Below are 115,343 nucleotides of genomic sequence, written 5' to 3'. Positions count from 1 at the left end.
CAGCTTGAACAGCTGTCGGCGCAGGAAAGAGTGAGCTGGGCGCTGGAGAATCTGCCGGGCGACTATGTTTTGTCGTCCAGCTTCGGCATTCAGGCGGCGGTATCGCTGCATCTGGTGACGCAACAGCGGCCGGATATTCCGGTTATCCTCACGGATACGGGCTATCTGTTTCCTGAAACCTATCAGTTTATTGATGCGCTGACAGAGCAGTTAACGCTGAATCTGCAAGTGTATCGCGCAACGGAGTCTCCGGCCTGGCAAGAGGCGCGCTACGGTAAGCTGTGGGAGCAGGGCGTGGAAGGCATCGAACGCTACAACCTGCTGAATAAAGTCGAGCCGATGAACCGTGCGCTGAGCGAGTTAAAGGCGAAAACCTGGTTTGCTGGTCTGCGCCGCGAGCAGTCTGGCAGCCGGGGTGAATTGCCCGTGCTGGCGATTCAGCGCGGCGTCTTCAAATTCCTGCCGATTATCGATTGGGATAACCGAACGGTGTATCAATACCTGAAAGAAAATGGCCTGAGTTACCATCCACTGTGGGAGCAAGGCTATCTGTCCGTTGGTGATACGCACACCACCCGCAAATGGGAACCGGGTATGGCCGAAGAAGAAACGCGTTTCTTCGGCCTGAAACGCGAATGCGGACTGCACGAAGGGTAAAAACAAAAACCGGGCATTGCCAGCTTCAGACTACTGGCAAACCTATTTGCAGAACGCAAACGGGAGTGACGGAATAGAAGAGTAAAGCGTTTGCGCCAGAGATGGCGCAAGCCGAGCTTATATGGACGTACTTGCAGCGTCTTTACGATCTATCCGTTACTCCCGCTCTATGGACTTTGTCAGCAACTTCAACCGGGCACTGCCCGGTTTTTTATCGCCTGAATAACACTTGTGAACAGGGTGTTATTCCATTACGGAACTTGTCATTCCAATTCGGCATTTCATAAGTGTTCTGTCCGCACCGTATAGTCGCATTATCTATTTTTTTGCTTAGTTAAGGCGACTGTGAACTATCTCCCTATATTTGCCGATCTTCGTCAGCGTCCGGTACTGGTTGTTGGCGGCGGTGAGGTTGCTACGCGCAAAATCGATCTGCTGCAACGCGCGGGTGCGGAGATAAAAATTGTTGCGCAGGCGCTGGCGGAACCGTTGGCGGCGCAGCATCAGGCCGGGCAGGTTGAATGGCTGGCGCATACTTTTACGCCAGAGCTACTATCCGGCGTGTTTCTGGTGATTGCCGCTACGGATGACGCCGAGCTGAATGCGGCAGTGTTTGAGGCGGCGAACCAACGTCATTTGCTGGTAAACGTGGTGGACGATCAGCCAAAGTGCTCGTTTATTTTCCCCTCGATTGTTGATCGCTCTCCGCTGGTGGTGGCGATTTCCTCGGGTGGGCAAGCACCGGTGCTGGCGCGTCTACTGCGTGAAAAGCTGGAATCATTACTGCCTGCCAGTTTGGGCACGATGGCGGACATCGCCGGAAGCTGGCGCGACAGAATTAAAACCCGACTGCATTCGATGCCAGCACGCCGTCGCTTTTGGGAGCGGCTGTTTGTCGGACGCTTTGCGTCGCTGGTGTCTGCTGGTCAACTGGCGCAGGCTGAAGACGAACTGCAACAACAACTGGTGCATCAGCAAGAGGAACAGCAGCAGCCAGCGGCGGCACGTGGTGAAGTCGCACTGGTTGGTGCTGGCCCCGGCGATGCCGGACTGCTGACACTGCGTGGATTACAGGTGATGCAGCAGGCGGATGTGGTGCTGTATGACCATCTGGTCAGCGCTGACGTGCTGGATCTGGTGCGCCGCGACGCAGAACGCATCTGCGTTGGAAAACGCGCCAGCGCGCATTCGTTGCCGCAGGATGAGATTAATCAGTTACTGGTGAAGCTGGCGCAGGAAGGGAAGCGGGTAGTACGCCTGAAAGGCGGCGATCCCTTCATTTTCGGCCGCGGCGGCGAAGAGTTACAAGCGGTCGCACAGGCGGGCATCACATTTCAGGTCGTGCCCGGCGTGACGGCGGCGGCGGGCGTCACGGCGTATGCGGGGATCCCGTTAACGCACCGTGACTACGCGCAGAGCGTGCTTTTTATTACCGGACACTGTCGCCCGGATGGCGACGAGTTGGACTGGTCAACGCTGGCGCGTGGCCGCCAGACGCTGGCGATTTATATGGGAACGATGAAGGCTGCCGAGATTTCGCAGCAGCTGATCGCGCATGGCCGCTCATCGCAGACGCCCGTTGCCGTGATCAGTCGCGGCACCCGACACGATCAGCAGGTACAAATCGGTACGCTGCAAGAATTAGAACATTTGGCACGGCAAGCGCCGACACCGGCGCTGCTGGTGATTGGCGAGGTGGTGGATCTACATCATCAGATTGCCTGGTTTGGTCAGACAACGCCGACGGTGCCGCAAGACAGCCGCCCAGCGGTAGTAAACTTGGCTTAAGGAAAGGGTATGGACGAGAAACGACTCACGCATTTACGGCAGCTTGAAGCCGAAAGCATTCACATCATCCGCGAAGTGGCGGCCGAGTTCAGTAATCCGGTGATGATGTACTCCATCGGCAAAGACTCTTCGGTGATGCTGCATCTGGCGCGCAAGGCGTTCTATCCGGGATCGCTGCCTTTCCCGCTGCTGCACGTTGATACCGGCTGGAAATTTCGTGAAATGTACGAATTCCGCGACCGTACGGCAAAGGCCTACGGCTGTGAACTGCTGGTGCACCGCAACCCGCAGGGTGAAGCGCTGGGGATTAACCCCTTTGTACACGGCAGCGCCAAACACACCGACATCATGAAAACCGAAGGGCTGAAGCAGGCGCTGGATAAATACGGTTTTGATGCCGCGTTTGGCGGGGCGCGCCGCGATGAAGAAAAATCGCGTGCCAAAGAGCGTATTTATTCCTTCCGCGACCGCTTCCACCGCTGGGATCCGAAGAACCAGCGCCCGGAGCTGTGGCATAACTACAACGGCCAGATTAACAAAGGCGAGAGCATCCGCGTTTTCCCGCTTTCCAACTGGACCGAGCTGGATATCTGGCAATACATCTATCTGGAAAACATCGATATTGTTCCGCTGTATCTGGCTGCGCCGCGTCCGGTGGTGGAACGCGATGGCATGCTGCTGATGGTGGATGACGATCGCATCGATCTGCAACCGGGCGAAGTGATCGAACAACGCATGGTGCGATTCCGCACGCTGGGCTGCTGGCCGCTGACAGGGGCGGTAGCATCGGAGGCGCAGACGCTGCCGGAAATCATCGAAGAGATGCTGGTTTCCACGACCAGTGAGCGTCAGGGAAGGGTAATTGACCGCGATCAGGCCGGTTCAATGGAGCTGAAAAAGCGTCAAGGGTATTTCTGAGGAATCGTCGAATGAGCCAAATTTCGTTAAAAGACACAGCGGCAGAAAATGCGGCTGAGAAAGATGCAGTCGTCATCAACAATGCGATTGCACAGCAGATCGCCGAGCAGGGCGGTGTGGAAGCTTATTTACACGCGCAGCAGGATAAAACGCTGCTGCGTTTCCTGACCTGCGGTAGCGTCGACGACGGAAAAAGTACGCTGATTGGCCGGTTGCTGCACGATACGCGCCAAATTTATGAAGATCAGCTCAGTACGCTGCACAATGACAGCAAGCGTATTGGAACGCAGGGCGAAAAGCTGGATCTGGCACTGTTGGTCGATGGGCTTCAGGCCGAGCGTGAGCAGGGCATCACGATTGACGTGGCCTACCGCTATTTTTCTACGGAAAAGCGCAAATTCATCATCGCCGATACGCCGGGACACGAGCAGTACACCCGCAACATGGCGACCGGTGCATCAACCTGCGAGCTGGCGATTCTGCTGATTGACGCTCGCAAAGGCGTATTGGATCAAACTCGTCGTCACAGCTTTATTGCGACCCTGCTGGGGATTCGCGATCTGGTGGTGGCGGTGAACAAAATGGACTTAGTGGATTATCAGCAAACGGTGTTTGAGCAGTTTAAGCAGGATTATCTGGATTTTGCTCAGCAACTGCCTGCCGACCTGAATATCACCTTTGTGCCGATTTCCGCGCTGGATGGCGACAATGTCGCGACGCCGAGTACGACGATGGGCTGGTATACCGGGCCGACGCTGCTGGACGTGCTGGAAACGGTCAATGTGGCACAGCGCACGCTGGAACAGCCGATGCGCTTCCCGGTGCAATATGTGAACCGTCCGAATCTGGATTTCCGTGGCTACGCAGGAACGCTGGCATCCGGCATCATCCGCGTTGGGCAACGGGTTAAAGTGCTGCCGTCCGGCGTAGAATCCACCGTCAGCCGTATTGTGACCTTTGACGGTGATTTACCGCAGGCGCAGGCGGGTGAAGCGATTACGCTGGTGCTGGCGGATGAGGTGGATATCAGCCGCGGTGACCTGCTAGTCGACAGCGGCGAATCGCTGAAAGCGGTGCAGCATGCGCTGGTGGATGTTGTCTGGATGGCGGAGCAGCCGCTGGTGCCGGGACAAAGCTACGACATCAAGATTGGTGGTAAGAAAACGCGCGCTCGGGTCGAAAATATTCAGTATCAGGTTGAGATCAATACGCTGACGCAGCGCGTAGCGGAGAACCTGCCGCTGAATGGTATCGGTTCGGTTGAGCTGATTTTTGATGAGCCGCTGGTGTTGGACAACTATCAGCACAACGCGGTGACGGGCGGGATGATCTTCATCGATCGTCTGAGCAACGTCACTGTGGGCGCGGGTCTGGTGCGGGAACCTATCGAGCAGGTGTATCAGGAGCCGGGCGCGTACAGCGCGTTTGAGCTGGAACTGAATGCGCTGGTACGTCGCCACTTCCCACATTGGGGTGCGCGCGATCTGCTGGGAGGCAAATAACGTGTCTTTACGCGATGAACCGACTGACGATAACGTCGTCTGGCATGCGCACGATGTCACCCGAGAGTCGCGCGAAACGCTGCATGGTCATCAGGGCGTCGTTATCTGGTTTACCGGGTTGTCTGGATCCGGTAAATCCACGCTGGCGGGGGCGCTGGAACAGGCGCTACATCAGCGTGGCGTCAGCACCTACCTGCTGGATGGCGATAACGTGCGCCACGGTTTGTGCCGCGATTTAGGCTTCACCGATGACGATCGGCGCGAAAATATTCGCCGCGTGGGTGAAGTCGCCAAGCTGATGGTGGATGCGGGTCTGGTGGTCCTGACCGCATTTATCTCGCCGCACCGCGCCGAGCGTAAAATGGTGCAGGATTTACTGGGCGAAGGGCAGTTCATCGAGGTCTTCGTGGATACGCCGTTAGCGACCTGTGAAGCGCGTGATCCCAAGGGATTGTATAAAAAAGCACGTGCGGGAGAGCTGCGTAATTTCACCGGGATCGACTCGGCATATGAAGCACCGGAAGCGCCGGATAGTCATCTGGATGGTGAACAATTAGTAACAAATTTGACAGACCAATTGTTAGATCTGCTTGGCAAGCGAGCTATTATCAAGCTCTGATGTCCCCGCTTTTTTCACCGCGCCGTTGGGTGATGCAGGGAGGAATGGGAAAGATTATGCAAAATGCCACGCAGTTAACGATTAGCAAGACTCGGCCAGCGCAACAAGAAGAGGATGACGGCGTTTCTTACCTGTTTATGGGGGCGGTCACGGGGTTCTCTTTTTATTGGTTGGCCTTTACTATCCCTTTTCTGGTATACGGCTCCAATACCACGTTTTTTTTCATGCTCTACACCTGGCCGTTTTTTCTGGCGCTGATGCCGTTTTCAGTGCTGGTTGGCGTCGGGTTTAGCTTTCTGCTGAGAGGCTATCTTTTTTATACGCTTTTTGCGACAGGACTGACGGTGGTCTGCCTGTTCTGGCTGGTATTTTCTTTTCTGACGGGGTGGTAAAAGAAAAAGGCTGCCAGCGCGGAAGACGCTGACAGCCTGCGGTTTACCGTTTTACCGTATTTACAGTATTTTGCTCAGGAAAGCCTGCGTGCGCGGGTTACTCGGATGCGTAAAGATCGCCTCTGGCGTTCCCTCTTCCTGAATAATTCCCTGATCGATAAAGATCACTCTATCGGCGACTTCTCTCGCAAATGCCATTTCATGGGTCACGATGACCATCGTCATGCCTTCGTTAGCCAGCGTTTTCATGACTGCTAACACTTCACCAACCAGTTCCGGATCCAGCGCGGATGTCGGTTCATCAAACAGCATGATCGCCGGTTCCATCGCTAACGCGCGGGCAATTGCGACACGCTGCTGTTGTCCACCGGACAGGCTGTTCGGCCAGGCATCGATTTTATCCAGCAGGCCGACCTTGCTGAGTAACGCTTTAGCCCGCTCAACGGCCTGCGCGCGGGATAATTTTTTCACATCCATCGGCGCCATAATCACGTTTTCCAACACCGTCATGTGCGGAAATAGATTAAAGCGCTGGAAGACCATCCCCACGCTTTCACGCACGCGATTGATATTGGTTTTCTGATCGTGAATGGCAAAACCGTTGACCGTAATCTCGCCTGCTGACAGTGTCTCCAGTGCGTTGATGCAGCGCAGAAAGGTACTTTTTCCTGAACCGGATGGGCCAATCAGACAGAGCACTTCCTGAGGTGCGATGTCACAGGAAATACCACGCAGGACATGCGTATCGCCAAACTGTTTTTGCAGGTTTTTAACGTGAATCACTTTTGCCAAACCTCATTTCCATGTGCCGCACCAGCAGCGAGAGCAGGAAAGTAATAACCCAGTAGACGATAGAGATCGCCAGGTAGGGTTCCCAGTACGTGGCGTAAGCCCCTGATACCGTACGAGCGGCATAGGCAAGATCCGCCAACCCGATTGCTGAAGCCAGCGATGAATCCTTCACAATCGCGATGGCGTTGTTACCCAACGGCGGCAGCATGCGGCGAAAAGCCTGCGGCAGAATGACTTTCCGCATGGTGCGCCCATAGCTCATTCCGAGAGAGCGTGACGCTTCCATCTGGCCGCGATCGATCGACTGAATGCCAGCGCGGAATATCTCGGAGACATAGGCACCTGCATTCAGCGTAATCGCCACGACGCAAGAGAGGAACGCACCGTAATCTGATCGCAGCGTACGAGCAAAATCGACCGACATAATATTGCTGGTCACCAGCAATCCATCACGCGGATTGATAAACAGCGGCACTAGCGCGAAGTGTACCACCATGATTTGTACAAACAGCGGCGTGCCCCGGAAGGCGCTGATGTAGATGCGTACTGGCCATTGAACGCCGTAGTGCAGAATATATTTCCACGGCCCGTGCGGCGCTTGCGCTAAGCGACCTAATCCGAGCGTTAATCCCCAGCAGGTGCCAAGAATGACACAGATAATGGTGCATTTGATGGTCATCCAGGTGCCTTCCATAAATAGCGGGGCATATTCCTGAATGATCTCCCAACGAAATCCCGTCAAGATCGTTTCCTTTTTTGAATAGGCTAACGTAATGATTATTCTAAATTAAACCGGACAGGCTGGCTGTCCGGTTGATGCGACGTCTCATATGAGGCGATGGAGACCTGGAGAGACGCGCAGTGTTTTGCAGGCGTTATTCTGCGGGTAAGGTCGGAACGTTATTATCAAACCAGGTTTGATAGATCTTGGCGTAGGTGCCATCAGCAACGATTTTTTTCAGCCCTGAGTTAATCTTCGCACGCAGTTGATCGTTGCCTTTCGCGACGGCGATCCCGAAATACTGGCGTTCGAATTTGGCGTCGGAAACCAGATTGAACTGTTTTTCAGGGTGAGTCTTAATGTAAAACTTCACCACGCCCACGTCGCCAACCGCTGCGCCCACACCGTCTTCATACAGCTCTTGTAACATTAACGGAGTGTTATCAAAGCGCTTAATCGATGTACTGTTTTTGCCTAATACGTCGGACACCACGATATCGGCGGTGCTGGAGTTCACGACACCGACTTTGTGATCTTTCAGCGCAGCAATCGAGTCGATCGTCGAGCCTTTAGGCACCACAATGGACTGCTCCGCAGGGAAATAAGGTGTGGAGAAATCGACCATTTGCTTACGTTTGTCGGTAATCGTGATACCGGAAATGATAATGTCGCGGTCGCCGGAGTTAAGGGTCGCGAAGATCCCTTCCCACGGCGTATTGATCAGTTTGATATTAAAATTCTCCGCCTTGGCGATCGCTTTAATAATATCAATATCAAAGCCTTCCAGCTCTTTCTGCGCGTTTTCAAACTCAAAGGGACGATAGGTTCCGCCAGAGCCGACAACGTAAGTGGGTTCAGCGGCGAAGGTGCTAGTAGAGAGTGCGGTTGCGAAGAGCGCACTAACGAATAACAGTTTTTTGAACATGGTTTTCTCCTGGTTTAAATGTAACATTTTCTTTTTTTATGCACTTTGTATGCATAAAAATACACAGATAGCATTAATGGTTCAACTGACGTTTTTCCTATGAGCGGTTTTATTCACATGGCACCTGCGCACTTGCGTCTTCTAATGAATAGAAAGTACGAGAGGCTGAGTGGATGAAATGAGTGTGACGTGGGCGTGCGTTTGGTGTGCTCTTTTACCCGAAATATCCCCATTTGGGCATGTGGCAGGGTGAATATTGCCTCCTACAGCTGGACACAGTGGAGTCGAAACAAAAGTTGTGGGATGATTAGGCGGTTTTTCAGGGGGCGGGATGGGAAAGCTTACGCTGTTATTATTGATATTGCTTGGCTGGCTTCAGTACTCACTGTGGCTGGGCAAGAATGGCATTCATGATTATGTTCGGGTGAAGGATGATGTTGTTGTCCAGCAGGGGAACAATGCCAAATTAAAAGACCGTAACGAACAGCTGTTTGCTGAAATTGATGACCTCAATGGCGGACAGGAAGCGATTGAAGAGCGTGCACGCAATGAACTGGGTATGATCAAACCCGGTGAAAACTTCTATCGTCTGGTGCCAGAATCGAGCCACCGTAACGCGAATACGACGTCATCTAATAACGCTTCATCCAACAACACACAACGTTGACGCATGCAGACACCACGCCTTTCCCCGCCTGACATTGTTGCTGTTTTGCCCGCTGCGGGTAACGGCAGCCGAATGCAAAACGATCGTCCTAAGCAGTATCTGACGATTGGCAATGATGTGACCGGCTATAAAACCATTCTCGAACATACCATCGACGCGCTTTTACGCCATTCACGCGTGCAGCGTGTCGTCGTCGTTATCAGTCCAGATGACGCATTCTTTCATACTCTGGCGATTGCCAACGATACTCGTATTTGTGCCGTGACGGGCGGGCTGCAGCGTGCGGATTCTGTACTGGCTGGGCTGGCCGCCGTTGACGATAGCGCGTGGGCGTTGGTGCATGACGCGGCGCGTCCGTGTCTGCATCAGGACGATCTGACGCGCCTGCTGGCGATTGTTGAGCAGAGTGACGTTGGTGGAATTCTGGCCGCGCCGGTTCGTGATACCATGAAGCGCAGCACGGATGGGTTTATCGATCGCACGGTAGAACGTAACGATTTGTGGCATGCGCTGACGCCGCAGCTTTTTCCTGCTGCATTGCTGAAACAGTGTCTGCAACGGGCGCTTCAGGATGGCGTTGCCGTCACAGATGAAGCCTCCGCGCTAGAATATTGTGGCTATCGCCCGCAAATTATCAGCGGACGTTCGGATAATATCAAAGTCACGCGTCCAGAGGATTTGGCATTAGCCGAATTCTATTTAACCAGTTTGCAGTAACCTCATTTTATTCGTTAAATTTATTTGTTAAATACATATAAGGAGAACGCGCGATGCGTATCGGTCACGGTTTTGATGTCCATAAGTTCGGTGGAGAAGGTCCGCTGGTGATCGGTGGCGTGCGAATTCCTTATACTCAAGGCCTGCTGGCGCATTCCGATGGGGATGTGGTGCTGCATGCCGTGACCGATGCCCTGTTGGGTGCTGCTGCGCTGGGCGATATTGGCAAGCTGTTTCCTGATACCGATCCAGCCTTTAAAGGGGCGGACAGCCGTGGCCTGCTGCGTGAAGCCTGGCGTCGTATCAACGATAAAGGTTATCAGTTGGGAAACTTGGACGTCACGATTATTGCGCAGGCGCCAAAAATGGCACCGCACATCCCGCAAATGCGTGTGAATCTGGCGGAAGATTTGCAGTGTCACATGGACGACGTCAATGTGAAAGCGACCACGACAGAACAGCTGGGCTTTACTGGTCGCGGCGAAGGTATTGCCTGCGAAGCCGTTGCCCTGCTGGTGAAAAAAGAAACGGGCGAAATTGTCGCGTGGTAAGCCGTTGGTTTATCGACAATACTTTATTAAGAATAGAAAGTTAACAGTATAAAAAACACTGTCATGATCGTGCTTCGCCCGATTATGCACTTTGTAGGATAACGATGGAAAATAGCGAACAACTCGTCTGGCTGCACGGTGAACCACTGGCTACTGGCTCATTGAAATCCACTGCGGAAGATTTTCTGGTGGTGGAAGATCTGGGGTTTCAGCCGGATGGTGACGGTGAACAGGTATTGGTGCGTGTACGCAAGCGCGGCTGCAATACGCAATTTGTGGCCGAGATGCTGGCGAAATTTGTTCGTCTACCGCTGCGTGCCGTCAGCTATGCGGGCTTGAAAGATCGTCATGCTGTCACCGAACAGTGGTTTTGCCTGCATATGCCGGGAAAAGAGACGCCTGATTTCTCCTCGCTGGAACTGGAAGGCTGTGATGTGCTTGAGGTGATTCGCCATCGTCGCAAGCTGCGGATCGGTACGCTACGGGGTAACCATTTTACGCTGGTGCTGCGTCAGGTCAGTGACCGAAACGAAGTTGATGCTCGTTTGGCGCTGATTGCCGCGAAAGGCGCGCCTAATTATTTCGGCAGCCAGCGTTTCGGGCGCAACGGAAATAATCTTGAGCAGGCTCGTCTTTGGGCAAATAACGAGATTCGGGTAAAAGAACGCAGTAAGCGGAGCTTTTATCTTTCTGCCAGCCGCAGTGCGATGTTTAATCAGGTTGCCAGCGCGCGGCTCGCGGGGCAGCAGGCGAAAACCGTCTTGTGCGGTGATGCATTGCAGCTAACAGGGCGCGGCAGTTGGTTTGTTGCTAAGTCTGACGAATTGGATGCTTTACAGACGCGCCTTGATGCGGGTGAACTCCAGATTACCGCACCGCTGCCCGGAGATGGCGAACTGGGCACGCAGGATGACGCGCAGCTATTTGAAAAGCAGGTTTTGGTCGGACAAGATGCGCTGTGGTCTTTGGTCAAGCGTGAGCGGATTGAACCAGCCCGGCGTGCGGTACTGCTGTATCCGCAGCAGATGCACTGGGAATGGCAGGATGACGCAACTGTGAAAGTGACATTCTGGCTACCTGCGGGCAGTTTTGCGACCAGCGTGGTGCGTGAATTGCTGCATTCACAGCAGGATACCGATCTCGGTGCCTGATGTGCTGCGATACGTTTTTGCAGAACATAGTTGAAAAGAATAATGCTGGTAACCGTACGATAGCGGCGGCTGGCTTACCCCTGTGCGGGAAAATTGCTGTATTGGTGACGAGGTTAACCGGAGCTGAGGTCGGCGGGGAATGGTAAACAAGCGTATAGAAACGTTGTTGGCGCAACTGCGCCAACAGGGCATTCAGGACGAGCGTCTGCTGAAGGCGATAGAAGCCGTACCCAGAGAACGTTTTGTTGATGAGGCTTTCGAGCATAAAGCGTATGAAAATACCGCTCTGCCTATTGGTTCCGGCCAGACGATTTCGCAGCCCTATATCGTTGCGAAGATGACGGAACTGCTCAGCCTGACGCCCGTATCCCGCGTGCTGGAAATCGGCACTGGGTCGGGTTATCAAACGGCAATTTTAGCGCATTTGGTTCGGCACGTTTGGTCGGTTGAGCGTATCAAAGGGCTGCAATGGCAGGCTAAACGTCGCTTAAAGCAGCTTGATTTGCATAATGTTTCTACCCGTCATGGCGATGGGTGGCAGGGATGGGCGTCGCGCGGGCCGTTTGATGCCATCATCGTGACTGCTGCACCGCCGGAAATTCCCCGAGCGCTGATGGAGCAGCTTGATGAAGGCGGTGTGATGGTATTGCCCGTCGGTGAACAGTCACAATACTTACAAGTTGTGCAACGCCATGCTGGCGAATTTATTATTCAAACGGTTGAAGCTGTTCGGTTTGTTCCGCTGGTCAAAGGGGAATTAGCCTGATACCGTGGCGTTGGTATGCATTTATTGTTAAGTTTTTAAAATTTCAACATAACTGTTTTATAGTGCGAACTTGTTGATATTGTTAGCATCTAATCATCGCGGTGCCTTTCCCGTTTTGCTTATGCGCCAGCGATGGTGAAGTAGCGATCTTTCTCGTTCCAACTAACGAATAAATCACCGGATACCGGTTATGCTACAATCACTTACGCGATAGGCAGTTGAGCTACAGCCAGTTAAGCGAGAGCAGATGCGAGGCAGGCATGTCCGAATTGAGTTCTGGATACTACTGTTTTTTGAACGTTATATAGCCTAAATAGTTCGAGTTGCAGGCAAGCGGCAAGCGCACGACAAATTGGTTCTGACCGATTTGAACAGCGCTAGCGCTTGCCCGAAGGGGGGGGCTTCATGTATGAGGCTCATTAATCCCCAGGAGCTTACATCAGTAAGTGACTGGGTGAGTAAGAGAAGCCAACGTACATGCAACTTGAAATATGACGGATATAGTTACTTTTTTGAACGCTATAGTTATAGGGGAGTAAGGCGCATGGGAAGCCGAATGATGAATTTGCGTCACATTGCTGCTTGTACGGTGATTGTCTTAGGATTGGCGGGATGTACCAACAATAATTCCAAATCCGCACCGATCAGCAGCGTTGACGGAAATACGGGCAGCCGAGGGGGGATGTCATCTGCGCCACCATCACGCATTTCAACAGCGGGTGAAAGCGTGGCAACAACGTCTGACGGACGAATTGTGTACAACCGCAGCTACGGCAATATTCCGAAAGGCAGCTACAGCGGCGGCAGTTCTTACACGGTTAAACGGGGTGATACCCTGTTTTATATCGCGTGGATTACCGGTAATGACTACCGGGATCTGGCGCAGCGCAACAATATTCCTGAGCCGTACAGCCTGAATGTGGGGCAATCACTGAGCTTAGGGAGCGGTTCCGGTAACAACGGATCGGGCGGCGGCCTGACGAGCGGTGGTGGAATGCTCGCAACAACCGATGCCACACGAGGTGGTGTACCAACGCCGCCATCAAGTGCGCAAATACAAACTACATCGGTTGATTCTCAGTCAACTAATGCGTATTCTGGTAATCAGGGTAAACAGAATGTAGGTAAGATGTTACCTACGACAGGGGCACCAACAACCGCTCCTGTTTCCGCACCAGCGGCTGTTGCCAGCAGCAATACCGCTGCTGTCGGCAGTTGGCGTTGGCCTACCGATGGGAAAGTCATAGATAGTTTCTCCGAGTCCGAAGGGGGAAATAAAGGGATTGATATCGCCGGCTCACGTGGGCAACCGATCACCGCAACCGCCAGTGGGCGCGTGGTGTATGCGGGTAATGCGCTACGTGGTTACGGAAATCTGATAATCATCAAACATAATGATGACTACCTCAGTGCCTATGCCCATAACGATACGATGCTAGTCCGTGAGCAACAAGATGTCACGGCAGGACAAAAAATCGCTACGATGGGCAGTACGGGCACCAGCTCAGTTCGCTTGCACTTTGAAATTCGTTACAAGGGGAAATCCGTAAACCCGCTGCGTTTTCTGCCGCAGCGATAAATCGGGCAGAGTATTTCGGTATTCTGCCAAGGGATCACGGGTAGGAGCCACTTATGAGCCAAAGTACGCTGAAAGTTAACGAGTTACATGAAGATACCGATTTCGAAGAAAATGGACTTGACGTTTTTGACGATAAGGCGCTGGCAGAGGAAGATACCAATGATAATGACTCGGCGGAAGACGAGCTGTTATCGCAAGGGGTCCCACAGCGTGTCCTTGACGCAACACAGCTCTATTTAGGAGAGATCGGCTATTCGCCGCTTTTAACCGCAGAAGAAGAAGTTTATTTTGCCCGACGCGCGTTGCGTGGTGATGTCCCATCGCGCCGCCGGATGATCGAGAGTAACCTGCGGCTGGTGGTGAAAATTGCCCGCCGTTACAACAATCGAGGTCTGGCGCTGCTGGATCTGATTGAAGAGGGGAACCTCGGCCTGATCCGTGCGGTTGAAAAATTCGATCCAGAAAGAGGATTCCGTTTTTCAACCTACGCAACCTGGTGGATTCGACAAACGATAGAACGGGCGATTATGAATCAAACCCGTACCATCCGTTTGCCGATTCACATTGTCAAAGAACTCAACGTTTATCTGCGCACCGCGCGCGAACTGTCTCACAAACTGGATCACGAGCCGAGTGCGGAAGAAATCGCCGAACAGCTTGATAAGCCCGTTGATGACGTCAACCGCATGCTGCGCCTGAATGAGCGTATTACTTCCGTCGATACCCCGCTGGGTGGTGATTCGGAAAAAGCACTGCTGGATATTCTGGCAGATGAAAAAGATAACGGGCCTGAAGACACCACCCAGGATAACGATATGAAGCAGAATATCGTTAAATGGTTGTTTGAGCTTAATGCCAAACAGCGTGAGGTGTTGGCGCGTCGTTTCGGCCTGCTAGGGTACGAAGCGGCTACGCTGGAAGATGTGGGTCGTGAAATTGGTTTAACGCGTGAACGTGTTCGCCAGATTCAGGTTGAAGGCTTACGCCGCCTGCGTGAAATTTTGCAGGTTCAGGGGTTGAGCATTGAAGAACTGTTTCGTGAATAATTCGTGACGAGTTACTGATGTTTTGAAATAAACGTCTTGAAATAAAAAATGGTGGGTTTCTCCACCATTTTTTTATGCCTGTATTCGCCCTTTCACACGAAAGGGCGGTCCGAAGGCGATTAGCGGATGATATTCGCCAGCAGGAAATCGACGATTTCGCTAGTTTTAATCATTTGCTTTTCACCGACCCGACGGTTCTTATATTCAATCTCTTCGCTATCCAGATTGCGATCGCCAATCACGATGGTATGCGGTACGCCAATCAACTCCATATCGGCGAACATCACGCCCGGACGTTCTTTACGGTCATCAAGCAGAACTTCAATGCCTTTAGCGCGCAGTTGCTGGTAGATATCTTCAGCCACTTCCTTCACGCGGAAAGACTTGTGCATGTTCATTGGCAGAATAGCAACGTGGAAAGGTGCAATCGCGTCTGGCCAGATGATGCCGCGTTCGTCATGATTTTGCTCAATTGCCGCTGCGACAACGCGCGTCACACCAATACCGTAGCAACCCATCGTCAGCGTCTGGTTACGGCCGTCTTCACCTTGAACTGTGGCTTTCAGCGCTTCAGAATACTTACTGCCCAGTTGGAAGATGTGGCCTACTTCGATACCGCGTTTAATTTGCAGTGTGCCTTTACCGTCTGGGCTGATATCGCCTTCAACCACATTACGGATATCTGCAACCTGCGGTAGCGTAACGTCACGTTCCCAGTTGATGCCAAAATAGTGTTTGCCATCGATGTTCGCGCCAGCGCTGAAGTCGCTCATGGCCGCTACGGTACGATCGACAACGACAGAAATTGACAACTTGATCGGACCCAGAGAGCCTGGGCCTGCGCCGATAGTTGCACGAATCTCTTCTTCCGTTGCGAACGTCAGCGGGCTGGCTACCTGAGCAATTTTCTCAGCCTTGATTTCGTTCAATTCGTGATCGCCGCGAACCAGTAATGCAACCAGTTTATGGCCGCTTTCTTCTGTTGCCTTAACCAGCAGCGTCTTCACGGTTTTTTCTACTGGCAGTGTAAACTGCTCAACCAGCTCGGCGATGGTCTTGGCGTTTGGCGTATCAACCAGACGCAGCTCTTCCGTCGCTTCGGCGCGGCCTAACTTCGGCGCAACCGCTTCTGCCAGCTCAATGTTTGCTGCGTAGTCGGATTCCGTTGAGAAAACGATATCGTCTTCACCGTTGGTCGCCAGTACCTGAAACTCATGGGACGCGTTACCCCCGATAGAACCGGTGTCTGCCTGAACAGCTCTGAAATCCAGATCCATACGGCTGAAAATCTTGCTGTAAGCGGCGTACATCGCGTCGTAAGTGACCTGCAACGATTCCTGTGAAGTGTGGAAAGAGTAGGCGTCTTTCATCAGGAATTCACGCGAGCGCATTACGCCGAAACGCGGGCGCACTTCATCGCGGAATTTGGTTTGAATCTGGAAGAAATTCAGCGGCAGCTGCTTGTAAGAGCTGATTTCATTGCGAATCAGGTCAGTAATGACTTCTTCGTGTGTTGGGCCGAGCACAAATGGGCGTTCGCCACGATCGACAAAACGCAGTAGTTCCGGGCCATAGTCCACCCAACGGCCACTTTCCACCCATAAATCTCCAGGCTGAACAACGGGCATGGAAACTTCAATCGCGCCAGCGTTGTTCATCTCTTCGCGCACGATATTTTCAACTTTTCTCAAAACACGTAAACCGGTCGGCAACCAGGTGTAAAGGCCGGAGGCCAGTTTACGAATCATTCCTGCCCGGAGCATCAACTGATGGCTGATGACTTCTGCATCGGCTGGCGTCTCCTTGAGTGTGGAGAGCATGTATTGGCTAGTACGCATGGGGTTTTAGTTCCGTTAGAACGACAAGTAGCATAGGGCTGCCGTGCAGCCGAAGGCACATAAAAAGTGTCTTAGTTTACCAGCGTGGGCGGCGTGTCAAAAGAGAGCAGGGACAATTTTAGAATATATTGCTGCGGTTCGTGTATTAACACGTGTGTGACGGGTCGAGACTCAGCACTTCGGTTTGTTCTTCGCAGACGTGCCAGCGCACATTGAATTCCAATAGCAAAACGGCGTATTCCCGCGTGGTACTTTCCCCTTTACGGTAGGCGGGGCGCGGATCCTGTGCCAATACCTGCGAGATAAAGCGTTTCAAATGGGGATATTTCTTGTGGTGTTCTGCGATCTGGCTTTCCGCGAGGGCGGAAAAAACTACCGGCATCGCGGCATCGGGTGCCTTTTGGGCAAAACCTGCTCGCGCCTGAGGATGGCTTTCTGCAAAGGGTAGGTAAGGTTTGATATCAACGACCGGTGTGCCATCGACCAGATCAAGACTGCCTAGTTCGAGCGTAATGGCATCGCCTTTTGCACGGATCCCTTTTAGCTCAACCAGCGACATACCAACAGGGTTGGGGCGGAAGGTAGAACGCGTAGCGAAAACGCCTGTACGGGTGTTTCCTCCCAGACGCGGTGGTCGAACCGTCGGACGCCAGCCGCCGTCCATCGTTTGATGAAAGATGAACAGGATCCAAATATGACTGAAATCTTCCAGCCCCCGCACACATTCTGCCTGATTGTACGGTGGTAATAGCTGAAGCTCTCCGTCTCCGTCTTCAATCAGACCCGGCTGCCGAGGAATGGCAAACTTTTCTTTATACGGTGAGCGGATAATCCCGATCTGATTGAAAACAAATTGACTCATTGTGCAGAGACTTTCAGTGCGGTGCCTTGGCAAACGACCTGGCTATAGCAACCCGCTACGCCGCTGACGGTTTGGCATTCATGCAGTAAAACCGCATTGGCTTTCATTGCGGTTGCACGGTTTTGCATTCTTTTACGCGCATTTGCCGCGTTAGGGGGAGAATCCTGAGCGCTGACCTGACATGAGGAGCCTGAAACTTCGCCCATATCACGGAAAGGTTTACCGACTAATTCTTCTGCACTTTTATATAACACCGCTGGCGTCGGGCGAGCTGATGGCTTCGGTTTAGGCGCAGGTTCTACAGTCTTGGTTTCAATAACGGGTTGAGGTGCCGGTGCCGGTGGCTTCTGAAATAAAGAACAGCCTGTCAGCGACATGGCCAACAATATAAAGGGAACAGCACGCATTAAGGATTCCTCTGCTTTTTCTCAAAGAGCGGGTATTGAAGCAAGCAATTGCACAAATAACAAGACGGGCCGTAGCCCGTCTTGCAGATATCTTTTAATTAAACGCGTATACTCGTCATACTTCAAGTTGCATGTGTGTTGGCTACGCTACTCGGCCAACGTGCGTGGGCCTCGCCCCGTTGGGGCCGCTGCAAGCAGCGTTCAAATCTACCTTTGGCAGATTTGTCAGTCACCCGAATCACTTACTTGAGTAAGCTCATCGGGATTCCTTCTCTTGCCGCGTTATTCGGCCTTATGGCCTCCCCCTTCGGGGTCAGCGCAAGCGCTGTTCAAAAACGCCTTGCCGTTTTTGTCCTGAAACTTGAATTATTTAGCGTATGATTGCTGGATTACCAGCCTTGCACTGCGCCGCCATTAAAGGTTTTGTTTGCTGCGTCATTTACTTCGTCAGACTGATAAGCCTGAACGAATTTCTTCACGTTTTCAGCGTCTTTGTTGTCTTCGCGTGAAACCAGCAGGTTTACATACGGAGAGTCTTTCTCTTCAACAAACAGGCCATCTTTGGTTGGCGTCAGGTTAATCTGGCTTGCGTACGTAGTGTTGATTACCGCCAGCGCGATTTGTGCGTCATCTAAAGAACGTGGCAGCTGTGGCGCTTCCAGCTCAACCAGTTTAATGTTTTTCGGGTTTTCGGTCACATCCAGTACGGTTGGCAGCAAGCCGACGTTGTCTTTCAGTTTAATCAAACCGACTTTCTGCAGCAGCAGCAGGGAACGGCCCAGGTTGGTTGGGTCATTTGGAATAGCGATTTGAGCACCATCTTGAAGTTCATTCAGTGATTTGATTTTTTTGGAGTAACCAGCAATTGGGTAAACAAAGCTGTTGCCGACAGAAACCAGTTTATAGCCACGATCTTTGATCTGTTGATCCAGATAAGGTTTGTGCTGGAAGGCATTCAGATCGATGTCACCTTTGCTCAAGGCTTCGTTTGGCAAAACGTAATCGTTAAATGTGACTAACTCAACGTCCAGACCGTATTTGTCTTTTGCCACTTTCTGTGCAACTTCTGCAACCTGTTGCTCTGCGCCAACGATAACGCCAACTTTAATATGATTAGGATTCTTTTCTTCCTGACCACATCCTGCGAGTGCCAGAGCACCAATGAGTGTGCCAATGGTCGCAATAGATTTCAGTTTAATCGCCATATCCTTACCCCTAATTAACTATTTTCTTGGCAGATGCCATCAGGCAAATGCGTATTGTGGTGAGATTACTTGTGTGTGACAGCTTTTACTGCCCTGTCGCCGCAGAATTGAATCAGGTAAACCAAAACAACCAGTAATATTAATACCGTATTCATGACCGTCGCGTTATAACCAATATAACCATACTGATAACCAATTTGACCTAAGCCGCCTGCGCCCACGGCTCCACCCATAGCAGAATAGCCTACGAGAGTAATTAGCGTGATGGTTGCGGCATTAATTAGCCCCGGTAATGCTTCCGGCAGCAATATCTTTCTGATGATCTGCATCGGCGTCGCACCCATCGCACGGGCGGCTTCGATCAGGCCAGTAGGAATTTCAAGCAGCGCATTTTCCACCATGCGGGCAATAAACGGTGCTGCACCTACGGTAAGAGGAACGATCGCCGCTTGCAGGCCAATAGAGGTTCCGACAATGATGCGGGTAAAAGGAATCATCCATACCAGCAAAATAATGAACGGAATCGAACGGAAAATGTTTACCAGTGCAGAAACGGTCCGATAGATCTTGGGATTGGCGATGATTTGCCCCGGACGCGTGGTATACAACAAAACACCCACAGGTAAGCCAAGCACAAAGCCAAAGAAACCAGAAACGAACGTCATCGCGACGGTTTCCCATACTCCCTTAGCCATTAACCACATCATTGCTTCAGACATAACCCAGAACCTCAATTGTAACGTGACTTTCCTGCAGGAATTGGATTGCGGCTTTGATATCCGCATCGTTGCCGTGCATTTCTGCCAGCATGATGCCGAACTTGACGCCACCGGCGTAATCCATCTGGGCACTGATAATGTTGTTGTTGATGTTAAAGCGTCGGGCAACCTCGGACAGCAGCGGAGCATCCACCGACTTACCCGTAAATTCCATCCGTAATAATGGTGTGGTATCCGGGCGATAGTCAGGGGACAGACGGGCAAGGTAATCGTCTGGGATGTCCAGGTGTAACGTTGACTGAATGAATTTCTGCGCCAGCGGTGTTTTTGGATGTGAAAAGACTTCGCTTACGGTGTCCTGCTCGATGAGTCGCCCATCGCTGATCACCGCAACCTGATCGCAAATGCGTTTCACCACGTCCATTTCATGTGTAATAAGAAGAATGGTTAGGCCGAGACGGCGATTGATGTCTTTCAGTAATTCAAGAATCGAGCGCGTCGTTGCAGGATCTAAGGCACTGGTTGCTTCGTCACACAGCAGAACTTTAGGATTGCTCGCCAGTGCTCGGGCTATAGCGACGCGCTGTTTTTGCCCGCCGGACAAATTGGCTGGATAGACATCGCGCTTATCTGTCAGGCCAACCAGCTCCAACAACTCGTTGACTCGTTTGGTGATGTCGGCTTTCGGCGTATTATCCAATTCCAGCGGTAGCGAAATGTTGCCAAAAACGGTGCGTGAAGCGAGCAGGTTGAAATGTTGGAAAATCATGCCGATTTGACGGCGTGCGCGCGTCAATTGACTATCTGACAGTTGAGTCAATTCTTGCCCATCTACCAGAACTTTCCCTTCTGTCGGTCGCTCCAATAAATTGACGCAGCGGATCAATGTACTTTTACCTGCGCCCGATGCGCCGATAACGCCATAAATTTGCCCAGTGGGAACATGAAGGCTGACATCAGCAAGCGCGGTAATTGTCCGCCCGTTCTGCTGGAAAACTTTAGTAATATTAGAAAGTTCAATCATATGTTTTTATCGTGACTGCCTATGGCTGGATAAATCAGTTTCTGAATTAACAGAATACGAAATGGATGTTAGGGCGTCTAGACGTCTAAGTCAATCGGGATTGTCATGGCTCTGCATTCTCCCTATCGGCGAAAACATGCGATACTACCGCGTAATTTAGGCATTCAGGAGCAAAGTCAGTGGCACAAAGCGTTCCAGCAGTTTTTCTTGATCGTGACGGCACGATCAATGTCGATCACGGTTATGTTCATGACATTGACCATTTTCAATTTATTGACGGTGTCATTGATGCCATGCGTGAGTTGAAAAGCATGGGGTTCGCGCTGGTTGTGGTGACGAATCAGTCCGGCATCGCCCGCGGTAAGTTTACAGAAGATCAGTTTATGCAACTGACGGAGTGGATGGACTGGTCGCTGGCCGATCGTGGTGTTGATCTGGATGGCATCTATTTTTGTCCGCATCACCCTGAAGCTGGGGAAGGTGAGTATCGCCAGAGTTGTGATTGTCGTAAGCCTGAGCCGGGCATGCTGCTTTCTGCACAGCGTGAGCTGAACATTGATATGGCGGCGTCTTATATGGTGGGAGACAAATTAGAGGATATTCAGGCTGCAATGGGTGCTGATATAGGAAAAAAACTGCTGGTTCGTACTGGTAAACCTGTTACTGAGCAAGGCGAATCACTGGCTGATGGCGTGCTGGAAAGCCTCGCAGACCTGCCAAAATGGATAAAAACGCGTAGTTAACAAGCGGAACGAATGAAAGATGCGCAAACAGAAAAAAGTTTACGAGATTTGCTTGCGCTTCTGAATCTGCTCCCTATAATGCGCCTCCATCGACACGGCGCTGTGAACACACAACCGGGTCGATAAAGAAAGAAAAAACGCTTTAAAATAAGCGTTGACTCTGAAGGTGAAAAGCGTAATATACGCCACCTCGCGAAGTGGTTAAGACCACAACGCACTGCTCTTTAACAATTTAATCAGACAATCTGTGTGGGCACTCACAAGACCGTATCTTAACGATATAAAAAGTCTTGAAGAGTGAACAACAGTAAATTCATTACGAATAAACAGTTACTAATTCTTTGAGCATCGCTGACGAGTTCAGCAAATCAAACAAATCTTAAATTGAAGAGTTTGATCATGGCTCAGATTGAACGCTGGCGGCAGGCCTAACACATGCAAGTCGAGCGGTAGCACAGGAGAGCTTGCTCTCTAGGTGACGAGCGGCGGACGGGTGAGTAATGTCTGGGAAACTGCCTGATGGAGGGGGATAACTACTGGAAACGGTAGCTAATACCGCATAACCTCGCAAGAGCAAAGAGGGGGACCTTAGGGCCTCTCGCCATCAGATGTGCCCAGATGGGATTAGCTAGTAGGTGAGGTAATGGCTCACCTAGGCGACGATCCCTAGCTGGTCTGAGAGGATGACCAGCCACACTGGAACTGAGACACGGTCCAGACTCCTACGGGAGGCAGCAGTGGGGAATATTGCACAATGGGCGCAAGCCTGATGCAGCCATGCCGCGTGTGTGAAGAAGGCCTTCGGGTTGTAAAGCACTTTCAGCGAGGAGGAAGGCAGTCGTGTTAATAGCACGGCTGATTGACGTTACTCGCAGAAGAAGCACCGGCTAACTCCGTGCCAGCAGCCGCGGTAATACGGAGGGTGCAAGCGTTAATCGGAATGACTGGGCGTAAAGCGCACGCAGGCGGTCTGTTAAGTTGGATGTGAAATCCCCGGGCTTAACCTGGGAACTGCATTCAAAACTGACAGGCTAGAGTCTTGTAGAGGGGGGTAGAATTCCAGGTGTAGCGGTGAAATGCGTAGAGATCTGGAGGAATACCGGTGGCGAAGGCGGCCCCCTGGACAAAGACTGACGCTCAGGTGCGAAAGCGTGGGGAGCAAACAGGATTAGATACCCTGGTAGTCCACGCTGTAAACGATGTCGATTTGGAGGTTGTGCCCTTGAGGCGTGGCTTCCGGAGCTAACGCGTTAAATCGACCGCCTGGGGAGTACGGCCGCAAGGTTAAAACTCAAATGAATTGACGGGGGCCCGCACAAGCGGTGGAGCATGTGGTTTAATTCGATGCAACGCGAAGAACCTTACCTACTCTTGACATCCAGAGAATTAGCTAGAGATAGCTGAGTGCCTTCGGGAACTCTGAGACAGGTGCTGCATGGCTGTCGTCAGCTCGTGTTGTGAAATGTTGGGTTAAGTCCCGCAACGAGCGCAACCCTTATCCTTTGTTGCCAGCGATTCGGTCGGGAACTCAAAGGAGACTGCCGGTGATAAACCGGAGGAAGGTGGGGATGACGTCAAGTCATCATGGCCCTTACGAGTAGGGCTACACACGTGCTACAATGGCGTATACAAAGAGAAGCGACCTCGCGAGAGCAAGCGGACCTCATAAAGTACGTCGTAGTCCGGATTGGAGTCTGCAACTCGACTCCATGAAGTCGGAATCGCTAGTAATCGTAGATCAGAATGCTACGGTGAATACGTTCCCGGGCCTTGTACACACCGCCCGTCACACCATGGGAGTGGGTTGCAAAAGAAGTAGGTAGCTTAACCTTCGGGAGGGCGCTTACCACTTTGTGATTCATGACTGGGGTGAAGTCGTAACAAGGTAACCGTAGGGGAACCTGCGGTTGGATCACCTCCTTACCAAGAAGATGTGCGTTAAGTGAAGTGCTCACACAGATTGTCTGATGAAAATACTGAGCAAGCGCACCTGTTGATGCGATGAGTGTAAACTCATGCTGACGCGATAGTGCCGGGTTTATGATCCGGTACGGATTTTTCGTGTCCCCATCGTCTAGAGGCCTAGGACACTGCCCTTTCACGGCTGTAACAGGGGTTCGAATCCCCTTGGGGACGCCAATCCGATAATGAGTGAAAGACATTATCATGAATATCTTAAAGATGATTCTTCGGAGTCATGTTTACGATATTGCTCTTTAACAATCTGGAACAAGCTGAAAATTGAAACATGACAGCTGAACATACTGATATGACATTTATGTCATGTGAGTGATGCGTCAGTCTGTCAATGAGTCTCTCAAATAATCGCAGCACGACAGTGACTTTGATTAATCAAAGACACCTTCGGGTTGTGAGGTTAAGCGACTAAACGTACACGGTGGATGCCTAGGCAGTCAGAGGCGATGAAGGGCGTGCTAATCTGCGATAAGCGTCGGTAAGCTGATATGAAGCGTTATACCCGACGATACCCGAATGGGGAAACCCAGTGTGTTTCGACACACTATCATGACATGAATACATAGTGTCATGAGGCGAACCGGGGGAACTGAAACATCTCAGTACCCCGAGGAAAAGAAATCAACCGAGATTCCCCCAGTAGCGGCGAGCGAACGGGGAGGAGCCCAGAACCTGAATCAGTTTATGTGTTAGTGGAAGCGTCTGGAAAGTCGCACAGTAAAGGGTGATAGTCCCGTACACAAAAATGCACAAGCTGTGAGTTCGATGAGTAGGGCGGGACACGTGACATCCTGTCTGAATATGGGGGGACCATCCTCCAAGGCTAAATACTCCTGACTGACCGATAGTGAACCAGTACCGTGAGGGAAAGGCGAAAAGAACCCCGGCGAGGGGAGTGAAATAGAACCTGAAACCGTGTACGTACAAGCAGTGGGAGCCTACTTGTTAGGTGACTGCGTACCTTTTGTATAATGGGTCAGCGACTTATATTCTGTAGCAAGGTTAACCGTATAGGGGAGCCGCAGGGAAACCGAGTCTTAACTGGGCGTTAAGTTGCAGGGTATAGACCCGAAACCCGGTGATCTAGCCATGGGCAGGTTGAAGGTTGGGTAACACTAACTGGAGGACCGAACCGACTAATGTTGAAAAATTAGCGGATGACTTGTGGCTGGGGGTGAAAGGCCAATCAAACCGGGAGATAGCTGGTTCTCCCCGAAAGCTATTTAGGTAGCGCCTCGTGAATTCATCTTCGGGGGTAGAGCACTGTTTCGGCTAGGGGGTCATCCCGACTTACCAACCCGATGCAAACTACGAATACCGAAGAATGTTATCACGGGAGACACACGGCGGGTGCTAACGTTCGTCGTGAAGAGGGAAACAACCCAGACCGCCAGCTAAGGTCCCAAAGTCATGGTTAAGTGGGAAACGATGTGGGAAGGCACAGACAGCCAGGATGTTGGCTTAGAAGCAGCCATCATTTAAAGAAAGCGTAATAGCTCACTGGTCGAGTCGGCCTGCGCGGAAGATGTAACGGGGCTAAACCATGCACCGAAGCTGCGGCAGCGACACTTAGGTGTTGTTGGGTAGGGGAGCGTTCTGTAAGCCGTCGAAGGTGGCCTGTGAGGGCTGCTGGAGGTATCAGAAGTGCGAATGCTGACATAAGTAACGATAATGCGGGTGAAAAACCCGCACGCCGGAAGACCAAGGGTTCCTGTCCAACGTTAATCGGGGCAGGGTGAGTCGACCCCTAAGGCGAGGCTGAAAAGCGTAGTCGATGGGAAACAGGTTAATATTCCTGTACTCGGTGTTACTGCGAAGGGGGGACGGAGAAAGCTAGGTTATCCGGGCGACGGTTGTCCCGGTTTAAGCGTGAAGGTGGATGACTTTGGTAAATCCGGGTCATTGTTAACACTGAGGCGTGATGACGAGTCACTACGGTGATGAAGTAACCGATGCTACGCTTCCAGGAAAAGCCTCTAAGCTCCAGGTAACATCAAATCGTACCCCAAACCGACACAGGTGGTCAGGTAGAGAATACTCAGGCGCTTGAGAGAACTCGGGTGAAGGAACTAGGCAAAATGGTGCCGTAACTTCGGGAGAAGGCACGCTGATGGTAGGTGAAGTGACTTGCTCATGGAGCTGAAATCAGTCGAAGATACCAGCTGGCTGCAACTGTTTAATAAAAACACAGCACTGTGCAAACACGAAAGTGGACGTATACGGTGTGACGCCTGCCCGGTGCCGGAAGGTTAATTGATGGGGTCAGCCGCAAGGCGAAGCTCTTGATCGAAGCCCCGGTAAACGGCGGCCGTAACTATAACGGTCCTAAGGTAGCGAAATTCCTTGTCGGGTAAGTTCCGACCTGCACGAATGGCGTAATGATGGCCAGGCTGTCTCCACCCGAGACTCAGTGAAATTGAACTCGCTGTGAAGATGCAGTGTACCCGCGGCAAGACGGAAAGACCCCGTGAACCTTTACTATAGCTTGACACTGAACCTTGAGCCTTGATGTGTAGGATAGGTGGGAGGCTTTGAAGCGTGGACGCCAGTCTGCGTGGAGCCAACCTTGAAATACCACCCTTTAATGTTTGATGTTCTAACGTAGACCCGTAATCCGGGTTGCGGACAGTGTCTGGTGGGTAGTTTGACTGGGGCGGTCTCCTCCCAAAGCGTAACGGAGGAGCACGAAGGTTAGCTAATCCTGGTCGGACATCAGGAGGTTAGTGCAAAGGCATAAGCTAGCTTGACTGCGAGAGTGACAGCTCGAGCAGGTGCGAAAGCAGGTCTTAGTGATCCGGTGGTTCTGAATGGAAGGGCCATCGCTCAACGGATAAAAGGTACTCCGGGGATAACAGGCTGATACCGCCCAAGAGTTCATATCGACGGCGGTGTTTGGCACCTCGATGTCGGCTCATCACATCCTGGGGCTGAAGTAGGTCCCAAGGGTATGGCTGTTCGCCATTTAAAGTGGTACGCGAGCTGGGTTTAGAACGTCGTGAGACAGTTCGGTCCCTATCTGCCGTGGGCGTTGGAAGATTGAGAGGGGTTGCTCCTAGTACGAGAGGACCGGAGTGAACGCACCACTGGTGTACGGGTTGTGATGCCAATTGCATTGCCCGGTAGCTAAGTGCGGAAGAGATAACCGCTGAAAGCATCTAAGCGGGAAACTTGCCTCGAGATGAGTCTTCCCTGGGCACTAGATGCCCCTGAAGGGCCGTTGAAGACGACGACGTAGATAGGCTGGGTGTGTAAGCGTAGCGATACGTTGAGCTAACCAGTACTAATGACCCGAGAGGCTTAACCTTACAACACCGAAGGTGTTTTGAGATGACTCAAAGACAATACTCAGCTTGTTCAAAGATTGGTTCTGATGGTTGTACAGATAAGAAGCGAAAGCAACTTAAGTGCAACGGTTGGAATGAAACAGAATTTGCCTGGCGGCGATAGCGCGGTGGTCCCACCTGACCCCATGCCGAACTCAGAAGTGAAACGCCGTAGCGCCGATGGTAGTGTGGGGCTTCCCCATGTGAGAGTAGGGAACTGCCAGGCATCAAATTATACAGGTGCGCTGATATGGCTCAGTTGGTAGAGCGCACCCTTGGTAAGGGTGAGGTCCCCAGTTCGACTCTGGGTATCAGCACCAGTTATTTGGGTTAATGTTCGGCTTAAAAAAGAATTTACCTGGCGGCGATAGCGCGGTGGTCCCACCTGACCCCATGCCGAACTCAGAAGTGAAACGCCGTAGCGCCGATGGTAGTGTGGGGCTTCCCATGTGAGAGTAGGGAACTGCCAGGTTTCAATTAAGATAAAAGGCCATCCTGTTAAGGATGGCCTTTTGTTTATTTGTATTTCAGGATAGTAAATTCTTCCTTTTACCGGAATAGACTCTGCTTATCTTCTTATTACCCCACCTCATAATAACGTCCTGTTTGTTGTCGCTTTATTTATCCGTTTTTCAGTTAAGGATAATTAAAGGCACTGTTTGCGTTGTTACATTAATAAATTATTACAATCAGGAACTTTTTGCCTCAGGGTTTAACTGCTGCTTTACTATAGCGGGCATCGTTTTATGCTCGGAAAAACAGGAGAATAAAATAGGATGACTGATCTAACGGACAATGCGAAAGATACGCGTCAGCGTATCCGAGCTATAGTTGGCGCTTCATCGGGTAATTTGGTTGAGTGGTTTGATTTTTATGTTTATTCCTTTTGCTCAATCTATTTTGCCCATATCTTTTTCCCTTCGGGAAATACCACCACTCAATTACTACAAACCGCAGGGGTTTTTGCAGCAGGCTTTTTAATGAGACCGATAGGCGGTTGGCTTTTCGGTTACATTGCAGACAAGCATGGTCGTAAAAATTCAATGCTAATTTCGGTCTGCATGATGTGTTTTGGATCTCTGGTTATTGCATGCTTACCGGGATATGAAACCATTGGCACCTGGGCTCCTTTTTTACTCTTATTAGCCCGTTTATTTCAGGGGCTTTCTGTCGGTGGAGAATACGGCACTAGCGCGACGTATATGAGTGAAGTTGCCGTTGAGGGAAGAAAGGGATTCTATGCTTCTTTCCAATATGTCACGCTGATCGGCGGTCAGCTACTGGCGTTGTTAGTCGTTGTGATATTACAACAGGTTTCTGAGTAATGAGGATTTGCGTGCGTGGGGATGGCGTATTCCTTTTGCTCTCGGCGCTGTTTTGGCGATTGTTGCACTTTATTTACGCCGTTCTCTGAATGAAACGTCTGATAAAACAACTCGCGGACACAAAGATGCTGGCTCGCTTGCGGGGTTGTGGAAACATCGTCGCGCCTTTATTACCGTACTGGGTTTTACAGCCGGTGGTTCTTTAGCTTTTTATACGTTTACCACTTACATGCAAAAGTATCTGGTGAATACGGCAGGAATGGATGCGAAAACGGCTAGCGGGTTAATGACCCTCGCACTGTTTATTTTTATGCTGCTACAGCCGTTCTTTGGTGCGATGTCAGATAGGATTGGCCGTCGTAGCTCAATGCTCTGTTTCGGCGGATTTGCAGCGTTGCTGACAGTTCCCATTCTGACGGTACTGCAGAGTGTGACGAGCCCTGTCATTGCCTTCTCATTGGTGATGCTTTCACTGATTATTGTCAGTTTCTACACGTCCATCAGCGGCATTTTAAAAGCAGAAATGTTCCCGCCTGAAGTCCGAGCGTTGGGCGTAGGCTTATCTTATGCCGTTGCTAATGCGCTGTTTGGTGGTTCGGCTGAGTATGTTGCACTTTCGCTGAAATCGTTTGGTATGGAAACGGCTTTTTTCTGGTACGTATCAGTGATGGGGGCGATTGCGTTTATTGTGTCATTGACGCTGCATCGCAGAGGCAAGGGAATGAAGCTTTAGTTTTCAGATCGCTGCCATAACGCCTGGTCGGTAGTTGCACTGGCCAGATTCCCAAATGACAATAAAAAAACCTCGGCTTCCGAGGTTTTTTTAAAGCAGAGCACAGGTCTTAGAGAATACGACTGATGAGCCGGTCGATACGGATACGGCGCAGACGTCGTATCAGCTTGCGGACTTTCACTGGATATTGCGCAATGCTCTCCAGTTCCGTATAGCTTTGTACGACGTGAGTATGCGTCCTGATCGTGTCCAGTTCGTCCAGACGCTGCTGTAATAGAACCTTCTGAGGATCGTGAATCAGGATGGCATTTTCCAGATCCAGACGCCATGCGCGCGGGTTAAGGTTATTCCCCGTCAACAGTTGCCACTTGTCATCTACCCACATGCCTTTCAGGTGGAAGCTGTTATCACCGTCTTTCCATAGCCGCACAACAAGCTGCTGATTCTCAATATAGCGCTCCAGACGACTCAGAAAACGGCGAAGGTTGATCTCATAGAGATACGGTAACGCACCGATGATTTTGAAAGGCTGGTCTTCTGGAATATAGAAGTCGTTAGCGGTTTTATCTCCGATAATAATTTCTACTTTTTTACCGTCTCTCAATAGCCGGATGATATTTCTCACCAGCAGCGCTGGCAGGTTGAAATAGGGGGTACAGATAACCACATGCTCGTCAGCGCAATACATCAGGTGATGTATGGTTTTATTCAGCGGGCTTTGTTTCCCTAGCCCGACCAGTGGCGTGACGGTTAATTCGTTTGCGTCCGCGCTGTTTTCCGGGGCTTGATAATTGGCAGTACGCAACGTTTGGCGGAACTGCTTAATATCATTTTTGATTTCCAGACTCTTGGGGCGATCGGTATGATCCAACCGCTGTACTGCCGGAGCCGATAGCATGGTCTGGATATATTGCACCATCGTATCGGCCAATGCCGGATTATGAATCAGCTGATAGCGGTCATAACGGTATTTCTGATGTTGGTGCAGATAAACATCATTCAGGCTGGCCCCGCTGTAGATGACGGTGTCATCGACAATGAACCCTTTCAGGTGCAGCACGCCCAACGCTTCGCGTGTGTTGACAGGAATGCCATAGATAGGGAAATGCGTGTCTGGATGTTTTTTCGCCATATCGCAATACCAATCGGCATTGGTATTTTCTGCCGCTGCGCCGATCCTGCCACGCTGAGCACGATGCCAGTCTACCAGAACGCGGACATCCAGCTCTGGGCACTGCCGTTTGGCTTCATAAATTGCGGATAGAATCCCCATGCCGCCATCATCGCGCTCAAGATATAACGCCACGATATAGATGCGCTTTTTAGCACTCAGAATGGCGTTAATTAGCGTCGTGCGGAAAAGCTCAGGCGAATGCAACGTCTGAACATCATCTGCGTTCTGAGGAATTCTGGGCAGTTGTGCAAGGTGCTGTTGGTATTTATTGCGTTTAAAATTTGACAGCATCACAGTGCGATTCTTCTCTCATTAGTTTATACCCACCATACTTCGAGCTGTACTAGGGTATATGACCTTCTGGTCATTATCAAAAGTTAAGGAGTAGCCGAATGGGCGATAATACCATTACTTTCCGGCTGTTGTGAGTCTGTTTTGCCATTGAATGGGTATCACAATTCTCGTTGCACGAGCCATGTCACGTCGTGCTATCCATTCTTCAGCGGCAATTCCAGTGTCACAATTCCCTCTTCTAATTGTACGTCGATGTGAAAACCGAGCTTTTTGGACAGCTGTATCATGCCTTGATTATGCGGCATGGTGATGCCGGTCAAGCGGGAGAGACCATGCGCTTTGGCGTAATCGATCAGCTTTTCCAACAGGCGTCTGCCAAGGCCCAGCCCTTTTAGATCGGATCGCACCAGCACGGCAAATTCCGCATCCGTATTATCCGGATCGGAAATCGCACGCGTCACGCCAATAATCTCCGTCTCCTCACCGCGCTGGCGCACGGCAACGAATGCCATCTCACGATCGTAGTCAATTTGTGTCATATTGGCTAAGTCTTCGTGAGTAAATTCATTAATTTCGCTGAAATAACGGTAATACAGGTCTTCCTTCGTCACTCTTGCAATGAACGAACTGAGCAGCGGTTCATCTTCTGGCAAAATTGGTCGGAACAGACAACTATCACCATTTTTGAGGGTGATCGTTTCTTCCAACTCGTGTGGATAGGGGCGAATTGCCAGCCTTGATTGCGGGTCGCCACTGAACGGCGTCAGATGCAGCGTGACATCCAGCAGCGTAAACGTATCCCCGGATGCCAGCAGAGGATGAATATCTAGCCGAGAAATTTCAGGGCAGTCGAGAATCAGGTTGGAAACCTGAACCAGCAAGCGGCTGAGCGCGGGAATGTCCAGCGGACGCAGCGCGCTGTATTCCCGAATTTTTCCGCCTTTTACCGCTTGCAGCACCAAATAGCGGGCTAACGTCATATTCAGCGGAGGCAGGGCGACGGCAGCCTGTTTTTCTCGCCACTCAACGCCGCCTTCTCCTAGCATAATCAGCGGGCCGAAAACGGGGTCTGGCTCGACGGCAATCCTGAGCTCCTGCGCACCGGCGCGATTTGCCATACTCTGCACCAGCAGACCGTAGATGCGCGCCTGTGGATAAGTGCGTTTCACCCGGTCAAGAATAGCATCTGCCGCCTGTTGGACTTCTCTGGCGGTTCGCAGGTATAGCATGACGCCCTGAACTTCCGATTTATGCGGGATATCTGGTGACCTCAGCTTAATTGCGACCGGGTAGCCAATTTGCTCGGCGATATGGACGGCTTCTGCGCTGTCGCCAGCAATCCAGGTCGGTAACGTGTCCAAACCGTAGGCTTGCAGGATCGGCTGAACTTCATGCGTGTCGAGCTGTGTTACGCCATCTGACAGTGCCTGATGAATCAGCGCATGTGCCTGACTGGCGTTAATGCCTAAATTCAGCGGCAGCGCTGGGGTTTCCTTTAGCTGTTTCTGATTACGTCGATATTCGACGATATGCATAAATGCTGTAACCGCGCCTTCCGGTGTGCGATAGGTCGGAATGCCTGCGTCGTTAAACAAACGTCGTGCTTCCTGCGAGGAGAATTCGCCGCACCAGTTGGTCAGCAGCGTAATTCTTTTCCCACGCGGATGCTGTTGGAAGAGCGTGATCAACTGAGATGCACTATCGGTGCCGGGAGCCGCGGCGCTGGGCGCGTGAATGATTAAGAGTGCATCGACTTCATCGCTGTCCAGTAATACTGAAACCGCTGCCAGATAGCGAGCCGCGGTCGCATCATCACGCAGATCGAGCGGATTGCCGATCGTGACGGTTGGCGGTAGCGCTTCCTGTAGCGCTTGTCGGGTCGCCTCGCTGAGCTGTGCTAGCTTGCCTTGTCGGCTGAGGAGCTGATCCAGCGCCTGTGCAGCGGGCGATGCGCCATTGCTTACTAGCATCAGGCGTTCACCGCGCAGCGGCCGCAGGTGGCTTAAGGTTTCCACCGCGGAAAAAAGCTCATGCGTATCCCGTACCCGCAGTAAGCCTGCGCGTTGAATTGCTGCGTCATAGGCGGCATCCAGACCGTGGCGCTGGTCATTCAGCAACTGCTGTGCCTGCTGGCTACGCCCGCTTTTGATCACCAGTATCGGTTTATTCCGGGATGCGCTACGAGAAGCGGAAAGGAAACGGCGCGCATCGCTGATGTGTTCCAGATGCAGCAGAATCGCACTGGTTTTGCCATCGCGTGCCAGAAAATCTAACAGGTCGTCGACATCGATATCCAGACTGTCGCCCAGAGCGATAAAATAGGAAAAGCCAATACCGCGCTGCTGCGCCCAGTCCAGTATCGTGTTGGACACGGCGGCCGACTGCGAAATGAATGCCAGCTTGCCTTTCATAATCGGCACAGGGGAGAAACTGGCATTCAGGCCTTGCCAGGGCGCGAGTAGCCCGAGGCTATTAGGGCCAAGCAGACGCATGTGGTAGCGTACAGCGCAGGCCTTTAATTCGCTGAACTGGGTCGGTGGTGCGGAGAGGATGATGACCGTTTTGCAGCCTTTCTGTCCCAGATCGTCTAACAGCGTGAGATTACGGCTGGCGTTGGTGCAAATCACGGCAAGGTCGGGCGTCATGGGCAGGCTGGCAACAGTCGGATAGGCCAGCACGCCGCAGACGGCACGATATTTCGGTGTAACAGGCAGCACGGGGCCGCTGAAATGGCCGTCCAACAAATTTTTCATCATCAGAAAACCGGCTCTTCCCGGTTTTTCGGACGCGCCGAGAACGGCGATAGACTTAGGGCGTAACAGTGCTTCCAATCCGCGCTGGCTCATGCGTCACTCCTTCACATCAATCCCCTTTGATACTAAACGCTTTCTGCCGGTTGTGCTGTGACGGTGGGTAAACTTTCTCGCAAGCTGTGGTGTGATTTCCCCGCCAGATAGTGTTGCCGGAAACGATCAAAATGCTGGGATAGCGCGTCGGCCGCGACGATATCCCCCGCCTGTGCGAGCAGGGCGATGGCAATTTCGGCGGTGCAGTGTTGCCCTGCGCTGCTGGCTTCACGCAGTTGATAGCGGGACAGTGCCTCTACATTCAGCGACAGGATCGGCAGGTTGTCCAGATAAGGGCTTTTGCGGAACATTTTACGTGCTTCTGGCCAGGTTCCATCGAGTAAGACAAATAGCGCGGGCTTTTCCGTTACGGGAAGTTGGTGAAACACCTGACGTCCTTCTTCCGCTGCATCGGCAAGGAAGACCAGATAGGGCTGAACGTCTGGGTTTTGCAGCGTAGCCAGCAATTCGGGGTCTGGCTCGGTGCGTGACCAGCGAAACGCCTGCGTCTCGGGAAGAATATCGGCGATAAGACGTCCGGTATTGCTCGGCTTTAACGGTTCGGTATCAAACATGATCAGACAGACGCGGCTGCGGGACTCCTGCGCCTGAATGGTGTGACACAGGCAGTTGGTTGCGGGTAATAAACACTGCTGGCAGCGTATTACGCGACAGCCACGGGCGCGAAACGGTTTGGTTGACTGTTCAAGACGTTGCTGGCGCAGACGGAGTACAGCATTGTCTGTGAGGGGACGGTTAACCATTAAAGGATGGTTGATCATGAAATAGATGACGCCATGAGATTCTGCAACGAACCTGCTTCTTTCTCATCATTGAGAAGCCGATTCAGAAAGGCGACATTCTAATCGACAGGCGAGTTGACCAAAAGGGTAGGAGGCAATAATACCTGCGTTCCTACCCTAATTAATTCTCTACAGTGATTCGTCCAGCCAGCTCTCAAACTGTGCTTTTGGCAATGCGCCGTTGAGGATGTCGACCATCTGGCCCTGTTTAAAGATCATGAGGGTTGGAATACTGCGGATACGGAAACGTGCGCTGAGTGCCGGTTCGGCTTCGGTATTGACCTTAATAAAGCGGATTTTCCCGCTACGCTCCTGCGCGACGTTTTCAAACACCGGGGCGAAGTTGATGCAGGGGCCGCACCAGGGTGCCCAGAAATCGATCACAACGGGAAGATCGTCCTGTAACAGCTTATCGAGCGTCGCTTCTGTGGCATTGGTAACGTCACCGCTGAATAAGGTTTCTCCGCAACGACCACACTTTGCATGGTCATCAACACGCTCTTCTGGCAGGCGATTGGTTGTTTGGCAAGATCCACATACCGTATTCATAACAGGGCCTCAGATAAAAGGGCTAAAATAAAGATGTCGCTGATAAAATGCGCGCAATACGGCATTGGAAAGTCAGCGGTATGTTGCTTAAGCGTGAATAAATTATGGTGGGGAGACATTATGGCAACAACGTGGTTTGCCCAATAGCTACAATAGCTTCTGACTGTTAGCGCTCTTTTACCACAAGCGTGTGGCTAAGCGGGTGTACATAAGGTAATCTTCGCGCCCAGCGCGTAGGTGGAGAGAACAATGAGCGATTCATTCAATAGTAAAAGCGGCAAAGTCCGTGTGATGTACGTCCGCAGTGATGATGAGGGCGAGAAAGAGAATAAAAACAAGCGCCCTGCTGAAAGAGATCGCCGTGGCGATCGGCGTGATGGCGGCGGCTCACGGGATCAGCGTGAAAAGCCGAAGCATCCACGTGATGTTAACCCGCGCTATGCCCGGGAAAATCCGTCCCGTGACGGCGATAGCAATGCTAAGTCGCCGTGGGGCAATAAAGATCGTAATGAACGCAGCGGTGATAAGCCTCGCCGGCCGCGCGGTGACGATACCGGTGGCTATGAATCACCGTGGAAAACCGTGTCTCGTGCGCCAAGCGATAGCGAAACGCCGGACCATGGCGGTATCACAGGCAAGAGCCATATCGATCCTGAGCAACTGCGTCGCCAGCGTCAGGAAGAAACACGTGTCTACGGCGAAAATGCCTGTCAGGCGCTGTTTAAAAACCGTTCTGAAGTGATCGTTCGTGCCTGGTTCCTGCAAGAAGTGACACCGCGTTTCCGCGATGCACTGCGCTGGATGGCGGCAAACCGCAAGGCTTACCACGTTGTGGAAGAGGACGAGCTGATTAAGGCTTCCGGCACCGAGCACCACGGCGGCGTGTGTTTCCTGATTAAAAAGCGTCAGGGAATGGATGTGCGTGAGTACCTGAAAACGGCTGGTGAGCAAGACTGTGTACTGGCGCTGGAAGATGTGGGTAACCCGCACAACCTCGGCGGCATTATGCGCAGCTGCGCGCATTTCGGCGTGAAAGGTGTGCTGGTGCAGGATGCGGCGCTGCTGGAATCTGGCGCTGCCGTGCGCACGGCAGAAGGTGGTGCAGAACACGTTAAAGCGATTAACGCTGACGATTTCCTGTCCGTGCTGACGGAATTCCGTAACGCAGGCTACACCATCGTGACCACCTCCAGCCATAAAGGTACGGCATTGTCGCAAGCGACGCTTCCGGCGAAAACCGTGATCGTGCTGGGCCAGGAAGGTGATGGTCTGTCGGATAGCGCTTGGCAGCAGGGGGACGTGAAAGTCTCTATCGGCGGTACCGGTAAGGTTGAAAGTCTGAATATTTCAGTCGCTACGGGTATTTTGCTGTCCGAGTGGTGGCGACAGAATCAGGCCTGATATCGCGCGTCGACGCTCAGGGAGCATGGGCTCCCTGAGTAGGTGTAACCACGGATGAGAGAACGAGTGATGAAGCAGAAAATTATCGCGGTATCGTTACTGTTGGGTACATTGCTGGTAAGCGGTTGCCACTCGCTGCCGCGCTCGTCTGTTGCTGCTGCGCCAGCCGCTGAGGCGTGTCAGGTTGGCGATAAACAGGTGCAGACCACACTTTATTTTGGTTTGAATCGTCCCGCTGGCCCGGCGATTTCAGATGCCGAGTGGAAAGCGTTTCTGGATGGTGACGTTACGCCACGCTTTAAAGAAGGGCTGACGGTGTTTGATGCCAAGGGACAATGGCTAGGGAACGATGGCGTGGTTGCTCGGGAAAACAGCAAGGCGCTGATGTTGATTCACGGCCCCGATCGGGAGCGTGATATTGAAGCGCTGCGCACTACCTACAAATCACGTTTCGCGCAGGAATCCGTCATGCGGATTGATGCTCCCGTCTGCGTTGCGTTCTGATTTTTTCATCAGCCCCGTTTCAGGGGCTGATGATTTTCAATATAGGTGATTTTCAGTATATCAGTATTACAGCACCAGTCCCGCCACTGCCGCAGACAGTAAACTCACCAGCGTAGAACCATAAACCAGCTTCAGGCCGAAGCGCGATACCACGTTGCCCTGTGCTTCATTCAGCCCTTTGATTGCGCCTGCGATGATGCCGATTGACGCGAAGTTAGCGAAGGAAATCAGGAACACGGACAAAATGCCCAGTCCGCGTGGCGACATCTCTGCTGCGATCTTCTTCAATTCGATCATAGCAACAAATTCATTCGCCACCAGCTTGGTCGCCATGATGCTCCCTGCGTTCAGAATATCGGAAGACGGGATGCCGATAAGCCACGCCAGCGGTGAAAAGACATAGCCCATAATCGCCTGGAAGCTAATGCCGAAGACGGTGCTGAACAGTGCATTCACGGCAGCAATTAACGCCACGAAGCCGATCAGCATCGCCATGATAATCATCGCCACTTTAAAACCGGCAAGAATGTATTCCCCCAGCATTTCAAAGAAGCTTTGGTCTTCATGCAGCTTTTCCAGTTTCAGTTCTGGTTCGTCGTCAGGCTGATAAGGGTTGATAATCGACAGAATGATAAAGGTGCTGAACATATTCAGAATCAGCGCCGCAACGACGTATTTAGCGTCCAACATGGTCATGTAGGCGCTGATAATCGACATGGACACGGTCGACATTGCTGTTGCCGCCATCGTGTACATCCGACGTGGCGACATGTCGGCGAGGATGCCCTTATAGACGATAAAATTCTCTGACTGCCCGAGCATTAGCGTACTCACGGCGTTAAACGACTCCAGTTTCCCCATCCCGTTTACTTTGGACAGCAGCGTGCCGATGCCTTTGATAATCAGCGGTAAAATGCGCCAGTGCTGCAAAATGCCGATCAGCGCAGAAATAAAGACGATAGGGCAGAGCACATTGAGGAAGATAAAGGAAAGCCCTTGTGCGTTCATCCCGCCGAACACAAAATCGGTGCCTTGATTAGCAAAAGATAATAGCTTTTCAAACAAACCGGCAAAGGCGCTAATCGCATTAAGCCCGATGCTGGAATGTAGAAGGAAATAGGCCAGCAAAATTTCAATCACCAGCAGTTGCACAATAAAGCGCAGTCGGATGCGTTTTCTGTCATGACTGACGAGCAGTGCCAGCAAAAAAATGGCTGCTGTTGCCAAAATGAAATGTAAAACCTGTGACATAGAAAAACCACTTAATCCCCGAATAAAAGAGGCGCATTGTAATCGGAATGTGAAAATATGTTTATCCCGAATCTGTAAATCCTTATTCGCTACAGCGCTATAAGAAGGGGGGATGTATTCGAGTCATCAGGGGACGGTGGGAAGGGTAAAAGAGCATTCCCCTTTGGCCAGTTGCTGGCAGAAGGGGAAAGAAAGTTTACGGCGAGTTAGTGCGCGCCACCACCTCCACCACCAGTGGTAAAGGGCGGTTTAGCGAACCAGACCAGCACCAGAAGAACCAGAAATACGGCCGCTGCGGCCCAGAAGATTTCGTTGGCGGAAATAATCAGCCCCTGTGCGGTAATCTGCTCTGCGATGTAGGCTGAAGCCTGCGTTTGGCTCATTCCCATCGCTTGAAGCTGCTGGTACGTTTCCTGCGCGATCGGATTATACGGCGTGATAGATTCCGTCAGGTGCGCATGGTGTAGCGATTCGCGCTGTGTCCAGAGCGTGGTGGTCAGCGACGTCCCGATCGATCCCGCCAGCGTTCGGGTAAAGTTCGACAGACTTGATGCTGCCGCCAAACGTTCCGGTGGAAGTCCCGACAGCGTGATGGTGGTCAGCGGCATGAAGAAGCAGGCGACGGCAAACCCCTGAACGAACTGTGGCCAGGCCGATGCGCCGAAATCCATGCCAGGCTCGAAGGTGTACGCACGCCAGTAAAAACAGACGGCATACATGATAAAACTGAACGTCACCAGTTTGCGCATATCCAGACGCGGCGCGAATCGACCGATAATCGGCGACAGTAACACTGGCATCAGCCCAACCGGTGCTGACGCCAGCCCGGCCCAGGTGGCGGTATAGCCATACACCTCCTGCAACAGCTGCGGCAAGAGCACGATCGCCCCGAAGTAAAACATGTAGGCGAGGCTGATACACAGACAGCCAATGGTGAAGTTGCGCGATTTAAACAGGGATAAATCCACCACCGGGTGGTCGTCCGTCAGTTCCCAGACAATCAGGAAGGCGATTGCAATCACCGCCACCACGGTCAGGGTGATGATTTCTGTCGAGTTAAACCAGTCCAGCTCTTTGCCCCGGTCGAGCATCATCTGAAGGCTACCGATACCGACAACCAACAACGCCAGCCCGATGGTATCGATAGGCCTGATCTCGGTTTTGGTTTCCCGTCCGCGCAGCGTTTGCATGGCAATAAACACCACGGCGATGCCCAACGGAACGTTGATGAAGAATATCCAGCCCCAGTGATAGTTGTCGCTAATCCAGCCGCCCAGAATCGGGCCACAGATCGGCGCGACGACCACGGTCATCGACCACAGCGCCAGGGCGATGCTGCGTTTGGCGGGGGGATAATTGCTTAGCAACAGACTCTGTGACAGCGGGATCAGCGGCCCGGCGACAATCCCCTGCAAGACGCGGGAGAAAATCAGCATTTCCAGGCTGGTGGACATTCCGCACAGCCAGGACGTCAGGGCGAAGAGTGCCGTTGACCATAAAAACAGGCGGACTTCCCCAAACCGTTTGGCCAGCCAGCCAGTAATAGGGATAGAGATGGCGTTGGCGACCCCGAACGAGGTGATGACCCACGTTCCCTGTGAGTTGGACGCACCCAGATTACCGGCGATAGTCGGAATAGCGACGTTGGCGATGGTGGAGTCCAGCACCTGCATAAACGTTGCCAGCGACAGAGCAACGGTCATCCAGGCCAGACTGGCACCTTTAAGCGGTTCTCTCTGCACGTTTCTCTCCTGCCCGATTAACCGGCGTTCGCCTGAATAATGGCGCTGATTTCCTGATTAACAGGCGTGAGATCCAACGTCAGAGCATCACTTTGGTAGGCTGGCGTGGTGCGTGAGGTTTCTGCTAACGCGCTGCCTTCCGTATTGGCAGTATCAACATTAACCAGCGCGGACAGACCGATACGCAGCGGATGGTCGGCGACCTGCTTCGGATCGATCTCAATACGCACGGGCAAGCGCTGAACGACTTTGATCCAGTTGCCAGTCGCGTTCTGGGCGGGCAGCAGAGAGAACGCGCTACCTGTACCCATATCAAGGCCGACTACTTTTCCTTGGTACACGACATCGTCACCGTAGATATCCGCGATCACGGTAGCCGGTTGGCCAATGCGCATATTGGCTAACTGCGTCTCTTTGAAGTTCGCGTCGACCCACAGGTGATTGGCAGGAACCACGGCCATCAGTGCTGAAGTCGAAGAGATACGCGCGCCAATTTGCACGCTACGGCGTGAGACATAGCCGTCGATCGGGCTGACGATTTTGGTGCGCTGTAGTGCCAGCCAGGCATCGCGCATTTCTACGGAGGCTTGCTGTATGGCGGGTTGCTTCTCAAGCGGCGTATCCAGAATCATTGCCTGATTCGCCTGATATTGCTGCCTGGCGACTTCCAGCGCGGCTTTGGCGGTCGCGACGGCATCGCGAGCATGCTGCACTTCTTCGCGCCCGATAGCATTGGCACTGCCCAGCGCTTCCCGGCGGCTCAAGTCACTTTGTGCCTTGTTCAGTTCGGTCTGGCGCAGTTCAATATTGGCCTGATACTGCTTACTGTTGATGATCAACTGGTGCGTTTGGCGGACGCTGTTGGCCAGCCCGGTTTTCGCACGCTCAAACGTCTGCTGGGCATCGGTCGGATCTAACTCCACCAGCACCTGTCCCTGCTTAACAAAATCGGTATTGTCGACGTTAACATGGGTGACGCTGCCGCTGACCTGCGCCATGATCTGAATCTGATTGCCTGCGACGTAGGCGTCGTCGGTGCTTTGGTGGTGTCTGAGCACCAGGAACCAGTAAACCAGCCAGGCACAGCCCAGCACGACGAAAATAAACGTCAGCAGTGATAACACGCGTTTGCGCTGCTGTTTTTTGTTTTTCTGTGGCGTCTGCGGCACCTGATTTTCCACACTTTCACTCATGCTGTTCTCTCTCTTTTTATTTTCTTTGTATCGGCTATTGCACCAGACAGAGCAGTCTGGCGATAGTCGCAATGAATTCATTTTGCTGTACGGCCCGGGAGGGCTTAAAGTCGCCCGCCCGGCGCGTGAGATTGCCGTTTTGCTAAGCCGCATACCGCGGTTGCGGAGAGGTCATGCCTATTTTTTGCAGCAAAACGCCTCTGCCCGATACATAAGCATCGGGTCATTCCGGGTGGAAAGGTGCTGACTAGTATTTTTTGTTGTTGTTTTTTCTGTTATTGGTTGACTGACTCGTCCATCTCATCCAGCCGGACCAGCAGCTTTCTCATCAGGCTTTCGAGCTGCTTTTGCTCACCAGATTCAAGCACGGAGCAAAGCACATGGAGGCTATGGTGCTGCGGTGGAATCAGTTGACCAAGAAATGCTTTACCTTCTTCTGTCAGATGCAAATGCAGGCAGCGTCTGTCGCTGCTGCTCTCGCGTCGTTCAATCCAGCCTCTCTTCTCCAGATCGTCGGCAATGCGCGTCGCATTGGTGCGTGACGATCCCAATGCGGCACTGAGTTCAGAGGGCTGAATGCTATAAGACTCTTGAGATTCCAGCGTCAGCAATGCCATGAAGAGGGTTTCATTGATGCCCTGTTCTTTCAGAATTCGGTTTCTGTGTTCCAGGATTTTGCCCTGTACGTGCATGAATAAACGCAGCAATAGCACTTCCTGACGTGGGAAGTCGGGCTTACGCAAAGCACGCAGATCGAGCATTTGTTCTATAGGAGTGAATGAACTGTCCATTTTTTATATAAACCTCATTAATCACAGAGTGCATAGTAACTAATGTTACTAACTGGGTAAACGGCATTAAGGTGGGGAATTGTGCTTATTTCTGTGACAGAAAGTAAGCGGGGAATCGCTTAAAATGAAAACTATTCGCCGCTTACTTTATTTAAATCAAAATGTTAGTTGATAATTCTCACTGCGGATTCAAAGCAGTTTAAAGGCTACTCCGTAGCAGAGCGCGCCCAGTAACGTTGATAAGACAATACTGCGGGTTTTGTAAAAACAGGCGGTCAGCGTAATAAAGCCTACCAGCGTTGGCAGCAGCTTTTCGTGATGCGCGAGGATATCCGGCACGCTGGAAACAATCAGCAGCGCACAGATAGAAGCAATGCCGATGCTATCAAGCAATAGCGCTTTTTTACCGCGTTGCAGCGAACCGGAAGCGCGTGAGGCGCTCAGTCGCAGGGGAAGGTAGCGGAAGAGGTAGTTCACCAGCCCGACAATCAGCCCGATAAGAATGACTTCTGTACTCATGCGTTCACCTGTGGCGTGGCAGGATTAACCAGCGAAGCCAGGCAGCCGCTGAGAATGCCGAACAGTATTGCGGCCGGGATGGAGGAAAGTAGCAGACCAAGCAGCGCGCCACCGAGTGCGCAGGCGACGACCAGACTCTGTTTCCGCCTGAAGGACGCGAGTAAAAAACTCAGGAACAGTGCAGGCAGCATGAAAGACAGTGCCGCTTCAACGGCTGGGTAATCATTCAGCGGGCCGTTACCGAACACGGCTCCGATCACCGTGCCGAGCACCCATGAAAGCCACGCTAGTAGCGACACCCCCATCATCCACTCTTCTGACCAGCGTCGGTTATCTTTCGCCAGTCGGGTGGCTGCGGCGGCAAAGACTTCATCCGTCAGGCCGAATGCCCACAGCGCGGTTTTTCGCGTCGGCAACCGTTGTGCAATGCGATGCCGTAACGCAGGTCCATACAGCACATGACGGACATCCATCGCCATGACGGTCAACGCCGCCACCCAGATGGACATGCCCGCGCTGAGCAGGGCGGTGATAACGAACTGGCTGGCTCCGGCGTAAATGATGCAGGAAAGGAAAATGCCTTCCAGCGGGGTAAACCCTAGTTTGACGGCGTTCATGCCAAACGCGAATGCCACGGGCATGTAGCCGATAACAATCGGCAGACTGTCAAATACGCCTTCGCTAAAAGACGCAGATTTTGTCGGTACAGATGATGCGGGTGTAGTTGGTGTCTTCACTGGCTTGATGTTTTTTTGTACTTAAAGGGAATTAACCGGTAACACTAGCAAAGCGTTACCGGAATTTCACGTTATTACGGAACGAGCGTGATAGTCTCTGGCGGAATCTTCTCATGAGAAACTGTCTCACATGAGAGGGTCTCAACCGTGATAATTAAAAGTGCGATAGTTGCAATGCGAAGGTCTACAGCGCCGCCATCGCTTCCTGCGTTTCGTGATGATGGCTTCGCCACCACACCAGCAGGTTCAACAGACTGATAATGCCGCCAGCGGCACAGACGCCCAGCCAGCCCCACTGCTGGTAAGCCGAGGCTGAAAGGAGCGAGCCCAGTGCGCCACCGATAAAATAGCTGGTCATATAGCCTGCTGTCAGGCGATTACGTGCTTCGGGCATCATACGGTAGATCACGCTCTGGTTGGTCACGTGTACGCCCTGAACCGCCAGATCCAGCACGATAATACCAATGAGCAGCGCCGCCACGGAATGAATACCGAGCGCGATAAAGCCCCATGACAGCAAAAGCAGGATAATCCCCACGCTGGTGGTCGGCTTGGCCTTGCCCTGATCGACTAAACGCCCGGCGCGTGATGCCGCTAAGGCTCCGGCGGCACCGACCAGTCCAAACAGGCCGATAACGCCTTCGGAATAGCCGTAGGGCGGAGAGGCCAGCAGGAAGGCCATTGACGTCCATAGCATGCTGAAATTGGCAAAGGACAGACAGCCCAGGATGGCACGCGTGCGCAGCAGCGGGGTGGCAGAGAACAGGCGGAAAATTGAGACGAGCAACTGCGGATAGTTCAGCGTGTTTTGCTGAGGAATGCGCGGCAATGCCCGCCACAGAACTAGCGCCATGATGACCATCAGCGTGCTGGCAACCCAGTACACGGTGCGCCAGTCGCCGAGTGAAGCCAGCGCACCCGCGACGGTACGCGCCAGCAGAATCCCCAGCAGCAGGCCACTCATGATCGTGCCAACGACTTTACCGCGCGTTTCTGGCGTCGCCAGCGTCGCGGCAAGAGGCACCAAGAGCTGTGCGACAACGGAGAACAGCCCGGTTAATGCTGTACCGGCAATCATGATCCAGAGCGTGGGGGCAGAGGCGGTGATCAGCATCCCACCCGCGGCGAGTAACGTCATGCCGACAATCAGCGTTCGGCGTTCAAACATATCCCCCAGCGGCACCAAAAATAGCAGACCGACGGCATAACCCAGCTGTGCGGCGGTGACAATGAACCCAGCCTGATTGACGGAAAGCGCAAAGACTCTGGCAATGGTCTCCAGCAGCGGTTGGGCATAATAGTTACTGGCGACGGCAAGGCCGGTCGCGACAGACATAATCAGGGTCAAAGACAGGCTAAGCCCCGGTTGCGGCTGGGGTGATACAGATTGTTGCTGAAGAGACATAGTGTGAACGTTAATATGATGTTAAAAGCAGAAGGTATAGTATCCGGCAGAGCCTAATGAGATACCAGAATATCTTTACGCTTCTTAAGTTTGTTTTGTTTTTCCTGAGATTGATTTAGCTTATTGCCAAAGTCATAACATTATCGACAGGGGACATTATGTTTAAGCATTATCAGATGGTTAAGAAAAAAAGCGTTGCAGTGTTAATAGGATGTGCATTTCTTCCCGCGGCGCTGTGGTCGATGGGCGCGCAGGCGGTCACGGCCGTCTACGTCTCTGCTGCCACTGACGGCGCAATCGATGCCTACACACTCAACACGCAAAGCGGCGAATTAACCGCTATTGGGAAAGCAGCCGCTGGCGCGAAAGTGATGCCGATGGCTATTAGCCCCGATAAATCCTTCCTCTATGCCGCCACACGCGGTATTCCTTACTCGGCGGTTAGCTATAAAATCGATCCTAAAAGCGGGGCGCTGAGCCCGTTAGGCAAAGCTGAATTGCCGGACAGCATGGCTTACATCTCGACGGACCGAACTGGAAAGTGGCTGTTCAGCGCCTCGTACGGCGGTAATAAAGTCGCCGTTAATGGCATTGATAACGACGGCAAAGTGAACGCGAGTGTCGTCACCGTGGTACCGACAGGTGAGAAGGCACACAGTATTATTGCCGATCGCAAAAATAAGTTCGTTTTTGCCAGCAACCTGGGCAGCGACCAAATTGTACAGTTCCGGTTTGATGCAAAAACGGGCACGCTGACGCCGAATGAACCAGCAGAAATTACGCTGCCTAAAGGAAACGGGCCGCGCCATCTGGTGTTATCACCAGATAATAAAACGCTCTACGTGAGCAATGAACTGTCCGGCAAAGTCGCGCGTCTGTCGCTGAATGAAAAGACGGGGCAGCTTACGCTACTGGATTATACGGACACCGTGCCAGCCGATGCAGGAATGCGAGCGGGAACGATTACGCCGGAGAAAAATAGCACCGACAGCCGTCCACAGATATGGAGCGCTGATTTACGTCTGACGCCAAATGGACAATTCCTGTACGTCTCGGAACGTACTAAAAGCACGATTACGCTGCTGCGGGTAGAACCGAAAACCGGACAGTTGCAATACATCACGCGCTACCCGACGGAAACGCAGCCGCGCGGCATTCAGATCGATCCAAGCGGGAAATTCCTGATCGCCAGCGGTGAAAAATCGACGTCGCTGTCGGTGTATCGCATCAATCAGGATAACGGGGATTTAGTGCGAGTAGGGCAATACCCGACTGGAAAAGGCGCAAACTGGGTCGAAATCGTTAACCTGCCGTAATTATCTCCCATCAATGAAAAACGCCCCTTTCCTGTGAAAGGGGCGTTCGTCTACCGATGATTATTTCGCGGCATCGGCAGCGGTTTTCACCCAGCCGTCAAACAGCTGCTGGTGGGCTTTAATCCAGCCATCAACATGACGTTCGATATCCTTCTGTGAACCTTGGCCTTCATGCATACGCAGGTTCTGCGCATTCACATCCGCAATCGGCAGCTTCATGATAGCGAACAGCTTCGCCGCTGCCGGGTTTTTCTCGGCCCAGGCTTTATTCGCGGCAATCTTCATCGTGTTGACAGGGAAGCCATAGTCAGCCCCGTTTGGCAGCTTGGTGCTGACGTCTTTCATTTCCCCCGGTTGAGAAGAGAAAGGTACCTGCAACCAGACCACATCACGTCCCGGAACCAGCACATCACTCACCCAGTACGGCGTCCACGTGTAGTACAGAATTGGCTTGCCTTCTTTGTAGCGGGTGATGGTATCGGCGATCATCGCCGCATAGTTCCCCTGATTATGTTCTACCGTGTTGGTTAAGCCATAGGCAGGAAGGTGGTGGTTGATGGCGGCTTCACATCCCCAGCCCGGCGTACAGCCCGTCAGATCGGCTTTGCCATCGCCATTGGTATCAAACAGCTTGGCGATTTTCGGATCTTTTAGCTGCGCAATATTGGTGATTTTGTATTTATCAGCCGTTTTCTTATCGATCAGGTAACCCTGTGCTGCACCGGAGACATATTCACCCTGACGGTAGAATTTCGCATCCCCGCCAGCGGCTTTGTACTGATCGGCGTGCAGCGGGTCCCAGTTAACCGCGATAAACGTTGCATCGCCGGAGGCAATCGAGGTGTAGGCCACGTTGTAGTCCACTTCACGGGGGGATTGCACGTCATAGCCTAGCTTTTCCAACGCGCGGCTGACCAGCAGCGTCTGGAACGTTTCCTCGGAGATGGTGCTTTGCACCGGAATAACGGAAATACCTTTACCAGGTTGCGCAGTGTCTGCGGCGTAAACCTGCGTACTCAACAGGACGGTAGTCAGGGCGGTGGCCCAAAGTGTGGTGTTACGCATCATGATTCCCTCTGTTTTTATCGTGCGTTGAGATCGTAAATATTGCTGATAAAACGAATAGTGAATGCCGCCGCTTGTCTGACGTGTGCCAGACAAGCGGGACGAGCGTTATTGCTTGATGAAAGGACGGGTCAGCAGGCCAATCGGGCCGCTGGCGTACCAGCTTTTGTTGCCTTTGCTACGACGATCGCGCCCCAGAGATTGGGTAAGACGGTCAAGAATAATGGCCAGAATGACGATCCCGACACCACCGACGGCAGCCAGACCCATATCCAGACGGCCAATGCCGCGCAGTACCATCTGACCCAGACCGCCTACGGCGATCATCGAGGCGATAACGACCATCGACAGCGCAAGCATCAGCGTCTGGTTAACGCCTGCCATGATGGTTGGCATGGCCAGCGGGAGCTGAACCTTAAACAACATCTGGCGCGGGCTAGCACCGAATGACTCGGCGGCTTCAATCAGATCGGCTGGCACCTGACGAATACCCAGAATCGTTAAGCGAATAATCGGCGGCAGGGCAAAGATAATGGTCACCACCACGCCTGGCACATTACCGATACCGAACAGCATGACGATAGGCACCAAATAAACGAACGCGGGCGTCGTCTGCATGGCATCCAACAGCGGCCGGATGAACTTTGCGGCTCGTTCGCTACGTGCCAGCCAGATCCCAACGGGGAGCCCGATGAGCACGCAGAAGAACAGCGCAGTCAGTACCAGCGCTAACGTGATCATAGCCTGCGACCAGGCACCAATCGCACCAATCGCGATGAGAGACAACAGGGTAGCCACGCCCATACCGAGGCTGGACATCTGCCAGGCAATCAGCGAAAACACCAGAATGGCGATCGGCGCTGGCATACCCAGCAGGAATTGTTGAAAGCCGCCCAGAATAAAGTCAACTGGGACGCGAACGCCCTGGAAGATCGGTCTGAAGTGCAGTACAACCCAGTCGATGCCGTGGGTGACCCAGCTGTCCAGTGGGATCAACGTGTCTTTAAACGGATCGAGCAGATTGAAATGCTCGGGCGTCGCTGGGGCAGCGCTGTTTAACCAGTCACTGCCGGATTGCGTAGCCTGATGCGCGGCGTCGACAGAACCATCGGGTGCCGGAGCACTGCTCCACGCATCGCCGCCGTTAGCCGGTGCATCCTGAGCGGGCGCGCCAGTGGACCAAGGGTCGCTCTGTGCTGCACTGTCAGGTGCAGCACCATCATTCGCTGGTGCAGAATCGGCTTGAGCGTTTTGCGAGCTGGCCGCCCACGGATCGTTTTGCTGTGCGCCATTAGCCTGCTCAGGGGTTGTACCTTGATCGGCCGACTGGTTTTGTGCCGTGGTCGCATCCCACGGATTCGATGTTGATTTACTCATTGGTCACTCCTTCCTTATCCAGTGCCTGTAGCAGCATTCCTTTGGAAATGATGCCTATGTACTCATTGTTCTCGCCGACGACAGGGACGGCACAGGGGGCCTGTGCGACCTGAGAAATCAGCTCGTTGAGTGACATATCTGCGGGCACGGGAACAGGTTCGGGCAGTAACGCCTGTTCCAGCGGCTGCTGTTCTTTCAGCGCCTGCTTCAGTGAATCAATAGATACGATGCCAATGAAACGTTTCCCACCTTCCAGCACGTAGCCGTAATCACGGTCTTCATCCTGAAGGATTTTCAGCGCGGAACGCGGGCCCACGCCGGGGGTTTTACGAATCAAGGTGACCGGGCGACGACGGGCGATATCTTTGGCGCTAAACACATGGCTGATATCGACACCGCGGAAAAAGGTGCGTACATAGTCATTGGCGGGGTTATTCAGGATTTCATCGGGTGTGCCGACCTGAATCACTTCACCGCCGTGCATGATGGCAATCCGGTCACCGATGCGCATCGCTTCATCCAGATCGTGCGAGATAAAGATGATAGTGCGTTGATGACGAGACTGGAGTTTGATCAACTCATCCTGCATTTCAGTACGGATCAGCGGATCGAGCGCGGAGAACGCTTCATCCATCAGCAGGATATCGGGGTCGTTTGCTAACGCACGGGCCAGACCGACACGCTGTCGCATCCCGCCGGAGAGCTCATCTGGGTAAGACGCCGCGTAGGCTTCAAGTCCTACCTGCTGCAACGCATCCAGTGCTTTTTGCTCACGTTCCGCTTTCGGTACACCAGCCAGTTCCATACCAAACGCGGTATTGTTGAGGATGTTCAGATGCGGCATGAGCGCAAAGGATTGGAACACCATACTGATCTTCTTGCGGCGCACGTCGCGCAGCGCGGTATCGGATATCCTAGAGATATCCTCGCCATCGATCAGTACCTGACCCCGAGTGGGTTCTATCAGACGATTGAGAAGGCGTACCATGGTTGATTTGCCGGAACCGGATAATCCCATGATGACAAATATCTCGCCTTCTTCAATGGCCAGACTGGCATCTTTTACCCCGACAGTAAGCCCTGTTTTTTCAAATACCTGATCTTTGCTCAGGCCTTTATCAATCAGTTTAAATGCTCTGTCTGGGTGCTCACCAAATATCTTATAAAGATTCTTTACTTCAAGTTTAATTGCCATGAAATTATTGTTTTCCTGTGTCGTTTATAATTCTATAACGTAACCCTGATAATGATTAAACATAATCTACCCTACCATACTCAGATTCTGAGACAACCCTTGATTGCCACAATCACATTTCCCTGGAAGCTAATATTCGCGATAACAGCAATGCTATTATTACTGCCTTATCTTCATGATTTATGTGATCTTTATGATTTTTGGTTGGGGTGGTAATTCTTTTTATAACAGTATGTTACCTATTGATTTCTACGTGTTGGATTCGCAGAGGATATAACCTTTTCTGATGGTGGATAGACCGCGATTTATAGTGAATTTCACTAATCGGATAATATGATAAATAAATCACATTTTTCGGGCTATAGACACCCAAATAGGCCGACGTAAGTACATTTTTTACTTATGCTATCTGTCGGTATTTTATACAGTATAGCAAAGATATAGTGGGTTAAATGATTGCATTAATTCCCACCAATAAATGAGAGTGTTCCGAATAATATATCTGTCATATTTAGAGGATAACGCCATCGGCAAGTGGGGATTTTTGAGTGTTTTTAAAAATTGCGAAGCAAAACCAGAAAGAGAAATAAGGACATTGTCACAAGAAAGGTATTTTGGTTATCTGCTCATCTGATTTCTGCTAAGGAAAAGCTAAAAGTGGTCACTTGGGAATACCATGATTTCGAAGACTATACAGGGAATGGTGAGTTGCTTATGCGTCAGTTTATCGTTGGTGGCATGGTATATGCCATTGGTTTCCAAAAACTCCAGTCAGCGGAGGAATTGCTTAATAAAGGGATTGATGAGAAACATAACATACCTGGTTTTCAAATGCCCCAGTCGGGTCTTTGGACGGTTGCTTTTGATAAAGTTGAGAATCAAGAGCGTTTGGAAGCTTATCGGCATGTTGAGCTCAATTCTGGGCAAATTCTAAAGGTGATTACGTCGGTTGCTAGAGCGATTTTTGACCACTACAATGTTTCCCGATCAGGGGCTTACTATTGGTGCGCAGCCCCCGACCTTTCAGGGAAAAGGAAAATCGATCTCGCGGATTTATATGATGGTTTACTGGGGTTAGCAGGGAAAAGCAGATTTAACATTCGTATCCCAGGTATGCAGTCATTTAATCGACTTGGTTCAGATAGGAGAAGCTATGTCATCCTCACACGATATTACGACGTTAAGTCTTCAGGAACAGGCATTTTTCGCCTTGGGGAAAAAGCTGCAAATGGCGGCGCGTGATGTGATAAAGCGTAAGCTGGCTTCTGGTGAATATGTGCTTATTGATGGCAAATATTATCTAGCCTCAGATGCGCCTAATTTGGCGGATAAGTAGATTAGTGGGAACTGAAACAAGCGCATAGTGATGGCGCTTGTTTCCTCCATTGTTACTCACTCATCAGGCTGACGTGGGCGGCGACAATGCGCCAACCTTCTGGCATTCTTACCCAGGTTTGCATTTGGCGGCCGATCTTCGCGCTGCCTGTGCGGGTAAATTCCGTGCTGGCGACGGCCATATCATGACCATAAGCGGTGATGACCGTATTACGCAGCGTTCTGTCCAGACCGGCAGAAGGGCGAGCGAGGCGAAAGGCTCGGATTTCCTCGATTCCGTACAGATTTTCTCCTGCACCGTAGCGTACCGTTTTTTCATTGTGCCAGAACAGTTCATCCAGCACCGCAATGTCATTACCCGTTAAGGCTTTCTCATAGCGATAGAACGCGTCAGTCACGTCGGCCAGCACATCCGGCTGATTGATATCGTCAGGCAACATATTTTCTTTCCTCTACGGTATAAGTTAGTCCTTGCTGCTCCAGCGCCCACGCCGTCCGCAGGCAAAGATCCTCACGCCACGGTGCGGCAATAATCTGCACGCCTATTGGCAGGCCGCTCGCGGTCGCCATCGGTACCGTCACGACGGGTAGCCCGACAAAAGAGATCGGCTGCGTCAGCATGCCCATACTGGCGCGGACGGGCAGGTCGGTATCATTAATGCGCATAGTTTCCTGCCCGATAAGCGTGGCGGAGCAGGGCGTTGCTGGGGCGATCAGCAGGTCGGTGTGCTCAAACAGCGCCAGTGTCTGTTGACGGAAATAATTACGGAAACGCTGAGCCTGCACATACCAAGCGGCGGGGATCATGGCGCCAGCCAGCAGGCGCTCGCGTGACAGGGGCTCGAAGCGCTCAGGCTGCGAACGTAAGGCTGGCAAATACTGGTTGCCCCCTTCGCTGGCCGACAGAATAAAGGCGGCGCTACGTGCCAGTGCGGCATCGGTTAGCGTAAGGCTGTCCTGCGCGCCCAGCGCCTGTGCGACTTGGCGGACGGCGGTGTTGGCTTCCTCGCTGGCCCAGGAGGAGAAATAGCCATCGAGCACCGCGTAGCGTAATCCGTCACTGCCCGTTTCCAACTGTGCAGCGGTATGCTGCGTTTCCCGCTTGGCCTGAAAACGATCGTGTTCATCGCGACCTTGTAAGGCGTCAAACACCAAGGCCAGATCGTCTGCACTACGCGCCAGCGGACCGATATGGTCGAGGCTGGCGACAAACGGGTGGCTGCCGTGGCGTGATAAACGGCCAAACGTCGGCTTTAGCCCGAAAATGCCGCATAGCGACGATGGCACGCGGATCGAGCCATTGGTGTCGCTGCCCAGTGTGAAGTTAACCAAGCCTGCTGCGACGGCGGCGGCCGATCCGCCAGACGATCCACCCGCGATGCGCTGTGTATCGAGCGGGTTGCGCGTGGGGCCGTAATGGCTGTTTTCGGTGGTAAAGCCGTAGGCATAGGCATCCATATTCAACATGCCGGACAGCAGTGCGCCCTGACTGGCAAGCTGACGGATGGCAAAGGCGTCCTGTGCCGCGGGTGGTCGCTGGCTGAAAAGCTCGGCACCTGCCAACGTGGTTGCTCCGCTGACGTCAAACAGGTTCTTGACGGCGTAAGGCACGCCGGCTAGTGCGGGCAAGGCTTCCCCGCGTTGACGGCTTGAGTCGATGCGCTCAGCCTCTGCCAACATGCGTGTACCGGTAACGTGGGTATAGGCGTTAATCGTGGGGTTGACCTGCTCAATGGCGCCCAATGCCTGCTGTGCAAGCTCCTTGGCGGAGAACGTGCCAGCCTGCAAACCTTGCTGAATCTGCCGGATAGATAACGCTGAAGGTCTATTCATAGCGTATAAACCCCGGCAATTTCCTGATGTTCATCAAGAGGGAATTCCATTAACGGCTGCGCCATGGCGTGAATGCGGCTAAACTGAACTAACAGCTCCTGACGCCGCTCCTGACTCAGTTGCAGCGCTAGCAGCGTTTCCATGTGTTGAAGATAAGCGGCCAACGTGTCGCTATCGATTGAGTGGGTCGTCATACATATTCTCCCGGTTGATTCATGATTAGAAGCCAGCCGCGCTGCCGTTGCTGCGCGGATCGAAGGCACCTTCCAGCATGCCGTTGGTGTGGCGTACGATGGCACCGGCGTGGCCGACCGTTTCGCTAAAGCTGCTCAACAGCTCGACGTCGTGACCGAGCTGACGTAGGGCATCCACGGTCGCAGGTTTAAAGCGATCTTCGATTTTCAGCGTATCGGAAGCTTGTCCCCAGGTACGGCCCAGCAGCCAGCGCGGGGCGGTAATCGCCTGTTGTAGCGGCAGCCCTTGCTGGACGTGACGGATAAAGATGGCCGCCTGCGTCTGCGGCTGTCCGTCGCCGCCCATCGAGCCGTAGACTAGGGTTCGACCGTCGGATAAACGTGCGGCGGCAGGGTTCAAGGTATGAAACGGCTGTTTACCGGGCTCTAACGCCAGTAAGTGTGCCGGATCGAGGCTGAACGAGGCGCCACGGTTCTGCCAAAGCACGCCCGTTCCCGGCAACACCACGCCGCTGCCAAACTCGTGGTAAATGCTTTGAATGAAAGATACACACAGGCCACTGCTGTCGCAGACGCCCATCCAGACGGTGTCGCCGGGGCCTTTGCCTTCTCCCCACGACGCGGCTTTGCGGGTATCGACCTGACGAGCCAGCACGCCGAGCGCATCGTTTTCCAGCAACGCCTGAACGTCCTGCGTCATTTGCTTAGGATCGGTAATGAAGCGGTCACGCAGGCCAAACGCCAGTTTGGTCGATTCGACAATGCGGTGGATCGTCTGGCTATCGTTCAGATCTTCCATGTCTAAATGATCGGTCAGGCCGAGAATCGCGAGCGACACCAGACCTTGCGTCGGCGGCGCGAGGTTATAGATATCGCCTTTACTGTGCTTCAGCACCAGCGGCGTGGTTCGTTTGGCGCGGTAATTTGCCAGATCGTCCGCCGTCAGCGGCATACCAAGCTGAGCCATCTGTGCCGACAGCCGGGCGGCGACGGAGCCGCGATAAAAACTGTCCAGCCCTTCAAGGCTCAGCATTGTCAGGGTATCGGCTAAATCCGGCTGCGTGAAACGGCTGCCCGCGCGCGGGATATTCCCCTGCGGCATAAACAGCTGGCTAAAGGCCGGAAAATCGCTCAGTTCGTGGTAGCGCTGTGTGAGCGCATCCTCCTGAGATTGTGTGACGGGAATGCCGTCAGCCGCATAGCGAATCGCGTCAGATAACAGGCGGGCCAGCGGCATCGGTGTGCCGTCTATTTCTTGTGAATAGGCCAGTTCTTGCGAATAGTTCAGCGCTTCCTGCCAGCCGCCGACGGTGCCCGCGACCGTCAGCGCCGCTTTGGGCCCCCGGTGTGGAATGCGACTTTCACCTTGATACCACTCACGGCAGGCCAGTGACCCCGCAGCCCCGCTGGCATCAATAGCAACGGGTTCACCGTGTGGGGGCACAATCAGCCAGAAACCGTCGCCGCCGATCCCGTTCATATGTGGGTACACCACGGCAATCGTTGCCGCCGCTGCGACCATAGCTTCAATGGCGTTCCCGCCTTCGCGCAGAACGGCCAATGCGCTGGCACTGGCTAAATGATGAGGTGCTACCGCCATACCCAGCGGGGCGGTGTTGCTTTGCATCATTTCAGGATTCCTTTTTTAAATATTATGTAGGGTAAGAGTTATTAACCTTAGCGATAAGCAAACGGCGTTCCAGTTTTTAAGCAAACGGCGTTCCAGTTTTTTAGTGCAGCAGAAAGTCCGCATGCGGTGCCGGAAGGGGTACCTATATCATCCTGACAATCCTGTGCTATGTTCTGCGACATGAAACAAACGTTACAGCAAGCGCAACGGGTGAGAGACGATGATGCAAATAGATGAACGATTACGGGATCGCTATGGCGAGCTTTCACCGCAGGAACAGCGCGTCGCGGATTTCATCTTCGATCACTTTGACGATTTAATTAGCTACAACAGCGCCGAGCTGGCGCGGCTCAGCGGCGTTTCCAAAGCGACTGTTAGTCGGTTGTTCAAACGGCTGGGTTACCCCAGCTACCGCGATATGCGCGATGAGCTCAGAACGCTGCGCCAGAGCGGGATGCCGCTGGCGGATAACCGGGATGCCGTGCAGGGGAATACGCTGCTGGCGCGGCATTACAAGCAGGAAATGGCGAACTTGACGCAGTGGATAAACCAGATTGACCCTGTGCAGTTTGGCGCAGTGATTCAGGCGCTGATGCAGGCGCAGCGCCTGTGTTTGATTGGGCTGCGCAATAGCTATCCGGTGGCGCTGCACCTGCGCCAACAGCTGCTCCAGATTCGCCAACAGGTCACGCTGCTGACACAGCCGGGGCAGACGTTATCCGAAGAGCTGGTGGATCTCACCGCGCAGGATGTCGTGATTGTGGTGGCGTTTCGCCGCCGCCCGCGCCTGATCCAGCCACTGTTGGCACAGTTGCAAAAGCGCGGCGTGCCCGTGCTGCTGCTGTGCGAACCACAGGCAAGTACGCTAATGTCGCTGGCAACCTGGTCGCTGTGCGTCCCGCTGGACAGCGTCTCGGCGTTTGACAGCTATTCCTCCGCGATGAGTTTGGTGAACGTGATCAGTAACGCGCTATTACATGAAATGCTGCGTGACGGACGCCAGCGCATCCACCAGATCGCGGATCTTTATGGTGAATTGGATGAGCTTGAGCAACGCTGATGGTGCGTTGGGATGGTGCTATTGCACTAATGTAGTGCGAATTAATTGGTTGCTATATAGTCATGTGGATCGTTTCGGGCGTGATAGCACCGGATTATTTTTGTGACGCAGCGCTGTGGATTGTTTCTCGTTGTTATCTGTTCATAGGCGTAAAAAATTATGATGAGAAATGTGGATCATCTCGAATGAGCAGCATGGACGCTGCGAAAGCCTGTGCCGCGTCGGGAGCGCGTCGCAGGCGGTTCGACAGGATGACACACGTTTCGAATGTACCGCGTAGCGGCATAATTCACGCCGAAAGCCAGGGTTCGTAGGGCTGCGGCGACTGAGCAGCCCTACGTCGGGCGTGGTGCATGAGTTGCATAAATTATCTTTCTGCAATCACGCACGAAATTTTTCACAAATATTTCATATCCATAGCTATGCCTTGTTTTAGCAAAATCATTTGACCTTCTACGCTGTTCCCCATCGCCAAGAGTACCCATGCGATCTGGCATGCTCCTTGCTTAATTCCTGCAACGATGGTTTCAATTTTTGTTTTTAAAGAATCTTTCGTTTCAATTACACTAACCGGGGGCAGAGACGATGTTGATCAATAAACTGGGCATCAAAAAAGGGTTACTGGCAGTGATGGGCGCGGCAATGTTACTGGTTCAGGCCGGTAGCGCGATGGCCGATCAGTTGCAGGATATCGAGAAGCGCGGTGTGCTGCGTGTCGCTGTCCCGCAGGATTTCCCGCCGTTTGGATCGGTGGGGACGGATCTGCAACCGCAGGGGTATGACATCGATATCGCCCACTATCTGGCGAAAGAGATGAAACTAAAGTTGCAGTTGGTTCCGGTAACCAGTGCTAACCGCGTACCGTATCTGCAAACCAACAAAGTTGACCTGGTGATCTCCAGTCTGGGCAAAAACGCCGAGCGTGAAAAAGTGATCGATTTCAGCCGCGCCTATGCACCATTTTTCCTCGGCGTATTTGGGCCGAAAGACAGCATGCTGACATCGTCAGACGCGCTGGAAGGCAAGAGCATCGGTGTTACGCGCGGTGCAGTAGAAGACATGGTGCTGACGGATATCGCGCCGAAGGCCGCACAGATTAAGCGCTACGAAGATAACAACACCACGCTGTCGGCGTACCTATCTGGGCAGGTGGAATATGTTGCAACGGGTAACCTGGTTGTCGCCGCTATCGCCGAGCAGAATCCGACGAAAGCACCGGTAGCGAAGTTTATGCTGAAAGATTCGCCGTGCTACATCGGGCTGAAGAAGGATGAACCCGCGCTGAAAGCGAAAGTTGATGCGTTGATTGAGCAAGCACTGAAAGACAACACGCTCAATAGCCTGTCGGAAAAATGGCTGAAAGCGCCGCTGCCGGCCAGCATCAAGGCTTAACGGGAGCACGCCATGACCTATCAGCTTAATTTTTCCGCGCTGTTTCCGTTCTGGCCTGAGCTGCTGGAGGGGTTGTGGGTCACCATTGAGCTGACGGTCATGGCAACCCTCGGCGGCATTGCCATCGGCATCTTCGGTGCGGCTTTGCGCAGCGGCAAGCCCACCCTGCTGAGTCGGCTATGGGGTGTCTACGTCGAGTTGATCCGCAATACGCCGTTTGTGGTTCAGCTGTTCTTCATCGTTTTCGGCTTGCCGAGTCTGGGCTTGAAGCTCACCGCCGGACAGGCCGCGCTGTTGGCGATGCTGATTAATCTGGGGGCGTACAGCACCGAGATTATCCGCGCGGGGATTCAGGTAACGCCGAAAGGCCAATGGGAAGCCGCCCGTGTGCTGGGGCTGACGCGGATGCAGACCTTCCTGCGTGTGATTCTGCCGCCTGCGCTCCAGCGGATTTATCCGGCGCTGGTCAGCCAGTGCATCATCGTCATGCTGGGATCGTCAGTGGTGTCGCAGGTGTCTTACGAAGAACTGACTTTTGCTGCCAACCTGATTCAGTCCCGTACGTTTTTGAGCTTTGAAGTGTATCTGGCAACCACGCTGTGTTACCTGATGCTGTCTGTTCTGATGCGACAACTCTTACTGCTGGCAGGTCGGCGCTTTCTGGGGAATCAGTCATGATGACATTTACCGACTGGGATATTGTGCGCAACCTGCTGCTGGCAGCACGTTGGACGCTACTGCTGTCGCTGACGGCTTTCATTGGCGGCGCGATAGTGACCTTTCCGCTGATGCTGCTGCGGTTGACTAAACGCAAATGGCCGACGCGCCTTGTCCATTTGTATTCCGAGCTGTTTCAGGGGACGCCGCTGCTGATGCAGCTATTTCTCGCTTTTTTCGGGTTGGCGCTGTTCGGCATTGATGTGAGCCCGTGGACGGCGGCAGCCCTAGCGCTGACGCTCTTTACCAGCGCCTTTCTGGTGGATATCTGGTGTGGCAGCGTGGAAGCCTTGCCGAAAGGGCAGTGGGAAGCATCGCGCTGCCTCGGACTGGATTTCGGCCAGACGCTCTATCAGGTGATTGCGCCACAGGCGATGCGTATCGCCATCGCGCCTACCGTGGGGTTTTCCGTGCAGGTGATTAAAGGCACCGCGCTGGCGTCGATCATCGGATTCATCGAACTGACGAAGGCGGGAACCATGTTGAATAACGTGACCTATCAGCCGTTTAAAGTGTTCGGATTGGTGGCGCTGGGCTATTTCCTGATGTGCTATCCGCTCTCTTACTACAGCCGCTATCTGGAGAAGAAATTCAATGCCGCTCATCACCATTAATCAGGTTCAAAAATATTACGGCCAGAACCACGTCCTGAAAGGTGTGGATCTGGATATCGAAATGGGTGAGGTCATTTCGATCATCGGGCGCAGCGGCTCCGGTAAGAGCACGCTATTGCGCTGCATGAACGGTCTGGAAGGCTATCAGGACGGCAGCATCAAGCTGGGTGGGATGACCGTTACCGACAGGGATTCGCAGGCGCGGGAAATCAGCCGCTCGGTCGGGATGGTGTTCCAGAACTTCAATCTGTTTCCACACATGACGGCGCTGGAAAACGTGATGCTGGCACCGCGCCGCGTGCTGGGAAAAAGCGCGGCGGAATGCCATGAACTGGGTGAACAGATGCTCAATAAGGTCGGGCTGGGCGAGCGTCTTCACTACTATCCCGCCAATCTGTCGGGTGGTCAGCAACAGCGCGTCGCGATCGCCCGCGCGCTGGCGATGAGCCCAAAAGTCCTGCTGTGCGATGAAATTACCTCGGCACTCGATCCTGAGTTAGTCGGCGAAGTGCTGAAAGTGCTGGAACAGCTGGCTGCCGAAGGCATGACGCTGATTCTGGTGACGCATGAAATGAATTTTGCCCGTGAAGTGGGCGACCGCGTGGTGTTTATGCATCAAGGCACGGTCTGGGAGCAGGGCGACAGCAAAACGCTGTTTGCTAACCCGCAGACCCGCGAACTGAAACAGTTTATCGCCTCGGTCCGAGGACTATCGGAAGCGTAAGGCTTCCCTCTTTTGAGCTAATCACGCACGGAAACGCGCATCAAATCATGCGATTAGCAGAGCAGTAACGTAAAGAATCTGGAGCACATAACCATGAACAGCGAACTGTACGCGCAAATCAATCCACCTCATCGCCTGCTGATGGGGCCGGGACCGATCAATGCCGATCCGCGCGTATTACGGGCAATGGCCAGCCAACTGGTGGGGCAATATGACCCCGCGATGACGAACTACATGAATCAGGTCATGGCGCTCTATCGTCAACTTTTCCGTACGGAAAACCGCTGGACGATGCTGGTAGACGGCACCTCGCGGGCGGGGATCGAAGCGATTCTGCTGTCGGCGATCCGCCCCGGCGACAAAGTGCTGGTGCCGGTGTTTGGTCGTTTTGGTCATTTGCTGTGTGAGATTGCCCGTCGCTGCCGTGCTGACGTTCATACCATTGAAGTGCCGTGGGGTGAGGTGTTTTCACCAGACCAGATCGAAGATGCGATCAAAGCGGTACGCCCGCGCTTACTGCTGACGGTGCAGGGCGATACATCGACCACCATGCTACAACCGCTGGAGGAACTGGGCGAGATTTGCCGCCGTCACGGCGTGCTGTTCTATACCGATGCTACGGCGTCTTTCGGTGGTAACCCGCTGGAAACGGACCTGTGGGGGCTGGATGCGGTTTCCGCAGGGTTGCAGAAATGCCTCGGCGGGCCGTCCGGCAGTTCACCGATCACGCTCAGCCCGCAGATGGAAGCGGTGATCCGCCGGCGTAAATGCGTCGAACAGGGGATCCGAACGGACGCGCATCAGGACGGCGACGACGAGATGATCTATTCCAACTATTTCGATCTGGGCATGGTGATGGATTACTGGGGGCCGGAGCGCCTGAACCACCATACCGAGGCGACGAGCATGCTGTTCGCTGCACGCGAGTGTGCCCGAACGATTCTCGAAGAAGGGCTGGATCGCAGTATTGCCCGTCATGCGCTGCACGGAAGTGCGCTGGTGGCGGGGATTAAAGGAATGGGGCTGGATACCTTTGGTTCGCTGACCCACAAAATGAATAACGTGCTGGGCGTGGTGATTCCTGACGGCGTTCACGGTGAGCAGGTGCGTAAGCTGCTGCTGGAAGATTTCGCCATTGAGATCGGCACCTCGTTTGGCCCGCTTCAGGGCAAGATCTGGCGTATCGGGACGATGGGCTACAACGCGCGTAAAGACTGCGTGATGCAAACGCTGACGGCGCTGGAGGCGGTGCTGAATCGCCTGGGCTTCCGTACCGTGCAGGGCGAAGCCTTGCAGGCCGCCTGGAATTGCTACGCGGCGGATGAGGGGCGTGCATGAGTGAAATGTTGATGTTGCCCGCTGCCGCACAGGTTGCCGCTGAGCAGATTATGTCGCGCTGCGATGCGCTGGCTGCAATTAGCGAAACGCCCGGCCAACTGACCCGCGTTTATCTGTCGCTGGAGCACCTGCGTGCCAACGCTCTGGTGGGGGAATGGATGCGCGAAGCGGGCATGAATGTCTGGCAGGATAGCGTTGGTAACATTTGTGGTCGCTATGAAGGATTAACACCGGATGCGCCAGCGCTGCTGCTCGGTTCGCATCTGGATACGGTGCGCAATGCTGGACGGTATGACGGCATGCTGGGCGTATTGACGGCGATTGAAGTCGTGCGTGCCTTCCATCAGCAGGGGACGCGTTTGCCCGTGGCGCTGGAAATCATCGGTTTCGGCGATGAGGAAGGTACGCGTTTTGGTATTACGCTGCTGGGCAGCCGAGGGTTAACGGGCACCTGGCCGGAGAACTGGCTGGATTGTCAGGATGCAGAAGGCACCAGCGTGGCGCAGGCGTTGACCATTGCGGGGCTGGATCCGCTTGAGGTAGCGCTGGCGGCGCGTCCGGTCAGCGACATCACCGCCTATCTGGAATTGCACATCGAACAAGGGCCGTGTCTGGAACAGCAGGATCTGGCGCTGGGTGTGGTCACCGCGATTAACGGTGCGCGGCGGCTCAACTGCACGTTCCTCGGTCTGGCGGGGCATGCGGGCACGGTACCGATGACGCAGCGGCAGGATGCGCTGGCGGCGGCGGCTGACTGGATGGCGCAGGCAGAGAGGATGACGCGGGAAAGCGATCCCCATCTGGTCGCCACGTTTGGTACGTTGCAGTGTTTACCGGGCGCGGCGAATGTCATTCCCGGCGAGGTGAAGATGACGCTGGATATTCGTGGGCCGGAGGATGCGCCGCTGGATGCGTTGCTGGAAAAACTCCTGACACTGGGACAGGCTATCGCACACCAGCGCGGCTGCCAGTTCAGTGCCGAAGAGTATTATCGTATTGCGGCAACCCGCTGCGATCCCGCGTTGCAGTCGGTATTAAACGACGCCGTGACGCAGGTACAGGGGAAAACGCTGATGCTGCCAAGCGGTGCGGGGCACGACGCCATCGCCATCGCTGAACGCTGGCCGGTGGCGATGCTATTCGTCCGCTGTCGCGGCGGTATCAGCCACCATCCTGATGAATCTGTTACCACGGCAGATGTGGCGCTGGCGCTAGCGGCGTTCTATCAGGCGGTGTTTAAGGCAGCATAATGGCGCCTCTATTTATATAACAGTTACAGGAAATAATTATATAACATGGCCTAATTATTTAGAGCGTCGAAATAATTATTTGACACATATCTAAATTATGCTCACTCCACATTGAGTTCGTTTTTTCATCTGGCGTAGTCTCATCTCGGGAAGGATATTCAGTTTAAAAATATCGCGCGTAAATAATGGATGTATTTAAAAAGAGTAATGTCGACTTAGGTGGGCATTACTTTCATCGCGTGATGGATATTTACTTTGATGAGAGTAGCCATAATGAGAAAAAACAGACTGCATTTTGCATTATCTTTAGCAGCACCACTATTTTCCTCCGTACCTCTATTTTTTTCTCCGATTGCTTCTGCAATATCACAAGCGGAATTAGGGTATCGTGATGTGCCAACCATTATGCTGGATGGCCTGACATTTAAAGACCTGAATCGTGATGGAAAGGTCAATCCATATGAAGACTGGCGTTTATCTCCCGAGCAACGAGCGAACGACCTGGTTACGCGTATGACGCTGGCGGAAAAAGCGGGATTGATGATGCATGGTTCCGCCCCGACGACGGGGAGTGTGATTGGCGCAGGATCTGCTTATGATATTGATACGGCTAGAAAAATGATTGCTGAAAGGTCAATCAGCAGTTTTATCACTCGCCTGTCCGGTGACGATCCTACGCAAATGGCGGAGGAGAATAATAAATTACAGCAGATTGCAGAAAATACGCGATTGGGGATTCCTCTGACCATCAGCAGTGACCCGCGCAATGCTTTCCAGTATTTGGTGGGGGCATCGGTTTCCTCTGGGAAATTTAGTAAATGGCCTGAAACGCTGGGATTGGCTGCCATTGGTGATGAATCGCTGACCCGGCAGTTTGCCGATATCGTGCGGCAGGAATATCGTGCGGTCGGGATCACCGAGGCGCTATCGCCGCAGGCCGATCTGGCAACGGAACCGCGTTGGTCAAGGAGTAGTGGAACGTTTGGCGAAGATGCGGAACTGACCAAAAAAATGGTCAGGGGTTATATTGAAGGCATGCAAAATGGCAGAAACGGCCTGAATCCACAAAGTGTCATCAGTATCGTTAAACACTGGGTCGGATATGGCGCTGCACAAGATGGGTGGGATAGCCACAATGTTTATGGCAAATATGCCATCTTCAAAAAGAATGATCTCCAACAGCATATCGAGCCTTTTACCGGAGCATTTGAGGCGCGTGTCGCAGGAATTATGCCAACCTATTCCATTTTGAAAGACGCAACGTGGCAAGGAAAGTCGATTGAGCAAGTCGGTGCAGGGTTTAACCGTTTTCTATTAACCGATCTGCTGCGTGGGGTTTACGGATTTGATGGCGTCATTCTTAGTGACTGGCTTATCACCAATGACTGTAAAGATGACTGTGTCACGGGGGCCAAGCCGAATGAAAAGCCGGTACCGCGTGGCATGCCGTGGGGCGTTGAAAGCCTGACGGTAGAGCAGCGATTCATTAAAGCGGTAGAGGCGGGTGTCGATCAGTTTGGTGGTGTCACTAACTCTTCGGTACTGATTAGCGCGGTACAGGGAGGCAAACTGACCGAGTCGCGTCTGGATGTTTCTGTCAGACGTTTACTGAAACAGAAATTCCAGGTTGGTTTGTTTGAAAATCCTTATGTTAATGCTGGGCAGGCAAGCCAGGTGGTGGGTAAGGCTGAATGGCAGAAGCGGGCTAACGAAGCACAGAAACGTGCGTTGGTGCTGTTGCAAAATAAAAATATTTTGCCATTGCGCGCGGGAAGTAAAGTCTGGCTCAGCGGAATCGATAAGAACGTCGCTCAGGCCGCAGGGCTTATTGTGGTAGAAACGCCAGAGCTTGCCGATGTCGCGTTGGTTCGTAGCGTTGCACCGTATGAGCAACCACATAAAAACTTTTATTTTGGCGCCAAACACCATGAGGGCTCACTCGCTTATACCGAGAACAATCCAGAATACCAAGCCATTGTCAGGGCAACAGCCAGCGTGCCAACTATCGTGACAGTGTATCTGGATCGCCCGGCTATTCTGACCAATATCGTGGATAAAGCCCAGGCTGTTATCGCCAACTTTGGGATCAGTGACGATGTGTTACTCAAGCAACTTATGTCTGGAGAGGCATATACCGGGAAACTCCCATTTGAGTTACCGTCTTCCATGAAAGCGGTACTCAATCAGCAACCCGGTGTGCCCTATGACAGTAAAAAACCGCTCTTTCCCTTTGGATTCGGCTTAACAAAATAATCATGATTTGATTCACATCAGCGGCCTGTTTATTGACATAAATGGGCCTTTTTTATTCTACTGATATGTCTTTTAACTATATTAAATAATAATTTGTTCTGTCTTCTGTTACGCGTTAACTCCTTATTTTATCTACGGCATTTACTGTTATAGGTGAAAGCGAAAGGACTGTATCTGTATACGCAGAATTATCGCTGTTTTACTTCGTTTGTATTATTCCAATAAATAATAACGAGTGAGATAGCATAATGAGTGATAAGAAACTGTCGGATAATGAACGGCTTAAAACACAAAGTAATTATCTGCGAGGAACCATTCAAGATGATTTGGCTGACCCGCTAACGGGAGGGTTTGTCGCAGATAACTTTCAGTTAATTCGCTTTCATGGGATGTATCAACAAGACGATAGGGACATCAGACAAGAACGTATCGCTCAGAAATTAGAGCCACTGCATACCGTTATGCTGCGTGTCCGTTTGCCGGGCGGGATCATTACGCCGCATCAGTGGTTAGGTATTGATGCCTTTGCGCGTGAGCACACGCTCTATGGCAGCATTCGTATTACCAATCGACAGACGGTGCAATTGCACGGCGTGCTGAAAGATGACATCAAGCCCGTGCATAAACTGCTTAATCATCTCGGGCTGGATTCGCAAGCCACCGCAGGGGATGTTAACCGTAATGTATTGTGTACGGCTAACCCAGTTGAATCTCTTTTGCACCGCCAGGCCTGGGAATGGGCAAAGAAAATATCTGAGCACCTTTTACCGCGTACCAATGCTTATGCCGAGGTGTGGCTGGATAAAGAGAAAATTATTCAGACGGATGAAGAACCGATTTTGGGGAAAAGTTATCTGCCGAGGAAATTCAAAACGGCAGTGGTTATTCCGCCGCAGAATGACGTGGATATTCACGCCAACGATCTGAGTTTTGTTGCCATCGGTGAGGGTGACCAGTTAGTTGGTTTCAATGTATTGGTGGGAGGCGGGTTGGCGATGACGCAGGGAGACACCAGCACGTATCCTCGTCTGGCAACGGAGTTTGGTTTTATCCCATTGGCGCATACGCTGGCGATTGCCGAAGCGGTGGTATCGACCCAGCGCGATTGGGGGAATCGTGAGAATCGCCGTAACGCGAAGACAAAATATACGCTTGAACGTGTCGGGGTCGATGTCTTTAAAGCTGAAGTCGAGCGGCGTAGCGGAGTGACGTTTTCTCCGCTGAGACCTTATGTCTTTTCTGAACGTGGCGATCGTATTGGTTGGGTTGACGGGATTGATGGCAAACATCACCTGACCCTGTTTATTCCCAGCGGGCGTCTGTTGGATAAACCGAGCTTCCCGAATAAAAGCGGGATTGCGGCAATTGCCAACGTGCATAAAGGCGATTTTCGCCTGACAGCGAATCAGAACATCATCATCGCTGGGGTGGCGAGTGAAGACAAAGCGCAGATAGATACGCTAGCTCGTCAGTATGGATTGCTGGGGTCATCGCTATCGTTACAGCGTAAGGATTCCATGGCCTGCGTCTCGTTTCCCACTTGCCCGCTGGCGATGGCCGAGGCAGAGCGAGTCCTGCCGGATGTGGTTTCGGAGATAGAACATCTGTTGCACAAACATGGCGTGGGTGATGAGTCGTTCGTTTTTCGTATTACCGGATGCCCAAATGGCTGTGGACGGGCCATGTTAGCGGAGTTGGGACTGATTGGGCGAGCTGTGGGGCGCTATAGCCTTTACATTGGTGGCAATCGTGAAGGGACGCGCATTCCTCGCTTATATAAAGATAATATCGACGTACCGACATTACTTAGCGAAATCGAACGACTGATTGGTTTATGGGCGAAAGAGAGAAAGGCGGGTGAAGGCTTTGGTGATTTTGTTATCAGGGCGAAAATTGTTATGCCTGTACTTAATGCGCCCGTGGATTTTCATACGGCGCTGTAGCTGAAACGGTTTCCCAACCTCATCTTTATATGACGGGGTTGGGATGATACGTTCGGTTTCTACAGCGTAAAGCGATCGGCATCGCGCCAGGCAGGGAAGGATTCCCGGTAGCTTTGCAGCGCTTCCAGCGACAGTTCGGCGTCCAGACGGGCAGGCTGATTGGGGGCGGCAGAGGCCAGAATGTCCCCTTGAGCATTAATAATCAGGCTATCGCCACGGTAGCTGTGGCCGTTGCCGTCGGTACCGACGCGGTTACAGCCTGCAACGTAGGCCTGATTCTCAATGGCGCGCGCCGCTAGCAGCGTCTGCCAGTGTGCCGCGCGAGGCGCAGGCCAGTTGGCGACATACAGCGCCAGATCGTAATCCTGTCGATTGCGCGACCAGACTGGGAAGCGCAGGTCGTAGCAGATCATCGGGCAGATGCGCCAGCCGCGCCATTCAATGGTCACTCGCTCTGTTCCTGCCTGATAGTGGTGGTGTTCATCCGCCATGCGGAACAGGTGACGTTTATCGTAGTGATACACCTCGCCGTGCGGATCGACCAGCAGGAACCGGTTCACCGCGCCTTTTGGCGTGTTCACGGCGACACTGCCGCCGATCAGCGCATTCGTCTTCCGCGCCCACTGGTGCAGCCACGCTTCTACGACTGATTGATCCAGACTGCCTTTGGCGGCTTCCATCGCAAAGCCGGTGGTGAACATCTCCGGCAGCACAATGACATCACGCCCTGCCATCTCCGCTAATAAGGTATCGAAGTGGTGCAGGTTGGCTTCGCCATCGCGCCAGACCAGAGGCTGTTGCAGTAATGAAATCTTTAAAGTCGACATAAACGCTCCGCAGCGGCATCCAACGTCACTTCCTGTTTAGCAAAGCATAGTCGAATCAGCGTATGTGGGAACGGATCGGCACAAAAGACGGACAGAGGAATGGCGGCAACGCCAACGTGCTCGGTCAGCCAGCGGCAGAAACTGACATCGTCCAGATCGGAAATCGCCCGATAGTCTGCCAGCAAGAAGTAGGTGCCTTCGCAGGGCAGAATGTCAAAACGGCTGCCTGCCAGCGCCTTGATGAAACGATCGCGCTTGGCACGGTAAAAATCGGGTAGTTCGCGCCAGTGTTGCGGCTGTTCACGCAGCATATCGGCGATGGCGAACTGCGCAGGCGTGTTCACGGAGAACGTCAGATACTGGTGAACCTTACGGACTTCCGCACTCAATGCGGCTGGCGCGACGCAGTAGCCGACTTTCCAGCCGGTCATGTGGAACGTTTTGCCAAACGATGAAACGGCGATAGCGCGTTGACGCAGCGACGGGTGTGCCAGCACGCTAGCGTGTCCTTCACTGTCGAAGCAGATGTGTTCGTAGACTTCATCGCTCAGTACGAAGATGTCGCGTGTGGCAATTGCCTGCCACAGTTGCTCAAAATCAGCCTTCTGCCAGACGGTAGCGGACGGGTTGTGCGGTGTATTCAGGATGACCAAACGAGTACGGTCGCTTAGCAAACCGGTAAAATGCGACCAGTCCACGCGAAATGCAGGTGGCTGCAAGGCGATGCGTTTGAGTACGCCGCCAGCCAACGTCACTGCGGGCGCATAGCTGTCATAACTGGGATCGAAACAAATCACTTCGTCGCCGGGGCGCACCAGTGCCGCAATGGCGGCAAACAGCGCTTCTGTCGCGCCCGCCGTGACGGTGACTTCGCTATCGGCATCCGGTCGCCAGCCGTACAGCTCTGCGGTTTTTTCAGCAATCACCTGACGCAGCGGCGCAACACCGGTCATCGGCGCATATTGGTTTGCGCCCTGACTGACATGATACGCCAGCCGCTGTTGTAAATAATCCGGGCCGTCAAAATCAGGGAAACCTTGTGATAGATTGATGGCCTGATGCTGTTGGGCCAGTGCACTCATCTGGGTAAAGATGGTGGTGCCCAGCGAAGGCAGTTTACTGTCGGGGATCAGAGCGGCGCTCATAGCGGGGTGGAACTCCTGCAAGCCTGTATTGCTTGGTAATATAACATGCTGTTAGTATTTGGCAATCAAGACGCTTGGACGTTTAAACGGCTAAATGCCATTATGTACTAAGACATAACGAAAGCGTCTAAATCTCCAAAAAGTATCCAGAAAAAGTTGTTAGAAAAATGGACCAAAAACGGGAAGCCTCATGACTGAAAATCAACAATTGACGGCGCTGCTTGCGGCCTGCCACTGGATAGGCGAGAAGGGCTGGTGTCCGGCGACGGGCGGCAATATGTCCGTACGCCTTGATGAAGCGCAGTGCCTGATTACCGAATCGGGTAAAGATAAAGGCCGTCTTCAGGCAGAGGATTTCCTGCTGGTGGAGATTGCCACTAACCATGTGCCGAGCGGCCGTACGCCGTCGGCGGAAACGGGGCTGCATACGCTGCTGTATCGCTGTGAGCCGACTATCGGTGCGGTGCTGCACACGCACTCGGTGAACGCGACGGTGCTGTCTCGGGTAGAGAAGGGCGCTGAACTGGTGTTGCACGGCTACGAAATGCAAAAGTCGCTGGCGGGGCAAACCACCCATTTGGATCGCGTGGCGATCCCGATTTTCGATAACGATCAGGATATTCCGGCGCTGGTGCAGCGGGTAACCGAGTACGCCAGCCACACGCCGCTTCGCTACGGCTTTCTGGTGCGCGGCCACGGCCTTTACTGCTGGGGCGCGACGGTGAAAGAAGCGCGTCGTCATCTGGAAGGACTAGAGTTCCTGTTCCAATGCGAATTGCAGCGTCGACTGCTGGAGGCGAAAGCATGATTAACGCGATCGTGACCGATATTGAAGGCACCACCAGTGACATCCGTTTTGTTCACACTGTGTTGTTCCCTTATGCCCGTGAACGACTGGCCGACACCGTGCGGCAGCAGGGTAGCGATCCTGAGATCGCGCAGGCGCTGGATGCGTTGCGTCAGGAACTGGGTCAGCCCGATGCGGATAATGATGCACTGATTACCGCGCTGAATCAGTTTATGGATGAAGATCGTAAATCCACCGCGCTGAAACAGCTGCAAGGCATTATCTGGCGCGCGGGCTACCGTAACGGCGATTTTCAGGGACATCTGTACCCTGAAGTGGCCGCGCAACTCGCCGCATGGCAGCAGCAGGGCCTGCGCCTGTATGTGTATTCATCAGGGTCGGTAGAAGCGCAACAGTTGCTGTTCGGCTACAGCAACGCGGGTGACTTGCGTCCGCTGTTCAGCGACTATTTTGATACTCGCGTCGGCGCGAAGCGTGAGACCGATTCTTATCGCACGATTGCGCAAGCCATCGGGCTACCTGCTGAGCAACTGTTGTTCCTGTCGGACATTCGTCAGGAGCTGGATGCCGCGCAGGAGGCCGGTTGGCACACCTGCCAGCTTATTCGTGATGATGCGGATAGCGTAAGCCGTCACCGTCAGGTGGCACGTTTTGACCAGATCGACTTACCGGAGTACGCCCAATGAGTGGATTAACCATTTTTAGCGACAGCGATGCAAGCCAGCCGATTTGGCAAAGTCAGGATGCCGAGGCGATTCAGAAACAGCTGAACGAAATCGGCGTACGTTTTGAACGCTGGGAAGCCAGCCAGAAGCTGAGCGACGCGCCATCGTCTGAAGAAGTGCTGGCGGCCTACCAGCATGAAATCGATAAGCTGGTAGCAGAAAAAGGCTATCAGAGCTGGGACGTTATCAGCATGCGTTCTGATAATCCGCAGCGTGCGGAACTGCGCACCAAGTTTTTATCCGAGCATGTCCACCATGAAGACGAAGTGCGCTTTTTCGTGGAAGGCGCGGGGCTGTTTTGCCTGCATCTGAACGGAAAAATTTACCAGATCCTGTGTGAGAAGAACGATCTGCTGTCCGTACCCGCAGGCACGGCACACTGGTTTGATATGGGACCGGAGCCGCACTTCACCGCCATCCGCCTGTTCGATAATCCGGAAGGGTGGATAGCGCATTTCACCGGCGATAAGATCGCGGATGCGTATCCGAAATTGGAGCGCTAGCGCGTAGGGTTTTATGCCCTTATTCCACGGACGAAAATGGTTTATCAATAGTCTAAGAACAGGGTAGATGCTCTGTTCTTAGATGATGATTGAGTTTTTTAGTTAGTTATCTAATTTATTCTTAATGATATTATTTTAATATTAATCAATGGACTTGCTTCGTTTTAGTCCTTTTTTTGCGCTATTGGCTCTGCAAACATCTTGTTATTCTTTACGCGTATTTTCTTAAAAGGAATAGCGTCAAGGGTGCAACATGGAACGTTTTCATTACGCTTCACACCACCGCTTCAACCCTGCGATTTTCTTGTTTCCCACGACGTGAACACACTGCATCTCTGCTCGATTTAAATGCTCTGCGCTTTTCACCTGCGTGGCGTTTTTGCTCATGTGGCGTTTAGCCAGAATGGCGTGCATGCGGTAGCCGTGGCAGTAGTACAAACATAAAAATAAGGAGAAAGCAGGTGGCAAACAGTACAGGATTACAGTTCACCGTAAAGGTTGGTGCCCTGGAAGCAGGCACTTTTGCGGTGGTGGATTTCAGGCTGGATGAGGGACTAAACCGGCCTTTCAGTCTGTCGCTGAGTCTGGCAAGCGCGTTGCCGGATGTCGATTTCGGCGCGGTGCTGGACCAGCCGTGCGAGCTGATGATGTGGTATGAGGGTGAGCTAAAGCGCCGGGTCAGCGGGATTATCAGTGGCTTCACACAGGGCGATACCGGATTCCGGCGCACGCGCTATCAGATGGAAGTCCGGCCAGCCCTGTGGCGGCTGGGATTACGCACCAACGCCCGTATCTTTCAGGCACAAAAGCCGGAAGCGATTATCGGTGCGCTGCTGGAAGAAGCCGGTATTACCGATTACGCCTTTGCGCTGCGTAACGAGCACGCGGTGCGGGAATACTGCGTGCAGTATCGGGAAAGTGACTTGGCGTTTATCACCCGACTGGCTGCCGAGGAGGGAATGTACTTCTTCCACGAATACGAAGAGGGAAAACACCGAGTGGTGTTTGCCGATGATGCGGGTGCGCTGACCAAAGGCCCTGAGCTGTTCTTCAATCTGGCGACGCAGGGACTGAGTGAAGGCGAATATGTCCGGCGTTTCCACTACGCGGAGCGGGTGAGCACATCGGACGTCGAGTTGAAGGACTACAGCTTTAAGACGCCGGCTTACGGGCTGTCGCACAAGAAGATGAGCGGCGAGCTGGCGCACCAGCGCGAAAGCTATCAGCACTACGACTATCCGGGGCGCTATAAGCAAGACCCGAGCGGCAAGGCGTTCAGCGGTTACCGACTGGATGCGCTGCGCTCAGGGGCGGTAACGAGCGAAGGGGAATCCAACTGCGCGGGGCTGATGCCGGGCAACACATTTACCCTGACGGAGCACCCGAATCCGACGCTGAATGCGGTGTGGCAGACGGTGAGCGTAACGCACGTTGGGCAGCAGCCGCAGGCGCTGGAAGAGGAAAGCGGCGGCGAACCGACCACCATGAGCAACAGTTTTGCCGTGGTGAAAGGCACGACGACATGGCGCGCAGCCATGCCCTACAAACCGATGGTGGACGGCCCGCAAATCGCCACCGTCGTCGGCCCGACTGGGGAAGAAATCTACTGTGATCAGTTCGGTCGGGTGAAACTGCAATTCCCGTGGGACCGCTACGGCGCGAGTAACGACCAGAGTTCCTGCTGGGTGCGTGTCAGCCAGGGCTGGGCAGGCGGGCAGTACGGCATGATCGCGATCCCACGTATCGGCCATGAAGTGATTGTCAGCTTTCTCGAAGGTGACCCAGACCAGCCGATTGTGACGGGCAGAACCTTTCATGCGACTAACCGCCCTCCTTACGATCTGCCTGCCCACAAGACACGCACCGTACTACGCACGGAAACGCATCAGGGAGAAGGATTCAACGAGCTGCGCTTTGAAGATCAAGCCGGACAGGAGGAAATTTACCTTCACGGTCAGAAGGATCTCAACGCGCTCATTGAAAATGACGTTGTCTGGCACATCAGGCACGACGCGCATACGGATATTGATAATGAACGCGTCACCCGCATTAAAGCTAACGATCATCTGACGGTCGAGAACGAAAAGCGTGACCATGTTAAAGGGGATCACTCACTGACCGTTGATGCCTCAATGCACCAGAAATTGGGTCAGGCATTACTGGTTGAGGCTGGGCAAGAGATTCATCTGAAATCCGGCAACAAGATAGTGCTGGAAGCCGGGGCTGAACTGACGCTCAAGGTGGGGGGCAGCTTCGTGAAGATTGACCCCAGTGGCGTGACGCTGGTCGGCCCCAGCATCAAGATGAATTCAGGCGGCAGCCCGGGCTGTGGCTCTGGCTGGGCGGGCCACATGCCCACCTTACTGGGAGAAGTTGAGATTATTGCTCCACCTAAATTGCCCAAAATACCGCCTCTTGAAAAGCCGGTCTGTATTCCTTGTCTGCTGCGTGCCATGGCGCAGGGCAATGCGTTGATACAGGGAGAATAAGATGCTACCCGAATCAATCTGGCATCAGGGTGCCTGTATCGTCCTGTTGGAAGGGGCTTACCTCACCGCCGAACAGCGTGAACGGTTGAGTGAAAGGCCGTTTTTGCCGCTCTATTTTCATGATGACTTGTTTGAACTGATTAATCTCGGTCCGTGGCTCTGGCAGTGTCCGCATGAGGAAGAAAGATTACTGGCTACGCTCGTTCAGCAAGGGCATGTGGTTGGCCTGCTTGAGAGCGGCCAACCTCTTAGCGCCTTGCAAAAGCAGTTGGCTTTGGGGGTGAGGGTGATTGAGCCCGAAGGGCAATTTAGCCAACTGCTGCGATTCTATACCCCCCACGCGCTGCCTCTGCTTGTCGATCAACACGATGCCCCGTGGTTCGGTGGGCTTTTCGGGGGAATCGAGCGCTGGTGGTTGCGAGAATGCGACGGCGGTTGGCACGAACTGAGCCTATCGCTCCCCCCAGATGACCCTGTTCCGGTGAAACTGACACCGGAGTTATACCGGGCGTTGCAAGGTTCACCTGATGAACATCGCGTACTGGCCCTTTGGCAAGGGGGAGAACGCTGTGGGCATTTCCCTGCCTGTGAAAGGATGAGTATGGTTCGCAAGGCGCTAAGAAAAGCCGATCAGGCCGGCGCGATAGAGGCTCAAAGACGGTTGTGGGCATTAGCCTATCTGGAAGGTGGTCGTCAGGCTTTAGAAGAACAAAAGGGACGAACATGAGCGCAGCAAGCGGTTTGACGAGAGCGATTTCAGGGCTGATCACGGCAATATGGCAAATATTGCCGCGCTGGGGACGGTGGACGGCAAGCATTCTGCTGGTGCTCTGGCTGGGTTGGACGTTCCTGATACAGGAGCGGCATGGCGGGGCGTCATTGGTTGTCCATTCGGTGATCGATCGCCCCATTAGCTATGTGTACGTCAACGGTAATATGGGTGGGAATACCTTTGCGTTTGATGGGCTTAACTCGGGTGGCAGTATTGCTGGGCCGTACCGTATAGACGGAGATACGGTCAAAATAGATTGGTTATTAAGCGCCACTTTAAAACAACAGGAAGAACAAGGCCTCCGCCCAGAGAAACACACTATAACTCTACCTATGCCCAAGCGGGAGAAAGGGCAAGATAATTTCTATGTGCTGTTTCTGCCGGATAATCAAGTGATGGTGCGTTGGGTGGAATGGGGCATTCCTGGCATGAAAGATGTGATTGATACTTATCGGACAAGGAAATAGAAATGGTGGATTGGGATGATCTGGAGTGTCGGGTAGCGCGTGAAGAGAGCCGTCATCAGGCGGGCATGATAGCGACCCAACGTGTGGCAAAGGAATTGAACCAGCAAGAACAAAAGGGACGAGCATGAGTGCGGCAACTGGTTTGACGAGAGCAATTTCGGGGCTGATAACGGCGATATGGCAGATATTGCCGCGCTGGGGACGGTGGGTGGCAAGCATTCTGCTGGTGCTCTGGCTGGGTTGGACATTCCTGATACAGGAGCGGCATGGCGGGGCGTCAATCGTTGTCCATTCGGTGATCGATCGCCCCATTAGCTATGTGTACGTCAATGGCAATATGGGTAGCAATACTGATGCGTTTGATGGATTTCATGCCGGGGGCGGTGGGAGTGCTGGCCCCTATCGGATAGAGGGAGACAAGGTCAGTATCAAATGGGAACTTGCTATGACTCGGCAGCAATATGATGAACTTGGATATCGTCCAGAGATTCATACTGTAGTGCTACCGATGCCAAAGCGTGAAAAGGGGCAAAATGGTTTCTGTGTGCTGATATTACCTGATAATAAACCGACGGTAAGGTGGGCTGAAAGCTGTGTCGTTGAAATGGATAGTATCGTCGATACCTATAGAACGAGGAGATAAATAAAGTGGATTGGGACGATATGGAGTGTCGGATTGCTCGTGAAGAGAGCCGCCATCAGGCAGGTGTGGCCACCTGCTCTCTGGCGTTGCAGATAGGTTTCTTTTTTGATGGTCTGAAGCGAAATATCAATGTGGATGAAGAGAGCCAGCGCCTGACTAATGTAGGGCGTTTGTTTCGTGCTCACCCTTTTGAGATCAAAGCCAGTCTCACTTCTTCATATTCGTATGCCAAAATCTATGTCCCCGGCTTAGGCACAACCCTTGACGATACACCGTCCGAAAGGCTGGACAGTATTATGGATGCTAGACAGAAGGCGCTGCCTGAGGACTATACCGATGCGCTGGTTGAACAGGGGAAAGAAACGGCGGTAGATACCGTTAAAGGTGTTTTTAAAGGCGACTGGAGTCAGGTGCTCTCCAATAAGCTGGACGACCTTCGGACCATGAAGAGTGGCCTCGATGCCGCAGCGTCCGCTGCCAAAACGGCGGCAACCCGCGCCCTGCTCGAAGCTGCCGAACCTATTCGGGATAATCCGATCGTGGCTGAGTTGCTAATGACTGGTGTCGATGCTCGGGTGGATTCAGCAAAGAACCAGTTCAAGCTAAGCGTGGCGGATGTAAAAAAAATTAACCAACTGCCTATCAAACTGATCCAGATTTCGGTGTTCGGTTCCGATCTAGGCGCCGCGTTGGCCCGGCGTTTTATCGATGAACTGCTGGAGTCGGTCTGTACCAAAGTGGAAAACGAATACCGTTATGAGGACAGTAAAGTCGAGGTCATTTTTGCTGGCCTGTTCGACTGCACGCGCCGCAGCTCGCTGGACATGGGGGATACCGTTGCAAGCGTCTCTGACGGGGCCGGACTGGTTGCCCGGCATCCTGTTGTTGGTATGATCACCACGGCCTTTGGCGCGAAAGTGATTGAGTTCGACAAGCCTCTCCACACCGCGGTCAAAAACGCCCTGCACCTGATAGCGGCGCACGAGCGGCGCGAATCCCGCCCTCTGTTGCCTCTGGGGCCGCTCAAATCAGGCTGGCGTGAAGTGCTTTGCCCCGGCATCAGTGAAGACGTGACGGGAGGACTGCTACCCAACGAACAGCGCCCCAGTGCCGAGCTGTGTCGGGTGCCGTTGCGACAGATGTTCGAAACGGCGCGCAGGGCACAGGTGCCTTTCCCCAATTTTCTCACTCTTGATGCTAAAAACCCACGAGTAGCCCAATATTTCATCATGCAGGACAGCAGGCTGGGCTACTCGGCGAAGGCATACAGTGAGTTCTACAGCAAATGGGTGGGGAAAATGAACCCGACACCGGAAGCGTTCGAGCTGCACATGCTCCACTATTGCGTTTGGCTGGGGGAAAAATTGCATGATTACAAGATACTTCGCCAAAACGCGACAGGAAGTGAGCGGGATAAGCTGAACGCGCAGTGGGGCTGGTTGATACAGGTCGGACGCGATGCGGAGAACGTGTTGAGAAGCAGGGGGCTGCGTCGGCAGATGTATCAGGGAGCCAATTTGGTGAAATTTTTTGATGAAACTAAGCGGGTGCCTCATGAGGCGGATATTTTCTTCAATTATTTTATGCACGACTTCGCATCAGAGGAACTCAAGTTCGCTACGCTGAACGATCAGGCGGGTACGATGTTGAGGAACAATAATTTCTTCGTCCCACGTGGAATCGAGGTATTAACTGCTGATGACAAGGCCACAGTATGAGCGCGGCAAGCGGTTTGACGAGAGCGATTTCGGGGCTGATCACGGCGATATGGCAAATATTGCCGCGCTGGGGACGGTGGACGGCAAGCATTCTGCTGGTGCTCTGGCTAGGCTGGACGTTCCTGATACAGGAGCGTCATGGCGGGGCGTCAATCGTCGTTCATTCGGTGATCGACCGCCCCATTAGCTATGTGTACGTCAACGGTAATATGGGTGGGAATACCTTTGCGTTTGATGGGCTTAATACCAGTGGTGGTACAGCAGGTCCCTACCGTATAGACGGGGATACGGTCAATATTAAATGGCTGCTGAGTGCAACCCTAAAGCAACAAGAAGAACAGGGACTTCGTCCAGAGAAAAATAGTATCACCCTGCCGATGCCAAAGCGTGAGAAGGGGCAAGATGATTTTTGTGTGCTTTTTTTACCTGATAACAAACTGGTCGTGCGTTGGGTTCGAAGTTGCTACCTTGATATGGATGATGTTATTGCCCCTTATCGCACAAGGAGAGGACGATGATCGACAGGGACGATATGGAGTGTCGCGTTGCGCGTGAGGAAAGCCGTCATCAGGCGGGGATAGGAACTTGTTCACTGGCGTTACAGATAGGTTTCTTCTTTGATGGTCTGAAGCGAAATATCAATATGGACGAAGATAGCCAGCGGCTGACTAACATTGGGCGTTTGTTTCGCGCCCATCCTGAAATAATTTTGGCTGAACTCACCTCTTCATATTCGTATTCCAAAGTCTATATCCCCGGTTTAGGTTCCCCCCTAGAAGATACACCGTCTGAAAGACTGGACAGTATTATGGATGCCAGACAGAAGGCGCTGCCAGAGGATTATGCCGATGCGCTGGTCGAGCAGGGTAAAGAAACGGCGGTCGATACCGTTAAGGGGGCTTTCAAAGGCGACTGGAGTCAGGTGCTCTCCAATAAACTGGACGACCTGCGCACCATGAAGAGTGGCCTCGACGCGGCAGCGTCTGCTGCCAAAAAGGCGGCGACCCGTGCTTTGCTCGAAGCTGCAGAACCTATTCGAGATAACCCGATAGTGGCTGAGTTGCTCATGACCGGCGTCGATGCGCGGGTAGACCTGGCTAAAAATAAGTTCAAAAAAAACCTGGCGGATATCAAAAAAGCAAATCAACTGCCCATCAAGCTAATCCAAGTTTCCGTTTTTGGTGCCGATCTAGGAGCTGCGTTGGCTCGGCGCTTTATCGACGAACTGCTGGAGTCGGTCTGTACCAAAGTGGAAAACGAATACCGTTATGAGGACAGTAAAGTCGAGGTCATTTTTGCTGGCCTGTTCGACTGCACGCGCCGCAGCTCGCTGGACATGGGGGATACCGTTGCAAGCGTCTCTGACGGGGCCGGACTGGTTGCCCGGCATCCTGTTGTTGGCATGATCACCACTGCCTTTGGCGCGAAAGTGATTGCGTTTGATAAACCCCTTCATCCGGCGGTAAAAAGTGCCTTGCACCTGATAGCGGCACATGAACGACGAGAATCCCGTCCTCTGTTACCTCTGGGGCCGCTCAAATCAGGCTGGCGTGAAGTGCTTTGCCCCGGCATCAGTGAAGACGTGACGGGAGGGCTGTTACCCAACGAACAGCGCCCCAGTGCCGAGCTGTGTCGGGTGCCGTTGCGACAGATGTTTGAAACGGCGCGCAGGGCGCAGGTGCCTTTTCCCAACTTTAAAACGCTTAATCAGAAAGACCCTTACGTGGCAAGCTACTTCATCATGCAGGACAGCAGGCTGGGCTACTCGGCGAAGGCATACAGTGAGTTCTACAGCAAATGGGTGGGGAAAACGTCCCCCACCCCGGAAGCGTTCGAACTGCACATGATCCACTATTGCGTCTGGCTAGGGGAAAAACTGCATGATTACAAGATACTTTTCAAAAACGCGACAGGCAGTGAACGGGATAAACTCAACACGCAGTGGGGCTGGCTGAAGCAGGTCGAGTACGATGCAGATAATGTGCGAAGAAGCCGGGGGCTGCGCCGGCAGATGTATCAGGGTGCCAATTTGGTGAAGTTTTTTGATGAAACTAAGCGGGTGCCTCATGCGGCGGACATTTTCTTCAATTATTTTATGCACGACTTCGCATCAGAGGAACTCCGGTTCGCTACGTTGAACGATCAGGCGGGAACGATGTTGAGGAACAATAATTTCTTCGTCCCACGTGGAATCGAGATAGTCGCTGCCGATGACGACGCTGCCGCATGATCGTTGCAACAAGACTGACTATTTAGTTAAAAGGACTCATCAGCTAAAAGGACTAAAAAATGGGTAATGCCGTTAAATTAGGTGATAGCGATACCGGACACGGTAGCCATCCACCGACGCCCGTCGCGGCGGGTTCATCAACGGTTAAGGTTGACGGTCTACCGTTGGCCCGACAAGGCGATCCGCTGACTCCTCACGGCCATGACCGGAGCATTAGCAGCGGTTCATCCAGCGTACTCGTTGACGGTAAACCCGCGGCGCGAACGGGTGATGCGGTGAGCTGTGGTGGTGTGTTAATTGGCGGGGGAACGGTCACCATTGGGTGATAACTTCGCCGCGTCCGTGCGGCGTATCCTGAAATTTTTGGAAATGCTTGGGTTTGTCGTCACTTCAACGCTGTCTGAAAGATCCCTTCTTTCACGTCCTGTGGGGTGACTACGCCGGTGTCGAGCACCCAGCCGCTGATTAATTTGGCGGGGGTGACGTCGAATGCTGGGTTGTAGACGGCGGCGTTCTGCGGTGCCCACTGGCAGTGGCCGAAGCTGCCGGAGACGCCGGTGACTTCGGCGGCGGCGCGCTGTTCGATAGGGATAGCCCGACCATCTGGGCACGCGGGATCGTGCGTGGTGTGCGGTGCCGCGACGTAAAACGGAATCTGGTGATAGTGCGCCAGCACCGCGAGGCTGTAAGTGCCGATCTTATTGGCAACGTCGCCATTAGCCGCAATGCGGTCTGCACCGACCCAAATTGCATCGACCTGACCCTGCGCCATCAGGCTGGCTGCCATCGAATCACAAATCAGTTGATAAGGGATGCCCAGCTCGCCTAGCTCCCAGGCCGTGAGGCGTCCGCCCTGCAATAGCGGACGTGTTTCATCGACCCACACCTGCGCGACTTTCCCCTGCTGATGCGCACGCAGCAGCACGCCGATAGCGGTGCCGATGCCCGCCGTTGCCAGCCCGCCGGTGTTGCAGTGGGTCAGTAAGCGGCTGTTGGGGTTGACCAGCACAGCGCCGCGATCGGCAATGCGTTCACACAGGGCGCGATCTTCTTCTACCAGGCGCAGGGCTTCCTGCACCAGCGCATCGACAAACTGCGGCTGTGTCAACGCCAGCTTCATACGATCCAGATTGTTCATTAGGTTCACGGCGGTAGGACGCGATGCCCGCAGCGTCTCCAGCGCCTGCGCCAGTTCGGCTTGTGATAACCCTTTCTCGGCCAGCAGCGCGAGTAGCAGGCTGGCTGACAGGCCAATGAGCGGTGCGCCACGAACTCGCAGCGTCTGGATATGCTCAACCAGTGACGCGACATCCGGACACGGGCTCCAGCGTTTTTCTTGCGGTAGCGCCTGCTGGTCGAGGATCCACAGTTGGTTATCAACGATTTTCAGGCTGGTTGTGTTAAGTGTCTGCATAGGTCGTTAAATCCATGTTGCATCGATATTCTTATTCTGCCAAGATGCCTGATGGATGTATAGACGTCCAAACGTTTTTATGTCCGTATCTTTAATTTAAGAACAGTTTTAGTTCAAAAATAGTTTTAATTTAAGAACAGTTTTGATTTCAGAATAGCGAGGAGTTGGAATGTCACTTTACCGCACTTTTACGGCGGATGACGCTGTTGAATATGCCCGCCAGTACGGTGGTGTCAGTCAGCCGCAAACGCTGGTAGCCGCAGAAGAGATCGGCGATGGCAATCTGAATCTGGTGTTTAAAATTAAAGATGAAGCGGGCGTCAGTCGGGTAATCGTTAAACAGGCGCTGCCCTACGTGCGCTGCGTCGGGGAATCCTGGCCGCTGACGCTTGACCGCGCCCGCATTGAAGCCGAAACGTTGCTGACGCACGCGCGTTTTTGTCCGCAGCATACCGTGACCGTGTTATATCACGATCCCGAACTGGCGGTGATGGTGCAGGAAGATCTCTCCGATCATCGTATCTGGCGTAGCGAGCTGGTTAACGGCGCGGATTATCCTCAGGCGGCGGCACAGCTGGGGGAATACCTGGCGCAGACGTTATTCCATACCTCTGATTTCTATCAGCACCCGCATGAGAAGAAAGCGGCGGTAAGCCAGTTCACCAACCCTGAACTGTGTCAGATTACCGAAGATCTTTTCTTTACCGACCCCTATATCGATCACGAAAGAAACCAATTTGATGCTGCGCTGACGCCGGATGTGCTGGCCTTGCGTGACGATCGGGCGCTGAAGCTGGCGGTTGCCGGACTGAAGCATAGCTTCCTGAGCAAAGCGGAGGCGCTGCTGCACGGCGATATCCACAGTGGATCGCTTTTTGTGGCAGAAGGACGCTTAAAAGCGATTGATGCTGAATTCGGTTTCTACGGGCCGATTGGCTTTGATGCCGGTACGGCAATCGGCAATCTGCTGCTGAATTATTGCGGCCTGCCGGGGCTACTCGCACCGCGCGAGGCGGCGGCTGGACGCGAACGACGTTTGGAAGATATTCGTACGCTGTGGCAGACCTTTTCCGCCCGTTTTCTGGCATTGAGCGAAAGCGAAAGCCGCGATCCTGCGCTGGCGGAATCGGGTTATGCCGCGCTGTTTTTACAGCAGGTCTGGCGGGATGCCGTTGGCTACTGCGGCACCGAATTGATTCGCCGCACGATTGGGCTGGCGCACGTCGCCGATCTGGACAGCATTCAGGAGACGGAAGCGCGTTTAGCGTGCCAGCGGCATGCTATTTCGCTGGGCAGAACGTTAGTGCTGGCGGCCCCGCATATTGCTGATGTGGATGCGCTGCTGGCGCGAGTGCGACAGAGCGGCGCCTAACTCGTTAACTGCGTATGCGAGTAACCGCTCCCGCCAATGAATCGGTGGGAGCGGCAAACAGACTATTTCTTCCCTTTATTCATCATGGCCTGCAAATTCGCGAAAGGATTATGGGTGGCAACCCCGATATCCTTCTGCGCATCTTCGCCTGCAACGACGGTCGAACCGTACATATCCGCATCGGTATATTTCGAATGCTCATGGTCGTGGCAATAGAGGCACAGCATTTCCCAATTACTGCCATCTTCTGGGTTATTGCTGTGATCGTGATCGATGTGGTGAACGGTTAATTCACGCAGGTTGGAATAGACGAATTCGCGTGAACAGCGACCACATACCCACGGGAAAAGTTTGAGCGCTTTTTCGCGGTAGCCGCTTTCAAGTCTGGCATAGTTCTTGGGGATGTAAGCCATGTGTCAGGTTTCATTCAGAAGAAAAGATGGCGTAGATTTTACAACTGATGTGCCTTTAAAGGAAAGAACAGGCCGGTATAACCGGCCTGATTCTGTTTATGCTGCTTCGGTTTTTCTTTCCGGCTGCGCTACGGGCGTGGGCTTGTTGGCGGCCAGTGCGTCGAACGCAAAGTCATCGACGTTGATTGAGCGTAAGCGACTGGCTTCCGCTTTGGTCAGAATTTTCGCTTCTTCCGCAGTAATCTGACCTTCCACCAGTGCCTGTTCTGCTAACTGATCCAACCGCATGAACGGCACAGATTTATCGCTGGCTTTCGCTAGGCGTTGGTAAATCGGCTCGGCGGCCATGATATCCAGTAACGCCTCTTCCATCAGACCGGCAGGGTTGTGCTCGCTGGCAACCAGATATTGGCCGCGTCCCAGACGGCTGCGCGTTTCAGATGGTGTTTGCAGAATCTTCGCGACCTCATGGTCGAGGCGGTCAGACGGCGCAGCGCAGCGCAGGCCCAGCGGGAAGATGATGAACGTCAGCAGCCCCGCTACAGCACGATTCGGGAAGTTACGCAGCAGATCGTCCAGCGCCTGCTCGGCCTGATGCAGGCTGTCCTGAACGCCCCAGTGCACCAGCGGTAAATCCGCTGTCTGACGCCCTTCATCCTCATAGCGTTTCAGCGTCGCGGAAGCCAGATAAAGCTGGCTGAGAATATCCCCGAGACGCGCGGAGATACGCTCACGACGTTTCAGGCTACCGCCGAGTACCGCCATCGACACATCCGCCAGTAGCGCCAGGTTCGCGCTGAGTCGGTTGAGCTGCTGATAGTAGCGACGTGTTTTGTCATTGACTGGTGCACTGCTCAGGCGGCCGTTGGTCAACCCAAGCCAGAAGCTGCGCACTGTGTTGCTGCCGACGTGGCCGATGTGACCCACCAGCGCACGGTCAAAGCGTGATACGTCGTTATCCTGCGCGGCTGCCATCTCTTCTAAAACGTAAGGATGACAGCGGATGGCGCCTTGCCCAAAGATGATCATACTGCGCGTCAGAATATTCGCCCCTTCCACGGTGATCGCAATCGGTGCGCCCTGATAGCTGCGCGCCAGAAAGTTGGACGGGCCAAGACAGATGCCTTTACCGCCAGCGATATCCATCGCATCCATCACGCTGCGCTGACCGCGGTGGGTACAGTGATATTTGACGATAGCGGAGAGCACCGCCGGTTTTTCTCCCTGCATGATGCCGCTGGTAATCAGCGTCGCGGCGGCATCCATCACATAAGCGTTACCCGCAATGCGTGCCAGCGGCTCCTCAATACCTTCCATCTTACCGATGGAGATTTTGAACTGGCGGCGAATGTGGGCGTAAGCACCGATGCCGAGGGCAATCGACTTCAGCCCGCCGGTAGAGTTGGACGGCAGCGTAATGCCGCGCCCGACTGACAGGCACTCCATCAGCATACGCCAGCCCTGACCCGCCATCTTCGCGCCGCCGATGATGTAATCCAGCGGAACAAAAATATTCTCACCCTGCGTCGGGCCGTTCTGGAACGGCACGTTCAGTGGGAAATGGCGGCGGCCGATTTTAACGCCGTCGGTGTCCGTCGGAATCAACGCACAGGTAATGCCTACGTCATCTTGATCGCCTAACAGATGGTCGGGATCGTACAGCTTAAAGGCCAGCCCCAGCACGGTGGCGACAGGGGCGAGTGTGATATAGCGTTTATTCCAGGTCAGGCGCATGCCCACGACCTGTTCGCCGTGCCAGTTGCCGTAGCAGACTATGCCGGTATCGGGAATCGAGCCCGCATCGGAACCCGCTTCTGGGCTGGTCAGCGCAAAACAGGGGACTTCCTGACCGCGTGCCAGACGTGGAAGGTAGTGATCTTTTTGCGCTTCCGTACCGTAATGTTGCAGCAGTTCACCGGGGCCGAGTGAGTTAGGCACGCCGACGGTGATTGCCACAATGCTGGAAACACCCGCCAGTTTTTGCAGCACCTGTGCCTGTGCATAGGCAGAGAATTCCAGCCCGCCGTACTGCTTCTTGATGATCATGGCAAAGAAGCGGTGTTCTTTTAAATATTCCCACAGTTCTGGCGGGATATCGGCGCGTTCGTGGGTAATTTCAAAGTCGTTTGCCATTCGGCAAGCTTCAGCAACCGGCCCGTCGATAAACGCCTGCTCTTCGGCGGTCAACTGCGGACGCGGGTAGTTATGCAACTTTTTCCAGTCCGGCGCGCCGCGAAACAGGTCGCCTTCCCACCAGGTTGTCCCAGCATCAATCGCTTCTTTCTCCGTGTTCGACATCGGCGGCATGACCTTCTGGAACATGCGCAGCGCGGAAGCAGAAACCAGCTTTTGGCGCAGGGCGGGAACCGTAATCGGAACCAGCAGAATCACGAGCGGAATCATTAACCAGACGGGCCACAGCAACATGGCGGACATGGCCACGAAGTAGGCCAGTAGGATGGCACTGCCGAGCAGCAGACTGAGCCGATGATAAAACATCGCTCCGATGATAATCAGTAGGAGGAGGATACTGACAGCAACCATAACGTGTCTCCAGCATTGTGATCGAATTGAGCGTTTTCAGCTTTCCACCGAGCGTTGTGCGGCAGAGAAAGTGAGAACCGTTTCATCAGTGAAATAAGGCGTAGTAGGTCAATATCATAAGAGGTCTGACCTGTTGCTTATATTCGTTGTAGTTTATCTGATTATTTTTATCAATTCGTTTACATCATAATTACAACTCACTTCACAAACCGAGCAGCAGTCGTGCGTTTTCTGACGGGCATCAGCGATCCTCTCAATCCCGTGATTACGCGCTTCTCGCTGTTGGCACGATCCGCTACACTGCTGAACAGAAAAGAATGTTGTCACCAGACAAAATGAGAGGATTCCATGTATCAGGATTTAATCCGTAGTGAACTGAAAGAAGCGGCAGAAACACTGAATAATTTCTTGAGTGATGACGCGAACATTCAGTCGATTCAAAATGCTGCGGTACTGCTGGCTAACGCGTTTAAAGCGGGCGGTAAAGTGATCTCCTGCGGTAACGGTGGTTCACACTGTGATGCCATGCACTTTGCCGAAGAGCTGACGGGCCGCTACCGCGAGAATCGACCGGGCTATCCGGCCATTGCGATTTCCGATCCGAGCCACCTGTCCTGCGTCAGCAACGATTTTGGCTATGACTTTGTTTTCTCTCGCTATGTTGAATCGCTGGGGCGTGAAGGCGATGTGCTGCTGGGGATTTCCACTTCGGGTAACTCCGGCAACATTATTAAAGCCATTGCAGCGGCAAAAGCGAAAGGCATGAAGGTCATTACGCTGACCGGAAAAGACGGCGGTAAAATGGCAGGTTCGGCCGACGTGGAAATTCGTGTTCCGCATTTCGGTTATGCTGACCGTATTCAGGAAATCCATATCAAAGCGATTCACATCCTGATTCAGCTGATTGAAAAAGAGATGGCGGATCAGTAAGCCGCTTAATAATAGACTCTAAATAGTTCGAGTTTCAGGAAGGCGGCAAGGGAAGGAATCCCGATGAGCTTACTCAGGTAAGTGATTCGGGTGAGTGAGCGTAGCCAACGCACATGCAACTTGAAATATGACGAGAAGGGAAGGGTAGGAAGTCAGATGTGTGAATTGCTGGGGATGAGCGCGAATGTGCCGACGGATATCTGCTTTAGCTTTACCGGGCTGATACAGCGCGGTGGGAAAACCGGACCGCATCGGGATGGCTGGGGAATTACCTTTTATGAAGGGAACGGCTGTCGTACGTTCAAAGATCCGCTGCCAAGCTATAACTCGCCGATTGCGCGATTGGTGCAGGATTACCCTATCAAATCGTGTGCGGTGGTTTCACACATCCGGCAAGCCAATCGCGGCGCGGTGTCGCTGGAAAATACCCATCCCTTTACGCGTGAGCTATGGGGGCGGAACTGGACGTACGCCCACAACGGGCAACTGAAAGGCTACAACACCCTGAAAACGGGCATGTTTCGCCCTGTTGGCCAGACGGACAGCGAATTTGCTTTCTGCTGGCTGCTGTCCCAACTGGCTGAACGCTATCCGCGTACGCCGGGCAACTGGCCAGCGGTATTCCGCTATATCGCTAAGCAGGCCGATGTATTGCGGGAGAAAGGCGTGTTTAACATGCTGCTGTCGGACGGGCGCTTTGTGATGGGGTACTGCTCAACCAAACTTTACTGGATCACTCGTCGCGCGCCGTTTGGTAAAGCGACGCTGTTGGATCAGGATGTGGAGATTGATTTCCAGCAGCAGACGACACCCAATGATGTCGTCACCGTGCTGGCAACGCAGCCGCTAACGGGCAACGAAACCTGGCATCAGATTATGCCAGGTGAATTCGTTCTATTTTGTTTCGGCGAGCGCATACTTTAAGGTCGGCTGACTGGTCATCAATGGTGGGTTAACGACGTATTGTCCGTTAAACACCGTGACGGCCGGTGGCTGATTATGCTGATTAAAATAGGTGTACCCCGGCTGAAGCTGTTTCCAGAAGCTGGCGTAGGTGGAATTACGGTGGCGCTGCATGTTCTGTTCCGTCATACGGAACGGGTAGATGGCGATATCAATTTTCGCCTGCCCGTTGCGTAGCGCCGCTTCGGCATAACGATAAATCTCATCCATATAGGTGTTGGTCATGGCATAGCAGCCAACCGACACACACTCACCGTGGATCATCAAATAACGACCGGAATATCCCTGTGATTTATCATAGTCGTTGGGGAAACCGATATTGATCGCGCGGTAATATTGGCTGTCTGGCTTAAGCTGACGCAGGTCAACCTGATAGAAACCTTCTGGGCTTTTTAAATCACCCTCAACGCGTTTTGGCCCTAATCCGCCCGAATATTTACAGATGGGGTAGTGTTCCAATAAACGGTATTCGTTACCGACTTTCGCATAAAGTTCGAATATCCGCTCTTCTTTAAAGATCTGAATATAGATCGGAGAGCCTAATAATTGCTGTTTTAATTCTTTTGCTATCGGCGCTAGCGGCGGTACGGTCTCACTGGCGGCGCTGGTAACAACAAGAGAAGGCAAAAAAAACAACATCGCAAACGACAGCGCGATTTTTTGCATTATGGTTCCTGATAATAAAATTGCCTGCTATATACGGCATCAGCATCGCGTTCTCCATTCGTTTGGCGAGAAAGCGTTGGAACAACCGTTATCGGTATCTATTTCGTCGGCGAATAGGTAACGACGAAAACGAAATCACATTATCATTGGTTTCGTATTAATCAAGTGTTGAAAAGCGCTAAAAAATAACATTTACAAAAAACGACCCGAAAGGATGCGGGCCGTCCAATTTGAGATCGTTTTGAGGTCGTTAATTGCGGAGAAAGCGTATCAGGCGCGGCTGGCTTCTATCATCATAATGTCGGTGACAAAGGAACCGTCTGCCTGTACGTCAAAATGCTGTACCACCTCATCCGGCAACGTTTTTTGCAGTTCACGAATCGCAACAGCGAAATGCTCTGGCGTGCGCATACGTGCGATCCAACTGCTGAACTCCAGCGTCAGCCTGTCGCTGGTGACGTTACGCACGATAAACCCAGCGTCGGTAAACAGGCTCAGCCATTCGCCCGGCGCGTAATTGCGCACGTGTGAGGTATCGCGCAGCTTTTCTACCGTTTGCAAATAGCTGTCCAGCAGCGGATGACCGGGCGAAACGACATCCATCATGATAACGCGCCCACCCGGTTTCAGAACGCGCCGCATTTCCCGTAATGCCTGTCCGACATCATGCCAGTGATGCGCAGAGTAACGGCTAATGATGATATCTGCGCTGCTATCGTCAAACGGCAAAGACTCGGCTACGCCTTGCTGAACGCGGATATTATGCAGTCCTTTTTCTACGGCAGCCTGACTCACCACGTCCAGCATTTGGGAGGACAGGTCGTAGGCGACAACCTCTGCGACGGCCTGTGCGGCAGTGAAGCTGGCATGGCCGGCACCGCAGCCGACGTCGATCACGCGCGCCTGCGGGAAGGGCGCTAATAAAGCAGCCAGCCGGGTTAAATCTTTGCCCTGCGCATGCACCGCACTGGTCAGGTAGTTCTGCGCCTGTGAGCCGAACTGATGTTCGACGCGATGATTATGGTTCTGCTTTTCTTCCATCATTGCTCTCGCTTTATCTGAATTGCTTTCGTTTCATCATGGGGTAAACGGCGGCGCGCCAGCCACTAAAGAAGACGTCGGTCTGAGAACACTATAATGAGGGAAAAATACGGGTACAATATGAGCATTTATACGGGTATAAAATACTCCCTGTTTGATTAACACCTCTTTCACTCATGCTGTTGTCATCACGAGCTCATCTTGACGAGCGGGATGAAAAGGATACCTGACTATGTCTGCACATTCGTTTATGTCTGCCAATTCTCTGAGCGGTCCAAAAGCGCTGGGGGCTTTCTTACGGGCGCTGCGTGAGCGGACTACGCCGGAAATGGTCGGCTTGCCAGCGTCTGGGCGGCGGCGCACCAGTGGGTTACGTCGCGAAGAGCTGGCGCAAATCGCCCGAATCAGCACCACCTGGTATACCTGGCTTGAGCAGGGGCGTGATGTGTCCGCTTCGGCATCGGCGCTGCTCCGCGTGTCGCAGGCGTTAAAACTGGAACCCGCAGAGCATGACTATCTTTTTAGTCTTGCTGGCGTGAAGGATCCTCAGAAGCAGAATAGGGCAATGTCACCGGATGCGCAGGTTGCCGCTAGCCTGCATCACATTACTTGTCCTGCGTATCTTCTGGATGGTAGCTGGAATATGCTGGCGTGGAATGCGCCGTCGGAACAGCTGTTTGCCGGATGGCTGGGACACGATCCCGAACCGAACCTGCTGCGTTTCATGTTTCTGAATCCGCTGGCTCAATCTCTGGTGATCAATTGGTCGGAACGAGCGAAGCGGGTAGTGGCGGAGTTCCGTGCAGAATCAAGCCATTACGCGCCTACTGAATCCGTTCGGCACATCGTGATGTCGCTGTGTGAAGAAAGCCGCGAGTTTGCTCTCTGGTGGTCGCAGCAGGCGGTAACTGCGCGTGAAGGCGGCGAGCGACGTTTCCACCATCCTTTGCTTGGCGATGTGGCCTATCATCAACAGACTTTCCATCCAGCCGTGCAGAGCGAATTTAAGCTGGTTATGCTGATCGCGCAGTAAACGCCGCAGGCATCGCGCAGCTTGTCTATACTGACTTTGATCTGTATATTTATACAGTATCATCGGAGGGCCAGTATGCGCAAAATCATTCATGTTGATATGGACTGCTTCTACGCAGCAATTGAGATGCGTGATAACCCGCGCCTGCGCGATATTCCTTTGGCGATTGGTGGAAGCGCCGATCGCCGTGGCGTCATTAGCACCGCGAACTATCCTGCCCGACGCTACGGTGTCCGTAGCGCGATGGCAACGGCAACCGCCTTGCGCCTGTGTCCACACCTCACGTTGTTGCCGGGTCGCATGGAGGTGTATAAGTCCACCTCGCGCCAAATCCGTGAGATCTTCTCCCGCTACACGTCGCTGATCGAACCCCTTTCTCTGGATGAAGCCTATCTGGATGTCACCGATAGCCCACACTGCAACGGTTCGGCGACGCGTATCGCCGAAGAAATCCGTCGAACCATCGCCGATGAACTGAATCTGACCGCCTCGGCGGGGATTGCACCCATCAAGTTTCTGGCGAAGATCGCGTCTGAATTAAATAAGCCGAATGGACAATATGTGATTACACCGGAGCAGGTGGATGATTTCCTGCTGACGCTACCGCTGGAGAAGATACCCGGCGTTGGGAAGGTGACGGCGAAGCGGCTGGAAGAACGTGGCCTGCATACCTGTGCCGATGTTCGGGTGTATGCGCTGGCGGACCTGCTTAAAGAATTCGGTAAGTTTGGCCGAGTGCTGTGGGAGCGATGTCAGGGGATCGATGAGCGACGGATTTCACCCGATCGGCTGAGGAAGTCGGTCGGCGTGGAGAAGACGCTGGCGCAGGATATTCACGACTGGGAACAGTGTGAAAATCTGATCGAACAGCTCTATGAGGAGCTGGAAGTCCGCCTGAAACGGGTGAAGCCCGATCTGCATATTGCGCGTCAGGGCGTCAAACTCAAGTTTGATGATTTTCAGCAAACGACGCAGGAACATGTGTGGCCAGTATTGAATAAACAGGATCTGTTGAAGATTGCGCAGCAAACCTGGCAGGAGCGGCGTAAATCCAGAGGCGTCCGGCTGGTTGGGCTACATGTGACGCTGCTCGACCCGCAAATTGAGCGACAGCTGGTATTTGATTGGGGATAAGGCTGTTTAGTTGAGGATAAAAAAGGGCGACGTCTATGCGCCGCCCTGAATTTTACGACTACGCGATTACGCGCGTGGCGGAATCGCTTTCAGCAGCGCTGTCAGCAATTTCCAGTACAGATCGACGCTGCCGATATGCACTTGCTCATCCGGCGAGTGTGGCCCGGTGATGGTCGGCCCGATGGAAACCATATCCATGTCTGGGTACGGTTTTTTGAACAGACCACATTCCAGACCGGCGTGAATCACCATGATGTTCGGCGTCTTGTTGAACAGCTTCTGATACGTTTCACGCACCAGCGCCATGACCGGCGAATGGGCATCCGGCTGCCAGCCAGGGTAGCCGCCTTTCGGTGACGTTTTCGCGCCAGCCAACTGGCCCAGCGCCGTCAGCGTACCGACGACGGCGTCTTTACCGCTGTCGATCAGGGAACGAATCAGGCAGATAATTTCCGCGTGGTCGTCTTCCATCGTGACAACGCCGAGGTTCAGTGACGTTTCTACCACGCCTTTGACTTCGTCGCTCATGCGGATCACGCCGTTCGGCGTGGCGTTGAGCAGTGCCAGCAGGCGATCGCGGCTGTCCTGCGTCAGTGGGTGCTCGTTGCTGTCGCTGGCTTCCACCAGTACGGTCACGTTTTTCTCAACGGCGGACAGTTCATTTTTCAGCACGGCCAGATAGTCTTGGCTCAGCGCTTTCAACTGCTCGACGTTAGCGGCAGGCAGTGACAGCGTGGCGAAGGCTTCACGCGGAATCGCGTTACGCAGCGTCCCGCCGTTCAGATCGAGAATGCGGATATCCAGCGCTTGCGTCTGCTCGAACAGGAAACGTGCCAGCAGTTTGTTGGCGTTGCCCAGCCCCAAATGGATGTCACCGCCGGAGTGGCCGCCTTTCAGCCCTTTGATCGTCAGCTTCAGCGTGTGATAACCAGCAGGTGGCAGCTCGCGCACCAGCGGCAGGTGGGTGATGAAGTCAATACCGCCGGCGCAACCCATGTAGATCTCGCCTTCTTCTTCCGAATCGGTATTGATCAGGATTTCGCCCTGAAGCCAGTTAGGTTGCAGGCCAAACGCGCCATCCATACCGGCTTCTTCCGTCATCGTCAGCAGCACTTCCAGCGGACCGTGCTCGACGCTTGGGTCGGCCAACACCGCCAGAGCAGAAGCCATACCGATACCGTTATCCGCGCCCAGCGTGGTGCCGCGTGCTTTCAGCCACTCACCGTCAACGTAAGGTTGGATAGGATCGGTGGTGAAATCGTGTACGGTGTCGTTGTTTTTCTGCGGCACCATGTCCAGATGCGCCTGCAACACGACAGGTTTGCGATTTTCCATGCCTGCGGTTGCCGCTTTGCGCAGCAGAATATTGCCGACCTGATCGCGCTCGGTATAGATGCCTTTCTCTTTAGCCCATTCCAGAATGTGCGCGGCCAGCGCTTCTTCATGATAAGAAGGGTGGGGGATGGAACAGATCTTGGCGAAAATATCCCACAGAGGCTGGGGGGAAAGTTGAGATAATTCAGACACTATTTGAGTCTCCTTTTTAGCCACCTATCTTCGCACTCTGGCGTGCAGGCGCTACAGGTTAAAAATCAATCGCGGTTAGCCACGGAACATGGCGCGTCAACGCAGAATATCATTTTCCATCAAAGCAGGGGAATTGCCGTCGGCTCTGCCTTATTTTTCCTGCTGCAATATGAACCAACGGGCTCGACAGGGTGCAGGCTGACAGGAAAAACTCAGTTCCTCCGTTGAGAAAAACTGGTTTTTATGTTGTTGGCTATCTATAATCTCGCGCAACCTTTTTCCCCCCTCAGACTCAACTTAAGCCGTTTTTTATTCGGCTGGGATATATTTTATGAGCGAAAAGTACGTCGTAACCTGGGATATGTTGCAAATTCATGCCCGCAAACTGGCACAGCGTTTACTGCCTGCCGATCAATGGAAAGGCATCATTGCCGTCAGTCGCGGTGGTCTGGTTCCTGGCGCGCTGCTGGCGCGTGAACTGGGCATTCGTCACGTTGATACCGTTTGCATCTCCAGTTATGACCATGACAACCAACGCGAAATGAAAGTAATCAAGCGTGCCGAGGGAGATGGCGAAGGATTCATCGTGGTTGACGATCTGGTTGATACCGGCGGTACGGCGAAGGCGATTCGTGATATGTACCCGAAAGCGCACTTTGTGACGATTTTCGCGAAACCTGCTGGTCAACCGCTGGTTGACGATTACGTGATTGATATCCCGCAGGATACTTGGATTGAACAGCCGTGGGATATGGGCGTGGTGTTTGTTCCGCCGTTGTCTGGCCGTTAATTGCCTAAGCGATTTCCCCCAATGCCCGGTTTAGCCGGGCATTGTTGTTTCTGACGGCTGCTGTTTCTGAACGGTCAGCATTTCTGTCACAGGATTTGATCCGATCGTGTGTTTCTGCCGTTGATATTTGTCTTCTCTGGCCTGAGTTCGTTACACTTTAGCGGGTGACGAAGAAGTCGTCTGATGTCCGCTAACAGCGGTTTACATTAACGGAGGCTGCTGTGGCGCAAGCTAACCTGTCTGAAACGCTATTCAAACCATCCTTTAAACACCCAGAAACCTCGACGTTGGTCAGACGTACGCGGAATAGTGAGGATGTGCAGGGGCTGCATTCTACGCTGGAAGGGGAGAAGACCCGCAGTTGGTATCGAATGATTAACCGGCTGATGTGGATTTGGCGTGGTGTCGATCCGTGGGAGATCGAAGACGTGCTGTCGCGTATTGCTGCCAGTAAGGCCGACAGAAGCAACGAGCAACTGCTCGATACGGTGATCGGCTACCGAGGCGGTAACTGGATTTATGAATGGGCGAAGCAGGGCGCAGACTGGCAGCAGCGGGCCGCGGAAAGTGAAGATGACGCGCAAACCGGGCAACTCTGGTTGAATGCGGCCAACCTCTACAGTATTGCTGCCTATCCGCATATTAAAGGCGATGAGCTGGCGGAACAGGCGCAAACGCTGGCAAACCGCGCCTATGAAGAGGCCGCCAAGTACCTGCCTTACGAACTCAAAGAACTGACCTTCCCGATTACAGGTGGCGGCACGCTGACCGGTTTTCTGCATATGCCATCGCAGGCGAAAGCGCCTTTCCCAACTGTCCTCATGTGCGGCAGCCTGGAAATGTTGCAGAGCGATTATCACCGCCTGTTTCAGGACTATTTTGCGCCAGCAGGCATGGCAATGCTGACGATTGATGTCCCCTCCGTTGGCTTTTCTTCCCGCTGGAAGCTGACTCAGGATTCCAGTTTCCTACATCAGCAGGTCTTGCGCGCGCTGCCGGATGTCCCGTGGGTCGATCACACCCGCGTTGCCGCGTTTGGCTTCCGCTTTGGCGCCAATATTGCCGTTCGGCTGGCGTATCTGGAATCGCAGCGCTTGCGCGGCGTGGCCTGCCTCGGCCCGGTAGTGCACCATTTGTTAAGCGATCCGAATCGCCAACAGCAGGTGCCGGATATGTTTATGGATGTGTTGGCGAGCCGGCTGGGTATGCCGTTCTCGACGGATGCCTCGCTGAAAACCGAGCTGGGGCGCTATTCGTTGAAAACTCAAGGGCTGTTAGGGCGCCGCTGTCCGACGCCGATGCTGGCAGGCTACTGGGATAACGATCCGCTCTGCCCGAAAGAAGAGGCCAGCCTGATTGTGAATTCATCCGCACAAGGGAAGGTGCTGGCGGTTAATCTCTCGCCGGTATACCAGAATTTCCATCGCGCACTACAGCAAATCAGCGGATGGTTGCAGGATAAAGTGTGTTGAATATGATGTATAAACATTGGAGTATCGTGCAGTAACCTGATCCCAGGCGGTTGATAAATTGCCATTCTCTGCTAAAAAGAAGGTTCAACCAGAGGAGATCGTAGATGATATTACCGAGTGGACACCCCAAAAGCCGACTCATGAAAAATTTTACGTCGTTGGGGCCTTATATCCGTGAAGCGCAGTGCGAGGATACCGCGTTCTTCTTTGATTGCCTGGCGGTTTGCGTCAACATCAAGCCCGCGCCAGAACAACGGGAGTTTTGGGGCTGGTGGCTGAATTTGGAAGATACTGGCAAAGGCTTTACCTATGAATATCACTACGGTCTGTTTGATAAAAAGGGCAACTGGCGTGAGGAAAAAATCAAGGATAAAGCCGTGATGGATCAGGTGGAAAATGCCAAACAGGCTTTCCATGTTCGATTGGAGAAGCAAATTAACGCGCTGGAACCCGCCTGTACCCTCGTCGCCCGACCGTGATATTTTCCTGACGATCCCCGATTTATTCGTAGGTTTTCGCGTTGTGCCTGTTGGCATAACGCGTCTGTCCTGCTACAACGTTTTCCTTATTCTTATTTTTTGACATTCAACGGCAGAAAAATTATGAGCGGCAGCCAGACTTTGGTTGTGAAACTGGGCACCAGCGTGCTAACCGGCGGTTCGCGCCGTCTTAACCGCGCCCACATTGTTGAACTGGTGCGCCAGTGTGCGCAGCAACATGCGGCAGGGCATCGGATTGTTATTGTTACCTCTGGGGCGATTGCCGCCGGGCGTGAACATTTGGGTTATCCTGAACTCCCAGCTACGATTGCGACCAAACAACTGCTGGCCGCCGTGGGTCAAAGTCGCCTGATTCAACTGTGGGAACAGCTGTTTTCCATCTACGGTATCCACGTCGGACAAATGCTGCTGACGCGTGCGGATATGGAAGATCGTGAGCGTTTCCTCAACGCGCGTGACACCATGCGAGCGCTGCTGGATAACAATATCGTCCCGGTCATTAATGAAAACGACGCCGTTGCGACCGCTGAGATCAAGGTCGGTGACAACGACAACCTGTCTGCGCTGGCGGCGATTCTGGCCGATGCGGATAAGCTGCTGCTGCTGACCGATCAGGCTGGGCTGTTTACCGCCGACCCGCGCAATAATCCTGATGCGGAACTGATCCGTGAAGTCACCGGCATCAACGATGCGCTGCGCAGCATTGCGGGTGACAGCGTGTCTGGTCTCGGAACGGGTGGCATGTCGACCAAATTGCAGGCTGCCGATGTGGCCTGCCGCGCCGGTATCGACGTGGTGATTGCCGCAGGCAGCAAACCGGGTGTGATTGGTGATGTGATTGCGGATATTTCTGTCGGAACGCGTTTTCATGCACTGGACGTGCCGCTGGAAAGCCGTAAACACTGGATTTTTGGCGCACCGCCGGCGGGGGAAATCACCGTTGATGACGGCGCGCTCTCGGCGATCCTTGAGCGCGGCAGTTCGCTGCTGCCTAAAGGTATCCGCACCGTAGAAGGCAATTTCTCTCGTGGTGAAGTGATCCGCGTGCGTAGTCTGGCGGGGCGCGATGTGGCGCATGCTGTGACGCGTTATAACAGCGATGCGCTGCGTATGATTGCCGGACACCACTCTCAACAGATTGCCGATATTCTTGGCTACGAATATGGTCCGGTGGCTATCCACCGCGACGATATGATTATCAATTAAGGAGTTCGCGATGCTTGAACAAATGGGTAAAGCGGCAAAAGCGGCCTCTTATCAGCTAGCGGTCTTGAGCACGGCTCAGAAAGATCGTGCGTTGCTGACGATTGCGGATTTGCTGGAAGCCGAGAGCGAGACGATTCTGGCAGCTAACGCGCTGGATTTAGCCGATGCACGCCAAAATGGCATGAGTGCGGCGTTACAGGATCGTCTGCTCTTAACGCAGGAAAGACTGAGCGCGATTGCCAGCGATGTGCGTCAAGTATGCCGTCTGACCGATCCGGTAGGGCAGGTGATTGACGGCAGCATGCTGGATAACGGGCTTAAGTTGGAGCGTCGCCGTGTGCCGCTGGGTGTGGTCGGCGTGATTTATGAAGCGCGCCCGAATGTCACCATTGATGTGGCTTCTCTGTGCCTTAAAACCGGTAACGCGGTGATTCTGCGCGGTGGCAAAGAGACGTATCGCACTAATGCAGCAACGGTAAAAGTGATTCAGCAGGCACTGTCACAGTGCAGCCTGCCTGCCGCTGCGGTGCAGGCAATTGAAAGCCCAGAGCGTGAGCTGGTCAATCAACTGCTGAAGCTCGATCGCTACGTGGATATGCTGATTCCGCGCGGTGGTGCAGGTCTGCATAAGCTGTGTCGCGAACAATCGACAATTCCGGTCATCACTGGTGGTATCGGCGTTTGCCACATTTATGCTGACGACAGCATCGATTTCGACAAAGCGCTGACAGTCATTGAAAGTGCTAAGGTACAGCGCCCTAGCGCCTGCAATAGTCTGGAAACGCTGTTGGTCAATCAACGTATCGCTGACCGTTTCCTGCCGGAACTGAGCAAAAAAATGGCGGCGTCTGGTGTTACGCTCCACGCCAGCCCGTCAGCGATGCCTTACCTGACCGGTGGCCCTGCGAGCGTCGTTGCCGTGGAAGAGGCCAACTACAATGATGAATGGCTCTCTAACGACCTGAACGTCACGCTGGTGGACGATCTGGATGCGGCGGTTGCCCACATCCGCGAACATGGTACACAGCACTCTGATGCGATTCTGACGCGCTCCTTGGGCAATGCAGAACGCTTCGTGCGTGAAGTGGATTCCTCTGCGGTGTATGTCAACGCGAGTACGCGCTTCACCGACGGCGGCCAGTTCGGTCTGGGGGCGGAAGTGGCGGTCAGTACCCAGAAACTGCATGCGCGTGGCCCAATGGGGCTGGAAGCGCTGACCACCTATAAGTGGATTGGTTATGGCGACGATTTGATTCGCGCCTAATCGACAAATGGCTGCGCATATCAAAGTGATATGTGCAGCATTATTTGCACTCCGTTTTTTGCTTCATTATTTTTTATAAATAAGAAAGATCATTCCAATTGTGATTTTTTCTATGTTGCATTTATTTAAATTAAAACTTAATACAAAAATACAACCGCAATAAAATAACCGCATAATAGAAATATCCCCCGATAGTAACAGGCTATGCTTTGTGCGGCGTTTCACAAATACATAACCTGTCTTGCTATCGGAGGATAAAGGGTAATTGTTATTTATCCTCTATTACAATAACGCATTATTTCATATTAACGCTGATGCTTCTCTGCGGCGTTGTGGATTGAGTCGGCGGTTTCGCGAGCATTTTTCTCCGCGCGGCTGTTAAAATTATCCGCTTTAGATTTAACGTCGGCCCAGCCTTTTTCAGCGTCTTTTCTGGCTTCGGATTCTCTGGATTTCACATCAGCTTTGATTTTATCTGCCTTTTCTCTGGCTTCTGGCTCCCTTGATTTGAGATCTGCTTTGAAGTCATTCTCTTTTTCCCGTGCCTGAACGTCATGCTCATGCGCCTTGGCTCGCGCCTCTGACGCTTTTTCTCTCGCTTCAGCGCGATCGTGACTGAAGGCCGATTCCGCTGAAGCTCGGGCAGAACCCAGATCATTTGCTGCCGCCATGCCAATGTAACTGGTTCCCAGAATTAAGCCTAAAAAAAGTGGTTTTATATTCATGGTCTATTTCCTCTTACAGTGCTTAATGACTACGCTAACAATAATCTTGTCGTCGATAACGTATTATTGAAAGCTTCGTGTTAAAACCACCTCCTTGTCGTCTTGGTCATTTAAGTAGAGCAAAATAAAAAGAATAGAGAATCATCCTAAACCGTACACTTGAATTTTGTTATGTATTGCATTTATATCAGAGAGGTAAAAAGATGTTTTTATTGTAAATATCACTTTCTATAAAACAGAATATTTACTTTAAAGGAAGACGGCGTTTTCCTCTTATGAGGAACACTCTTTCTGGTACTTCATGCGAAGAAGATGGTGGGTTAGGATACGTGGTGTACAGCGCGTCCGTTAAGCCGAAAAATTATAGCGTATGGTGTTATTAGTACGGAAAATTATCAGAACTGCCGTATCAACATAAGGGTGATGATAAAATCGGCAGACGATCGCCAAACGCTTGACTTGATGTACCATTATCACTAATTTGTCACCCCGTAGTCCACGTCTGGCTCTCGCCACGACGATCCCAAAGCCGATATAGCTCAGTTGGTAGAGCAGCGCATTCGTAATGCGAAGGTCGTAGGTTCGACTCCTATTATCGGCACCATCCTACCTATTTTAACGTCTCCCCAAGTCTACTCAAACACCCTTAAAATCCTTATAATACGCGGTTTCACGGCCTTCATAGTCAATACTCGTCTACTCGCGTTGATGGAAATCTACGATTGGTTGGGGGTATCTGTGGGGGTATTCGCTGTTCGGTCTAGAGGAGATACCCCCAGATGAAACTCAATGCCAGACAGGTAGAGACTGCCAAGCCCAAAGATAAGCCCTACAAGATGGCTGATGGCGGTGGTTTGTATTTATTAGTCAAAACCAATGGCTCACGCTACTGGCGTTTAAAGTATCGTATCGATGGAAAGGAAAAGTTATTGGCGCTGGGGGTATATCCCGATGTGTCCTTGGCTGATGCCAGAGCAAAACGTGATGAAGCTCGAAAGGGTATCGCTGGGGGTATTGATCCATTAGAAGTTAAAAAAGAACAAAAAATTGAGCGTGAAGCTCAGGTAAAAAACACCTTTCAGGAAATTGCGCTCGAATGGCATAGCATGAAAGTGAAGAAATGGTCTGCGGGGTATGCCTCTGACATTCTCGAAGCCTTCAACAAAGATGTCTTCCCGTTCATTGGTCAACGTCCTATTGCAGACATTAAGCCGCTGGAACTGCTAAACGTGCTGAAAAAGATGGAAGACAGGGGAGCAACCGAAAAAGCCAAGAAAGTGCGTCAACGCTGTGGTGAAGTGTTTCGCTACGCCATCGTGACAGGCAGGGCTGAGTATAACCCCGCACCAGATCTCACCAGTGCCATGCAGGGGCATGAGTCTACACATTACCCATTCCTGACCATTGAAGAGCTTCCTGCTTTCTTTAAAGCCCTTGCTGGCTATTCTGGTAGTGAGTTGGTGGTGTTAGCCGCCTGGTTAATGATCATTACTGGTGTTCGAACGGGGGAATTACGCGGGGCGTTATGGTCTGAAATCGATACTGATAAAGCGCTATGGGAAATTTCTGCTGAACGTATGAAAATGCGCCGTCCTCATATTGTTCCGTTATCCGTTCAGGCATTGGAAATTATTGAAAAAATCAGGGCAATGACGGGTAATTTCCCTCTATTGTTCCCCGGTCGTAATGATCCAAGTAAAACGATGAGCGAAGCCAGTATCAATCAAGTGTTCAAGCGAATTGGCTATACCGGCCGCGTTACGGGGCATGGATTCCGTCATACCATGAGCACCATTCTTCATGAACAGGGCTATAACACCGCGTGGATTGAAACCCAATTGGCGCATGTTGATAAGAATGCTATCCGTGGCACCTACAACCATGCGCAATATCTCGATGGCAGACGGGAAATGCTGCAATGGTATGCCGATTATATGGATAGCCTTGAGAACGGTGGCATTGTGGTTCATGGGATTTTTAATCGGAGAGTGGGAAATAATAAATAAAATAGGAGTTACTTTGGTTGGTCATAACCGTTTATTCATGTTCATATTAGTTTACACCGGTTTATCAATTTGGTGTTATTCTTTATTTATATGAATTGAACGAGATGAATTAATTTATATTTATTTTGCGATGTTAAATTGGAATTGATAACGGAATTATTCTGAAAATGTAAAATTTATCTGTGATAGTTGATTTATTCTTTACGAAATATTTTACATATTATAAAGGAAGTCTTTATTTAAAGGGCTTGTAGCGGTTTTTATAGGTATCAGGTGTGCATAATTTTATGCACACCTGATACCTAAATGTAAATTATTTAGGCTGGTTCAGACCGAATTAGAGTGATTAAATTAATTTTTAACGATTATTATTTTGTAAACTATACTCTCAATTTTTTAATATATGTGACACCGATACTTTTTTGTAAAGTATTTCATGAGTTTTTTAATAAAAACAAAATTACGAGCCATTTAATTAATCACTATTCAATGAATATATTAGATGTAAGTATAATATTCCACTGTAAATGTATTTTTACATATCACTTGGTTTTTAATTTAATGGTGATATTTATACGTTGTCAGGATGACAATATTAATCATTTTTGAATGCAAGGATGCATAGTTATGAAAAAAATAAATATGAGTTTAATGGAAAGGTCTCTTCTGTTGCTGGACAGGTTCGTTGATAAGCTCGATGAGTCGGGCTTTTCAGAAGCAGAAATCACCGAGCAGTCTTATCTTTTTTGTGCCGGATTTTATATTAAATACCAGCAGGACATAGAGAATCTGACATTTTCAAACCGAGAAGTGGTGCTGAGCTTTTTACTTCTCTCTTACTACTGCCATATCGAGAAAATCAGTGATGATTTGATTGATAAAGCCCGTCTGAATAAAGTCTTTCTCTCTATCATCAGTTTCATCATCAACAACGGTGGAAGAACCGAGCGAATCTACGTGCATGAGAAAAAGAAGTATGACGCCAACAAGCTGATAAGGGCTTCAACGAACGTTAAGAGAAGTGGTTGCCGGATGTGATATTACTTAATGTAAAAGGTATCACTTAGGCGATACCTTTTATTATATAATTACTACTCTCCATAAAAAACTGTTATCCATAAATAATGGTTTTGTGTGTTTTAAAACCTTATCTGAGAGAGTATTATACCCATGCAACAGAGACTACGGCTCCGAACCGTAGAATGGAATTTCTTTGTATGGAGGCATAATGTCCAATCTTATTTATCTTAGCGTTACCGGGGGAAAACAGGGACTGATATCAGCAGGATGTTCATCTCTGGACTCTATTGGCAACAAGTATCAATCGGCACATGAGAATGAAATTTTTGTTTATGAGTTGGTGAACAACATTAGTCGGGAAGAGAATATTTCAATGCTTCCTGTAGAAATCAGAAAACCAATTGATAAAGCCACACCATTGTTCGCTCAGGCAATCAACGATAAGGAAAAGCTGGAGTGCATTTTTTCGTTCTACCGAACGGCGCAGTCTGGTGGAAATGAACTTTATTTTAGGATGAAGCTTCGGGATGCTCTTATCAGCAATATACGCTTTTTCTACCCTAATTCACTGACACATAATGAAGTTCAGCCACAGGAAAGCGTATCATTCAAGTTTGCTTCTATTGAATGGGAGCATGTTATTGCAAGAACAAGCGCTTACATGCTTTGGCAGAATGTAGCCTACTAAGATTATATTAAAGGCTGAATTATTTTCGGCCTGATTTTTTTGAAAAAAACTTTATGTCTACATAAACGATAATAACAATCGAAAGAATAGTCAGCTTACCCCAATGGTCAGGGATGAATTCGTAGAATAAAATCCCCAAAACAATCATTAATGCCATCGTGGTATAGGTGTTAATAAACTCTTTAACGGCATAAGAAATTATTTTTTTTAAGCTCATTTTTTTAAAATTCCGTTTATTGCTTCTGTGATATCGATTTTGTCATAGGGATTTTTGGGCACGTAGGGAGACAGGCGCTCTTCAAATACGAAGTATAACATCTCGACCTGCATAGCATAGAGAGACCAATATAGCTCCGGACATACGTCATGCAGATGTCGTGCAGACATTGCCGCCTTCTGAACTTTCCCATGAAATGTGAGAGCACTCATCCCTATTAGCGAGTATTTATTAATCGTTCTGCGAATGGATAGTGAAAAATTCAGCGAAGTTGCAATATGCTTTGCAAGCAGATAAGCGACTGACATTTTTATTGCCCGGCTTGTTGCGAACTCTGATGCGACTGATACGCCTAATATGGCTTTAGCTATTAATTCCTGCTCTCTTTCTTCGGTATCTTTTAAAAGTATTTTAAGATACGCTATTAGCATATCTATTATTACATCTTTTCTCTTGTATATTTGTTTAATAGCCAGATACATTCGTTCATTTTCAGATTTTAGTTGCTGGCAGTCAGAATTATATTTCTCTATGAAACAGGATGAATACCATGTTGCTCTTTCTATACCACTATATAAATCATCACCAATTTTTATTGTATTATCCTTGATTTTATCTGCCATACTGTCCAAATGAGTGGCGAGAACTCTGTCAGAATCCATTTTGTATTTTAAATATTCTGATAGTTGCATATTACATCCATTTTATTAGGCTGTTCCTCTCCCTTTATGTGGGTAGTTTACCCGAATAACTGAGGATATTTCAATATTTTTACTTGACTGGTAATTTGCATTCTATTAATTACAGTATGAAAGTATTGTTTTTTGAGAGAATACGACAATATATCCTTATATAAATAAAATTTAGTGATTGTCGGATGTGATGAAAAAAGCCCGTAGCGGTGAAACTACGGGCTGATGCTTTCCCTGATGTTGCTTATGACTTATAGGTTATTTCGACGGCGAGACTTTCCACTTGCCTTCAAATTTAAAGAACTTGAGCTCCATGGTTGATGTTCTTTCACCCAAAAACGGGATCTTCGCATTGTATTCGACTGTGCATCTGTAACCACCGTCACTGTCTTTGTCTTTACAGGCGATTTTCTTGGCTGAATTGAAAACGACTCTTGCTGATTCGGACGGTGCGCCTTTGTTCATTTCTTCAGTAAAAGACTGCATTGCTTTAGATACGTCAGCATCTGATGGTTCGCTGTCACAGCCGGTGAGAAAAAAGGACAGCACCAGTAATAAACCTAAGGATAATTTTTTATTCATCATGGCTCTCGTTTTGAGGATTGATCCTACCCAACAATCGTAGACACGTGACTAAGTGAGTAAACTCAGTAACAGAGGAAACTCACATGACAAAATCAGCATCAACCAGCAAAAAGCCACGTAAACAATACACACCTGAATTTCGCCAGGAAGCCCTGAAACTTGCCGAACGTATCGGCGTTCCCGCGGCCGCCCGTCAACTCTGTGTATATGAATCCCAGCTCTATAACTGGCGAACCAAACTGCAACAGCAGCTCACGTCATCCGAACGTGAAAATGAGCTCGCCACCGAAAACGCCCGCCTCAAACGGCAACTGGCTGAACAGGCAGAAGAGCTGGCCATCCTCCAAAAGGCCGCGGCATACTTCGCGAAGCGCCTGAAATGAAGTATGTCTTTATCGAAAAACATCAGGCCGAGTTCAGCATCAAGGCGATGTGCCGCGTGCTGAGGGGTGCTCGCAGTAGCTGGTATGTCTGGCTTACCCGGCGTCATCTGAGCTCGTCACGACAGCAGTTCCGAGTGTGCTGTGATGAGGCGATTCGTGAGGCTTTTTTTAAAGCAAAACAGTATTATGGCGCACCACGTCTGGCTGATGAGTTACCGATGTACAACGTAAAAACCATCGCGTCCAGTCTGCGGCGTCAGGGGGTACGGGCAAAAGCATCGCGAAAATATCGTCCGGTGAATTACCGTGAGCATCACCTTCCGGTATCAGAAAATCGGTTACAGCAGGATTTTAGTGCCAGTGGTCCGAATCAGAAGTGGGCCGGCGATATCACCTACTTACGAACCGATGAAGGCTGGCTGTATTTGGCGGTGGTTATCGATTTATGGTCACGGGCGGTTATCGGCTGGTCAATGTCATCGCGGATGACGGCCCAACTGGCCTGCGATGCCCTTCAGATGGCGCTGTGGCGGAGAAAACACCCCAAGCAGGTTATCGTGCATACAGACAGAGGGAGCCAGTATTGCTCAGGGGATTATCAGGGATTACTGAAGCGGCATAAGTTGCGCGGCAGCATGAGTGCTAAAGGGTGCTGCTACGATAACGCGTGTGTGGAAAGCTTCTTTCATTCACTGAAAATGGAATGCATCCACGGAGAACGGTTTAGTGACTGGGAAATAATGAGAGCAACGGTGTTTAATTATATCGAGTGCGATTACAATCGCTGGCGTCGCCATGTAGTAGCCCCCATTTAAACCGGACACTTCATCAATAAGACATAGGCATAGACCTATGTTTAAGGAGTGTCTTGTGCAAAGAATCGAAGTGATCACTGGCGAGCAGAAGCGACGCCGTTATACTGCCGAAGAAAAATCCCGTTTTGTTGCGCTGTCCATGCAACCCGGCTATTCCGTTTCTCTGGTTGCCCGGCAATATGGCATTACACCCAGTCTGCTTTTTAAATGGAAACGACTTATGAACGAAGGTGGCCAATCTGCGATCGCTGCTGGCGATGACGTTGTCAGTGTTGCTGAAGTTAAGGCACTGGAAAAAAAGGTAAAACAGCTTGAGCAGATGCTGGGACGTAAAACAATGGAAGCCGAAATCCTCCGCGATGCGCTGGAGATAGCGCAGTCAAAAAAGTTGATATCGCGCATGCCATTGCTGCCACCGGACGATATCCCCTAATCCGGATAACACAGGTACTGCAGGTATCACGCTCTAATCTTTATGAACGCCTGAGTGGGCAGCGACTGCCCCGTATGGCGCGTTACAGCAAAGAAGCGGATGAGGAATTATTGCCATCAATCAGACAGATATGCAGCCAGCGCTCGACAAATGGCTATCGCAGGGTCACCGCACATCTGAATCGCAGGTTAAAGGAAGACGGTCGCCGGGTAAATCCAAAGCGGATATACCGGATCATGAAACACCATAACCTGCTGCTGGCAAAATCGGGTCATGAGAAAAAACACCGCAACCATATCGGTAGTGTGATCACACTGAAACCGGATACCCGGTGGTGCTCTGACGGCTTTGAAATCCGCTGCTGGAACCGTGAAGTGGTACGAGTGGTGTTCAGCCTGGACTGCTGTGACCGAGAGGTTATCGGCTGGAGTGCCACCACAGGGGGTATCAGCAGTGTAATGGTACAGGATCTGCTGACAGAAAGTCTGGAGAAGCGGTTCGGTAACGCACTGATGGTCCCACATGCAGTAGAATGGCTGACTGATAACGGCAGTTGCTACATAGCCGATGCCACGCGTACGTTCGCCAGTTCACTGGGGTTCATCGCGTGTACCACCCCAGTACGTAGCCCGGAAAGCAACGGCATGGCAGAATCGTTCGTCAAGACGTTCAAGCGGGATTACGTCTACGTAAATGACCTGCCGGATGCAGTATCAGTGATGGAAAAAATGGCAGAATGGATGGAGGACTATAATAACCTGCATCCGCACAAGGGGCTGAATATGAAATCCCCACGCGAATATCGCGATGCCATGTTAGCTGTTAATTAGCCGTGTCCGTTTTAGTAGGGGCAACTCCACGCCACAGTGCCTGTGGCGGTCTCAGCCCGGAACAATTTGAAAACCAGAATCTCGCTTAGGACTGTGTCCACTTTACGTGGGTAAGATCAGATCGGGCTCAACTATCTTGTTGTGCGACATACCTATCATCAAGGTGATGAGTAACTCGTCACCTGTTCACCAACTCATTACCCTTTAATCTATTGATTAATAAAAATAAAAAACCTTGGTGAAGAGGGTGAGCAGTTTTTTGAAAAATCTTTTTATTGGGGATGTTAGAGAATACTTTTCTCAAAAATATCGGCTAATGGCCGAGTATTACCATTGTATCCTGCCACGTTAGCCGCTAACCATTCCTGAACGCCGATCTTTTCAAAAGAGACACCATAGCCACAATTGATAATTATATGCTCGAACAATAAACGCTGAGAACGTCCATTACCTTCCCGAAACGGATGAACCACATTTAAATCTGAATAATATTCAGCTAACTGAGTGATTAGAGCCGGACGCTCAAGGCCTTGTAAAAAATCATCATTGGAGAGCTGCGTAAAAACTTTATTGGCTTCAATTGCAATGCGGGATACGGTGCAAAAACGTGTCTGACCTTTAGAAATATCGATACGCCGTATTTCTCCTGCCCAATCGAATAAATACCCGAATATTTTCCCGTGCAAATCACACCAATAATGTAGATCGTAGGGAGGCTCTTCAAATTCAATATCGAGAACGGCCAGTTCGGATAGCTGACGCTCTGCATCATCGAATTGACTGTCATCATTGATGCCGAGCTTATTTATCAGAACATCGCTATCGGGGTAGGTATAAGGATCTTGCCCTGAGCCGTATTTATCAGACATAGCCACCCGCTTTATACATAGCAATCAGATTTTTTCTCAGCGCATCTCTTTCCTGCTTGTCAGCGGGAAGCGGAGTATCCTCAACGCTAAACCCTTCAAGACGCATACTGTCCCGATAGTTTTTGAGTTTCACCTGATTGTAGTAATCACGCTTTTCTTCCAACGTCACCATGCGCGAGGATCGCGTTTTGTTTGGCAATGCTTTTGTGGTGATTTTACGATGTTGTTTGAATATCAATAGATCGGTATTTTTCAGTTTCTCGATCAGCCGTTCCCCGTCGCCAAACACGCCCCATGACGCGATAGACAAGGCTTGCCGCTTGCCATTTTTTACTCGCGTAATGCTGATATCCATCGTTGACTGGAGCGTGTTTAACACGTCCTGTACTTTTCTTTCAGAGATACCCGTAGCGGTGACGATAGATTGCGTATTAGGAGAATCCTCTTGTACCAGAGCTGCGAGTACCGCCATTTCATAACGCATGTGCCTTCACCTTTAATCCGCATATATATGCGATAAAGAGTACCACAATTACGACCTAGACGTATCTTACCTGCATGGGTGATGAGTGACCCGTCACCTGTTCACTTACTGTTAACCGCTTAACTCGCTAAAAATAAAGATAAAAAATGAAAGGTTAAGAGGGTGAACAGTTTTTCGAAAAATCATTTTATTGGGCGGTATTGTGTATATTACACAGCGAAGTTTTGCGTTTGCTTTTTGGGGCTCAAGCGCTGATGTGTATAGGTATGTGTATAAATGAAATTTACATAACAAAAAATAATCAATAAAAACAATGTCATGATGTGACTGGTTCGACTCCTATTATCGCGGTGCTGATCAAGTACAAGCTGGGCAGCTTCGAGGCGAAACTCGGGGCTAAAATTGCGTCTGTTATGTCCGGCCATAATGTCACCTGTTTTGACTATGAGGTGATGATATCACCTCTATTCAGGTGGCCAAATTCACTATGCTATATATGGACGTCCCGTGTTGTGCAAGCACTGAGTTGATACGGTTTGCTGCCATATATCCGGCGTCATTACTGGGTTAAACAATCCGCGCCATGATGTCATCCGCATCCTGTTTCCTTATCACTACACCGGTATGTCACTACCTCGGCACACTTCAGGCTATTACAGGGTCGGTTTACCGTTTTCTCATCAGTATTTGCACACTCAGGAGGAATACTATTCCCCGGATACAACGACGGTTAGTTCATAGCGAAAGCCCTGTTGATGTTAAAACTTGTAGGTTCTGTCAATAATCGCCAGACAATGCGTGTCATCTTATTGGCCAGCGCAACCGTGGCTTTCATTTTGCCTCTTCGTTCAGTAAGCCGTTTCAGCCACACACCCAGTGCGTCATCGCGTTTATGAGCCCAGTGCACTACAGACCGCGCACCATGAATGATCAATGTCCGGAGGTCACGATTACCGTTTTTGGTCATCGAAGAAAGGCTGCTTTTGCCTCCTGAACTGTGTTGCCTGGGGACCAGACCACACCAGGCAGATAATTGCCGTGCGTTAGTAAACTGCCCTGTGTTCACTTCACTCAGAAAGGCTGCTGCAATAAGTGGACTGATACCCGGTATTGTCATCAGTACTTTGTATTTGGGTTGTTGCTGGCAAAGAGCCGCAAGACTGTGTTCTACAAAAAGAATACGTTCATTAAGTGAATGTATATTTTCGAGCAACGAGAACAGTAATTGGCGGAGCACGGGAGAAATTAACTGCTCTGCATCTTCAATAATGTCGGGCAGTCGTTGCTGTAAAATATGAATCCCGACAGGGATCTCGACACCCTGTTCTGCCGCCAGTGACCGAGCCTGATTTGCCAGCGCAGTACGCTGTTCTACTATCAACTGACGGGCTGCTCTGAGAGCCTTAATATCCTGTTGTTCAACTGTTTTTATAGCTACGAAATGAATGCCCAGGCGAAGAGCTGTCTCACAAATAGCCAGCGCATCGTTGGCATCGTTTTTCTGGTGATGTGTTAATGCTTTTACGTGTTGAGTGGGGATCAGTTGGATCTGAAAGCCGATTGACTGAAAAGTGCGACCCCAGTAATGGGAAGTAGCGCAAGCCTCCATTGCAATCATTGAACCGGCAGGAAATTGACGAATGGTATCCAGCAATTTAGCCCGGGAAACCTTACGGTTAGATGCAATACTCCCGTCACTCATCCAGACGCAAACCTGAAAGACAGATTTAGCCAGATCGATACCGATAACTTTTATCTTGTTCATGATGCGGTACCTCTGTGAATAAGATCGCTCAGCATAAGTATGGCAGGACTTACACAGAGGGAGGGGCGTCCATAACATCACTACAGGGACTTATACGTACCGAGCCATGAAAGGACCACTAGCGACGTTTGGATAGAGGGAAATAATTTAGCTACAGAAGCGATACAGCGACATTAAACAGACGATCCGTAGTGATACCAAATACCTCGAACAGTTGTTCTGCAGGTGCAGACTCACCGAAGGTGGTCATGCCGACGATGGCGCCGTTCAGGCCCACATATTTGAACCAGTAGTCTGCAATACCGGCTTCCACAGCAACACGTGCGGAAACGGCTTTCGGCAGTACGGATTCACGGTAAGTGGCATCCTGCTTACCGGCAGTATCTTCGTTGATCGCTTTAGAACCGGACCACAGGGTCAGGTTGCTTGGTGCCAGGTCAGCGGAACCGCCGAGGAATTCAGGCAACAGCGGACCAAATGCTTCGATCGCATTCTGAGATGCTTTACGGCTGGCGATTTTGGACGGGTTAGCCTGCAGCTTAGCAATAAACTCGTTCGCTTTCGCATCGAAGTCAGACGGCATTTCGCCCTTCATGCGACGGGTGAATTCAGCAGCTTCCTGCGGGAAGGCTTTCGCGTAAGCGGCGAATTTCTCGTTCCATGCGGATTCTTTCGCCTGGCCTGCTTCTTTCGCATCCCACTGCGCGTAGATTTCAGACGGGATTTCGAACGGCGCGTATTTCCAGCCCAGTTGCTCACGGGTCAGTGCAATTTCTGCATCGCCCAGCGGCGCACCGTGGGAGTCGTGAGTACCCGCTTTGTTCGGGGAACCGAAACCGATGATGGTTTTGCACATCAGCATGGACGGTTTGTCGGTCACGGCCCGCGCTTCTTCTACTGCGCGTTTAATCGCTTCCGCATCATGACCATCAACACCACGTACCACGTGCCAGCCGTAGGTTTCGAAACGTTTAGCAGTATCGTCAGTGAACCAGCCTTCAACATGACCATCAATAGAGATGCCGTTGTCATCGTAGAACGCAACCAGTTTACCCAGTTTCAGCGTACCGGCCAGGGAACATACCTCGTGAGAGATACCTTCCATCATGCAGCCATCACCCATGAAGGCGTAAGTGAAGTGGTCAACGATGTCGTGGCCCGGACGGTTGAACTGCGCTGCCAGCGTTTTTTCTGCGATAGCCATACCGACTGCGTTAGCAATACCCTGCCCCAGCGGACCCGTGGTGGTTTCAACACCTGCGGTGTAACCCACTTCCGGGTGGCCTGGGGTTTTGGAATGCAACTGACGGAAGTTCTGCAGCTCAGACATCGGCAGGTCATAGCCGGTGAGGTGCAGCAGGCTGTAAATCAGCATGGAGCCGTGGCCGTTAGACAGCACGAAGCGGTCACGGTCAGCCCAGGCCGGGTTCTGCGGGGTGTGGTTCAGGAAATCACGCCACAGGACTTCGGCAATGTCAGCCATACCCATTGGGGCACCCGGATGGCCGGATTTGGCTTTCTGTACTGCGTCCATACTCAGCGCACGAATAGCGTTGGCAAGGGTTTTTCTGTCTGACATGACGTGTTTCCTCAGAGGTAGGGAGTCAGGAACTGTTCCAGTCTGGCAAGATCAGCGGCAAAGAGTCGGATACCTTCAGCGAGTTTTTCTACCGCCATGGCGTCCTGATTGTGCAGCCAGAGAAATTCTTGCTCGGTCATGGCATCAGGCGCTGGCTCACCCGTGGCGCGGGCATTCAGCAGCAGTGAAACCGGCTCGTGGCTATTACTCAGTTCCGTGAGAAGCGGCGGGGAGATCGTCAGTCTGTCGCAACCCGCCAGAGCAAGAATCTGCTCTGTGCGGCGGAAGCTCGCCCCCATAACAATGGTGTTGTAGCCGTAGTGTTTGTAGTAACTGAAGATCGTGCGCACCGAAGCAACACCCTGATCCCCCGCCACGTCATACTCTGCTGGCGCCCCATGAGCCTGATACCAGTCGTAAATACGCCCGACAAAAGGCGAGATCAGGAAGACGCCCGCTTCTGCACACGCCCGGGCCTGAGCAAAGGAGAAGATCAGTGTCAGATTGCACTGGATCCCCTCTTTTTCCAGCACTTCGGCCGCTTTTATGCCTTGCCAGGTCGCGGCAATTTTGATGAGTACGCGCGCTTTATCGACGCCATTTTCTTTATACAGTCGGATAAGTTCATGCGCTTTTTTGACCGTTCCTGGCGTGTCGAACGACAAACGAGCATCCACCTCAGTGGAAATACGGCCTGGAATGATTTTGAGGATCTCGGCGCCAATATCCACCGATAATTTATCAATGGTCAGTTCCAGGACCCGGGAATTATCCGCGGCATGCTGCTTTGCATACATCACTGCGTTATGCAGCAATGTCTCGTACTGGGGAAGTTGCGCAGATTTATAGATCAGTGACGGATTCGTTGTCGCATCCTCAGGCGAGAAACATCGGATAGCCTCAATATCGCCGGTGTCCGCCACAAGGGTTGTAAACTGTTTCAATTGCTCAAGTGCGCTTTTCATAGGTGTATTCATCCCGATATTACAGCGCCTCTTCCTGCGAGGCGGGTTAACGTTTGGTTATTCACTGTGGGCGTGGAGGTTCGCAACGGTCAGCGGGGGGTTAACCAGCGCCGTCAGCAGGTGATGTAAAGAGTAATAGCGGCCAGTGGCGGCCTGAAAATGAGGATACATATAGTCCGGAGAAACGACCGTCGTTCGGATACCCGCCGCCTGTGCGGCATGAAAGCCATTAAGACTGTCTTCCACGACCAGACAATCTGCCGCCGACAAATTCAGTTTTCGCAGAGCTGAGAGATAGACCGCCGGATGGGGTTTCCCCAGCAGTTCATCCTCGGCGCTGGAGATCACATTAAAATAGCGCCACAAATTCAGTTTATTAAACACGGCCTCAATCACCTGATGAGATGAAGAGGTCGCAAGGGCGATTTTAAAGCCCAGATGGCGGAAGTATTCCAGGATGTCATAGACCCCCTTCATCGCTTCGCCTTTGGTGCTGATGAGATCGGTAATACGACAAAGGATCGCGTCTTCCAGTACGGCAGGGGCAACAGGCAGCGCGTAGCGACTGCACCACACCATGGCGATTTCATCCAGTCGTTTGCCGCGGGTCAGGTTTTCACACTCTTTGCTGGTCACAGATACGCCCCATTTCGCCATCGCTTCAATCTGTGCCTGACACCACAGCGGTTCTGAGTCAATGATCACTCCATCCATATCAAAAATAACTGCTTTTACATTCATCACTTACCTCAGAAGTCAGGCATGGGAACCATGCCTGCCAGGTCATGTTACGCGGGCTCAACCTGTTCTTTGTTCAGCGCTTGATGAGGCTGCGCGAAACCAGGTTGCTCGACACGAATTAACGGGCACAGGAAGAAAGCCAGCACATAGAGCGCGGTATAAGCCACGACCACGCCAATGGTGCTGAAGTAAGGCAACACAATTACTGCGATCGCTGGGGCAAGGAAGTTAGATAAGCCGGCAGAGAGGTTGTAAACCGAAATCGCCGCGCCTTTATGCTTCGGTTCCAGAGCTGGGAACACAGCCGCCATCGGAACAAAGGCAGCGACAAAAATCCCCAGTGAAATGGCCGGAATCAGTGCTATAGCGAAGTTATGGCCGAAATATTGAGGGATGTAGTAAAACGCCAGACTGGACAGCGCCATACCCACACAGCCGAACCAGCGAACCACTTTCATCCAGCCCATTTTTTCGCCCACAATCCCCCAGAAGACGTTGGAGAAAATGGTGGTGAAGAAGAAGACCGCCCATACCTGCAACCATTCGGAGGTGGTGAAGCCCAGGTCGTCAACAAACATCATCGGCATGATGACCGCAAAGCCAAACAGGGACAGGGTATTCACGATACGCACGATGCTGGACAGCATAATATTGCGGTTGGTGTAGATCAGCGTCGCTGCCCGACTCAGCTCAGCAAATTTCTCGCGAGTCGTCAGGTTTTGCATATGGCGCGGCGTTTCAATGTTGCGCATCGAAATGATCGCAATCACACCACCCACCATGCAGAACGCCAGCGCCAGCCACAGGGTACCCAGCTCACCGATATGTGGGATGGTAAAGCTTGGGATATAGCTGCCGAACACGCCGATACCGATGGAGTAAACCGTCCAGAACCAGCCCAGCGCAGAGCTGGCGCTATCACTGCGGACGTTATGAATAATGGCGACGATAAAGGAGTAGAGGAACAGGGGATACGCAAAGCCGCGAATACCGTAGAACAGCAGGATCAGCGCATAATTGGCTTTGCCGAGACCAAACACCAGGAACAGGACGTGGAACACACACCACAGGACAAAACCGATGGCCATGGTTTTGCGCGGGGTAATAATCTCCGCAACAACGCCGGAGATCCAGGCTGACAACGCCGCCGCCAGACCGTAAAGCGTAAAGGCGAAGGACGCTTCCGCTGGGGAGAAGCCCAGCTCTTTAATATAGTGTGACAGGAAAGCCAACTCGAAACCGTCGCCGGTCATAAACACCGCAATGGCGACATACCCCCAAATCAGATTCAGGGGTAAACCGAGCCATTGTTTATTATTTACAGACATAATGACCTCGTTTTCAGGGTACAGAAGGGCCGCTCTGGTGAAATCACCGGAGGGACTCTATCGCTATAAAAATCAGGAATGCCGGTAATTCAGGTCGTTTAAATACAGGGCATTAAATTGTTGGTAGCGTTGCGCCAGTGTCTGGTGCCGCGCGGGTTCGGCATGCCAGATTTTATACACTTCCGGTTTATCACAGACGGTGTGCAGCGGCTTCCCTGCCGCAAGGCAGGCCAGACGCGCCGCCCCTAGTGCGCCTCCTGTTTCCCCCCCTTTATGGGTAACGACCGGCATGTTCAGGATATCGGCCAGCAACTGCGCCCAGAATGGGCTGCGGGCACCGCCCCCCACCAGCGAACATTGCTCGATTTGGGTGCCGCTTTCCTTCAGCACACGTAATCCGTCGGCGATACCAAAACTGACGCCCTCCAGTACCGCATAACCCAGCTGCGCACGCAGGCTGGAATGCGTCATCCCCCAGAACATCCCGCGAACGTCAGGATCGTTGTGCGGTGTGCGCTCACCGGAAAGGTACGGCAGGAACAACGGCGCGCTGGCTTTTTCGTCATCACTCAGTTGTTCAATCTCTTCCAGCAGTGCAACCTCTGTGGTTCCGGTCAGGCGGCAGAACCATTGCAGGCAACTGGCCGCGCTCAGCATCACGCTCATCTGGTGCCACAGATTCGGCAGGACATGACAGAAGGCATGTACCGCCGACTGCGGTGCAGGACGATAAGCATCGGTCACCACAAACAGCACACCCGATGTCCCCAGCGAAATAAACGCATCTCCCGGAGAGACAGCACCGACACCAATCGCACTGACGGCGTTATCTCCTCCGCCCCCCGCCACAATGACCGAGGCCGTTAATCCCCAGCGTTCGGCGATCTGCGGGGCGAGGGTGGCGGAGACATCGCAGCCCTCCACCAGTTCCGGCATATGGCGCCGGGACAGTCCGCATTTTTCCAGCAACGCATCAGACCAGTCGCGCTTTGCGACATCGAGCCAGAGCGTCCCAGCGGAATCCGACATATCAGAGATTTTTTTGCCGGTCATTCTGTAACGCAGATAGTCCTTTGGCAGCAGTACCGTCGAGACGCGCTTAAAGTTATCCGGTTCATGCCGCCTTACCCACATCAGTTTGGGGGCCGTGAAGCCTGGCATCGCCAGATTTCCCGCCACCTGATGCAATTCAGGGGCGATCTCTTCCAGCTCCTTGCACTCCTGCGCACTGCGCGTGTCATTCCATAAAATCGCCGGGCGAATCACGTCTCCGTCGGCATCCAGCATCACGGCGCCGTGCATCTGCCCTGAGAGGCCAATCGCTTTAATGGCCTGCCAGTGCTGACCACATTTTTCCCGCAGGGTGGTCATCAGGTACTCTGTGGCCTCCCACCAGGCCTGCGGCGCCTGTTCTGACCAGTGGGGATGAGGACGCTGAATACTCAGCGGTGCGCTATGGGTAGCAACAGGCTCATTGTTTTCATCAATAATTAGTGCCTTCACTTCTGAAGTGCCGAGATCGATCCCTAAATACATAGCCACCTCTCACTTAATCAGCGTATAAACTGCGTCGATTTTCTCACGCAGCAGCGCCATGAAATCGTCGTTGTCCGCCAGCTCGCCGAACAGCGCCTTATCTTTGGCATACACGGCAATCGGATCGGCGGAAGCAAACATGGCATGAACCGTCTGTTCATCCAGGATGCCGTCCTGGTAGGTGTAAGGCAGGGTGCCTTTGTGCCACTGTTCCATAAACACGAAGAACAGCGCAGGCAGTGTTGCGGTGGCCTCAGGACGTGCGCCGCGTCTGTAGCACTCCTGCAGCGTTGGGGCGATCATCGCCGGGATTTTAGAGAAGCCATCCGCAGCAACGCGCTGGTTGGTGTCCTGGATATGCGGGTTGGTAAAGCGCTTAAGCACCACATCACGGTAAGTAGGCAGATCAATACCGTTATCCCCCAGAGAAGGAATCACATCTTCGGTGACATAACGATCGGCGATGGCATAGATAAAATCGGTCAACGTACTTTCATGAATATACTGCTGGCCGATTAGCGTACCCGCCCACGCGATGCAGCTATGGGAGGCATTGAGAATACGGATTTTGGCTTCTTCGTAAGGGATAACCGACGCCACCATCTCCACGCCAACGGCTTCCAGGTTTGGACGCACATCGCGGAAATGGTCTTCCACCACCCACTGAATAAAGGTTTCACCCATCACCGGCGCTTTATCATCAATACCTGTCTGCGCCTTGATGCGTGCTGGGAGATCTGCCGCCGGACGTGGCGTGATGCGGTCAACCATGGTGTTCGGGCAGGTCGCATTGGTTGCCAGCCAGTCTATCACCTGCTGCTTACCGGTTAACTGCAGGAACTCCACCAGCCCGTCATGGAAACGCTCACCGTTATGACGAACGTTATCGCAGTTCAGCAGCGTCAGCGGCCCAGCGTTGTCCACCATACGTTTTTCGAGAATGCGGGCAATGGTGCCGTAAATAGTTTTGCAGTCACCGCGCAAATCACAGGCTAAATCCGGGTTGGTGGTTTCCAGGCGGTGGTGGGTATTCAGGTAGTAACCGCCTTCTGTCACCGTGAAGGCAATCACTTTGGTCTGCGGCTTAGCGCCTTCTTCAATCAAGGGTTGTAAACCTTCCTGCCATGGCAGCAGCTTCTGAATAGAGGTGATTTGTTCATATTCCCGTTCACCCTCCGGGCTAACGGTTTCCAGCATGTAGCGGCCATTTTGCGCAATCAGTGCCTGCACGACATGCTCAGCATCATTGCGAATATTGCCCGCAGCGATGTGCCAGCGGTTATCTCCGGAAGCGATCAGGCGATGCAGATACCATGCCTGGTGAGCGCGCTGGAAAGAACCCAAACCGATATGAAGCCATGTGAATTGATTGTTCATGCTCTGCTCTCCTTGATGTGTGTGATGCACTGTAATTTATCATTTGATCTCTTAAAGAGCCTTGGATCACAAAAGATCAAAAGACCAAAAATATTTCAAATGACCAAAATCGAACAAAAGCTTGCTTCTATCGAAAGCGAGAGACAGAATGTGGTTACTCTGGCAGCGAATTTTTCGTTACGGCTGGACGTTTAAGGCAGGGGACTGTGAATAAAGAAGATGATATCAGGCTGGATCAAAAAGTCCGCGCAGCATGGATGTACTACATTGCCGGGCTTAATCAGAGCGAAATAGCGGTTCAACTGGGAACATCAAGA

102 protein-coding genes, 3 tRNA genes, 4 rRNA genes and 1 pseudogene (2 of these 110 cut by a window edge) are annotated in these 115,343 nt (G+C 52.2%); 63 read left to right on the top strand and 47 right to left on the bottom strand.

Going from position 1 to position 115,343, the window contains the following annotated elements:
* From EO763_RS17755 to EO763_RS17730, 6 genes are all read left to right on the top strand, one after another.
* Window positions 1-657, top strand: partial view of a phosphoadenylyl-sulfate reductase gene (locus EO763_RS17755; protein ID WP_161529746.1) — the 3' portion only. The gene continues 78 nt to the left of window position 1, outside the view; only the last 657 of its 735 coding nucleotides appear in the window; its start codon lies beyond the left edge, outside the window; it ends in the stop codon at window positions 655-657.
* Window positions 658-1,002: 345 nt separating this feature from the next.
* On the top strand, window positions 1,003-2,445 hold the full coding sequence (gene cysG, locus EO763_RS17750; protein WP_161529745.1) for a siroheme synthase CysG: 1,443 nt from the start codon (window positions 1,003-1,005) through the stop codon (window positions 2,443-2,445).
* A 9-nt stretch (window positions 2,446-2,454) separates the two neighbouring features.
* Entirely contained in the window at window positions 2,455-3,363 is a 909-nt protein-coding gene (cysD, locus tag EO763_RS17745; RefSeq protein WP_010299862.1) for a sulfate adenylyltransferase subunit CysD, read from the top strand.
* A 74-nt stretch (window positions 3,364-3,437) separates the two neighbouring features.
* Window positions 3,438-4,865 (top strand): sulfate adenylyltransferase subunit CysN, encoded by a 1,428-nt coding sequence (gene cysN / locus EO763_RS17740; RefSeq protein WP_044203067.1) that lies wholly within the window; start codon window positions 3,438-3,440, stop codon window positions 4,863-4,865.
* Window positions 4,804-5,484 (top strand): adenylyl-sulfate kinase, encoded by a 681-nt coding sequence (gene cysC / locus EO763_RS17735; protein WP_180745399.1) that lies wholly within the window; start codon window positions 4,804-4,806, stop codon window positions 5,482-5,484. The genes cysN and cysC overlap by 62 nt, the downstream gene beginning before the upstream one ends.
* A gap of 56 nt (window positions 5,485-5,540) precedes the next feature.
* Window positions 5,541-5,876 carry a DUF3561 family protein gene (locus EO763_RS17730; RefSeq protein ID WP_029368162.1) on the top strand — a complete coding sequence of 112 codons (336 nt, stop codon included), beginning with the start codon at window positions 5,541-5,543 and terminating at the stop codon, window positions 5,874-5,876.
* A gap of 60 nt (window positions 5,877-5,936) precedes the next feature.
* Here the strand turns inward: EO763_RS17730 and EO763_RS17725 are convergent, their stop codons facing one another.
* The 3 genes from EO763_RS17725 to EO763_RS17715 form a co-directional block, all read right to left on the bottom strand.
* On the bottom strand, window positions 5,937-6,659 hold the full coding sequence (locus tag EO763_RS17725) for an amino acid ABC transporter ATP-binding protein (RefSeq protein ID WP_039494703.1): 723 nt from the start codon (window positions 6,657-6,659) through the stop codon (window positions 5,937-5,939).
* Window positions 6,646-7,410 carry an amino acid ABC transporter permease gene (locus EO763_RS17720; protein WP_005973498.1) on the bottom strand — a complete coding sequence of 255 codons (765 nt, stop codon included), beginning with the start codon at window positions 7,408-7,410 and terminating at the stop codon, window positions 6,646-6,648. The genes EO763_RS17725 and EO763_RS17720 overlap by 14 nt, the downstream gene beginning before the upstream one ends.
* A 133-nt stretch (window positions 7,411-7,543) precedes the next feature.
* Window positions 7,544-8,314 (bottom strand): basic amino acid ABC transporter substrate-binding protein, encoded by a 771-nt coding sequence (locus EO763_RS17715; protein WP_039494674.1) that lies wholly within the window; start codon window positions 8,312-8,314, stop codon window positions 7,544-7,546.
* Between the two features lie 331 nt (window positions 8,315-8,645).
* Here EO763_RS17715 and ftsB point away from each other — a divergent pair, with 331 nt between their 5' ends.
* From ftsB to rpoS, 7 genes are all read left to right on the top strand, one after another.
* A complete protein-coding gene (gene ftsB, locus EO763_RS17710) occupies window positions 8,646-8,981 on the top strand; it encodes a cell division protein FtsB (RefSeq protein ID WP_161529744.1) in 336 nt (111 codons plus the stop codon).
* Window positions 8,982-8,984: 3 nt separating this feature from the next.
* Entirely contained in the window at window positions 8,985-9,698 is a 714-nt protein-coding gene (gene ispD / locus EO763_RS17705) for a 2-C-methyl-D-erythritol 4-phosphate cytidylyltransferase (RefSeq protein ID WP_161529743.1), read from the top strand.
* Between the two features lie 53 nt (window positions 9,699-9,751).
* Window positions 9,752-10,249: a 2-C-methyl-D-erythritol 2,4-cyclodiphosphate synthase gene (gene ispF, locus EO763_RS17700; RefSeq protein ID WP_010299845.1), complete on the top strand. Its 498-nt coding sequence runs from the start codon at window positions 9,752-9,754 to the stop codon at window positions 10,247-10,249.
* Window positions 10,250-10,353: 104 nt separating this feature from the next.
* A complete protein-coding gene (gene truD, locus EO763_RS17695) occupies window positions 10,354-11,400 on the top strand; it encodes a tRNA pseudouridine(13) synthase TruD (RefSeq protein WP_161529742.1) in 1,047 nt (348 codons plus the stop codon).
* Window positions 11,401-11,539: 139 nt separating this feature from the next.
* Complete coding sequence (locus tag EO763_RS17690; protein WP_161529741.1) at window positions 11,540-12,166, top strand: protein-L-isoaspartate(D-aspartate) O-methyltransferase; 627 nt, start codon at window positions 11,540-11,542, stop codon at window positions 12,164-12,166.
* Between the two features lie 556 nt (window positions 12,167-12,722).
* Window positions 12,723-13,745: a murein hydrolase activator NlpD gene (nlpD, locus tag EO763_RS17685; protein WP_167521849.1), complete on the top strand. Its 1,023-nt coding sequence runs from the start codon at window positions 12,723-12,725 to the stop codon at window positions 13,743-13,745.
* A 53-nt stretch (window positions 13,746-13,798) separates the two neighbouring features.
* The gene (rpoS, locus tag EO763_RS17680; protein ID WP_010299820.1) at window positions 13,799-14,791 is read left to right on the top strand and encodes an RNA polymerase sigma factor RpoS; all 993 of its coding nucleotides are present in this window, start codon (window positions 13,799-13,801) and stop codon (window positions 14,789-14,791) included.
* Between the two features lie 119 nt (window positions 14,792-14,910).
* On the opposite strand, the gene proS is transcribed toward rpoS, so the two are convergent.
* The 6 genes from proS to metN all read right to left on the bottom strand — a co-directional run bounded on the left by proS (window position 14,911) and on the right by metN (window position 20,846).
* Window positions 14,911-16,629: a proline--tRNA ligase gene (gene proS / locus EO763_RS17675; protein WP_161529739.1), complete on the bottom strand. Its 1,719-nt coding sequence runs from the start codon at window positions 16,627-16,629 to the stop codon at window positions 14,911-14,913.
* A gap of 145 nt (window positions 16,630-16,774) precedes the next feature.
* Window positions 16,775-17,491, bottom strand: a complete 717-nt coding sequence (gene tsaA, locus EO763_RS17670; RefSeq protein WP_161529738.1) for a tRNA (N6-threonylcarbamoyladenosine(37)-N6)-methyltransferase TrmO — start codon at window positions 17,489-17,491, stop codon at window positions 16,775-16,777.
* Window positions 17,488-17,898, bottom strand: a complete 411-nt coding sequence (rcsF, locus tag EO763_RS17665; protein WP_039494658.1) for an Rcs stress response system protein RcsF — start codon at window positions 17,896-17,898, stop codon at window positions 17,488-17,490. The genes tsaA and rcsF overlap by 4 nt, the downstream gene beginning before the upstream one ends.
* A gap of 389 nt (window positions 17,899-18,287) precedes the next feature.
* A complete protein-coding gene (locus tag EO763_RS17660) occupies window positions 18,288-19,103 on the bottom strand; it encodes a MetQ/NlpA family lipoprotein (RefSeq protein ID WP_039494657.1) in 816 nt (271 codons plus the stop codon).
* Between the two features lie 65 nt (window positions 19,104-19,168).
* Window positions 19,169-19,822 carry a methionine ABC transporter permease MetI gene (locus EO763_RS17655; protein ID WP_039484824.1) on the bottom strand — a complete coding sequence of 218 codons (654 nt, stop codon included), beginning with the start codon at window positions 19,820-19,822 and terminating at the stop codon, window positions 19,169-19,171.
* Window positions 19,815-20,846 carry a methionine ABC transporter ATP-binding protein MetN gene (metN, locus tag EO763_RS17650; protein WP_161529737.1) on the bottom strand — a complete coding sequence of 344 codons (1,032 nt, stop codon included), beginning with the start codon at window positions 20,844-20,846 and terminating at the stop codon, window positions 19,815-19,817. Before metN ends, EO763_RS17655 begins: the two co-directional genes overlap by 8 nt.
* 179 nt (window positions 20,847-21,025) lie before the next feature.
* On the opposite strand from metN, the gene gmhB reads away from it, so the two are divergent.
* The 8 genes and pseudogenes from gmhB (at window position 21,026) to EO763_RS17610 (ending at window position 28,947) form a co-directional block, all read left to right on the top strand.
* A complete protein-coding gene (gmhB, locus tag EO763_RS17645) occupies window positions 21,026-21,589 on the top strand; it encodes a D-glycero-beta-D-manno-heptose 1,7-bisphosphate 7-phosphatase (RefSeq protein WP_161529736.1) in 564 nt (187 codons plus the stop codon).
* Window positions 21,590-21,970: 381 nt separating this feature from the next.
* Window positions 21,971-23,512: ribosomal RNA gene (locus EO763_RS17640) — 16S ribosomal RNA — on the top strand.
* A gap of 140 nt (window positions 23,513-23,652) precedes the next feature.
* Window positions 23,653-23,728 (top strand) — tRNA-Glu (locus EO763_RS17635).
* Between the two features lie 236 nt (window positions 23,729-23,964).
* A 23S ribosomal RNA gene (locus tag EO763_RS17630) occupies window positions 23,965-26,871 on the top strand.
* Between the two features lie 128 nt (window positions 26,872-26,999).
* Window positions 27,000-27,115, top strand: a 5S ribosomal RNA gene (rrf, locus tag EO763_RS17625).
* A gap of 18 nt (window positions 27,116-27,133) precedes the next feature.
* A tRNA-Thr gene (locus tag EO763_RS17620) sits at window positions 27,134-27,209 on the top strand.
* 37 nt (window positions 27,210-27,246) lie between these two features.
* Window positions 27,247-27,361, top strand: a 5S ribosomal RNA gene (gene rrf / locus EO763_RS17615).
* Together the 16S, 23S and 5S rRNA genes with 2 tRNA genes alongside form the textbook arrangement of a ribosomal RNA operon.
* 304 nt (window positions 27,362-27,665) lie before the next feature.
* Window positions 27,666-28,947, top strand: a pseudogene (locus EO763_RS17610) (MFS family transporter).
* Between the two features lie 109 nt (window positions 28,948-29,056).
* On the opposite strand, the gene pssA reads toward EO763_RS17610, so the two are convergent.
* The 4 genes from pssA to trxC all read right to left on the bottom strand — a co-directional run bounded on the left by pssA (window position 29,057) and on the right by trxC (window position 34,613).
* On the bottom strand, window positions 29,057-30,412 hold the full coding sequence (gene pssA / locus EO763_RS17605; RefSeq protein ID WP_161530433.1) for a CDP-diacylglycerol--serine O-phosphatidyltransferase: 1,356 nt from the start codon (window positions 30,410-30,412) through the stop codon (window positions 29,057-29,059).
* 197 nt (window positions 30,413-30,609) lie between these two features.
* Window positions 30,610-33,261 carry a bifunctional acetate--CoA ligase family protein/GNAT family N-acetyltransferase gene (locus EO763_RS17600; protein WP_161529735.1) on the bottom strand — a complete coding sequence of 884 codons (2,652 nt, stop codon included), beginning with the start codon at window positions 33,259-33,261 and terminating at the stop codon, window positions 30,610-30,612.
* Window positions 33,262-33,293: 32 nt separating this feature from the next.
* Window positions 33,294-34,043 (bottom strand): tRNA-uridine aminocarboxypropyltransferase, encoded by a 750-nt coding sequence (locus EO763_RS17595; protein ID WP_425281350.1) that lies wholly within the window; start codon window positions 34,041-34,043, stop codon window positions 33,294-33,296.
* A gap of 150 nt (window positions 34,044-34,193) precedes the next feature.
* Window positions 34,194-34,613 (bottom strand): thioredoxin TrxC, encoded by a 420-nt coding sequence (trxC, locus tag EO763_RS17590; RefSeq protein WP_161529734.1) that lies wholly within the window; start codon window positions 34,611-34,613, stop codon window positions 34,194-34,196.
* A gap of 249 nt (window positions 34,614-34,862) precedes the next feature.
* Between trxC and EO763_RS17585 the strand changes: the two genes are divergently transcribed.
* Together EO763_RS17585 and EO763_RS17580 are read left to right on the top strand one after the other, a co-directional pair.
* On the top strand, window positions 34,863-36,014 hold the full coding sequence (locus EO763_RS17585; protein ID WP_161529733.1) for a tRNA/rRNA methyltransferase: 1,152 nt from the start codon (window positions 34,863-34,865) through the stop codon (window positions 36,012-36,014).
* A 69-nt stretch (window positions 36,015-36,083) separates the two neighbouring features.
* A complete protein-coding gene (locus EO763_RS17580) occupies window positions 36,084-36,518 on the top strand; it encodes a DUF3574 domain-containing protein (protein WP_161529732.1) in 435 nt (144 codons plus the stop codon).
* A gap of 66 nt (window positions 36,519-36,584) precedes the next feature.
* Here EO763_RS17580 and EO763_RS17575 read toward each other — a convergent pair whose 3' ends face one another.
* From EO763_RS17575 to EO763_RS17545, 7 genes are all read right to left on the bottom strand, one after another.
* A complete protein-coding gene (locus EO763_RS17575) occupies window positions 36,585-37,769 on the bottom strand; it encodes a NupC/NupG family nucleoside CNT transporter (protein WP_010305375.1) in 1,185 nt (394 codons plus the stop codon).
* 206 nt (window positions 37,770-37,975) lie between these two features.
* Window positions 37,976-39,472, bottom strand: a complete 1,497-nt coding sequence (emrB, locus tag EO763_RS17570; RefSeq protein WP_219600768.1) for a multidrug efflux MFS transporter permease subunit EmrB — start codon at window positions 39,470-39,472, stop codon at window positions 37,976-37,978.
* A 56-nt stretch (window positions 39,473-39,528) separates the two neighbouring features.
* Window positions 39,529-40,704 (bottom strand): multidrug efflux MFS transporter periplasmic adaptor subunit EmrA, encoded by a 1,176-nt coding sequence (gene emrA, locus EO763_RS17565; RefSeq protein WP_161529731.1) that lies wholly within the window; start codon window positions 40,702-40,704, stop codon window positions 39,529-39,531.
* Window positions 40,705-40,979: 275 nt separating this feature from the next.
* Entirely contained in the window at window positions 40,980-41,495 is a 516-nt protein-coding gene (gene mprA, locus EO763_RS17560; protein ID WP_039494527.1) for a transcriptional repressor MprA, read from the bottom strand.
* A 189-nt stretch (window positions 41,496-41,684) separates the two neighbouring features.
* The gene (ygaH, locus tag EO763_RS17555; RefSeq protein ID WP_039475517.1) at window positions 41,685-42,014 is read right to left on the bottom strand and encodes an L-valine transporter subunit YgaH; all 330 of its coding nucleotides are present in this window, start codon (window positions 42,012-42,014) and stop codon (window positions 41,685-41,687) included.
* A complete protein-coding gene (locus EO763_RS17550) occupies window positions 42,011-42,751 on the bottom strand; it encodes an AzlC family ABC transporter permease (RefSeq protein ID WP_161529730.1) in 741 nt (246 codons plus the stop codon). Before EO763_RS17550 ends, ygaH begins: the two co-directional genes overlap by 4 nt.
* Window positions 42,752-42,935: 184 nt before the next feature.
* Window positions 42,936-44,156 carry an MFS transporter gene (locus EO763_RS17545; RefSeq protein ID WP_039475514.1) on the bottom strand — a complete coding sequence of 407 codons (1,221 nt, stop codon included), beginning with the start codon at window positions 44,154-44,156 and terminating at the stop codon, window positions 42,936-42,938.
* 158 nt (window positions 44,157-44,314) lie between these two features.
* Between EO763_RS17545 and EO763_RS17540 the strand changes: the two genes are divergently transcribed.
* The gene (locus tag EO763_RS17540) at window positions 44,315-45,472 is read left to right on the top strand and encodes a lactonase family protein (protein WP_161529729.1); all 1,158 of its coding nucleotides are present in this window, start codon (window positions 44,315-44,317) and stop codon (window positions 45,470-45,472) included.
* Between the two features lie 60 nt (window positions 45,473-45,532).
* On the opposite strand, the gene proX is transcribed toward EO763_RS17540, so the two are convergent.
* The 3 genes from proX to proV all read right to left on the bottom strand — a co-directional run bounded on the left by proX (window position 45,533) and on the right by proV (window position 49,109).
* Window positions 45,533-46,537, bottom strand: coding sequence for a glycine betaine/L-proline ABC transporter substrate-binding protein ProX (proX, locus tag EO763_RS17535; protein WP_161530431.1), 1,005 nt, complete (start codon window positions 46,535-46,537; stop codon window positions 45,533-45,535).
* A gap of 108 nt (window positions 46,538-46,645) precedes the next feature.
* Entirely contained in the window at window positions 46,646-47,914 is a 1,269-nt protein-coding gene (gene proW / locus EO763_RS17530; protein WP_161529728.1) for a glycine betaine/L-proline ABC transporter permease ProW, read from the bottom strand.
* Window positions 47,907-49,109, bottom strand: coding sequence for a glycine betaine/L-proline ABC transporter ATP-binding protein ProV (proV, locus tag EO763_RS17525; protein ID WP_039494534.1), 1,203 nt, complete (start codon window positions 49,107-49,109; stop codon window positions 47,907-47,909). The genes proW and proV overlap by 8 nt, the downstream gene beginning before the upstream one ends.
* 657 nt (window positions 49,110-49,766) lie before the next feature.
* Here proV and EO763_RS17520 point away from each other — a divergent pair.
* Window positions 49,767-50,351 carry a hypothetical protein gene (locus EO763_RS17520; protein WP_039475492.1) on the top strand — a complete coding sequence of 195 codons (585 nt, stop codon included), beginning with the start codon at window positions 49,767-49,769 and terminating at the stop codon, window positions 50,349-50,351.
* A 146-nt stretch (window positions 50,352-50,497) separates the two neighbouring features.
* Here EO763_RS17520 and hpxZ read toward each other — a convergent pair whose 3' ends face one another.
* From hpxZ to EO763_RS17500, 4 genes are read right to left on the bottom strand one after another with little or no spacing between them, the layout of a single operon-like run.
* A complete protein-coding gene (gene hpxZ / locus EO763_RS17515) occupies window positions 50,498-50,884 on the bottom strand; it encodes an oxalurate catabolism protein HpxZ (RefSeq protein ID WP_161529727.1) in 387 nt (128 codons plus the stop codon).
* A complete protein-coding gene (locus tag EO763_RS17510; RefSeq protein WP_161529726.1) occupies window positions 50,874-52,277 on the bottom strand; it encodes an AtzE family amidohydrolase in 1,404 nt (467 codons plus the stop codon). Before EO763_RS17510 ends, hpxZ begins: the two co-directional genes overlap by 11 nt.
* The gene (gene hpxX / locus EO763_RS17505) at window positions 52,274-52,471 is read right to left on the bottom strand and encodes an oxalurate catabolism protein HpxX (RefSeq protein WP_103862949.1); all 198 of its coding nucleotides are present in this window, start codon (window positions 52,469-52,471) and stop codon (window positions 52,274-52,276) included. Before hpxX ends, EO763_RS17510 begins: the two co-directional genes overlap by 4 nt.
* Before the next feature lie 25 nt (window positions 52,472-52,496).
* Window positions 52,497-54,101 carry a gamma-glutamyltransferase family protein gene (locus EO763_RS17500; RefSeq protein WP_161529725.1) on the bottom strand — a complete coding sequence of 535 codons (1,605 nt, stop codon included), beginning with the start codon at window positions 54,099-54,101 and terminating at the stop codon, window positions 52,497-52,499.
* Window positions 54,102-54,321: 220 nt separating this feature from the next.
* Here EO763_RS17500 and EO763_RS17495 point away from each other — a divergent pair, with 220 nt between their 5' ends.
* The 9 genes from EO763_RS17495 (at window position 54,322) to cysI (ending at window position 65,392) form a co-directional block, all read left to right on the top strand.
* Window positions 54,322-55,161, top strand: coding sequence for a MurR/RpiR family transcriptional regulator (locus EO763_RS17495; protein ID WP_161529724.1), 840 nt, complete (start codon window positions 54,322-54,324; stop codon window positions 55,159-55,161).
* Window positions 55,162-55,767: 606 nt separating this feature from the next.
* Complete coding sequence (locus EO763_RS17490; protein ID WP_482811986.1) at window positions 55,768-56,553, top strand: transporter substrate-binding domain-containing protein; 786 nt, start codon at window positions 55,768-55,770, stop codon at window positions 56,551-56,553.
* 12 nt (window positions 56,554-56,565) lie between these two features.
* The gene (locus EO763_RS17485; RefSeq protein ID WP_010306971.1) at window positions 56,566-57,231 is read left to right on the top strand and encodes an amino acid ABC transporter permease; all 666 of its coding nucleotides are present in this window, start codon (window positions 56,566-56,568) and stop codon (window positions 57,229-57,231) included.
* Window positions 57,231-57,884 (top strand): amino acid ABC transporter permease, encoded by a 654-nt coding sequence (locus tag EO763_RS17480; protein WP_208852017.1) that lies wholly within the window; start codon window positions 57,231-57,233, stop codon window positions 57,882-57,884. Before EO763_RS17485 ends, EO763_RS17480 begins: the two co-directional genes overlap by 1 nt.
* Complete coding sequence (locus EO763_RS17475; protein ID WP_161529721.1) at window positions 57,865-58,608, top strand: amino acid ABC transporter ATP-binding protein; 744 nt, start codon at window positions 57,865-57,867, stop codon at window positions 58,606-58,608. Before EO763_RS17480 ends, EO763_RS17475 begins: the two co-directional genes overlap by 20 nt.
* 93 nt (window positions 58,609-58,701) lie before the next feature.
* Window positions 58,702-59,946 (top strand): pyridoxal-phosphate-dependent aminotransferase family protein, encoded by a 1,245-nt coding sequence (locus EO763_RS17470; protein WP_161529720.1) that lies wholly within the window; start codon window positions 58,702-58,704, stop codon window positions 59,944-59,946.
* Complete coding sequence (gene hpxK / locus EO763_RS17465) at window positions 59,943-61,196, top strand: allantoate amidohydrolase (RefSeq protein WP_161529719.1); 1,254 nt, start codon at window positions 59,943-59,945, stop codon at window positions 61,194-61,196. Before EO763_RS17470 ends, hpxK begins: the two co-directional genes overlap by 4 nt.
* A 273-nt stretch (window positions 61,197-61,469) precedes the next feature.
* Entirely contained in the window at window positions 61,470-63,449 is a 1,980-nt protein-coding gene (locus tag EO763_RS17460; RefSeq protein ID WP_161529718.1) for a glycoside hydrolase family 3 protein, read from the top strand.
* Window positions 63,450-63,697: 248 nt separating this feature from the next.
* Window positions 63,698-65,392, top strand: coding sequence for an assimilatory sulfite reductase (NADPH) hemoprotein subunit (cysI, locus tag EO763_RS17455; RefSeq protein WP_161529717.1), 1,695 nt, complete (start codon window positions 63,698-63,700; stop codon window positions 65,390-65,392).
* A gap of 59 nt (window positions 65,393-65,451) precedes the next feature.
* On the opposite strand, the gene EO763_RS17450 is transcribed toward cysI, so the two are convergent.
* Complete coding sequence (locus tag EO763_RS17450; protein ID WP_161529716.1) at window positions 65,452-66,219, bottom strand: amidohydrolase; 768 nt, start codon at window positions 66,217-66,219, stop codon at window positions 65,452-65,454.
* The gene (locus EO763_RS17445; RefSeq protein ID WP_161529715.1) at window positions 66,207-67,364 is read right to left on the bottom strand and encodes a pyridoxal phosphate-dependent aminotransferase; all 1,158 of its coding nucleotides are present in this window, start codon (window positions 67,362-67,364) and stop codon (window positions 66,207-66,209) included. Before EO763_RS17445 ends, EO763_RS17450 begins: the two co-directional genes overlap by 13 nt.
* Before the next feature lie 190 nt (window positions 67,365-67,554).
* On the opposite strand from EO763_RS17445, the gene EO763_RS17440 reads away from it, so the two are divergent.
* The 12 genes from EO763_RS17440 (at window position 67,555) to EO763_RS17390 (ending at window position 78,045) form a co-directional block, all read left to right on the top strand.
* The gene (locus EO763_RS17440; protein WP_161529714.1) at window positions 67,555-68,172 is read left to right on the top strand and encodes a methylthioribulose 1-phosphate dehydratase; all 618 of its coding nucleotides are present in this window, start codon (window positions 67,555-67,557) and stop codon (window positions 68,170-68,172) included.
* Window positions 68,169-68,858 carry an acireductone synthase gene (gene mtnC, locus EO763_RS17435; protein WP_107333365.1) on the top strand — a complete coding sequence of 230 codons (690 nt, stop codon included), beginning with the start codon at window positions 68,169-68,171 and terminating at the stop codon, window positions 68,856-68,858. The genes EO763_RS17440 and mtnC overlap by 4 nt, the downstream gene beginning before the upstream one ends.
* On the top strand, window positions 68,855-69,400 hold the full coding sequence (locus tag EO763_RS17430) for a 1,2-dihydroxy-3-keto-5-methylthiopentene dioxygenase (RefSeq protein WP_039508764.1): 546 nt from the start codon (window positions 68,855-68,857) through the stop codon (window positions 69,398-69,400). Before mtnC ends, EO763_RS17430 begins: the two co-directional genes overlap by 4 nt.
* A 461-nt stretch (window positions 69,401-69,861) precedes the next feature.
* Window positions 69,862-71,889, top strand: coding sequence for a type VI secretion system Vgr family protein (locus EO763_RS17425; RefSeq protein WP_161529713.1), 2,028 nt, complete (start codon window positions 69,862-69,864; stop codon window positions 71,887-71,889).
* A gap of 1 nt (window position 71,890) precedes the next feature.
* Window positions 71,891-72,616: a DUF4123 domain-containing protein gene (locus EO763_RS17420; protein WP_103862938.1), complete on the top strand. Its 726-nt coding sequence runs from the start codon at window positions 71,891-71,893 to the stop codon at window positions 72,614-72,616.
* Entirely contained in the window at window positions 72,613-73,128 is a 516-nt protein-coding gene (locus EO763_RS17415; RefSeq protein ID WP_161529712.1) for a DUF3304 domain-containing protein, read from the top strand. The genes EO763_RS17420 and EO763_RS17415 overlap by 4 nt, the downstream gene beginning before the upstream one ends.
* 2 nt (window positions 73,129-73,130) lie before the next feature.
* Window positions 73,131-73,256, top strand: a complete 126-nt coding sequence (locus EO763_RS23775) for a hypothetical protein (protein WP_280117241.1) — start codon at window positions 73,131-73,133, stop codon at window positions 73,254-73,256.
* Window positions 73,253-73,771, top strand: coding sequence for a hypothetical protein (locus EO763_RS17410; protein WP_161529711.1), 519 nt, complete (start codon window positions 73,253-73,255; stop codon window positions 73,769-73,771). The genes EO763_RS23775 and EO763_RS17410 overlap by 4 nt, the downstream gene beginning before the upstream one ends.
* A gap of 5 nt (window positions 73,772-73,776) precedes the next feature.
* A complete protein-coding gene (locus EO763_RS17405) occupies window positions 73,777-75,489 on the top strand; it encodes a DUF2235 domain-containing protein (RefSeq protein ID WP_244322018.1) in 1,713 nt (570 codons plus the stop codon).
* Window positions 75,486-76,007: a hypothetical protein gene (locus EO763_RS17400; protein WP_161529710.1), complete on the top strand. Its 522-nt coding sequence runs from the start codon at window positions 75,486-75,488 to the stop codon at window positions 76,005-76,007. The genes EO763_RS17405 and EO763_RS17400 overlap by 4 nt, the downstream gene beginning before the upstream one ends.
* Entirely contained in the window at window positions 76,004-77,719 is a 1,716-nt protein-coding gene (locus tag EO763_RS17395) for a DUF2235 domain-containing protein (protein WP_161529709.1), read from the top strand. The genes EO763_RS17400 and EO763_RS17395 overlap by 4 nt, the downstream gene beginning before the upstream one ends.
* 59 nt (window positions 77,720-77,778) lie before the next feature.
* Entirely contained in the window at window positions 77,779-78,045 is a 267-nt protein-coding gene (locus tag EO763_RS17390) for a type VI secretion system PAAR protein (RefSeq protein ID WP_161529708.1), read from the top strand.
* 59 nt (window positions 78,046-78,104) lie between these two features.
* Here EO763_RS17390 and mtnA read toward each other — a convergent pair whose 3' ends face one another.
* Complete coding sequence (gene mtnA / locus EO763_RS17385) at window positions 78,105-79,133, bottom strand: S-methyl-5-thioribose-1-phosphate isomerase (protein WP_161529707.1); 1,029 nt, start codon at window positions 79,131-79,133, stop codon at window positions 78,105-78,107.
* Between the two features lie 169 nt (window positions 79,134-79,302).
* Between mtnA and mtnK the strand changes: the two genes are divergently transcribed.
* Entirely contained in the window at window positions 79,303-80,505 is a 1,203-nt protein-coding gene (gene mtnK, locus EO763_RS17380) for an S-methyl-5-thioribose kinase (RefSeq protein ID WP_161529706.1), read from the top strand.
* Between the two features lie 62 nt (window positions 80,506-80,567).
* Here mtnK and yajD read toward each other — a convergent pair whose 3' ends face one another.
* Together yajD and fadE are read right to left on the bottom strand one after the other, a co-directional pair.
* Window positions 80,568-80,918, bottom strand: a complete 351-nt coding sequence (gene yajD / locus EO763_RS17375; protein WP_161529705.1) for an HNH nuclease YajD — start codon at window positions 80,916-80,918, stop codon at window positions 80,568-80,570.
* 96 nt (window positions 80,919-81,014) lie between these two features.
* Window positions 81,015-83,462, bottom strand: coding sequence for an acyl-CoA dehydrogenase FadE (gene fadE, locus EO763_RS17370; protein ID WP_161529704.1), 2,448 nt, complete (start codon window positions 83,460-83,462; stop codon window positions 81,015-81,017).
* Between the two features lie 348 nt (window positions 83,463-83,810).
* Here fadE and lpcA point away from each other — a divergent pair, with 348 nt between their 5' ends.
* Window positions 83,811-84,392 carry a D-sedoheptulose 7-phosphate isomerase gene (gene lpcA, locus EO763_RS17365; protein ID WP_005975726.1) on the top strand — a complete coding sequence of 194 codons (582 nt, stop codon included), beginning with the start codon at window positions 83,811-83,813 and terminating at the stop codon, window positions 84,390-84,392.
* Window positions 84,393-84,548: 156 nt separating this feature from the next.
* Complete coding sequence (locus EO763_RS17360) at window positions 84,549-85,316, top strand: class II glutamine amidotransferase (protein ID WP_039361094.1); 768 nt, start codon at window positions 84,549-84,551, stop codon at window positions 85,314-85,316.
* Here the strand turns inward: EO763_RS17360 and dpaA are convergent.
* Window positions 85,287-86,021, bottom strand: coding sequence for a peptidoglycan meso-diaminopimelic acid protein amidase (gene dpaA / locus EO763_RS17355; RefSeq protein WP_161529703.1), 735 nt, complete (start codon window positions 86,019-86,021; stop codon window positions 85,287-85,289). The genes EO763_RS17360 and dpaA overlap by 30 nt on opposite strands.
* 270 nt (window positions 86,022-86,291) lie before the next feature.
* Window positions 86,292-87,062, bottom strand: coding sequence for a class I SAM-dependent methyltransferase (locus EO763_RS17350; RefSeq protein ID WP_244322101.1), 771 nt, complete (start codon window positions 87,060-87,062; stop codon window positions 86,292-86,294).
* A 232-nt stretch (window positions 87,063-87,294) separates the two neighbouring features.
* Here EO763_RS17350 and EO763_RS17345 point away from each other — a divergent pair, with 232 nt between their 5' ends.
* Both EO763_RS17345 and dinB read left to right on the top strand, forming a co-directional pair.
* Complete coding sequence (locus tag EO763_RS17345) at window positions 87,295-88,095, top strand: helix-turn-helix transcriptional regulator (protein WP_161529701.1); 801 nt, start codon at window positions 87,295-87,297, stop codon at window positions 88,093-88,095.
* A 75-nt stretch (window positions 88,096-88,170) separates the two neighbouring features.
* The gene (gene dinB, locus EO763_RS17340) at window positions 88,171-89,229 is read left to right on the top strand and encodes a DNA polymerase IV (RefSeq protein WP_039475433.1); all 1,059 of its coding nucleotides are present in this window, start codon (window positions 88,171-88,173) and stop codon (window positions 89,227-89,229) included.
* 66 nt (window positions 89,230-89,295) lie between these two features.
* Here dinB and pepD read toward each other — a convergent pair whose 3' ends face one another.
* Complete coding sequence (gene pepD / locus EO763_RS17335) at window positions 89,296-90,756, bottom strand: beta-Ala-His dipeptidase (RefSeq protein WP_161529700.1); 1,461 nt, start codon at window positions 90,754-90,756, stop codon at window positions 89,296-89,298.
* A 331-nt stretch (window positions 90,757-91,087) separates the two neighbouring features.
* Here pepD and gpt point away from each other — a divergent pair, with 331 nt between their 5' ends.
* The 5 genes from gpt (at window position 91,088) to proA (ending at window position 95,988) form a co-directional block, all read left to right on the top strand.
* Window positions 91,088-91,546, top strand: a complete 459-nt coding sequence (gpt, locus tag EO763_RS17330; protein ID WP_005975741.1) for a xanthine phosphoribosyltransferase — start codon at window positions 91,088-91,090, stop codon at window positions 91,544-91,546.
* Between the two features lie 221 nt (window positions 91,547-91,767).
* Complete coding sequence (frsA, locus tag EO763_RS17325) at window positions 91,768-93,018, top strand: esterase FrsA (RefSeq protein WP_161529699.1); 1,251 nt, start codon at window positions 91,768-91,770, stop codon at window positions 93,016-93,018.
* 104 nt (window positions 93,019-93,122) lie between these two features.
* Window positions 93,123-93,497, top strand: a complete 375-nt coding sequence (gene crl / locus EO763_RS17320; RefSeq protein ID WP_161529698.1) for a sigma factor-binding protein Crl — start codon at window positions 93,123-93,125, stop codon at window positions 93,495-93,497.
* A gap of 123 nt (window positions 93,498-93,620) precedes the next feature.
* Complete coding sequence (gene proB, locus EO763_RS17315; protein ID WP_161529697.1) at window positions 93,621-94,724, top strand: glutamate 5-kinase; 1,104 nt, start codon at window positions 93,621-93,623, stop codon at window positions 94,722-94,724.
* Between the two features lie 10 nt (window positions 94,725-94,734).
* On the top strand, window positions 94,735-95,988 hold the full coding sequence (proA, locus tag EO763_RS17310; RefSeq protein ID WP_161529696.1) for a glutamate-5-semialdehyde dehydrogenase: 1,254 nt from the start codon (window positions 94,735-94,737) through the stop codon (window positions 95,986-95,988).
* A 305-nt stretch (window positions 95,989-96,293) separates the two neighbouring features.
* On the opposite strand, the gene EO763_RS17305 is transcribed toward proA, so the two are convergent.
* Window positions 96,294-96,713: a hypothetical protein gene (locus EO763_RS17305; protein ID WP_161529695.1), complete on the bottom strand. Its 420-nt coding sequence runs from the start codon at window positions 96,711-96,713 to the stop codon at window positions 96,294-96,296.
* Window positions 96,714-97,241: 528 nt separating this feature from the next.
* On the opposite strand from EO763_RS17305, the gene EO763_RS17300 reads away from it, so the two are divergent.
* The 4 genes from EO763_RS17300 (at window position 97,242) to EO763_RS17285 (ending at window position 100,427) form a co-directional block, all read left to right on the top strand.
* A tRNA-Thr gene (locus EO763_RS17300) sits at window positions 97,242-97,317 on the top strand.
* 175 nt (window positions 97,318-97,492) lie between these two features.
* Entirely contained in the window at window positions 97,493-98,719 is a 1,227-nt protein-coding gene (locus tag EO763_RS17295) for a tyrosine-type recombinase/integrase (protein ID WP_161529694.1), read from the top strand.
* A 627-nt stretch (window positions 98,720-99,346) separates the two neighbouring features.
* Window positions 99,347-99,757 carry a hypothetical protein gene (locus EO763_RS17290; RefSeq protein WP_161529693.1) on the top strand — a complete coding sequence of 137 codons (411 nt, stop codon included), beginning with the start codon at window positions 99,347-99,349 and terminating at the stop codon, window positions 99,755-99,757.
* Between the two features lie 190 nt (window positions 99,758-99,947).
* Entirely contained in the window at window positions 99,948-100,427 is a 480-nt protein-coding gene (locus tag EO763_RS17285; protein WP_161529692.1) for an Hcp family type VI secretion system effector, read from the top strand.
* A 213-nt stretch (window positions 100,428-100,640) separates the two neighbouring features.
* Here the strand turns inward: EO763_RS17285 and EO763_RS17280 are convergent, their stop codons facing one another.
* Together EO763_RS17280 and EO763_RS17275 are read right to left on the bottom strand one after the other, a co-directional pair.
* A complete protein-coding gene (locus EO763_RS17280) occupies window positions 100,641-101,336 on the bottom strand; it encodes a hypothetical protein (RefSeq protein ID WP_161529691.1) in 696 nt (231 codons plus the stop codon).
* A gap of 258 nt (window positions 101,337-101,594) precedes the next feature.
* On the bottom strand, window positions 101,595-101,921 hold the full coding sequence (locus EO763_RS17275; RefSeq protein WP_228287737.1) for a hypothetical protein: 327 nt from the start codon (window positions 101,919-101,921) through the stop codon (window positions 101,595-101,597).
* Window positions 101,922-102,004: 83 nt separating this feature from the next.
* Between EO763_RS17275 and EO763_RS17265 the strand changes: the two genes are divergently transcribed.
* A protein-coding gene (locus tag EO763_RS17265) for an IS3 family transposase (protein WP_167521848.1) occupies window positions 102,005-103,119 on the top strand; the annotation gives its coding sequence in 2 pieces (ribosomal slippage) (window positions 102,005-102,266 and window positions 102,266-103,119; 1,116 coding nt in all).
* Window positions 103,120-103,156: 37 nt separating this feature from the next.
* Window positions 103,157-104,382 (top strand): IS3 family transposase gene (locus EO763_RS17260; RefSeq protein WP_244322017.1). Its coding sequence is split into 2 segments (ribosomal slippage): window positions 103,157-103,502 and window positions 103,502-104,382, totalling 1,227 coding nucleotides; the frame shifts between segments, so codons are not numbered across the junction.
* 284 nt (window positions 104,383-104,666) lie between these two features.
* Here the strand turns inward: EO763_RS17260 and EO763_RS17255 are convergent.
* The 9 genes from EO763_RS17255 to dalD all read right to left on the bottom strand — a co-directional run bounded on the left by EO763_RS17255 (window position 104,667) and on the right by dalD (window position 115,026).
* Window positions 104,667-105,251 carry a Fic/DOC family protein gene (locus tag EO763_RS17255; protein WP_161529687.1) on the bottom strand — a complete coding sequence of 195 codons (585 nt, stop codon included), beginning with the start codon at window positions 105,249-105,251 and terminating at the stop codon, window positions 104,667-104,669.
* A complete protein-coding gene (locus EO763_RS17250) occupies window positions 105,244-105,735 on the bottom strand; it encodes a YhfG family protein (RefSeq protein ID WP_161529686.1) in 492 nt (163 codons plus the stop codon). Before EO763_RS17250 ends, EO763_RS17255 begins: the two co-directional genes overlap by 8 nt.
* Window positions 105,736-106,465: 730 nt before the next feature.
* On the bottom strand, window positions 106,466-107,500 hold the full coding sequence (locus EO763_RS17240; RefSeq protein WP_161529685.1) for an IS110 family RNA-guided transposase: 1,035 nt from the start codon (window positions 107,498-107,500) through the stop codon (window positions 106,466-106,468).
* A 151-nt stretch (window positions 107,501-107,651) separates the two neighbouring features.
* On the bottom strand, window positions 107,652-109,079 hold the full coding sequence (locus tag EO763_RS17235) for a transketolase family protein (RefSeq protein WP_161529684.1): 1,428 nt from the start codon (window positions 109,077-109,079) through the stop codon (window positions 107,652-107,654).
* An 11-nt stretch (window positions 109,080-109,090) separates the two neighbouring features.
* Window positions 109,091-110,044 (bottom strand): transaldolase, encoded by a 954-nt coding sequence (gene tal / locus EO763_RS17230; RefSeq protein ID WP_161529683.1) that lies wholly within the window; start codon window positions 110,042-110,044, stop codon window positions 109,091-109,093.
* A gap of 57 nt (window positions 110,045-110,101) precedes the next feature.
* Window positions 110,102-110,785 carry an HAD family hydrolase gene (locus EO763_RS17225; RefSeq protein WP_161529682.1) on the bottom strand — a complete coding sequence of 228 codons (684 nt, stop codon included), beginning with the start codon at window positions 110,783-110,785 and terminating at the stop codon, window positions 110,102-110,104.
* Between the two features lie 47 nt (window positions 110,786-110,832).
* Window positions 110,833-112,113: an RbtT/DalT/CsbX family MFS transporter gene (locus tag EO763_RS17220; RefSeq protein WP_161529681.1), complete on the bottom strand. Its 1,281-nt coding sequence runs from the start codon at window positions 112,111-112,113 to the stop codon at window positions 110,833-110,835.
* A 72-nt stretch (window positions 112,114-112,185) separates the two neighbouring features.
* Complete coding sequence (gene xylB, locus EO763_RS17215) at window positions 112,186-113,649, bottom strand: xylulokinase (protein WP_161529680.1); 1,464 nt, start codon at window positions 113,647-113,649, stop codon at window positions 112,186-112,188.
* A 9-nt stretch (window positions 113,650-113,658) separates the two neighbouring features.
* Complete coding sequence (dalD, locus tag EO763_RS17210; RefSeq protein ID WP_161529679.1) at window positions 113,659-115,026, bottom strand: D-arabinitol 4-dehydrogenase; 1,368 nt, start codon at window positions 115,024-115,026, stop codon at window positions 113,659-113,661.
* 206 nt (window positions 115,027-115,232) lie between these two features.
* On the opposite strand from dalD, the gene EO763_RS17205 reads away from it, so the two are divergent.
* Window positions 115,233-115,343: the beginning of a sugar-binding transcriptional regulator gene (locus EO763_RS17205; protein WP_161529678.1), read on the top strand. The gene runs 831 nt beyond the window's last position; 111 of the gene's 942 nt are visible here — the first part of the coding sequence; the start codon lies at window positions 115,233-115,235; its stop codon lies beyond the right edge, outside the window.

It is taken from the genome of Pectobacterium odoriferum (genome assembly GCF_009931295.1).
GTDB lineage: Bacteria > Pseudomonadota > Gammaproteobacteria > Enterobacterales > Enterobacteriaceae > Pectobacterium > Pectobacterium odoriferum.
This window is presented reverse-complemented; position numbering and strand designations above follow the sequence as displayed.

Bases quoted from the DNA above. Each gene is read 5' to 3' on its own strand.
- cysD (WP_010299862.1), top strand. From the start codon at position 2,455: ATGGACGAGAAACGACTCACGCATTTACGGCAGCTTGAAGCCGAAAGC.
- cysC (WP_180745399.1), top strand. From the start codon at position 4,804: ATGCGCTGGTACGTCGCCACTTCCCACATTGGGGTGCGCGCGATCTGC.
- EO763_RS17730 (WP_029368162.1), top strand. From the start codon at position 5,541: ATGCAAAATGCCACGCAGTTAACGATTAGCAAGACTCGGCCAGCGCAA.
- EO763_RS17715 (WP_039494674.1), bottom strand. From the start codon at position 8,314: ATGTTCAAAAAACTGTTATTCGTTAGTGCGCTCTTCGCAACCGCACTC.
- ftsB (WP_161529744.1), top strand. From the start codon at position 8,646: ATGGGAAAGCTTACGCTGTTATTATTGATATTGCTTGGCTGGCTTCAG.
- ispD (WP_161529743.1), top strand. From the start codon at position 8,985: ATGCAGACACCACGCCTTTCCCCGCCTGACATTGTTGCTGTTTTGCCC.
- ispF (WP_010299845.1), top strand. From the start codon at position 9,752: ATGCGTATCGGTCACGGTTTTGATGTCCATAAGTTCGGTGGAGAAGGT.
- truD (WP_161529742.1), top strand. From the start codon at position 10,354: ATGGAAAATAGCGAACAACTCGTCTGGCTGCACGGTGAACCACTGGCT.
- EO763_RS17690 (WP_161529741.1), top strand. From the start codon at position 11,540: ATGGTAAACAAGCGTATAGAAACGTTGTTGGCGCAACTGCGCCAACAG.
- nlpD (WP_167521849.1), top strand. From the start codon at position 12,723: ATGATGAATTTGCGTCACATTGCTGCTTGTACGGTGATTGTCTTAGGA.
- rpoS (WP_010299820.1), top strand. From the start codon at position 13,799: ATGAGCCAAAGTACGCTGAAAGTTAACGAGTTACATGAAGATACCGAT.
- proS (WP_161529739.1), bottom strand. From the start codon at position 16,629: ATGCGTACTAGCCAATACATGCTCTCCACACTCAAGGAGACGCCAGCC.
- tsaA (WP_161529738.1), bottom strand. From the start codon at position 17,491: ATGAGTCAATTTGTTTTCAATCAGATCGGGATTATCCGCTCACCGTAT.
- rcsF (WP_039494658.1), bottom strand. From the start codon at position 17,898: ATGCGTGCTGTTCCCTTTATATTGTTGGCCATGTCGCTGACAGGCTGT.
- EO763_RS17660 (WP_039494657.1), bottom strand. From the start codon at position 19,103: ATGGCGATTAAACTGAAATCTATTGCGACCATTGGCACACTCATTGGT.
- EO763_RS17655 (WP_039484824.1), bottom strand. From the start codon at position 19,822: ATGTCTGAAGCAATGATGTGGTTAATGGCTAAGGGAGTATGGGAAACC.
- metN (WP_161529737.1), bottom strand. From the start codon at position 20,846: ATGATTGAACTTTCTAATATTACTAAAGTTTTCCAGCAGAACGGGCGG.
- pssA (WP_161530433.1), bottom strand. From the start codon at position 30,412: ATGCTGTCAAATTTTAAACGCAATAAATACCAACAGCACCTTGCACAA.
- EO763_RS17600 (WP_161529735.1), bottom strand. From the start codon at position 33,261: ATGAGCCAGCGCGGATTGGAAGCACTGTTACGCCCTAAGTCTATCGCC.
- EO763_RS17595 (WP_425281350.1), bottom strand. From the start codon at position 34,043: ATGATCAACCATCCTTTAATGGTTAACCGTCCCCTCACAGACAATGCT.
- trxC (WP_161529734.1), bottom strand. From the start codon at position 34,613: ATGAATACGGTATGTGGATCTTGCCAAACAACCAATCGCCTGCCAGAA.
- EO763_RS17585 (WP_161529733.1), top strand. From the start codon at position 34,863: ATGAGCGATTCATTCAATAGTAAAAGCGGCAAAGTCCGTGTGATGTAC.
- EO763_RS17580 (WP_161529732.1), top strand. From the start codon at position 36,084: ATGAAGCAGAAAATTATCGCGGTATCGTTACTGTTGGGTACATTGCTG.
- EO763_RS17575 (WP_010305375.1), bottom strand. From the start codon at position 37,769: ATGTCACAGGTTTTACATTTCATTTTGGCAACAGCAGCCATTTTTTTG.
- emrB (WP_219600768.1), bottom strand. From the start codon at position 39,472: ATGACCGTTGCTCTGTCGCTGGCAACGTTTATGCAGGTGCTGGACTCC.
- emrA (WP_161529731.1), bottom strand. From the start codon at position 40,704: ATGAGTGAAAGTGTGGAAAATCAGGTGCCGCAGACGCCACAGAAAAAC.
- mprA (WP_039494527.1), bottom strand. From the start codon at position 41,495: ATGGACAGTTCATTCACTCCTATAGAACAAATGCTCGATCTGCGTGCT.
- ygaH (WP_039475517.1), bottom strand. From the start codon at position 42,014: ATGAGTACAGAAGTCATTCTTATCGGGCTGATTGTCGGGCTGGTGAAC.
- EO763_RS17545 (WP_039475514.1), bottom strand. From the start codon at position 44,156: ATGTCTCTTCAGCAACAATCTGTATCACCCCAGCCGCAACCGGGGCTT.
- EO763_RS17540 (WP_161529729.1), top strand. From the start codon at position 44,315: ATGTTTAAGCATTATCAGATGGTTAAGAAAAAAAGCGTTGCAGTGTTA.
- proX (WP_161530431.1), bottom strand. From the start codon at position 46,537: ATGCGTAACACCACACTTTGGGCCACCGCCCTGACTACCGTCCTGTTG.
- proW (WP_161529728.1), bottom strand. From the start codon at position 47,914: ATGAGTAAATCAACATCGAATCCGTGGGATGCGACCACGGCACAAAAC.
- proV (WP_039494534.1), bottom strand. From the start codon at position 49,109: ATGGCAATTAAACTTGAAGTAAAGAATCTTTATAAGATATTTGGTGAG.
- hpxZ (WP_161529727.1), bottom strand. From the start codon at position 50,884: ATGTTGCCTGACGATATCAATCAGCCGGATGTGCTGGCCGACGTGACT.
- EO763_RS17510 (WP_161529726.1), bottom strand. From the start codon at position 52,277: ATGAATAGACCTTCAGCGTTATCTATCCGGCAGATTCAGCAAGGTTTG.
- hpxX (WP_103862949.1), bottom strand. From the start codon at position 52,471: ATGACGACCCACTCAATCGATAGCGACACGTTGGCCGCTTATCTTCAA.
- EO763_RS17500 (WP_161529725.1), bottom strand. From the start codon at position 54,101: ATGATGCAAAGCAACACCGCCCCGCTGGGTATGGCGGTAGCACCTCAT.
- EO763_RS17495 (WP_161529724.1), top strand. From the start codon at position 54,322: ATGATGCAAATAGATGAACGATTACGGGATCGCTATGGCGAGCTTTCA.
- EO763_RS17485 (WP_010306971.1), top strand. From the start codon at position 56,566: ATGACCTATCAGCTTAATTTTTCCGCGCTGTTTCCGTTCTGGCCTGAG.
- EO763_RS17480 (WP_208852017.1), top strand. From the start codon at position 57,231: ATGACATTTACCGACTGGGATATTGTGCGCAACCTGCTGCTGGCAGCA.
- EO763_RS17475 (WP_161529721.1), top strand. From the start codon at position 57,865: ATGCCGCTCATCACCATTAATCAGGTTCAAAAATATTACGGCCAGAAC.
- EO763_RS17470 (WP_161529720.1), top strand. From the start codon at position 58,702: ATGAACAGCGAACTGTACGCGCAAATCAATCCACCTCATCGCCTGCTG.
- hpxK (WP_161529719.1), top strand. From the start codon at position 59,943: ATGAGTGAAATGTTGATGTTGCCCGCTGCCGCACAGGTTGCCGCTGAG.
- EO763_RS17460 (WP_161529718.1), top strand. From the start codon at position 61,470: ATGAGAAAAAACAGACTGCATTTTGCATTATCTTTAGCAGCACCACTA.
- cysI (WP_161529717.1), top strand. From the start codon at position 63,698: ATGAGTGATAAGAAACTGTCGGATAATGAACGGCTTAAAACACAAAGT.
- EO763_RS17450 (WP_161529716.1), bottom strand. From the start codon at position 66,219: ATGTCGACTTTAAAGATTTCATTACTGCAACAGCCTCTGGTCTGGCGC.
- EO763_RS17445 (WP_161529715.1), bottom strand. From the start codon at position 67,364: ATGAGCGCCGCTCTGATCCCCGACAGTAAACTGCCTTCGCTGGGCACC.
- EO763_RS17440 (WP_161529714.1), top strand. From the start codon at position 67,555: ATGACTGAAAATCAACAATTGACGGCGCTGCTTGCGGCCTGCCACTGG.
- mtnC (WP_107333365.1), top strand. From the start codon at position 68,169: ATGATTAACGCGATCGTGACCGATATTGAAGGCACCACCAGTGACATC.
- EO763_RS17430 (WP_039508764.1), top strand. From the start codon at position 68,855: ATGAGTGGATTAACCATTTTTAGCGACAGCGATGCAAGCCAGCCGATT.
- EO763_RS17420 (WP_103862938.1), top strand. From the start codon at position 71,891: ATGCTACCCGAATCAATCTGGCATCAGGGTGCCTGTATCGTCCTGTTG.
- EO763_RS17415 (WP_161529712.1), top strand. From the start codon at position 72,613: ATGAGCGCAGCAAGCGGTTTGACGAGAGCGATTTCAGGGCTGATCACG.
- EO763_RS23775 (WP_280117241.1), top strand. From the start codon at position 73,131: ATGGTGGATTGGGATGATCTGGAGTGTCGGGTAGCGCGTGAAGAGAGC.
- EO763_RS17410 (WP_161529711.1), top strand. From the start codon at position 73,253: ATGAGTGCGGCAACTGGTTTGACGAGAGCAATTTCGGGGCTGATAACG.
- EO763_RS17400 (WP_161529710.1), top strand. From the start codon at position 75,486: ATGAGCGCGGCAAGCGGTTTGACGAGAGCGATTTCGGGGCTGATCACG.
- EO763_RS17395 (WP_161529709.1), top strand. From the start codon at position 76,004: ATGATCGACAGGGACGATATGGAGTGTCGCGTTGCGCGTGAGGAAAGC.
- EO763_RS17390 (WP_161529708.1), top strand. From the start codon at position 77,779: ATGGGTAATGCCGTTAAATTAGGTGATAGCGATACCGGACACGGTAGC.
- mtnA (WP_161529707.1), bottom strand. From the start codon at position 79,133: ATGCAGACACTTAACACAACCAGCCTGAAAATCGTTGATAACCAACTG.
- mtnK (WP_161529706.1), top strand. From the start codon at position 79,303: ATGTCACTTTACCGCACTTTTACGGCGGATGACGCTGTTGAATATGCC.
- yajD (WP_161529705.1), bottom strand. From the start codon at position 80,918: ATGGCTTACATCCCCAAGAACTATGCCAGACTTGAAAGCGGCTACCGC.
- fadE (WP_161529704.1), bottom strand. From the start codon at position 83,462: ATGGTTGCTGTCAGTATCCTCCTCCTACTGATTATCATCGGAGCGATG.
- lpcA (WP_005975726.1), top strand. From the start codon at position 83,811: ATGTATCAGGATTTAATCCGTAGTGAACTGAAAGAAGCGGCAGAAACA.
- EO763_RS17360 (WP_039361094.1), top strand. From the start codon at position 84,549: ATGTGTGAATTGCTGGGGATGAGCGCGAATGTGCCGACGGATATCTGC.
- dpaA (WP_161529703.1), bottom strand. From the start codon at position 86,021: ATGCAAAAAATCGCGCTGTCGTTTGCGATGTTGTTTTTTTTGCCTTCT.
- EO763_RS17350 (WP_244322101.1), bottom strand. From the start codon at position 87,062: ATGGAAGAAAAGCAGAACCATAATCATCGCGTCGAACATCAGTTCGGC.
- EO763_RS17345 (WP_161529701.1), top strand. From the start codon at position 87,295: ATGTCTGCACATTCGTTTATGTCTGCCAATTCTCTGAGCGGTCCAAAA.
- dinB (WP_039475433.1), top strand. From the start codon at position 88,171: ATGCGCAAAATCATTCATGTTGATATGGACTGCTTCTACGCAGCAATT.
- gpt (WP_005975741.1), top strand. From the start codon at position 91,088: ATGAGCGAAAAGTACGTCGTAACCTGGGATATGTTGCAAATTCATGCC.
- crl (WP_161529698.1), top strand. From the start codon at position 93,123: ATGATATTACCGAGTGGACACCCCAAAAGCCGACTCATGAAAAATTTT.
- proB (WP_161529697.1), top strand. From the start codon at position 93,621: ATGAGCGGCAGCCAGACTTTGGTTGTGAAACTGGGCACCAGCGTGCTA.
- proA (WP_161529696.1), top strand. From the start codon at position 94,735: ATGCTTGAACAAATGGGTAAAGCGGCAAAAGCGGCCTCTTATCAGCTA.
- EO763_RS17305 (WP_161529695.1), bottom strand. From the start codon at position 96,713: ATGAATATAAAACCACTTTTTTTAGGCTTAATTCTGGGAACCAGTTAC.
- EO763_RS17295 (WP_161529694.1), top strand. From the start codon at position 97,493: ATGAAACTCAATGCCAGACAGGTAGAGACTGCCAAGCCCAAAGATAAG.
- EO763_RS17290 (WP_161529693.1), top strand. From the start codon at position 99,347: ATGAAAAAAATAAATATGAGTTTAATGGAAAGGTCTCTTCTGTTGCTG.
- EO763_RS17285 (WP_161529692.1), top strand. From the start codon at position 99,948: ATGTCCAATCTTATTTATCTTAGCGTTACCGGGGGAAAACAGGGACTG.
- EO763_RS17280 (WP_161529691.1), bottom strand. From the start codon at position 101,336: ATGCAACTATCAGAATATTTAAAATACAAAATGGATTCTGACAGAGTT.
- EO763_RS17275 (WP_228287737.1), bottom strand. From the start codon at position 101,921: ATGATGAATAAAAAATTATCCTTAGGTTTATTACTGGTGCTGTCCTTT.
- EO763_RS17255 (WP_161529687.1), bottom strand. From the start codon at position 105,251: ATGTCTGATAAATACGGCTCAGGGCAAGATCCTTATACCTACCCCGAT.
- EO763_RS17250 (WP_161529686.1), bottom strand. From the start codon at position 105,735: ATGCGTTATGAAATGGCGGTACTCGCAGCTCTGGTACAAGAGGATTCT.
- EO763_RS17240 (WP_161529685.1), bottom strand. From the start codon at position 107,500: ATGAACAAGATAAAAGTTATCGGTATCGATCTGGCTAAATCTGTCTTT.
- EO763_RS17235 (WP_161529684.1), bottom strand. From the start codon at position 109,079: ATGTCAGACAGAAAAACCCTTGCCAACGCTATTCGTGCGCTGAGTATG.
- tal (WP_161529683.1), bottom strand. From the start codon at position 110,044: ATGAAAAGCGCACTTGAGCAATTGAAACAGTTTACAACCCTTGTGGCG.
- EO763_RS17225 (WP_161529682.1), bottom strand. From the start codon at position 110,785: ATGAATGTAAAAGCAGTTATTTTTGATATGGATGGAGTGATCATTGAC.
- EO763_RS17220 (WP_161529681.1), bottom strand. From the start codon at position 112,113: ATGTCTGTAAATAATAAACAATGGCTCGGTTTACCCCTGAATCTGATT.
- xylB (WP_161529680.1), bottom strand. From the start codon at position 113,649: ATGTATTTAGGGATCGATCTCGGCACTTCAGAAGTGAAGGCACTAATT.
- dalD (WP_161529679.1), bottom strand. From the start codon at position 115,026: ATGAACAATCAATTCACATGGCTTCATATCGGTTTGGGTTCTTTCCAG.